The sequence below is a fragment of the Streptomyces sp. NPDC005402 genome (assembly GCF_040606575.1).
Lineage (GTDB): Bacteria > Actinomycetota > Actinomycetes > Streptomycetales > Streptomycetaceae > Streptomyces.
Genome location: NZ_JBEXFB010000007.1, coordinates 253942 through 369284, shown reverse-complemented (window position 1 = coordinate 369284; position 115343 = coordinate 253942). Strand labels below are relative to the sequence as shown.

Annotated in this window: 68 protein-coding genes, 1 tRNA gene and 3 pseudogenes (1 of these 72 running past the window's edge); 32 read left to right on the top strand and 40 right to left on the bottom strand. The window is 71.4% G+C overall.

Annotated elements, in window-relative coordinates; translation table 11 throughout:
* From ABZT02_RS16645 to ABZT02_RS16630, 4 genes and pseudogenes are all read left to right on the top strand, one after another.
* Positions 1 to 1313: the 3' portion of an aldehyde dehydrogenase family protein gene (locus tag ABZT02_RS16645; protein WP_356018526.1), read on the top strand. 166 nt of this gene lie to the left of the window's left edge; only the last 1313 of its 1479 coding nucleotides appear in the window; its start codon lies off the left edge, out of view; the stop codon is at positions 1311 to 1313.
* A 148-nt stretch (positions 1314 to 1461) separates the two neighbouring features.
* Positions 1462 to 1998, top strand: coding sequence for a DUF3455 domain-containing protein (locus ABZT02_RS16640; RefSeq protein ID WP_356018525.1), 537 nt, complete (start codon positions 1462 to 1464; stop codon positions 1996 to 1998).
* Positions 1999 to 2241: 243 nt separating this feature from the next.
* Positions 2242 to 2739 carry an SRPBCC family protein gene (locus ABZT02_RS16635; protein WP_356018524.1) on the top strand — a complete coding sequence of 166 codons (498 nt, stop codon included), beginning with the start codon at positions 2242 to 2244 and terminating at the stop codon, positions 2737 to 2739.
* Positions 2736 to 3583 (top strand): annotated as a pseudogene (locus tag ABZT02_RS16630) (helix-turn-helix domain-containing protein). Before ABZT02_RS16635 ends, ABZT02_RS16630 begins: the two are co-directional and overlap by 4 nt.
* 171 nt (positions 3584 to 3754) lie before the next feature.
* Here ABZT02_RS16630 and ABZT02_RS16625 read toward each other — a convergent pair.
* Positions 3755 to 4147, bottom strand: a complete 393-nt coding sequence (locus ABZT02_RS16625; RefSeq protein ID WP_356018523.1) for a nitroreductase/quinone reductase family protein — start codon at positions 4145 to 4147, stop codon at positions 3755 to 3757.
* A 92-nt stretch (positions 4148 to 4239) separates the two neighbouring features.
* Here ABZT02_RS16625 and ABZT02_RS16620 point away from each other — a divergent pair, with 92 nt between their 5' ends.
* On the top strand, positions 4240 to 5058 hold the full coding sequence (locus ABZT02_RS16620; RefSeq protein ID WP_356018521.1) for an endonuclease/exonuclease/phosphatase family protein: 819 nt from the start codon (positions 4240 to 4242) through the stop codon (positions 5056 to 5058).
* On the opposite strand, the gene ABZT02_RS16615 is transcribed toward ABZT02_RS16620, so the two are convergent.
* On the bottom strand, positions 5050 to 5214 hold the full coding sequence (locus ABZT02_RS16615) for a DUF397 domain-containing protein (RefSeq protein WP_356018520.1): 165 nt from the start codon (positions 5212 to 5214) through the stop codon (positions 5050 to 5052). The two genes, ABZT02_RS16620 and ABZT02_RS16615, sit on opposite strands and share 9 nt — an antisense overlap.
* Before the next feature lie 10 nt (positions 5215 to 5224).
* On the bottom strand, positions 5225 to 6076 hold the full coding sequence (locus ABZT02_RS16610; RefSeq protein WP_356018519.1) for a helix-turn-helix transcriptional regulator: 852 nt from the start codon (positions 6074 to 6076) through the stop codon (positions 5225 to 5227).
* Between the two features lie 207 nt (positions 6077 to 6283).
* Here ABZT02_RS16610 and ABZT02_RS16605 point away from each other — a divergent pair, with 207 nt between their 5' ends.
* Both ABZT02_RS16605 and ABZT02_RS16600 read left to right on the top strand, forming a co-directional pair.
* The gene (locus tag ABZT02_RS16605; RefSeq protein ID WP_356018517.1) at positions 6284 to 6730 is read left to right on the top strand and encodes an ATP-binding protein; all 447 of its coding nucleotides are present in this window, start codon (positions 6284 to 6286) and stop codon (positions 6728 to 6730) included.
* Between the two features lie 110 nt (positions 6731 to 6840).
* Complete coding sequence (locus ABZT02_RS16600) at positions 6841 to 7203, top strand: hypothetical protein (protein ID WP_356018516.1); 363 nt, start codon at positions 6841 to 6843, stop codon at positions 7201 to 7203.
* A 9-nt stretch (positions 7204 to 7212) separates the two neighbouring features.
* Here the strand turns inward: ABZT02_RS16600 and ABZT02_RS16595 are convergent, their stop codons facing one another.
* Entirely contained in the window at positions 7213 to 8349 is a 1137-nt protein-coding gene (locus tag ABZT02_RS16595) for an NAD(P)/FAD-dependent oxidoreductase (RefSeq protein ID WP_356018515.1), read from the bottom strand.
* A 259-nt stretch (positions 8350 to 8608) separates the two neighbouring features.
* On the opposite strand from ABZT02_RS16595, the gene ABZT02_RS16590 reads away from it, so the two are divergent.
* From ABZT02_RS16590 to ABZT02_RS16580, 3 genes are all read left to right on the top strand, one after another.
* A complete protein-coding gene (locus ABZT02_RS16590; protein ID WP_356018514.1) occupies positions 8609 to 9451 on the top strand; it encodes an LLM class F420-dependent oxidoreductase in 843 nt (280 codons plus the stop codon).
* A gap of 58 nt (positions 9452 to 9509) precedes the next feature.
* Positions 9510 to 12095: a bifunctional FO biosynthesis protein CofGH gene (locus ABZT02_RS16585; RefSeq protein WP_356018513.1), complete on the top strand. Its 2586-nt coding sequence runs from the start codon at positions 9510 to 9512 to the stop codon at positions 12093 to 12095.
* 80 nt (positions 12096 to 12175) lie between these two features.
* Positions 12176 to 12736 (top strand): hypothetical protein, encoded by a 561-nt coding sequence (locus tag ABZT02_RS16580; protein ID WP_356018512.1) that lies wholly within the window; start codon positions 12176 to 12178, stop codon positions 12734 to 12736.
* On the opposite strand, the gene ABZT02_RS16575 is transcribed toward ABZT02_RS16580, so the two are convergent.
* The gene (locus ABZT02_RS16575; RefSeq protein WP_351988551.1) at positions 12729 to 13235 is read right to left on the bottom strand and encodes a DUF2165 domain-containing protein; all 507 of its coding nucleotides are present in this window, start codon (positions 13233 to 13235) and stop codon (positions 12729 to 12731) included. The two genes, ABZT02_RS16580 and ABZT02_RS16575, sit on opposite strands and share 8 nt — an antisense overlap.
* A 155-nt stretch (positions 13236 to 13390) precedes the next feature.
* Between ABZT02_RS16575 and ABZT02_RS16570 the strand changes: the two genes are divergently transcribed.
* The 3 genes from ABZT02_RS16570 (at position 13391) to ABZT02_RS16560 (ending at position 19403) form a co-directional block, all read left to right on the top strand.
* Positions 13391 to 15487 carry a LamG domain-containing protein gene (locus tag ABZT02_RS16570; protein WP_356018511.1) on the top strand — a complete coding sequence of 699 codons (2097 nt, stop codon included), beginning with the start codon at positions 13391 to 13393 and terminating at the stop codon, positions 15485 to 15487.
* A 151-nt stretch (positions 15488 to 15638) separates the two neighbouring features.
* The gene (locus ABZT02_RS16565; protein ID WP_356018510.1) at positions 15639 to 18110 is read left to right on the top strand and encodes a tetratricopeptide repeat protein; all 2472 of its coding nucleotides are present in this window, start codon (positions 15639 to 15641) and stop codon (positions 18108 to 18110) included.
* Positions 18111 to 18284: 174 nt separating this feature from the next.
* Complete coding sequence (locus ABZT02_RS16560) at positions 18285 to 19403, top strand: ADP-ribosylglycohydrolase family protein (RefSeq protein ID WP_356018508.1); 1119 nt, start codon at positions 18285 to 18287, stop codon at positions 19401 to 19403.
* A 3-nt stretch (positions 19404 to 19406) separates the two neighbouring features.
* Here ABZT02_RS16560 and ABZT02_RS16555 read toward each other — a convergent pair whose 3' ends face one another.
* From ABZT02_RS16555 to ABZT02_RS16545, 3 genes are all read right to left on the bottom strand, one after another.
* Entirely contained in the window at positions 19407 to 20999 is a 1593-nt protein-coding gene (locus tag ABZT02_RS16555; protein ID WP_356018507.1) for a sodium:solute symporter family protein, read from the bottom strand.
* A gap of 126 nt (positions 21000 to 21125) precedes the next feature.
* Positions 21126 to 21914, bottom strand: a complete 789-nt coding sequence (locus ABZT02_RS16550; RefSeq protein WP_356018506.1) for an SDR family oxidoreductase — start codon at positions 21912 to 21914, stop codon at positions 21126 to 21128.
* 132 nt (positions 21915 to 22046) lie between these two features.
* Positions 22047 to 23714, bottom strand: coding sequence for a recombinase family protein (locus ABZT02_RS16545; RefSeq protein ID WP_356018505.1), 1668 nt, complete (start codon positions 23712 to 23714; stop codon positions 22047 to 22049).
* A gap of 183 nt (positions 23715 to 23897) precedes the next feature.
* Between ABZT02_RS16545 and ABZT02_RS16540 the strand changes: the two genes are divergently transcribed.
* A complete protein-coding gene (locus ABZT02_RS16540; RefSeq protein ID WP_356018504.1) occupies positions 23898 to 24737 on the top strand; it encodes a hypothetical protein in 840 nt (279 codons plus the stop codon).
* 6 nt (positions 24738 to 24743) lie between these two features.
* On the opposite strand, the gene ABZT02_RS16535 is transcribed toward ABZT02_RS16540, so the two are convergent.
* Both ABZT02_RS16535 and ABZT02_RS16530 read right to left on the bottom strand, forming a co-directional pair.
* Positions 24744 to 26612, bottom strand: coding sequence for an MFS transporter (locus tag ABZT02_RS16535; protein ID WP_356018502.1), 1869 nt, complete (start codon positions 26610 to 26612; stop codon positions 24744 to 24746).
* A 153-nt stretch (positions 26613 to 26765) separates the two neighbouring features.
* Entirely contained in the window at positions 26766 to 29462 is a 2697-nt protein-coding gene (locus ABZT02_RS16530) for a D-alanyl-D-alanine carboxypeptidase (protein WP_356018501.1), read from the bottom strand.
* 235 nt (positions 29463 to 29697) lie between these two features.
* Between ABZT02_RS16530 and ABZT02_RS16525 the strand changes: the two genes are divergently transcribed.
* From ABZT02_RS16525 to ABZT02_RS16515, 3 genes are all read left to right on the top strand, one after another.
* The gene (locus ABZT02_RS16525) at positions 29698 to 30453 is read left to right on the top strand and encodes a GPP34 family phosphoprotein (protein ID WP_028808344.1); all 756 of its coding nucleotides are present in this window, start codon (positions 29698 to 29700) and stop codon (positions 30451 to 30453) included.
* Positions 30454 to 30795: 342 nt separating this feature from the next.
* Positions 30796 to 31665: a helix-turn-helix transcriptional regulator gene (locus ABZT02_RS16520; RefSeq protein ID WP_057608459.1), complete on the top strand. Its 870-nt coding sequence runs from the start codon at positions 30796 to 30798 to the stop codon at positions 31663 to 31665.
* A 190-nt stretch (positions 31666 to 31855) separates the two neighbouring features.
* Complete coding sequence (locus ABZT02_RS16515; RefSeq protein WP_031039646.1) at positions 31856 to 32047, top strand: DUF397 domain-containing protein; 192 nt, start codon at positions 31856 to 31858, stop codon at positions 32045 to 32047.
* 207 nt (positions 32048 to 32254) lie between these two features.
* On the opposite strand, the gene ABZT02_RS16510 is transcribed toward ABZT02_RS16515, so the two are convergent.
* The gene (locus ABZT02_RS16510; protein ID WP_356018499.1) at positions 32255 to 32758 is read right to left on the bottom strand and encodes a glutathione peroxidase; all 504 of its coding nucleotides are present in this window, start codon (positions 32756 to 32758) and stop codon (positions 32255 to 32257) included.
* On the bottom strand, positions 32755 to 33759 hold the full coding sequence (locus tag ABZT02_RS16505; protein ID WP_356018498.1) for a winged helix-turn-helix domain-containing protein: 1005 nt from the start codon (positions 33757 to 33759) through the stop codon (positions 32755 to 32757). Before ABZT02_RS16505 ends, ABZT02_RS16510 begins: the two co-directional genes overlap by 4 nt.
* A 71-nt stretch (positions 33760 to 33830) precedes the next feature.
* On the opposite strand from ABZT02_RS16505, the gene ABZT02_RS16500 reads away from it, so the two are divergent.
* On the top strand, positions 33831 to 35066 hold the full coding sequence (locus ABZT02_RS16500; RefSeq protein WP_356018497.1) for an MFS transporter: 1236 nt from the start codon (positions 33831 to 33833) through the stop codon (positions 35064 to 35066).
* On the opposite strand, the pseudogene ABZT02_RS16495 reads toward ABZT02_RS16500, so the two are convergent.
* The 6 genes and pseudogenes from ABZT02_RS16495 to ABZT02_RS16470 all read right to left on the bottom strand — a co-directional run.
* Positions 35034 to 35141: pseudogene (locus ABZT02_RS16495) on the bottom strand (DUF397 domain-containing protein); the annotation flags it as partial. The gene ABZT02_RS16500 and the pseudogene ABZT02_RS16495 overlap by 33 nt on opposite strands.
* Positions 35138 to 35971, bottom strand: a complete 834-nt coding sequence (locus tag ABZT02_RS16490) for a helix-turn-helix transcriptional regulator (RefSeq protein WP_356018496.1) — start codon at positions 35969 to 35971, stop codon at positions 35138 to 35140. The gene ABZT02_RS16490 and the pseudogene ABZT02_RS16495, both read right to left, overlap by 4 nt.
* 71 nt (positions 35972 to 36042) lie before the next feature.
* Positions 36043 to 37419, bottom strand: a complete 1377-nt coding sequence (locus ABZT02_RS16485) for a DUF2235 domain-containing protein (protein WP_356018495.1) — start codon at positions 37417 to 37419, stop codon at positions 36043 to 36045.
* A gap of 120 nt (positions 37420 to 37539) precedes the next feature.
* Complete coding sequence (locus ABZT02_RS16480; protein WP_356018494.1) at positions 37540 to 38457, bottom strand: N-acetylmuramoyl-L-alanine amidase; 918 nt, start codon at positions 38455 to 38457, stop codon at positions 37540 to 37542.
* 342 nt (positions 38458 to 38799) lie between these two features.
* Positions 38800 to 39477 (bottom strand): polysaccharide deacetylase family protein, encoded by a 678-nt coding sequence (locus ABZT02_RS16475; protein WP_356018492.1) that lies wholly within the window; start codon positions 39475 to 39477, stop codon positions 38800 to 38802.
* Positions 39477 to 40145, bottom strand: coding sequence for a glycoside hydrolase family 11 protein (locus ABZT02_RS16470; protein ID WP_356018491.1), 669 nt, complete (start codon positions 40143 to 40145; stop codon positions 39477 to 39479). The genes ABZT02_RS16475 and ABZT02_RS16470 overlap by 1 nt, the downstream gene beginning before the upstream one ends.
* 323 nt (positions 40146 to 40468) lie before the next feature.
* Here ABZT02_RS16470 and helR point away from each other — a divergent pair, with 323 nt between their 5' ends.
* The 3 genes from helR (at position 40469) to ABZT02_RS16455 (ending at position 45324) form a co-directional block, all read left to right on the top strand.
* Entirely contained in the window at positions 40469 to 42631 is a 2163-nt protein-coding gene (gene helR, locus ABZT02_RS16465) for an RNA polymerase recycling motor ATPase HelR (protein ID WP_356018489.1), read from the top strand.
* A gap of 415 nt (positions 42632 to 43046) precedes the next feature.
* The gene (locus tag ABZT02_RS16460) at positions 43047 to 44789 is read left to right on the top strand and encodes a hypothetical protein (protein WP_356018488.1); all 1743 of its coding nucleotides are present in this window, start codon (positions 43047 to 43049) and stop codon (positions 44787 to 44789) included.
* A 172-nt stretch (positions 44790 to 44961) separates the two neighbouring features.
* The gene (locus ABZT02_RS16455; RefSeq protein WP_356018487.1) at positions 44962 to 45324 is read left to right on the top strand and encodes a hypothetical protein; all 363 of its coding nucleotides are present in this window, start codon (positions 44962 to 44964) and stop codon (positions 45322 to 45324) included.
* A gap of 1678 nt (positions 45325 to 47002) precedes the next feature.
* On the opposite strand, the gene ABZT02_RS16450 is transcribed toward ABZT02_RS16455, so the two are convergent.
* The 3 genes from ABZT02_RS16450 to ABZT02_RS16440 form a co-directional block, all read right to left on the bottom strand.
* Complete coding sequence (locus tag ABZT02_RS16450; protein ID WP_356018485.1) at positions 47003 to 48010, bottom strand: hypothetical protein; 1008 nt, start codon at positions 48008 to 48010, stop codon at positions 47003 to 47005.
* A gap of 54 nt (positions 48011 to 48064) precedes the next feature.
* Positions 48065 to 48793, bottom strand: coding sequence for a hypothetical protein (locus ABZT02_RS16445; protein ID WP_356018484.1), 729 nt, complete (start codon positions 48791 to 48793; stop codon positions 48065 to 48067).
* A gap of 128 nt (positions 48794 to 48921) precedes the next feature.
* Positions 48922 to 49410 carry an SLATT domain-containing protein gene (locus ABZT02_RS16440; protein ID WP_356018483.1) on the bottom strand — a complete coding sequence of 163 codons (489 nt, stop codon included), beginning with the start codon at positions 49408 to 49410 and terminating at the stop codon, positions 48922 to 48924.
* Between the two features lie 646 nt (positions 49411 to 50056).
* Between ABZT02_RS16440 and ABZT02_RS16435 the strand changes: the two are divergent.
* Positions 50057 to 50164 (top strand): annotated as a pseudogene (locus ABZT02_RS16435) (excisionase); the annotation flags it as partial.
* Complete coding sequence (locus ABZT02_RS16430) at positions 50164 to 51309, top strand: site-specific integrase (protein ID WP_356018482.1); 1146 nt, start codon at positions 50164 to 50166, stop codon at positions 51307 to 51309. The pseudogene ABZT02_RS16435 and the gene ABZT02_RS16430, both read left to right, overlap by 1 nt.
* A 68-nt stretch (positions 51310 to 51377) precedes the next feature.
* Here the strand turns inward: ABZT02_RS16430 and ABZT02_RS16425 are convergent.
* Both ABZT02_RS16425 and ABZT02_RS16420 read right to left on the bottom strand, forming a co-directional pair.
* Positions 51378 to 51453 (bottom strand) — tRNA-Arg (locus ABZT02_RS16425).
* Positions 51454 to 51722: 269 nt separating this feature from the next.
* Positions 51723 to 52142 carry a hypothetical protein gene (locus ABZT02_RS16420; RefSeq protein ID WP_356018481.1) on the bottom strand — a complete coding sequence of 140 codons (420 nt, stop codon included), beginning with the start codon at positions 52140 to 52142 and terminating at the stop codon, positions 51723 to 51725.
* 200 nt (positions 52143 to 52342) lie between these two features.
* Between ABZT02_RS16420 and ABZT02_RS16415 the strand changes: the two genes are divergently transcribed.
* From ABZT02_RS16415 to ABZT02_RS16395, 5 genes are all read left to right on the top strand, one after another.
* Positions 52343 to 52831, top strand: a complete 489-nt coding sequence (locus tag ABZT02_RS16415; RefSeq protein ID WP_356018480.1) for a phospholipase — start codon at positions 52343 to 52345, stop codon at positions 52829 to 52831.
* A gap of 164 nt (positions 52832 to 52995) precedes the next feature.
* On the top strand, positions 52996 to 53847 hold the full coding sequence (gene purU / locus ABZT02_RS16410) for a formyltetrahydrofolate deformylase (RefSeq protein ID WP_356018479.1): 852 nt from the start codon (positions 52996 to 52998) through the stop codon (positions 53845 to 53847).
* A gap of 129 nt (positions 53848 to 53976) precedes the next feature.
* Positions 53977 to 55014, top strand: a complete 1038-nt coding sequence (locus ABZT02_RS16405) for a glycosyltransferase family A protein (RefSeq protein WP_356018477.1) — start codon at positions 53977 to 53979, stop codon at positions 55012 to 55014.
* Between the two features lie 139 nt (positions 55015 to 55153).
* On the top strand, positions 55154 to 55372 hold the full coding sequence (locus ABZT02_RS16400; protein ID WP_057608434.1) for an MbtH family protein: 219 nt from the start codon (positions 55154 to 55156) through the stop codon (positions 55370 to 55372).
* A 202-nt stretch (positions 55373 to 55574) separates the two neighbouring features.
* Positions 55575 to 57359 carry a BTAD domain-containing putative transcriptional regulator gene (locus tag ABZT02_RS16395; RefSeq protein ID WP_356018475.1) on the top strand — a complete coding sequence of 595 codons (1785 nt, stop codon included), beginning with the start codon at positions 55575 to 55577 and terminating at the stop codon, positions 57357 to 57359.
* Between the two features lie 43 nt (positions 57360 to 57402).
* Here ABZT02_RS16395 and ABZT02_RS16390 read toward each other — a convergent pair whose 3' ends face one another.
* Both ABZT02_RS16390 and ABZT02_RS16385 read right to left on the bottom strand, forming a co-directional pair.
* Positions 57403 to 58182: a 4'-phosphopantetheinyl transferase superfamily protein gene (locus tag ABZT02_RS16390; protein WP_356018473.1), complete on the bottom strand. Its 780-nt coding sequence runs from the start codon at positions 58180 to 58182 to the stop codon at positions 57403 to 57405.
* Positions 58183 to 58218: 36 nt separating this feature from the next.
* Positions 58219 to 59142 carry a TauD/TfdA family dioxygenase gene (locus ABZT02_RS16385; protein WP_356018651.1) on the bottom strand — a complete coding sequence of 308 codons (924 nt, stop codon included), beginning with the start codon at positions 59140 to 59142 and terminating at the stop codon, positions 58219 to 58221.
* 256 nt (positions 59143 to 59398) lie between these two features.
* Here ABZT02_RS16385 and ABZT02_RS16380 point away from each other — a divergent pair, with 256 nt between their 5' ends.
* Entirely contained in the window at positions 59399 to 59926 is a 528-nt protein-coding gene (locus ABZT02_RS16380) for a flavin reductase family protein (RefSeq protein ID WP_356018471.1), read from the top strand.
* Between the two features lie 652 nt (positions 59927 to 60578).
* Here ABZT02_RS16380 and ABZT02_RS16375 read toward each other — a convergent pair.
* Both ABZT02_RS16375 and ABZT02_RS16370 read right to left on the bottom strand, forming a co-directional pair.
* Positions 60579 to 61628, bottom strand: a complete 1050-nt coding sequence (locus ABZT02_RS16375) for a LuxR C-terminal-related transcriptional regulator (RefSeq protein WP_356018469.1) — start codon at positions 61626 to 61628, stop codon at positions 60579 to 60581.
* 184 nt (positions 61629 to 61812) lie between these two features.
* Positions 61813 to 62034, bottom strand: coding sequence for a hypothetical protein (locus ABZT02_RS16370; RefSeq protein WP_356018467.1), 222 nt, complete (start codon positions 62032 to 62034; stop codon positions 61813 to 61815).
* Between the two features lie 408 nt (positions 62035 to 62442).
* Between ABZT02_RS16370 and ABZT02_RS16365 the strand changes: the two genes are divergently transcribed.
* Complete coding sequence (locus ABZT02_RS16365; protein WP_057608434.1) at positions 62443 to 62661, top strand: MbtH family protein; 219 nt, start codon at positions 62443 to 62445, stop codon at positions 62659 to 62661.
* 90 nt (positions 62662 to 62751) lie between these two features.
* Here ABZT02_RS16365 and ABZT02_RS16360 read toward each other — a convergent pair whose 3' ends face one another.
* The 7 genes from ABZT02_RS16360 to ABZT02_RS16330 form a co-directional block, all read right to left on the bottom strand.
* Positions 62752 to 63036, bottom strand: a complete 285-nt coding sequence (locus ABZT02_RS16360; protein WP_356018465.1) for an acyl carrier protein — start codon at positions 63034 to 63036, stop codon at positions 62752 to 62754.
* Between the two features lie 94 nt (positions 63037 to 63130).
* Positions 63131 to 64813: an acyl-CoA dehydrogenase gene (locus ABZT02_RS16355; RefSeq protein WP_356018463.1), complete on the bottom strand. Its 1683-nt coding sequence runs from the start codon at positions 64811 to 64813 to the stop codon at positions 63131 to 63133.
* Positions 64810 to 66543 carry an acyl-CoA dehydrogenase family protein gene (locus ABZT02_RS16350; RefSeq protein WP_356018461.1) on the bottom strand — a complete coding sequence of 578 codons (1734 nt, stop codon included), beginning with the start codon at positions 66541 to 66543 and terminating at the stop codon, positions 64810 to 64812. The genes ABZT02_RS16355 and ABZT02_RS16350 overlap by 4 nt, the downstream gene beginning before the upstream one ends.
* Positions 66540 to 68318 (bottom strand): fatty acyl-AMP ligase, encoded by a 1779-nt coding sequence (locus ABZT02_RS16345; RefSeq protein WP_356018459.1) that lies wholly within the window; start codon positions 68316 to 68318, stop codon positions 66540 to 66542. The genes ABZT02_RS16350 and ABZT02_RS16345 overlap by 4 nt, the downstream gene beginning before the upstream one ends.
* Before the next feature lie 53 nt (positions 68319 to 68371).
* Positions 68372 to 69070 (bottom strand): alpha/beta fold hydrolase, encoded by a 699-nt coding sequence (locus ABZT02_RS16340; RefSeq protein WP_356018456.1) that lies wholly within the window; start codon positions 69068 to 69070, stop codon positions 68372 to 68374.
* A gap of 205 nt (positions 69071 to 69275) precedes the next feature.
* Positions 69276 to 71675 (bottom strand): ABC transporter permease, encoded by a 2400-nt coding sequence (locus ABZT02_RS16335; RefSeq protein ID WP_356018454.1) that lies wholly within the window; start codon positions 71673 to 71675, stop codon positions 69276 to 69278.
* The gene (locus ABZT02_RS16330) at positions 71675 to 72442 is read right to left on the bottom strand and encodes an ABC transporter ATP-binding protein (protein WP_356018452.1); all 768 of its coding nucleotides are present in this window, start codon (positions 72440 to 72442) and stop codon (positions 71675 to 71677) included. The genes ABZT02_RS16335 and ABZT02_RS16330 overlap by 1 nt, the downstream gene beginning before the upstream one ends.
* A 146-nt stretch (positions 72443 to 72588) precedes the next feature.
* On the opposite strand from ABZT02_RS16330, the gene ABZT02_RS16325 reads away from it, so the two are divergent.
* Together ABZT02_RS16325 and ABZT02_RS16320 are read left to right on the top strand one after the other, a co-directional pair.
* Positions 72589 to 73809 (top strand): sensor domain-containing protein, encoded by a 1221-nt coding sequence (locus tag ABZT02_RS16325; protein ID WP_356018450.1) that lies wholly within the window; start codon positions 72589 to 72591, stop codon positions 73807 to 73809.
* Positions 73794 to 74441: a response regulator transcription factor gene (locus ABZT02_RS16320; RefSeq protein ID WP_356018448.1), complete on the top strand. Its 648-nt coding sequence runs from the start codon at positions 73794 to 73796 to the stop codon at positions 74439 to 74441. The genes ABZT02_RS16325 and ABZT02_RS16320 overlap by 16 nt, the downstream gene beginning before the upstream one ends.
* Positions 74442 to 74505: 64 nt before the next feature.
* Here ABZT02_RS16320 and ABZT02_RS16315 read toward each other — a convergent pair whose 3' ends face one another.
* The 6 genes from ABZT02_RS16315 to ABZT02_RS16290 form a co-directional block, all read right to left on the bottom strand.
* Complete coding sequence (locus tag ABZT02_RS16315) at positions 74506 to 75450, bottom strand: TauD/TfdA family dioxygenase (RefSeq protein WP_356018446.1); 945 nt, start codon at positions 75448 to 75450, stop codon at positions 74506 to 74508.
* Positions 75451 to 75463: 13 nt separating this feature from the next.
* Positions 75464 to 76504, bottom strand: coding sequence for a MupA/Atu3671 family FMN-dependent luciferase-like monooxygenase (locus ABZT02_RS16310; protein ID WP_356018443.1), 1041 nt, complete (start codon positions 76502 to 76504; stop codon positions 75464 to 75466).
* 868 nt (positions 76505 to 77372) lie between these two features.
* A complete protein-coding gene (locus tag ABZT02_RS16305) occupies positions 77373 to 78638 on the bottom strand; it encodes an MFS transporter (protein ID WP_356018441.1) in 1266 nt (421 codons plus the stop codon).
* Entirely contained in the window at positions 78635 to 90208 is an 11574-nt protein-coding gene (locus tag ABZT02_RS16300; protein ID WP_356018439.1) for an amino acid adenylation domain-containing protein, read from the bottom strand. Before ABZT02_RS16300 ends, ABZT02_RS16305 begins: the two co-directional genes overlap by 4 nt.
* Positions 90205 to 102819, bottom strand: a complete 12615-nt coding sequence (locus ABZT02_RS16295) for an amino acid adenylation domain-containing protein (RefSeq protein WP_356018436.1) — start codon at positions 102817 to 102819, stop codon at positions 90205 to 90207. The genes ABZT02_RS16300 and ABZT02_RS16295 overlap by 4 nt, the downstream gene beginning before the upstream one ends.
* A 1-nt stretch (position 102820) precedes the next feature.
* Positions 102821 to 115336 (bottom strand): amino acid adenylation domain-containing protein, encoded by a 12516-nt coding sequence (locus ABZT02_RS16290; RefSeq protein WP_356018434.1) that lies wholly within the window; start codon positions 115334 to 115336, stop codon positions 102821 to 102823.
* Between the last annotated feature and the right edge of the window lie 7 nt (positions 115337 to 115343).

Sequence of the window (115343 nt, the reverse complement as noted above, 5' to 3'; positions counted from 1 at the left end):
GTGCCGCGGCCCGCGAGGCCTTCGGGCCGTGGTCGCGCACGGCGCCGGAGGAGCGCGGCGCCGTGCTGGCCCGGGCCGCCGACATCATCCGTTCCCGCCTGGTGCCGTACGCCGAACTGGCCCAGGCCGAGACCGGCGCGACCACGGGTGTGGCCCGTGCCATGCAGGTCGGCGTGGCCGCCGCCCGCTTCCGGCGGTACGCGCGGGTCGAGCCCGCCGAGTGGGCGATCCCGCCGCAGGTGAACGAGGCCGGGCCGATGGGGAAGGCCGCGGTGATGGGCGCGCTGGCCGTCCGGCAGCCCGTCGGGGTCGTCACCTGCGTCACGTCGTACAACAACCCGTGGGCGAACCCGGCAGGGAAGATGGCCCCCGCCCTGGCCATGGGCAACACCGTCGTCGTGAAACCCGCCCCGCAGGACCCCCTCTCCGTCTACCGCATGGCGGAGGCGCTGGAGGCCGCCGGGGTGCCGCGCGGGGTCGTGAACGTGGTGAGCGGCCGTTCCGTGGAAGTCGGCGAGGCCGCCGTCGACTCGGCCGACGTCGACATGGTCAGCTTCACCGGCTCCACGGCGGTCGGACAGCGCATCGGCGAGGTGTGCGGGCGGTCCATGAAACGGCAGTTGATGGAGCTGGGCGGCAAGGGGGCGGCGGTCGTCTTCGAGGACGCGGACCTCGCCTCGGCCGTGGCCGGGATCGGGACCACCTTCTCCTTCTACAGCGGACAGATCTGTACGGCACCGACGCGGGTGCTGGTGCAGCGCGCGGTCTACGAGCGACTCGTCCAGCAACTCGCTGTGTACGCAGGCAGGTTGAAGGTAGGTGATCCTCGGGAGGCCGGGACGGTCGTCGGGCCGGTGATCTCGGCCGCACACCGGGAGCGGGTGGAGTCGTACGTCGAACTGGGCCGCAAGGAGGGCGCTTCCGTCGTCGTGGGCGGTGAACGGCCGCCCCTGGCACGCGGCTTCTACGTCACCCCGACGCTGCTCGCCGACTGCGGCCCGGAGATGCGTGTGGTCCGTGAGGAGATCTTCGGCCCGGTCGTGACCGTGACGCCCTTCGACGACGAGGAGGAAGGCATCGCCCTCGCCAACGACAGCGACTACGGCCTCATCGACTACGTCTGGTCGGCAGACGTCGCCCGCGCCTTCCGTGTGGCACGGCAGCTGCGGGCCGGGGGAGTCGGGGTCAACACGGTCGGCCGCAACATGGAGGCGCCGTTCGGGGGCTTCCGCAGGAGCGGGGTCGGCCGGGACTGCGGGTCGTACGCGCTGCACGCCTACAGCGAGGTGCAGTCGATCGTCTGGCCGGGGTGAGACGGCTTCCCGGGCGGGGGCCGGTCGACTGGGGTTCGGCCAACTGGCCGGTAACCGCCGGGTGGGCCCGTAGAGTCCCGGAGCGGAGGGCGGCGACATCGACGCCGGCGCCCTGACAGTCAGTCAAGAACCGTTTCGGAGAATCGACTTGAAGCTCACCAAGCGACTTGCCCTGACCGCCGCGGGCCTCGCCGCCGCGACCGCCCTGCTGGGCACGGCCACCGGTTACGCCACCCCCTCGGACCCCGCGCCCAAACCCGTGAAGGCCCCCGCCGCACTCAAGGTGCCCGAGGGCAACAAGCTGACCGGCGTGTACCCGGCCCGAGGCGTTCAGACGTACACCTGCACCGACGGCGCCTGGAAGCTCCTTGAGCCCGCCGCGACCCTCTCCGACCGGAGAGGCCGCACGGTCGCGCTCCACTCCCGCGGCCCCGTCTGGGTCTCCACGCTGGACGGCAGCGCGGTGAACGCCGCGGCGATCGCCAACTCCCCCAAGACCGGCACCATCCCCGAACTCCTCCTCCAGGCCACCGCCACCCGGGGCACGGGCGTCTTCGCGGGCGTCACCTACATACAGCGCCTCAACACCACCGGCGGCGTCGCCCCGACCACCGCCTGCACGGGCACGGACCAGGTGAGCGTGGCCTACACGGCGACCTACGCCTTCTACAAGCCGGCGAAGTGACGCGCGACGCCTGACCTGCCGAGCGGCACGGTGGTGATCCTGCGGGAACGGACCATCATCGTGCCGCCGTGAGCCACCGGTGGCGAAGCCGGCTTACGCGCGGTCTCGACCGACCAGCCGTCCACCGCCCGGCAGAAAGCACGACGGACACTGGGCCGTTGACACGGCGAACACGACGAGACCGCGAGGGTATGTACTGACAGGTGTCTGCCTCGGGCAGGCGCTGGCCGCGATGCTCGTGGCATGACCAAAGCGAGTGTCCCGATCACCGTCTTCGCCCGTATGACGTCCAGCCCCGCGCACACCCATCAGGTCATCGTGCCGATCGACCTCGCCCAGGTGTTCAAGCCGTGGGGGCCGTTCCCCGGCGTCGCGGAAGTGCGCGGCCAGACCGGCACCTGGGACCGACCGGGGACGTCGCGCCAGACCTGGTTCACCGACGGCTCCAAGGCCGACGAGCGGCTCACCGAGATCGCGGAGGGGTACGGGTTCGCCTATGAGCTGAGTGGCTTCACCAACGTGCTGGCCAAGCTGGTCTCCGGGGTGCGCGGCGAGTGGTCGTTCCTGCCCGACGGCACCGGCACGTCGATCCGTTGGACGTACGACTTCCGGCCGCTGCCGGGCCGCCGCTGGATCGTCGCGGGGCCGTTCAAGCCGCTCTGGACCCGCTACATGCGCGCCGCACTCACCAGGATGGTGACCGTGGTGCAGGAAACGCCCGGTGGCATCATGGCGGAGTGAGCGACCTGAGCTTCGGCGCCCTGTTACGCGGCTGGCGCGACCGCCTCGACCCGGCCGATGCCGGCTACGCCCGGTCGGCCCGCCGCCGCGCCCCTGGCCTGCGCCGCGAGGAACTCGCCGAACTCGCCGGCCTCTCCGTCGAGTACGTGCTGCGCCTGGAGCAGGGCCGGGCCACCCATCCCTCCGCGCAGGTGGTGTCGGCCATCGCCCGCGCGCTGCGGCTCACCCCGGCCGAACGCGACCAGATCTTCCGCGCCGCGGGCCTGCTCGCCCGCGCGACCACACCGTCGGCACTCACGTGCCGCCGAGCATCCGCCGCCTCGTCGGCCGCCTCGGTGACCTCCCGATCGGCGTGTTCGCCGCCGACTGGAGTCTGCTGTGGTGGAACGACATGTGGACGGCTCTGCACGGCGACCCGTCCGGCCTGCCGCCCGCCGAACGCAACCTCGCCCGCGCGCTGTTCGGCACGGGAGAGGGGCGCTGGCACCTGCGCCCCGTCTCATCGGCGGCCGGACCGTACGCGTTCGAGACGGCGATCGTCGCGGACCTGCGCGAAGCGGTCGCCCGCTATCCGGCCGACCCGGAGCTGGCCGCGCTCGTGGACGGGTTGCGCACGGGCTCGCCGTTCTTCGGTGAACTGTGGGCCGTGGCGGGCATGGAGCAGCTGACGGGGGACGAGAAGACGATCAGCCATCCCGAGCTTGGCGACGTCACCCTGGACTGCGACGTGCTGACCTTGCCGGGAGTCGACCTGCGCATCGTCACCTACACAGCGGCCCCGGGGACCCGCGGCGCCGACCAACTCGATCTCATGCGTGCGTCCCGGCTCAGCGAAGCCCGCTGACAGTCGGGGCGCTGAGGAACTCGTTCGGCATCCGGCCGACGTCGACCCTTCCCCGTACACGGAAGGGGCACCTCGCGGACGCCGCGCTCCTGGTCCTGGCGGGCAGAGCCACCGCCGCACCCGCTCGCCTGCCCACCGCCGACGACCAACCGCCTGTACGCGCGTCCGCGCTCACCCGTCCAGATCCACCCGTACGGTCAGCTGGCCGGCCCCTATCGCCCGCACGGCCGCGCTGTTCATCAGGGGAAGGCCGCGCAGGCGTACGGCGATGTCGTCGTCCGGCATCAGATGGGCGGTCCCGGTGTGCCACCGCCCCCGGATGCGTACCCGTACCCGGGGGTCGGCCTTGATGTTGCGGACGTACTGCGACCGTTCGCCGAACTCGGAGACCAGCCAGAAGGAACCGCCGACCCGCCTGCCGCCCACCGGGGTCCGGCGGGGCAGGCCGGAAGTGCGGCCCGTGGTCTCCAGAACGGTCTGGAGGGGCAGTCGGCGCATGATCGGGTTGAGGCGGCGCTGAAGTGCCGTGGCGGCGCGGTACTTGCGCTCGGCGTTGCGGGACATGGGCGGTGAGACTCCTGTCTCTTGTCTTCCGTAACCTGACCGGCGGCCCCGATGATCTCAGGGTGCGGCCGGGCGGACGAAGGGTGTCGGCGATGCGCGTGGTGACCTGGAACCTGTGGTGGCGCTTCGGCCCGTGGGAGGAACGCCAGAAGGCGATCCTGGCGGTGCTGCGGGAGCTGCGACCGGATGTGGTGGGCCTGCAGGAGGTGTGGTCGACGGGCTCCGAGAACCTCGCGGAGTGGCTCGCCGGCGAACTCGGCCTGCACTGGGCGTGGGCCCCGTCGCCCGCCTCGGAGCGCTGGCAGCGGCGGATCGGCGACCCGGGAGTGGAGGTCGGCAACGCGGTACTGAGCCGCTGGCCGGTGATCGACCGGGCCGTCCTGCGGCTGCCCGCCCCCGAGGACCTGGACGACGGCCGCCTCGCCTTCCACACCAGGCTGGCCGGCCCGTCCTACGACATCCCCTTCTTCACCACCCACCTCACCTCGGCCCCCACCGCCTCCGCGATCCGCTGCCAACAGGTCACAGCACTTGCGGAGTTCGTCGCCGCCCACCGCTCCGGCACCGACTTCCCCCCGGTGATCACCGGCGACTTCAACGCCTGGCCCGACTCCGACGAGGTCCGCCTCTTCGGCGGCTACAAGACGGCCCCGGCCGCGCCGGGCCAACTCTTCCTGGACGCCTGGGAGTACGCGGACCCGACGGCGCCCTCCGCGACCTGGGACCCGGCGAACCCGTACGTCCGCGAGTCCCCTCCGGTCCGCATCGACTACATCCACGTGGGCCTGGCGGGACCTGCGGGGTTGGGCCACGTCCTCGGTGTCCGGCGCGCGGGGGACGGTCCGGTGGACGGGGTGTGGCCGTCGGACCACCTGGCGGTGGTGGCGGACCTGGCGGACGGGTCAGAGTGACTTCAGCAGGGCGGTGAAGGCGGCGCGACTGACGGTGATGACGGTTTCCGCGGCGTCCGAGTCGGTGAGGTGGACTCCGTCGGGGTCGGTGGATATGTGGACGCAGGCGTCGCCTTCCTGGCAGTAGGACGACTTCTGCCAACGGTCCGTGATCATGTCGGCTCCCTTACAAATTCTTAGCGATGGAATGGATCAGATCCCGGGACTTCGCGGGACTGAGGGCGGTCGCTTCCACGACGTCGAGCAGGTTCCGGTACTTCGTCAGAAGAGCCTCGGCATCAAGGCGGACCGGGCCGTGGAACTGGTCGAGCTGCGCTGTATCGAGCTGCGGTACGGGCCCGTACAGGTAGTTGATGGACTGTCCCGAGCCGGGGAAGGCGCCGACGTCGAAGGGCAGCACGCGGATCGTGATGTGCCGCTGCTCGCTCATGTCCAGCAGATGCCGCAACTGTGCACGGGCCACGTCCCTGCCCCCGACGCGCATGTGCAGGGCCGCTTCGTGCACGGTCGTGCGATACGGCGTCGGATCCGTGCCGTAGAGGAGACCCTGCCGTTTGATCCGGTGCGAGACCCGGTGCTCGATCTCGGGCGGTGCGGGCTCCGGGATGACGTGCCGGAAGATCTCGCGCGCGTGGTCGGCGATCTGGAGCAGCCCCGGCATGTGGGAGGTGTACGCCGTGCGTATGGCGGTGGCGTGATGCTCCAGCTCGGCGAGGTCCAGAAGTCCGGACGGCAGCACCTCGCGGTACGACTCCCACCAGCCGAAGGTCCGGTCGGTCGCCATGCCGACCAGGGCCTCGACGAACGCCGGGTCGGGGCAGGAGTAGATGCCGGCCAGTGCCCGGATGCGCTCGGGACTCACTCCGAACCGGCCCGACTCCACGTTGCTGAGCTGTCCCTGGCTCGTACCGAGCGTGCGCGCGGCCTCGGTCGCCGTCATTCCTGACCGCTCCCGCATCTTGCGCAGCTCCACGGCGATCCGGAGGCGGCGAGCCGTCAGCGGGGGTCTGGCGGGCATGGGTGAACTCCTCCCGGACGCACGTTCCATCGGTGGGTCACCCACACGAGGGAAAATCGACCGAAGTATCTCTGGAGGGAGCAAATGACATTTGCTGACCCTCTATCTTCTTGCTCAGGCGCCACCTCACCTGGAAGCGCACCGCGGGACGCCGCGGCAGAGACACCAGGCACCCGTCCAACTCCCCTCAGTGACCGGAGACTTCCGATGGCCACCGTATCCCCGTCGTGGAACTACACCCTGCATCTCCCGCACGATCCACGCGCACCGGGGATCGCGAGAGGCGCCCTCAGGCTGATCCTGGCCGCACACGAACTGCCCGACCTCGCCCCCACCGCGGAGCTGCTCGCGGCCGAACTGCTGGCGAACGCGCACTGCCACACGAAGGGTCCGTACGCCTTCCGCCTCCTCTCACCGGCCCCCGGACGCGTCCGGGTCGCCGTCTGGGACACGGACCCCCGCGTCCCGCCCGGGTTCACCTCCGACCAGCCTCCCCCCGCACCGGACGCCGAACACGGCCGCGGCCTGCACCTGGTCCGTGCCTGCGCGGACGCGACGGGCGTGTCGGTACTGCGTCAACTGGGCGCGTCGAAGGGCGGGAAGCTGCTGTGGGCGGAGTGCGGGGGCGGAGAGACGGCACGGCGAGCGAGGTGATGCCGTCGCCAACTCGCAGCGTACGTGAACGGGATCCTGAGCCTGGGCTTCTCGGCTACCGAGTGCACGTGCCCACGCTGGGAGGTCAGCTGACGTGGAGAGGGACATCGATGGGTATCTACGTGTCGGTCAGAGGATGGCTGGAGTGCGACGAGCAACAACTCGCCGCAGCCCAGGAGATCATCTCGTCCCACGAAGACGGTCACTACTCCAAGGGATGGGGCACACCGCGCCAACACGTGAACTGGACGTACTACGTCTTCTACGGTGCCGACATCCGTGAGTCGGGCCTGGACTGGCTCGTTCACCAGGTCCGGGAGATGGCGAGCATTCCGGCCAACGAAGACGGAGACCGCGTCAGAGGCCTCTTCCTCGCGAGCCACGAAATCCACGGCACGACTGAATGGCAGGTTCGGGAGGGCCGACTCTTCATCTCGCCGGGCGACGGCAGACACCGCTACCTCGATGGATGACCGAGCGACTCACTCGCCCCGCCTTTCCTGCGTGAACATGCTGATCAGGCCACGCGGCGTGTCGTCGCCGAACATGAGGGCGTAGAGCTCGGTGCCCTCGTCGGCGGTTTCGGCGCTGCGGGGGAACATGGCGCGCTCGTGCTCGGTGAGCGCGGTCTCGAGGTCGTCGGGGTGGGCCGCGAGGGACTGGGCGAGCTCCGCGCCGTCGAGCATGGCGAGGTTGGCGCCCTCGCCGTTCGGGGCGGCGACATGGGCGGCGTCGCCGATCAGGGTCACTCCCGGCACCCGCTCCCAACGGTGCCCGACGGGCAGGGCGACCAGGGGACGCAGCACCGGGGCGGTGTCCGCGTCGGTGATCAGCGCGGTCAGTTCCGGTGCCCAGCCCTCGAACTCCCGCGCGATCCGGGCGATGGCCGTGGCGGAGTCGGTGAAGTCGATGTCCGCGAACCAGTCCTGCGGCCGGACGAGCATCACGTAGGTGTGCAGGTTGGCGTCCTTCTCCCGGTGCGTCACGAAACCCTTGCCCGGCGCGAGCGCGAACAGCGCCCCGCCGCCGACCACCTTCGCGCTGGCCGGGTGCCGGGTGCCGGAGTCGTGCAGGTAGACCTCGACGCAGGACATGCCGGTGTACTCGGGCGTCGCGGTGGAGAGCAGCGGCCGTACGCGTGACCACGCGCCGTCCGCGCCGACCAGCAGATCGGTGACGACCGAGGTGCCGTCGGCGAAGGTCACCTCGTGGCGGCCACCGCCGAGCGCACGGGTGCCGCTGACCTTGTGGCCCCAGCGGACGGTGCCGGCCGGGAGCGAGTCGAGCAGGAGTTGGCGCAGTTCGCCGCGCTGCACCTCGGGGCGGCCGCCGGTGCCGTCGTCGGGGTGGTCGAACAGGAGGGTGCCGTCCCGGTCGACCAGCCGCGTCGCCTCGCGGCCCTCCAGGACGAGACCGCGGAACCCGTCCATGAGACCGGCCGCCTGGAGGGCCAACTGGCCGTTGTAGTCGTGGATGTCGAGCATCCCGCCCTGTGTACGCGCCGTCGGGGAGGACTCCGCCTCGTAGACGGTGGAAGGGATGCCGTGGACGTGCAGGACGCGGGCGAGCGTGAGGCCGCCGAGTCCGGCGCCGATGATCGTGACGTGAGGGGTGGTCATGGTGACTCCTGGAAGGTCGGGGCCGGCGGGTGGGCCCCGGCGGCGTCTGTGAGAAGACTCCGGGTCCCGCCCGACAGGCCGCCGACATCGCACCGACAGTCCCGACAGACCACCGACACCGCACCGACGAGGGCCGTAGACGGCTTCCGCACGGTCTCCGCGCCGCCTCCGTGCGGCCTCCACGCGGGCCCGCAACGCCCCTCGCGATGCCGACCAGTCGGTATGGACATCCTCGCCCCGGACCGGTACAGATGCAGTCATGCGTATTTCCGTGACGATCTTCCTCACCGACGAGACCATCACCCCGACCCGGCTCGCCCGTGAGCTGGAGGCGCGGGGCTTCGCCGGGTTGTATCTGCCCGAGCACACCCACATCCCCGTCGAACGGGTCACCCCCTACCCGGCGGGCGGCGAACTTCCGCGCGAGTACGGCCGTACGCTCGACCCCTTCGTCGCGCTCGGCCAGGCCGCCGCCGTCACCGAACGGCTCGGTCTCGGCACCGGCATCACGCTCGTCGCCCAGCACGACCCGATCGACCTCGCGAAGCAGATCGCCACCCTCGACCACCTCTCCGGCGGCCGGTTCACGCTCGGCCTCGGCTTCGGGTGGAACGTCGAGGAAGCCGCCGACCACGGCGTCGAGTGGCGTACCCGGCGCGAGCTCGTCCGGGACCGGATGGCCCTCATGCAGGCGCTCTGGGCGGACGAACCGACCGCCTACGAGGGCGAGTTCGGGAGCGTCCGGGCCAGCCACGCCTTCCCCAAGCCCGTCCGGAAGCGGACCCTGGTGGGCGGCGCCGCCGGACCCAAGCTGTTCTCCCACATCTGCGAGTACGCCGACGGCTGGCTCCCCATCGGCGGCCGCGGCCTGTCCGAGGCCCTGCCCGTGCTGCGCGCCGCCTGGGCCGACGCGGGCCGCGACCCGGGCGCCCTCCAGGTCGTCCCCTACGCCGTCCTGCCCACCCCCGGCAAGCTCGCCCACTACGCCGAGCTCGGCATCGAGGAGGTCGTGCTCCAGCTGCCGCCCGCGGGGGAGGGCGAGGTGCTGAAGGTGCTCGACGAGTATGCCCGTTATGTGCAGGACGGCACCGGTGGTGTGTGACGTCACCCACCTCAGGGCAGCGCCCCTCCCCTGATCACACCGCTCGTATGCTCGAAGGATGACGACTTCCGCGACCTCCGGAACCGGCCCCACCGAGAACTCCATGCGTCGCGCTCTCAAACGTGCCCGGGACGGCGTGGCCCTGGACGTGACAGAAGCAGCGGTTCTGCTGCAAGCGCGCGGCGAGGCCCTCGTCGACCTCACCGCGTCCGCCGCGCGCGTCAGGGACGCGGGCCTCGCCCAGGCGGGCCGCCCCGGTGTCATCACCTACTCGAAGAGCGTCTTCATCCCCCTGACCCGGCTGTGCCGGGACAAGTGCCACTACTGCACCTTCGTGACCGTCCCCGGCAAGCTCCGCCGGGCCGGCCACGGCATGTTCATGTCCCCCGACGAGGTCCTCGACGTGGCCCGCAAGGGCGCCGCGCTGGGCTGCAAGGAAGCCCTGATCACCCTCGGCGACAAGCCCGAGGACCGCTGGCCGGAGGCCAGGGAGTGGCTGGACGCGCACGGCTACGACGACACCATCGCCTACGTCCGGGCCATCTCCATCCGCATCCTGGAGGAGACCGGCCTGCTCCCGCACCTCAACCCGGGCGTGCTCTCCTGGACCGACTTCCAGCGGCTGAAGCCGGTCGCGCCGAGCATGGGCATGATGCTGGAGACGACCGCGACCCGGCTCTGGTCCGAGCCCGGCGGTCCGCACCACGGCTCCCCGGACAAGGAGCCCGCCGTACGGCTGCGGGTCCTGGAGGACGCGGGCCGTTCCTCCGTCCCCTTCACCTCGGGCATCCTCATCGGGATCGGGGAGAACCACGAGGAGCGCGCCGAGTCCCTCTTCGCGCTCCGGCGCACAGCACGCGCCTACCACAGCGTCCAGGAACTGATCATCCAGAACTTCCGCGCCAAGCCGGACACCGCGATGCGCGGCATGCCGGACGCGGAGCTGGACGAACTGGTCGCCGCGGTGGCGGTGGCCCGCCTCATCATGGGCCCGGCCGCGAACATCCAGGCCCCGCCGAACCTCGTCGACAGCGAGTACGAGCGCCTGATCGGGGCGGGGATCGACGACTGGGGCGGGGTCAGCCCGCTGACCATCGACCACGTGAACCCCGAGCGCCCCTGGCCGCAGATCGAGGAGCTCACCGAACGCTCGCGCGCCGCCGGGTTCGAACTGCGGGAGCGTCTGTGCGTGTACCCCGAGTTCGTCCGGCGCGGCGAGCCCTGGCTGGACCCGCGACTGCGCCCGCACGTGGCCGCGCTGGCCGACCCGGAGACGGGACTGGCGCGTCCTGACGCCCTTCCGCAGGGGCTGCCCTGGCAGGAGCCGGAGGAGGTGTTCGTGGCGTCCGGCCGTACCGACCTGCACGCCTCCATCGACACCGAGGGCCGTACGTCCGACCGCCGCGACGACTTCGACGAGGTCTACGGCGACTGGGGCGCCCTGCGCGAGGCGGCCGCCCCCGGCATGGTGCCCGAGCGCATCGACACGGACGTACGGGACGCGCTGCGCACGGCCGCCGACGACCCCACCAGGCTGACCGACGATGAGGCCCTCGCGCTGCTGCACGCCGACGGGCCGGCCCTTGACGCGCTGACCCGGATCGCCGACGACGTCCGCAAGTCGGTGGTCGGCGACGACGTGACGTACATCGTCACGCGGAACATCAACTTCACCAACGTCTGTTACACGGGCTGCCGTTTCTGCGCCTTCGCCCAGCGGCGCACCGACGCCGACGCCTACACGCTCTCCCTGGACCAGGTCGCCGACCGCGCCCAACAGGCCTGGGAGGTGGGCGCGGTGGAGGTCTGCATGCAGGGCGGCATCCACCCGGACCTGCCGGGGACGGCGTACTTCGACATCGCGAAGGCGGTCAAGGAGCGCGTGCCCGGCATGCATGTGCACGCCTTCTCGCCGATGGAGGTCGTCAACGGCGCGACCCGCACCGGCATGTCGATCCGCGAGTGGCTGACCGCGGCCAAGGAGGCCGGCCTCGACTCCATACCCGGCACGGCCGCCGAGATCCTCGACGACGAGGTGCGCTGGGTGCTGACCAAGGGCAAGCTGCCGACGGCGACCTGGATCGAGGTGATCGAGACCGCGCACCAGGTCGGCCTCCGCTCCTCCTCGACGATGATGTACGGCCATGTCGACCAGCCCCGCCACTGGCTGGGCCACCTGCGCACGCTGGCCGGGATCCAGCAACGCACCGGCGGCTTCACGGAGTTCGTGACGCTTCCCTTCATCCACACCAACGCCCCCGTCTACCTGGCCGGCATCGCCCGCCCCGGCCCGTCGATGCGGGACAACAGGGCGGTCACCGCGATGGCGAGGCTGCTCCTGCACCCGTACATCCCGAACATCCAGACCAGCTGGGTCAAGCTCGGCACCGAGGGCGCGGCGGAGATGCTCCGCTCCGGCGCGAACGACCTCGGCGGCACGCTGATGGAGGAGACGATCTCGCGGATGGCGGGGTCGTCGTACGGCTCGTACAAGTCGGTGAAGGACCTGATCGCGGTGGCGGAGGCGGCGGGCCGTCCCGCGCGCCCGCGCACGACGCTGTACGGCGAGGTGTCGCAGGAGCGGCAGAAGGCGGCGCAGGCCTCCGACGGGCATCTGCCGGAACTGCTGCCGGTGCTGGACTGAGAGCCGCTCTGGACGGGCGTCGAGACGGGGGCCGGTACGATGATCCGACCCCCGTTCGACGGGGATCCTTAGCCGAGGAGATGCGTGCCGTGCCAGCCCCGAAGGTCTGGGTGACGGGTCTGACCGTGGGGGCGATCGCCGCCGTCGTCGCCCTGGCCGTTCAGGCCGACAAGGGAACGAAGCCGAGCGTGGCCGTCACGACCCGGCCGAGCGTGTCGGCGTCCCCGAGCGCGTCCGCACAGCCCAAGCCGTCCGCGACCGCGGTCCCGGACGGCTCCGGCACCGGCCGCCGGATCATCTACTCGCTCGGCGAGAAGCGGGTCTGGCTGGTCGACGCGAGCGAGGCGGCCCGGCGGACCTTCGCCGTCTGGCCGGGGACGGTCGACCCCGCCCCCGGCACCTACTCCGTCTCGCTGCGCCGCGGAGAGCCGACGACCGGGTCCGACGGCGTGCGGATCGAGCACATCGTGTACTTCACCGCCGTGGACGGCGTGAACGTCGCCTTCTCCAACGCGGTGGACGGCTCCTCGCCCCCGCCCGCGAACGGCGCCCAAACCGGCGGCATCCGCATGAAGGCGGCGGACGGGTCGGCCCTGTGGACGTTCGGCGAGACGGGGACGAAGGTCGTCGTCGTCAACTAGCGCTACGGTCCGGCAGGTTGACGACCAGCAGTACGACCCCGCTCAGCACGAACACCCGCAGCGCCGCGTCCAGCCCGTTCCAGGTGTCCGACTGCCACATGGAGAACCACTCCCCGCCGATCGCGATGAACCCGGCGCCGAAGAGCAGCATCAGCATGAGCAGACCGTAGGTGGAGAAGCGCCGGGCGGCCTGGTCGTCACGGCGCACCCACAACCACGTGCCGTAGATCAGCACGAGCGCCGCGAGCGTCTCCCAGACGATGATCGCGACGTACGCCGTGTTCTGAAGTCCCTTGCTGGTGACGGCTCTCCACATCAGATCGTCGTCCTTGAACGTCGTGTCCATCGCGAGAACATGCTGCACGAACGCCTGGTTCGTCCCGAAGTCCGTGATGTTCCCGAACGCGACGAGCGCTATGTACAGCGCGACGCTCGCGGTGAGCAGGGTGGCGGAGAGGTGGAGTGCGCTGCGAGTGGTGCGTGGGGGTGTCGATGCCATGGATGTCATCTAACCGGATACCGCTTCGACGATGTCAGTGCGTCTTGTTAGCCTCCAGCGGCCTGGGTGAACAGGCTCAACGAAGCACGGGGAGGGGACAGTTGACCAGAGCGAGAAGATCAGGTGCCGGCAGACTGTGGGCGGTGGGCTGTTCCATGGCGGCCGTCGTGGCGATCACGTCCGGCGTGGCGCACGCGGCGGACAACCTGCCGCCTAAGCAGCCGCTCGTCCAGGACCTCACGACGGAGACCAAGGCGTGCGCGACGGGGGAGGACCGGGCGTACGTGGGAGCGCCGCCCACGCTGCGCGCGGCCCTGTACGACCCTGAGGAGGACAACCAGCCCGCCGAGGCCAACATGGTCAAGGGCGAGTTCGAGGCCTGGTGGACGGATGCCAACGGGGTGGAGCAGAGGCTCACGTACACCACGAACGCGACACTCTCCGGCGCTCGGCAGGCGTGGCGGATGCCGCAGGACAGCATCCCGGCGAACACCGTCGTCTCCTGGCACGTCCGGGCGAACGACGGCACGGCGAACTCCCCCTGGAGCTCCGAAGGCGCGGGCTCGGTCTGCGAGTTCGTCTACGACGACGTGAGTCCCGAGAAGGCGACGATCACCTCCCCCGAGTACCCGCAGGACGTGTTCTGGGTGGACGGAGTGGGCGTGTACGGCCACTTCACCATGGACTCGCCCTCGGACGACGTCGTGGCCTACACGTACAACTTCATCGGCGGCCCGTACGCGACCGTCCGGCCGGAGCATCCCGGCGGGAGCGTGACCGTGCCCTTCCTGCCGTTGCGTTCGGGGCCGGACAGGCTGACCGTCCACGCCATCGACCGCTCCGGACGCAGCAGCGGCGAGTCGTCGTACAGCTTCTACGTGAAGGAGGGCCGCGCCCCGGTCGCCCACTGGCGGCTGGACGACGCGGCGGGAGCCACCAGCGCAGGAGCCGAGACGGGCACGGCAGCTCGTGCCGGCTCCGGCGTGACCTTCGGCGGCCCCGCCCCCGCGCGCACCGGCCTGACCTCCACGGCCCACCTGGACGGCAGCAGCCATGGCTACCTCACCCCGGACGCGCCGGCGGTCGCCGACCCGCGCAAGAGCTTCGCGGTGAGCGCGTGGGTACGGCCTGCGCGGACCGACCGGACCATGACCGTCGCCGGCCAGGACGCGGGCCGCTCCGCGGGGTTCACGCTCGGCCTGCGCGAGGAGGGCACGACGCCCCTCTGGTCGTTCGAAATCGGGGACGCACGGGTGTCGGGCGGCGCACCGGAGACCGGCGAGTGGGCCCACCTGCTGGGTGTGTACGACGCCGAGACCGGCCATGCGAAGCTCTATGTCAACGGTCATGAGGTCGGCACCGAGACCGAGGCCACGCCCGCCGCGACCACCGGCGCCTTCCAGATCGGCCGCGTCCGCCATGGCGAGGCATACGGCGACCGCTGGCGCGGAGACCTGGGCGACGTACGGGTCCACGACCGGGTGGTCGTCCCGGCCGAGGCGGCCCGACTGGCCCACCGCCGGCCGAGCCTGCTCGGCCACTGGTCCCTGGAGACGGCCCCGGCCGGCGCCAGCCCCGAACAGAACGGCGGCGCACCCCTGAAGCTGGGTGACGGCGCCGCGATCCACCGCGGCCCTGACGACTCGTGCATCCCGGAACTCGACCCGGACTGCCCTGTGATCCCCTACGCGCTCGTGGGCGACGGCCATCTGACACTGGACGGCCGGACCGGTCACGCGGCCACGGACGCGCCGGTCGTCGACACGTCGGACAGCTTCACCGTCGGCGTGGTCGTACGCCTGGCGGACGCCGAGCCGGACCGCCCCATGACCGTGCTCTCGCAGGGCGGTGAGCACACCGACGTCTTCAAGGTGCGCTACCAGCCCTCGGAACACGCCTGGCAACTGGTGATGCCGGAGCGGGACGAACAGGGCGCGCCCGAGACCGTGGTGGCGCAGATCGCCGCGGCGGACGGCGGCGAGGGCCGCGGACACCGGCTCGCGGTCGTCTACGACGACGCCACGGACCAGATCAGGCTCCACATCGACGGCGGGAGCATCACCGCCGCGACCGCCGACTTCCCGAACGGCCGGCCGAGCACCGGACCCCTGCAGATCGGCCGGGCCCGGACCGGCGACGGATGGGGCGAGTACCTGCACGGCGATGTGGACGAGGTGCAGGCGTACGCCGGCGCCCTGAGCGCGGACGACATCAACGGGCTGGGCTGGGGCACCGACCCGTGCCTGTGCTGATGCCTGTCTGAGCGAGTCGAGGCCAGAGGGCCGTGGGACCCACCGGAATTACCGGGCACGGGATCTCATGGCCCTCACCTGTTGCCACACTGGGGCGGAGCACCTGGGGACGGACACGGGAGTGTGACCGATGAGGCCTACTCGGCCTTCGATGCAGGACCTGATCCGGCAGCGCAGGCGGGCCGGGTTCGTGGGGCGGAGTGACGAGCGGGCCGCGTTCCGGCGCAACCTCGACCTGGCGCCCGAGGACGAGCGGCACCGCTTCCTCTTTCATGTGCACGGCAACGCCGGGGTCGGAAAGACCTTCCTGGTGCGGGAACTGGAGCAAGTGGCCCGCGAAAAGGGCGCGTTGACGGCATACGTCGACGAGAGCGTCGGCAGCGTCCCGGAGGCGATGTCGGCCATCAGCCGCCAACTCGGCGCCCAGGGCCGCCGTTTCAAGGAGCTGGAACGACTCCTGGCCGCCCACCGGGAGCGCCGGCACGAGGCGGAGGCGGCCGTCGCCACCCTCGAAGCGGAGCCGGAGGAGCCGTCGGCAGGCAGCATGGCCGCGGCGCGGGCAGGACTGGCCGGGCTGGGGATGGTGCCGGGGGTGGGAGCCTTCGCGGGAGCCCTGGACGCGGCTCAACTCGCCCAGGGCGCCGACCGGTTGCGGGCCGGACTCAGTGCCCGCCTGCGCAGCCAGGAAGACGTGCAGCTGGTCATGCAGCCGGAGCTGGTATTGACCCCTGTGCTGCTGAACGAACTCAGCGACGCGGCGGCCACGGCACCCTGGATCGTCCTGTTCTTCGACACGTACGAGCGGACCGGACCGTTCCTCGACGGCTGGCTGCACGAGGTGATGACCGGCGATCACCACGGCACTCTCCCCGCGACGGTCGTCGTGGTGACGTCCGGCCAACGCCCCTTCGACACCGCCCGCTGGGGCGCCTTCGCCGACTTCATGACGGACGTACCGCTCGGGCCGTTCACGGAGGCGGAGGCCCGGGGGCTGCTGGCGGGCAAGGGAGTCGTCTCCGAGCCCGTCGTCGAGGAGGTCCTGCGCCTCACCGGCGGCCTGCCGGTGCTGGTCTCCACTCTCGCGGAGCAGCGCCCCGCCGACCCCGACGACGTCGGCGACCCCAGCGCCACGGCCGTCGAACGCTTCCTGAAATGGGAGCAGGATCCCGTACGGCGAGCCGCGGCCCTCGCGTGCGCCCTGCCCCGCCACCTGGACATGGACGTGTTCCGGGCCGCCGTGGACTGCCCGGACGGCGAGGCGGACGCGCTCTTCGCCTGGCTGCGGGCCCTGCCGTTCGTGGCCGACCGCGGCGACCGGATCCGCTACCACGACCTGGTGCGGGAGACGATGCTGCGGATGCAGCGCGGACGCTCCCCGCGCGGCTGGGCCGGTCAGCACACGCGCCTGGCCCGGACGTTCGGCCAGTGGCGGGCGGAATCCGAGGCCGGGCGCGGGCAGCGGGAGCTGTGGGCGGACGAGAAGTGGCGGGAGCTGCGGCTCACCGAGTCCTACCACCTGCTGTGCGCCCAGGCCCCCGCCGCGCTGCCCGTGGTGCTGCGGGACTTCGTCGACGCCTGCGCCACGGATGAGATCACCGCCGCCCACTGGGCACGGACCCTGCTGGACGCCGGCTGCGACGGCGCCACGGAGGCGGTGTCCCGCTGGGGGACCGACCTGTCCCGGGCGCTCACCGAGGGCGGCACGATCGCGGCGCTCGCCCGGCTGCTGTCCCGGGCGGGTCTCGACGAACCCGCCCAGGCGTGCGCCCGAGTGGTCCGGGGCAGCGCACTGCGGCGCGTCGGAGCGCTGGAGGAGGCGCTGAGCGAGTACGACCGGGCCGTGGCGCTGGATGCCGGGTTCGCGCGCGCCTACCGGGGCCGCTCCTACGTCCGGGGCGACCTCGGTGACTACGAGGCGGCCGTCGGCGACCTGGACCGGGCCCTCGCGCTGGAGCCGGACAGCGCCTCGGCCCACTCGGTGCGCGGCGAGTACCACAGGGCGTTGAACCACGGCGACGAGGCGCTCCGGGATCTGAACCGGGGGATCGCACTGGACCCCGGCCACCACTTCGCCTGGGCCTCCCGGGGAGCCGTCCACCTGGCCCGGGGCCAACTCGACGCGGCACAGGCGGACTTGGACCGATCGCTGGATCTCAACCCCGACTACATCTGGGCCCTGGTCCGCCGCGCCCGCGTATGGCGCGGCCTCGGCGACCCCGCTCGCCAACTGGCCGACCTGGACCGAGCCGTGGCCCTCCAGCCGGACTGGCCCTGGGGCCGCTGCGAACGCGGTGACGCACTCCGGAATGCCGGCCGTGTCGAGGAGTCCCTCCGCGACTACGACCACGTACTCGCCCTCGACCCCGACTACGCCTCGGCCCACGCGAGCCGAGGCGCCGCCCTCACCGCCCTGGGCCGCCCCGAGGAGGCCCTCACGGCCCTGAACCGCGCCTTGGAACTCAACCCCGCCTACACCTGGGCCCTGTGCCGCCGAGCCGAAGCCCACCTCGCCCGCGCCGCCTACGATCCGGCCCTCGCCGACGCGGAACGCGCGTGTGAGCTGAGCCCGGACGACGAGCGAGCGCGTGCGGTGCGGGACCGGGTGCGATCGGCCGCCGGATAGCGCCTTCGACCCTGTCGCGCCGACCGGGTGTCGTCCCCGTTTCCCGGCCATAACCGGCCTTGACGGGCCAACCGGGTCTCACCTCGCATACCCTCACGCCCCCTGAACCCCGCACCCCCCGTCGATTACAGTGCCTGACGTCGTACATACGGACGGTCGCCACGGGAGGTCTTGGTGGGCGCGACAACCGGGGCTGTCGTCTGGGGCCGTGCCGAGCAGCAGGACTTCCGCAGCCGGGTACGCGGAACACTCCTCGGGGTGGCCGTGGGTGACGCGCTGGGCGCACCGGTCGACGGGCTCGGACTGGACGAGATCAGGGAGGCGTACGGCGCCGAGGGGCTGGTGGACCTCGCACTCGGATACGGCCGACGCGGCGCCGTCACTCATCTCACCCAGCTCAGCCTCTTCACCGTGGACGGGCTCATACGGGCCCAGGTGCGGCGGGACACCGGCGCCTGGCATCCGCCCACCGATCTGCACCGGGCGTATCTCCGCTGGTACGCCACCCAGCGCGACTGGGGGCCCGACGAGCGGCGCAAGGACGACGGCTGGCTGGCCCGGGAGGAGTGGCTGTACGCCCGCCGCGACCCGACCCGGTCCCTGCTCATCGGGTTCGGCGACGACACCATGGGCACGCTGGAGTCGCCCAAGAACCCGAACGAACTCGGGCCCGAGGCCACGGCCCGTTCCGCGCCCTTCGGGCTGCTCGTCGGATGGGAGCCGCAGCTCGTCGTACAGCTGGCCGTGGAGTGTGCCGCGCAGACCCACGGGCACCCCGTGGCCTATCTGTCGGCGGGCGCGTACGCCGTGATCGTGCACGCCCTGGCGCTCGGCGACAGCCTGGACGGGGCGGTCCAGCGGGCGCTCGCGCTGCTGGCCGCGCGGCCCGGGCACGAGCCCGTGTCGGACGCCCTCCAGCACGCGCTGGGTGCCGTACGGCAGGGAATGCCCACCCCGGCGCGGGTGGAGGAACTCGCCGCCGACGGTTCGGCGGACGGGCTGCTGTCCGCCGCCGTGTACTGCGCCCTGGTCGGGGAGGACGTACGGCACGGTCTGTGCCTCGCCGTGAACCACGACGGCCCCTCCGCCGCGGCCGGCGCCCTCACCGGCGGCCTGCTGGGCGCCCTGCACGGCGAGACGGCCCTCCCGCCGGCCTGGCTGGCCGAGCTGGAGGGCCGTCCCACCCTGCTGGAACTCGCCGACGACTTCGCGATGGAGATGACCCAGGGCCCTGCGCTGCACGGGCCCGCGGGGGCGTCGCCGGGGTGGCTGGTCCGCTATCCGAGGGCCTAGCACCTAGGACCGCGGCTGGTCCTTCACCCCCGTACCGATCACGTCCTGCACACCGCCCGCCGGAGTGGGGATCGCGACGGCCGCCGCCCCGTCCCCGTCTCCGTCGGTGTTGATCTTCTCGATGATCGCGAGGCGCTCCGGGGTGTCCTCGGGCTTGATGAACCCGATGAGGATGTAGAGGACCAGGGAGACGGCGAGCGGGATCGAGACCTGGTACTGGAGCGGAACGCCACCGTCGACGTTCCAGTTGATCGGGTAGTTCACCAGCCAGAAGGCGAGCAGACCCATCGACCAGCTGGTGAGCGCGGCGGTCGGTCCCGAGCGGCGGAACGGGCGGAGCAGACCGAGCATCATCGGGATGGCCATCGGGCCCATGAGACCGGCCACCCACTTGATCACGACGGTGATGATGTCCTTGAACGCGGGGGAGTTGACCTGCGTCGCCGCCGCCATCGACAGGCCGAGGAAGACGACCGTGGTGATGCGCGCGACCCGCAGGCCCTGCCCCTGGTTCCAGCTGCGCGCCCTGCGCCACACCACCGGTGCGCAGTCCCGCGTGAAGACCGCCGCGATCGCGTTGGCGTCGGAGGAGCACATGGCCATCGTGTGCGAGAAGAAGCCGACGATCACCAGACCCAACAGGCCGTGCGGCAGCAGCTGTTCGGTCATCAGGCCGTAGGAGTCGGAGCCGTCCGGCTTCTGCGACTGGACCAGCAGCGGTGACATCCACATGGGGAAGAACAGGACGACCGGCCACACCAGCCACAGGATCGCCGACAGCCGGGCCGAGCGCTCGGCCTGGTGCGCGTTGGCCGTGGCCATGTAGCGCTGGGCCTGGTTGAGCATGCCGCCGTTGTACTCGAAGAGCTTGATGAAGAGGAAGGCGAGCAGGAAGACCGTTCCGTACGGCCCCACCAGCGGCTCTCCGTGGCCCTTCAGCTCCGGCTCGTCCCAGGCGCCGAAGAAGCCGATGCCCTTGTCGTTGAGCTTGAGGACGACGGCGACGAACATCGCGACACCGGCGAGGAGTTGGATGACGAACTGCCCCAACTCGGTGAGCGCGTCGGCCCACAGCCCGCCGATCGTGCAGTAGACGGCCGTGATGGCGCCCGTGATCAGGATGCCCTGGTTGAGCGAGATGCCCGTGAACACCGACAACAGGGTCGCGATCGCGGCCCACTTGGCGCCCACGTCCACGATCTTCAGCAGCATGCCCGACCAGGCCAGCGCCTGCTGGGTCTTCAGGTCGTAGCGGTTCTTCAGGTACTCCAGCGGGGAAGCCACGTGGAGCCGTGAGCGCAGCCGGTTGATGCGCGGCGCGAACAGCTTGGAGCCGATCGCGATGCCGAGGGCGATGGGGAAGGACCAGGTGACGAACGAGGTGACGCCGTAGGTGTAGGCGATGCCCGCGTACCCGGTGAACATCACCGCGCTGTAGCCCGACATGTGGTGCGAGATGCCCGACAGCCACCACGGCATCTTGCCGCCGGCGGTGAAGAAGTCACTGACGTCGTCCACGCGTTTGTGCGACCAGACGCCGATCGCGACCATCACGCCGAAATAGCCGATGAGCACGGCCCAGTCGAGACCGTTCATGTGCGCCCTCCCAGGGATCAGCCCGGCGCTCATCGTGGGCGCCACCGCGTGGACACGACAAGCTGGCGTGAGGTCAAGGGAAGGTAAAATCATTCGAGGTGATGGCCTGCGTTCACCTACATGAACTCATCGCATCAGCTCCCCGGCGTTGACCAGCAACGACTGTCCGGTGATCGCCCGCGCCCGGTCCGAGGCCAGGAACACCGTCGCGTCCGCCACGTCCCCGTCGGTCGCGAGATCGGGCAGCGCCATCCGGTCGGTCAGCCGCTTCAGCACGTCCGCCTCCGGCACCTTCTCCGTGTGAGCCGTGAACTGCACGTACGCCTGCACCGGCGGCCCCCACATCCAGCCCGGCAGCACGGTGTTGACCCGGATCCGGTCCGGGCCGAGCTCCCGCGCCAGCGAGTACATCGCACTGGTCAGCGCCCCCTTCGAGGCGGCGTACGCGGCCTGCCGCACCTGCGAGGGCGCGGCCACGGCCGACTGCGTCCCGACGAACACCACCGATCCGCCGCCCGCCGCCCGCAGCCCCGGCAGACAGGCTCGGGTCATCCGCAGCGAGCCCAGCAGATTCACGTCGATGACCGACTGCCAGGTCGCGAAGTCCGCGTCCTCCAGCCCGCCGAAGTAGCTGTCCCACGCGGCCACCTGCACGACGGCGTCCAGCCGCCCGAACCGCCCCACCGCCAACTCCGCCAGTGCGGCGCACTGTTGCTCGTCGGTGATGTCCGTCGACCGGTACGCGGTGTGCGCCCCGTCCGGATCGATCTCGGCGGCGCTCTTCGCGAGGTTCGCCTCGGTCCGCGCACCCAGCACGGCGTTCCCGCCGTCCCGCACGACGGCCGCCGCGACCTGGTGGCCGAGCCCGGCACCGACTCCCGACACGACGACGGTCTTCCCGGAGAGAAGTGACATACCGGCGGCCTCCCTGCTCTGGCGCATCATCTGACGGGGCGTCAGAGTATGGGCGAGCGCTGGAGGAGGGAAGGGGGAACGGAACTCCGCAGATCGCCTCCGGCGGTTGACGAGAGTGCGTCCCGCGCAGTGCTATTCCGGGACTGCTACGTAGACAGGTGTGATGTGCTCGGGATCGAACGGAGCCCGCCCCTTGCCCGATGGCATTACATAGACCGCCTGGAAACAGTCCTTCAAGACGGTGCGCTTTTGTTCGAGCCCACCGTTCTTCCACTCGGTCTCGTAGTCTCGGGCACGCCTGGACTGCGCTCCAGCGGCTGCCTGTTCCAGCTCCCTTTCCAACGTGTCCAGAGCGCTGTTAAATCCGGCGACAGCCTGTAGATAGTCCTCCTGGCGCATCCCCGACGCTTCTGGAGCGCCCTTCGACCATGCACTGGTCAGAGCCCGCTTGCGCTCATTGATACGGGCGGCCTGGGCCTGGATCTCCTGAACCCTGTCGTTGCCTTGCCGTGGTACGGACGTCAGCCTCGCGGGGTCCTCCGGTGCCTGGGCCCGTGCCCACGCGATCACGAACTCCTCCAGCAACTCGTCAATCGGCGCAGCGCGTCGGCTCACCTTGCCGCAGGCGCCCCGCCCCTTTCCGGGGCAGTAGTAGATCGTGTGCCCCCGAAGACTCACGAACTTGGCGCTCATCGACGCCTTGCAGATGCCACATCGGAGGTAGCCGGTGTACACGTACTTTCGGGTGTTCACGCCGCCCAGATTTGGGCGGACACCCCGCTCTCCCCACAACAGCCGACGGTGCTCAAGCTCCAACTGTGCATCCGACCACACCTGACGCGAGACGACCGGGTCCCACTTGCCCAGCATCGGCAAGCCATCGTCGCCGACCAGTACACGACCCCACCCGTCGCGCTGCCGAGACTGTTCCGCTTGATGCTTGCCCCGGTACGTGGCGAACCCGCAGTAGCGCGGATTCGTCAGGATGGCCTTGATCGTCGCCGGGGTCCACTTGGCGCCGGACGGAGCGGGGATCTTGTCCTTGTTCAGGCCGCGCGCGATACCCGAGATCGAGACTCCGTCCAGCAACTGCTCGAAGATCCGGACCGCGATCCGCGCCCGACCTTGACGCCGTTTCCCTTCGTCCGTCCAGGCATAGCCGGTGCGCCCGGTCATCTCGCCGTTCATCGCGTCGGCGAGATGGTTGCGCGCCACACGCCGAGCAGTGTCCTCGGAGGACTTCAGGGCCATGACGCAGAGCATCCGAGCCATATGCCGGTCCGAGTCGCTGATGAGGTTCAAATCGCCCGTAACGCCAACAGCTGGGCGCTTGCGGTACTCGATGACGTCGATCAAGTCTTCCAGGTCGCGGGGCTGACGGGCCAGGCGGTCGGGGTCGTAGAACAGCACGCCGTCGATATGGCCGGACAGCAGATCAGCGAGCATCCGCCGGAACTCCGGGCGGATCACCATCCAGTCGACGGTTCCATCAGGCTTGGTGACCTTCCTCTTCTTGAAGGCGCCGGTGTCGTTCTCCTTGTAGATCTCTGCGAACTTCCCCCAATGCAGGCGGGTGCGCTTCGCCTCGGCGTCCTCCAGCTGGCGGGCCACGCCCTTCTCTTCGCCGTGACGGTCGAGAGAGGTGCGGACATAGCAGCCGGGCCGCAAGGGGGCGAAGTCCTTCAGGGATTCCCCGATGGTGAGGGCGACGCTGCTCCGGTTGCGGATGCGGTCAGGGATGACGATGCCGTCCCAGGACGAATCCGCCTCTGCGTCGGTTGTTACCCCGAATGTATCCATGGACCCCGCTCCGTCGTTATGGCGAATAATCAAATGCGCCTATTGAACGTAATCAATATCGGGACATCATGGGTTCATTGGTAATTAGCCACTCAACTATGACTATTTTGGCGTGCAGTCTGTTCACTTCCGATCGAATCTGACGTATCGTCACATCCGTTTCGCGAGTGGGGAGGTAAGCGCATGGCAGGCGGAGAGCGCGAGGGGGTGGACCCGGGCCTGTACGCCGAGCTGGCGTCGGTGGGTCCGTACGGCGTGGGGGTCGGGCACGCCCTGATCACTATGGTCGAGCCTCATCCAGGTCATGAGTTTGGCTACCACCGATGGTACGAAGATGATCACTATTACGCCGGCGCGATGGCGATGCCCTGGATGTTCGCCGGGCGTCGTTGGGTGGCCACGCGGGATCTCCAACTCCTGCGTGTCCCGGAGAAGTCGGCGGTCGCCCAGCCCGTAACCGCCGGGTGCTACCTGTCCACCTACTGGGTCACCGAGGGTCGCTACGACGACCACATGAGGTGGACGGTGGCCATCAACAAGCGTCTCAACCGCGACGCCCGGGTCTACCGCGACCGCACCCACGTCTTCACCGCCTTCCAGGAACACGAGTCCACGGTCTACCGCGACGGAGCGGCGGGCCCGAGGGACTTCCACGCCCTGGACCACCCCTACGCGGGCCTGGTGTTGGAGGTGATCGACGCCGAATCCCCGGAGCGGCGGGGTGAGTTGCTGGAGTGGCTGGTCTCCCGCCATCTCCCGAAGCGACTGGCGGGTTCACCGGCGGCCATGGTGACCGTCTTCCGCCCCACCCCGCTCCCCGGCGACCGCATGACGTACGTGAAGCAGGTGGAGGGCGTGGACACCCGGCTCACGCTCCTGTGGTTCCTGGAGACGGACCCGAGGGAGTGCTGGGAGCGGTGCTTCACGGGCCAGGAAGACCCGCCGACGGGCAGGGTGGAGCTACTGGCGCCGTTCGTCCCGACGGTTCCGGGCACGGACAAGTACGTGGATCAGTTGCGCTGACCGCTTTCAGGGCTTCCACTCATCAGGACAAGGCGTCCCACGCGGCACGGTGTACGGCGCGGCCAGCCGATACGTCCCCGCCTTCGGCGCAAGCAGCATCGTCCACTTGTCCCCGTCCGCGTCCTCCGGCGTCTCCATCAGGCACCCGTTGACGTTGTCGAACGTCTTCGGTTCGCCGTCGGACCGCTCCTTCGACGCGTCCGTCTCCTGCGGAGCCTTGAGCTTCTTGCCCTCCGCGTCGACGATCGACAGCCACGGCGAGTACGGGATCCGGATCAGAATCCGCCCGGCCTTCTTCACCCGCATGGTCATCTCGCCCTGCGCGGCCCGGTCGACGACCGTGTTCGGGGAGGCGAGCGGCGCCGGGTCGGTCACCTGGAACAGCTGCCAGTTCGCGTCGCCCCAGATCTGCTTCAGATACGGCATCCCGCGCTGGACCAGCTCCCGCTCCCGCTCGCCCCCGTCCCCGTCGGGCTCGTCCTTCGGCACGACCACGAAGTGCACGGCCCAGCGCTGGAGCCACTCGTGGTAGTTCGCGGAGTTCAGGGTGTCGTCGTAGAAGAGCGGGTTGCGTTCCATGTCGGCCTGCCGGTTCCAGCCGCGGGCGAGGTTGACGTACGGCGCGAGCGCGGACGCCTCGCGGTGGGAGGCGGCCGGTACGACCTCGACGCGGCCCTTCTCGGCGCCGACCTCCTGGAGCTCGTTGACGAGGGGGGCCAGCTCGCGCGCCCAGGACGCCGTGGGGGTCGTATGGACGACGTCGTCGACGGACTTGAAGCCGATCCAGACGGTGAAGCCGAGGAAGGAGACGACGACGGCGTACCACTTGCGGGAGCGCGGCACTGTGAAGGGCAGCGCGGCCGCCAGGGCCACCCCCGCGAACAGCATGGGCAGCCGCGAGATGTTGGAGCCGATCTGGGAGCTCACCAGCCAGACCAGGACCACCGACAGGCTGTACACCCCGGCGGTGATCCGTACCGTCGTCCACTCGCGCGGGGCGAGGAACCAGACGAGGAGGCCGTACGCCAGCGGCAGGAGCACCGAGGCGATCTTCATCGGCTGGGTGCCGGAGAACGGGAAGAGCCAGGCGGACAGGGCGACCACGGCGGTGGGCGCGATGCCCAGGGCCCAGGCGCCCGGACGCCGTTTCTGCAGGAAGAGCGCCACCGCCACCAGGCCCACGAACAGGCCGGCGACCGGGGACGCCATCGTCGCGAGCGCGGCGAGCGGGGCCGCGCACAGGGCCTTCGCCCAGCGTTTGTAGCGCAAGTGGTGCGGCCAGCAGAAGACGATGGCGACCGCGCCGAGCGCGAACACCGTGCCGAGTCCGAAGGTGACCCGGCCCGAGGCCGCGTTGCACAGGAAGGCGTACACGCCCGCCAGCGAGGCCCACAGGGGGTTCCTCACCGACCGGCTGCGGATGAGGATCAGCGTCAGCAGGCCGGCCGAGACGGTCCCGGCCAGCATCATCGTCGTACGGACGCCGAGGACCGACATCAGATACGGCGAGACGATGCTGTACGACACCGGGTGCATGCCGCCGTACCAGGCGAGGTTGTACGCGCTGTCCGGGTGCCGACCGACGAACTCGGCCCACGCGTCCTGCGCCGCGAGGTCGCCGCCGCTGTTCGCGAAGGTGAAGAACCAGACGATGTGGAGGACGCCGGAGAGCGCGGTCATGGAGAGGACGGGGTGGCGCAGCAGCCGTTCGCGCAGTGCGAGGAGAGCGGTCCAGGTTCTGGCTCTGAAGCCCCTGGGGCCCTCAGAGCCAGGACCGCCGTGCTCGGTGTCGGGTTCCGCGGGCATGCGTATTCGCGGGCCGGTACCCGGGCCCGGGTCGGTGTCGTCGGCGCGTGTCGGCTCCGCAGTGGCCACCTGAAGGCACTCCCCGTGGTGTCCCGTCTTCATGTCCCGGCCGCGCCCCAGCGTCGACCTGCCCCGGTTCGTGACGCTAGCACGCGGCCCGCCGTCCGGAACCCCGGCGGGGTCCGGCCGGGGGCCGCGTGAGGTGTCCGTCCCGGTGGTGGATCAGCCGACGCGCGTCAGCTTGTCGGTGAATCCCGGTTCGGTCAGATCCTTCTGCAGGGTGACCGGGACCTTGATGGCGCCGCCCTCGCCGTCCCCGACGGTGAGGGTGCCGACCTTGGTGCCGGCCTTCGCGGTGTGCGGTACGTCGTCGGCGGCGAAGGAGAGCTTCACCTTGAAGCCGGCCCAGCCGACGGCGGTGACGTCCTTGGTCAGCACGACGGGCGTGTGGCCGCCGAGGCCGTCGTCCACGTACCCGACGACGTCGCCCTTCTTCAGGATCTTCGCCGAGGTCAGGGCGTCCTGGGCGGCGAGCATCGCGACCCTGCTGACGTCGTTGACGGTCTTGATGATCGGCGACTTGTGCTGGCCGAGGATCGAGCCGACGAGGGTGACGGTCTCACCACCGACCTCCTTGCGGGCCGCGAAGAGGAGGTTGCCGCCGGCCGCGCTGGTGGTGCCGGTCTTGATGCCGATGGCGCCGTTGTAGGGGACCAGATAGTTGTAGTTGTACCACTTCTGTCCGGACGGATCGATCCACTGTCCCATGGACGTGATCTCCATCAGCGCCGGGATCTTCACGAGCTCGTTGCCGAGCTTCACCTGGTCCTCGGCGGTGGAGACGGTGGTCTCCTTCAGGCCCGAGGCGTCGGTGTACGTCGTGTTCTTCATGCCGAGTTCCTTGGCGGTGTCGTTCATCTTCTTGATGAACGCCGCCTCGGAACCGGCGTCCCAGCGGGCGAGCAGCCGGGCGATGTTGTTGGCGGACGGGATCATGATCGCCGCGATCGCCTGCTTCTGCGTGAGGACGTCGTCCTTCTTGACGGTGTCGAGGGTGGACTCGCCGTCCTTGTTGTAGCCGCCCTCCTTCTCGGCGAGCGCGTCGACGGTGATCTTCGCGCCCTCCTCGCCGGACTTGAGGGGGTGGTCCTTCAGGACGATGTAGGCGGTCATGGCCTTGGCCACAGAGCCGATCGCGACCGGGGTCTGCTTGCCGAAGTCGCCCATCGTGCCGACGCCGTTGACGTCCATCCAGCCCTGGCCCTGGGTGGGCCACGGGAGAGTCGCCTTGCTGCCGTCGAAGGTGTAGGAGTCCTCGGCGGTGAGGCTGAGCGTGGGGGCCGGCAGCGGGCGCAGGGACTGCGCGATCGCAAACACGACGACCAGGAGGATCAGGATCGGCGTCCAGATCTTGACCCGGCGGCCGAGGGTGCGCAGAGGGCTGGGCGGGGGCGGCGGAGTGTTGGTGAGCTCCGCGAGCAGGTCGAGGGGCGGCTTCGGCGGCAGGGGCTGCTGCGTGGTCCGCTCCGGGCCGACCTGGGGGACGGCGGCGGTCACGTCCGGCTTCGGCCGCGACTCTCGGGGCTCGTCCAGGGCCTTCAGCGCGACGAACCTGCTCGTCCGCTCGGCCTCGGCCTCCGGCTTGGTCTCGGGCTTGGTCTCCGGCTTGTCCTCCGGTGCCATGCCGAGCTTCAGCATGGTGGTGGGCTGGTCCACGGGGGGCCGGGGGGCCTTGAAGACGGCGGTGGGCTGGTCGACGGGGGGCTTGTCGGCCACGCCCGCGTCATCGGACGCGCCGGCCTCGTCGGTGTCGGCGTCGGTGTCGTTGGGCTCGTCGTCCGTCTGCGGGTCGGTGGGGGCCGGGCGCGCAGTTCCCCGCGCCCCTGGGGGGTTCGAGTCGCCGGCGTCGGAACGGGGGGCCTCGTCGGTGTCGGCGTCGTCGGGCTCGTCGTCCGTCTGCGGGTCGGTGGGGGCCGGTCGCGCAGTTCCCCGCGCCCCTGGGGGGTTCGAGTCGCCGGGCTCCGGAGTGTCACCCTCGTCTTCCGCGGGGGCTTTCTCGGCTACGGCCGTCTCGGCGTCGTCGCTCTCGGATGCCGGCTCCGGCTCGCTGTCGGTCTCGGTCTCCGGGGCGGACTCGTCCTCGGACACCTCGGACACCTCGGACTTCTCCGCGGCCTCCGCCTTGCCGGAGCCGTCCTCGGCACCGGCACCCTCCCCGGTGGCCACCCACGCCGCCACCGCGTCCCGCAACCGCGCATCGCCCGCCGTAGCCGGCTCGTCGCGCCCGCCGGACTCTCCGGACTCTCCGGACTCGCTGTCGGAGCCACCCGAGCTCTCAGCCGTACCGGAGTCGTCCGGGCCCTCGGTCGTCGCGGCATCGCCCGGCGTCTCCGCCGCGTCCGTGTCGTCCGAGCCCTCTGCCGTGCCGGAGTCGCCCGACGCTTCCCCGGTGACCGCCTCGCCCGAGCCGTCGGCGGTCCCGGAGTCCGCCGTGCCCGTGTCGCCCGATGCCTCCGCCGTGCCGGAGTCGGCCTTCGCTGCCCCGGTGTCGCCGCCTGCGTCCTCCGGCGTGTCCGAGTCGCCGTTCGTGGGCTTGGCCCCGTCGGGGTCCTCAGAGGCCTTCTCCGTGGCCGGAGGTGTGTCCTCGGGCTCCGCCGCCCCGGAACCGTCCGTCCCGGCCTCTGCGGGGCTCTCGTCGGTGTCCTCGGGGGTCTTCGGGAGGTCCCGTACCGAGAAGATCTTCGTGGCCGTGTCGACGCCCCCGAGGGAGATGGACTCCCGTGCCACCGCCAGCCGGGGATCGCGGGCGGAACTCCTCGCCTCGGGAACCGGACTCGCGCTCCCCGACGTCGGTTCACCCGACGACTCGCGCTGCTTCGACCTGTCGGGGGACTCGCCCGCCACCGATGCCTCCTCCATGTGCCGCGGGTGATCGGTATCCGTCACCCTGCGTCTGCCGAACCGTTGAACCGCCGCTCGGGCAACCGCCACACCACGCTGTCCGAACCATGTACCAGTGTCCTGTGTGTGGCCCTGTCCCAAGCGGTAGACGAGAACGACATACCTACCGGTTCCACTACAAACAGGTCACGCACCCTCGACAGACCAATGTGAGAGGGGTCACCCTGTCTTTCATCCACGCGGGGAGGCATGGATGGGCAGGAGCCGCAGAACACTTCCGGAAGAGCTTCTGCTGCTGGCGTTGGACCCGACCACGGGTACCACCGCACAGCCGCAGTCGCTCGACCTCGGTCTGGCCGGAGCACAGCTAGTGGAGCTGGCGCTGGCCGGACGGATAGCCCCAGACGGGGATCGTATCGCCGTGGTAGCCCCACGGCCGACTGGAGATCCGACTTTGGACTGCGCGTTGGAGTTGCTGCGAAGGCGTGGCGCTCCCGTGCGGGCAGTGAACTGGATCGGCGGGCCGCGACTGGGGCTCCGCCAGACCTACCTCTCGCATCTGGAGCGGTGCGGCATGGTGCATGCCGTGGCGGGTCAGATGTGCGGAGTGCTGCCGACGACTCGCTACCAGGCGACGGACAACGAGATCAGCCGGGAGATCAGGTCCCGACTGGACTCGGCGATCCGCACCGGCGTACCGCCGGACCCGCGGACCGCGGCGCTCGCCGCCCTGGCACACGCGGTCGGCCTCGGCAAGCACCTGTATCCGGGCAACGAGGGCCGTTCCTCGCGCTCCCGGCTGCGGGACCTGATCAGGCACGACCCGATGGGCGGACTCGTCGCGCACGCCGTGATGGACGTCCAGAACGGCGTGGCGGCACAGCCACGTCGTAGCCCGGCACCGGCCGGCCGTCAGGCCGCCCCCGGAGCCAGGCCCGCGCCGGAACCCGCTCGTGGTGTTCCGATGCAACCGCGCCGAGGCCCGATGGCGCGCGCCGTGGCTCACTGAGCCGCAGTCCCACGGCACGCACCGCAGGCAGCACGACCGCACCACCGCACGAACCGCACCACGCACCACTCAGCCGCCGCACCGTCAGTCCCCAAAGACCGGTTCGGGAGCCGCTGGTCCGCGCGGGGCGACGGAACCGTACGTCCGTACTTCGGGCGTCGACGGGTTCCGACGCCCCGCGCGGCCGCATGTCCGGGCGCCGTCGGGACGGAAGCCCTCAACTGACGTGCACGCGGCGCATATACGCCGTTTCCCAGCGGTAATAAGCACCTTGGTGGCAGTCTGCTCAACAGCAGATACGCAAAGTCAAGAACGAGGCACGCAGCCGGAGGTGCACGTCCCGTGGCGTCCAATGTCAATCCCACCGTCAGGCGGCGCCGGCTGGGCCAGGAGCTGCGCAGGCTCCGCGAGCTCAAGGGCATGACGGCCGAAGAGGTGGCGGAGCGGCTGCTCGTGTCGCAGTCGAAGATCAGTCGGCTGGAGAACGGCCGGCGCAGCATCAGCCAGCGCGACGTCCGCGACCTGTGCGGGGTGTACGAGGTCGAGGACCAGCGCATCGTCGACTCCCTGATGCAGATGGCCAAGGACTCACGCCAGCAGGGCTGGTGGCACGCCTTCGGGGACATCCCGTACAGCGTCTACATCGGCCTGGAGACCGACGCCGAGTCGCTGCGCGTCTACGAACCCCAGATCATCACCGGCCTGTTGCAGACCCGGCCGTACGCCGAGGCCATCGTGCGCGGCGGCGCGCCGGAGGCGACGGAGACGGAGAACGACAAGCGCGTCGAGGTGCGGCTGCGGCGGCAGAGCCGGGTCGCGGCCGAGCGGGATCCGCTGCGGTTGTGGGTGGTTCTCGACGAGGCGTCCCTGCGCCGGGTCGTGGGCAACCGTCAGGTGATGCGCGAGCAGCTGGAGTACCTCGTGGAGATGTCCCAGCAGCCCCACATCACCGTGCAGGTGCTGCCGTTCGACGTCGGCGCCCATCCCGGGCTGAGCGGGCAGTACTCCATCCTGGAGTTCTCGGACGCGGCGGACTCCAGCGTGGTCTACATCGAGGGCGTCACCAGCGACCTGTACCTGGAGAAGGCGCACGACGTGCAGAAGTACACCGTGATGTACGAGCACTTGAGGGCGCAGGCGCTCAACGTCGACCAGTCGCGTCAGCTGATCGAGGACATCGCCAAGGAGTACGCCCGGGAGTACGCCCGTTGAGCCCCTTCCCGACAGGGCGGGCCGGATAGTACACCCCGGCCAGGTCCGTCTGGAAGAGTCCTTTGGAATATGCCGCCGTAAGAGTGAATGACTGCTCCGAAAGAGGAAGTCGGCGAGTAGCGTCGATCACGCCAACGATCAGTAAAGGTTGGCGTAATCCGAACACTGCGCATCTGGCTACGGAGCGAATATGGCAATTCGTCTGGGCAACCTGGACTCATGGACGACCTCCACCTACACCAACGCCAACGGGGCGTGCCTGATGGTGAGGTCGACCGAAGAGGAAGCTCTCGAACTCGGCGACACGAAGATCCCCGAGGGTCCCAAGCTGGCCTTCCCCGCCGAGGCGTGGAGCGCCTTCGTGGCCTCGGTCAAGGTGTGACACCACGCCACACCCCTACAACTGCACAAGCACCACCACAGAGCCCTCTCGACCAGATCGCCGTCCTTGCCGAGGGGGCCTGCGGCGCTTCGGCCGTGGTGTTGCGGGTGCGGGTGTGGGCGAGGCCTGCTCAGCGATACCCACTCTTCCAGGGGCGCGGGGAACCGCGCGACCAGCCCCCACCGGCCCGCACCCGCTCTGCACGTCTCAGCCCAGCGCGCTCTCCACAGCGGTGACGACCTCGTCGGACTCCGGCTCCGTCTGCGGGGAGAACCGCGCCACGACCGACCCGTCCCGCCCGATCAGGAACTTCTCGAAGTTCCAGCGGATGTCGCCGCTGTGCCCCTCCGCGTCGGCGACACCGACGAGCCGCTCGTACAGCGCGTGCCGTCCCTCCCCGTTCACCTCGACCTTCTCGGTCAGCGGGAAGGTCACGCCGTACGTCGCCGAGCAGAACTCCGCGATCTCCTCGGCGCTGCCGGGCTCCTGCCCGAGGAACTGGTTGCAGGGCACGCCGAGCACGGTGAAGCCGCGCTCCGCGTACCGCTCCTGGAGCTTCTCCAGCCCGTTGTACTGCGGGGTGAGTCCGCACTTGGAGGCCACGTTCACGATGAGGACGGCCTTGCCGGCGTACTGGGCGAGGTCGGCGGAGCCGCCCGTGAGGGCCCCGATCTCGACGTCGAGGGGGGAGGAACCATCTGTAGTCGTCATGAGCGGATGCTAACTCCGCCCGGTGAATCCCCGGGTCCGGCCCCCGACGCCTTCACCAGCACCTCCCCGGCCGCCGTCCGCACGTACAGCACCGACCGCCCCGCCCGCCGCCGCTCCACCAGCCCCGCGTCCAGCAGCACCCGCAGATGCCGTCCCACCGACCCCAGCCCCTGCCCGGTCACGGCGACCAGCTGGCTGGTGCTCAGCGGGGAGTCCAGGAGGACGAACACCCGGGCCCGCCCGGTGCCGAGCAGCGTGCCGAGGCTCGCGGGCACGCTCCGGGCGCCCGGGTCGGCGAGGGCGCCCGCACAGCCGTAGACGAGGGCGTACCGCCCCGGCTCCTCCCAGGTCGCCCAGCCGCGCCCCGGCGTGACCGGGACGAAGACGAGTTCGGCGCCGCGGATGTCGCGGGGCGGGCGCTCGTGCCGGTTCACCTGGAGCCGGTTGCCGCCCAGCCAGCGCGTCTGCCCCGGCAGCAGGGAGTCGATGACGGCCGCCCAGCCACCCCGGCTCACCTGCGCGGTCCGGGCCACCACGTCCCCCTCCAGGATCCGCCGCCGACGGTCCCAGTACGGCCGTACGGTCGCCGTCCAGACGTGGGCGAGGAGCGCGGCCGCCCGCTCGGGGAGGTCGTCGCGCTCCAGTGCGGCGGGCAGCGGGCCGCGCAGCGAGACCTGGAGGTCGGCCCGCGCGAGAGCGGGATCGGTCGCCCGGATCCGGGCCAGGGTCTCCTCCAGGGGCGTGCCGTCCCGCGGCAGGGGCGCGAGGAAGTCGGCGATCCAGGACGTGCCCATCCCGGAGCGCACCAGCAGCGCGGTCACCGGGTCGGCCGCGAGGCGTGCGCGGTAGGCGGGCAGGTGGGTGCGGAGCCAGGCCTCCTCGCCCGGGTGGGCGGCGGTGCCGGTGTGCAGCAGCCGCAGGGCCGCGAAGGTCTCGGTGAACGGGCAGACCACGAACCGGCTGCGGACGAGGGTGTCCGCGTCGACCTGCCACCAGCCCATGAACCCCCCTTGGTTTCGCGACCGCGCGAAACACTAACCGTCAGCCGCCGCCCGCTCCGAGACTCCCTCGCATGCGCAGCTACCGCACCCTTCTCCGCACCCCGGAATACGCCCCTTTCCTGCTCTCCTTCGCCGCCTACGCCGCCGCCCAGACGATCGGCGGCCTGGCCCTCGGCACGCTGGTCTACCGGGCCACCGGCTCCCCGCTGCTGTCGGCGGTGAGCATGTTCGGACCGCAGCTCGCCCAGTTACTGGGGGCCGCGTTCCTGCTCTCCGGCGCCGACCGGCTGCCTCCGCGCGCGATCCTGACCGTCATCTCCCTCGCCTTCGCGGCGGGTACGGCGGTGCTGGCGCTGCCCGGCCTGCCCGTCTGGGCGGTCTTCGTGGTCCTGCTCCTGCAGGGCCTGGTCGCCTCGCTGGGCGGGGGAGTCCGCGGCGGACTGATGAACGAGATCCTCCCCAAGGACGGTTACGTCCTCGGCCGTTCGGTCTTCAACATGCTCTGGGGCATGATCCAGATCACCGGCTTCGCGACGGGCGGCGCCCTCCTCGCGCTCCTGTCCCCGCGCGCCTGCCTGCTCCTCACGGCGGCCTGTTACCTGCTGTCGGCCGCCGTCACCCGACTCGGCCTCACGGCCCGCCCACCGCGCTCCACGGGCCGCCCGTCCCTCTCCGCGACCTGGCGCACCAACGCCCTGCTGTGGTCACGCCTCCGCCGCCTGGTGTACCTCGGCCTCTGGGTCCCCAACGGCCTGATCGTGGGCAGCGATTCGCTCTACGTCTCCTACGCCCCCGCGGCCGCCGGCACGATGTACGCGTGCGGGGCGCTGGGCATGTTCGTGGGCGACCTGACGGTCGGCCGGCTGGTGCCGCCCGCGCTGCGGCCCCGCCTCGCGACCCCGCTACGCCTGCTGCTGGCGGTGCCGTATCTGTTCTTCTTCCTCCGACCCGGTATCGCGCTGTCCGTCCTGGCCGCCACGGTGGCCTCGGTCGGGTTCGCCGCGTCGCTGGTCCTCCAGGAACGCCTGATGTCCCTGACGCCGGACGAACTGGCCGGTCAGTCCCTCGGGTTGCACACCACCGGCATGGTCGCGTTCCAGGGCATCGGCGCGGTCCTCGCCGGCACCCTGGCCCAGGTCACGTCCCCGGCCACGGCGATGACGCTCATGGCGACCGCGTCGATCGCCGTGACCCTGACGCTCTCAACGCTGGGCAAGCGCGAGGAACGACGTCCAGGTGTCGGGGGTGACGGTGAGCGTGGGGCCTTGGGTGTTCTTGGAGTCGCGGATGTGGATGGTGCCGGCTGAGGTGGCGACTTCGAGGCACGCGCCGCCCTGCTCGCTGCTGTAGCTCGACTTGAACCACTGAAGTGCGGTGCTCATGCGTCTCCTAGCGAACGGTCCAACAGGCTCATGCTCTCCTGCGGGTTGAGAGCCTGTGACCGCAGCATCGCATATTTGCGTTCCAGCACGGAGACCTCGTCGGGATCGGCGACCATCCGTCCGTGGAGCTGTCCTTCGGCGTATCCGACGCGTTGGTGATCAGGCGTCTCGACGAGGATGAACGGTCCCGAGAGTCCGGCATGGAAATCGCGGCCGACCGGCATGATCTGAAGGGTGACGCTGGGCAGACCGGCCAGCTCGCGCAATCGGCGCAGCTGCTCCCTGTGCACGTCCTTCCCTCCCAGCCGGTCCTTCACCGTCACCTCGGAGACGACGAAGCTGACGGTGGGCGGCGCCGGACGCTGAAGGATCTCCTGGCGCTCGGCGCGCGCAGCGACCCGTCGCTCGACCTCGTCCTCCGTCAGCGCGGGGACGTCGTTCAGGAACACCGCGCGGGCGTACGCCGGGGTCTGGAGGAGGCCCGGCAGTACCTGGTTGTCGTACCAGGACAGGGCCAGTGCCTCCCGCTCCAGATCGATGTACTCCTCCGCCCAGCGGGGGAAGAGGTCGATCTCCGGCATGTTCGCCAGCGCGACCGACAACGCGCCCTTGGTGTCGAGGAGTTCGTCGAGCTGGGCCGCGAGATCCGGTTTCAGGGTCCGCCTGCCCTGCTCGACGGAGGCGATGGTCTCCTCGTCCACGGCGACCTCGTCGGCGAGGGCCCGCTGGGTGAGACCGGCCGCCCGGCGGAAGGTTCCGACGAGAGACCCGATCATCTTCACGGCGGTCGCGTTCTTCCGGCGCCGCGTACTGAGGCTCTTGTTGCTCATGCCGGTGAACTCCCCATCCCGGGGCGTACGTTCACCCGTTGTCACCCGTACAAGAAATCTGTACGGGTTCCTCAGCCCCGGAACACCTGCGGATACGGACACTCCTCCAGGGGTTTTCCGGGGCGGTCGGCCCACCGCCACCACAGGTGCCCTTCGGCGCAGCGCCACAGCGTCCGGCAGGCGCGCAGGCCGTCGTCCGCACGTCGGACCAGGAGCATCCCGCCGGACGCCAACGGCTCTTCGCAGCGGGGGCAGGGTTCCACGGCCGGCACGGGTGCACTGTACGGGGCGGGTTCGTCCACCCGGAGGGGCGCGTGTTCGATGCGCTGGGCGTCCCCGAAGATCCTGAAGTACTCGCCGAGTGCCGGAGGGCGGTAGTCGCTCTTGAGCTCGTACCGCGTGAGGACGGAGTCGGCCAGGTACTCGCGCCCGTCGAGGACATGGTCCTCGGGGGCTCTCGGCTTCTTCGGGTCCCTCGGTTCCTCCGCCTCTCCGATGGGCCGGTCCAGAACCCGGAACACCTTGTAGAACTTCACCCGCGAATAGTGCCGCGGGCCCAGCGGGTCCGGTCGTACGGCGAAGTCGGTGCTCCTGTCCGGATTCGTCTCGTCGGGCTTCCTGCCGAGGGCCCGGGTGTCGCATTCGAGGCCGTACCGGGTGGCGTGCCCGACCATCCACAGCAGGGTGAGGTCGGACAGCCCCGAGTCCGCCTCGCCGCCCCCGACATCGGTGTGCACCCCGGCGAACCAGACCTGCCGCAGTTCCTGGCCCTGCTCGGCGGCGCCCTTCTGCTGGTGCCAGAGCGTCGGCGGGAACGCGGAGCGCTGTTCGTCGACGGCCAGGGCGTGGAAGGCGCCGTTGACCCGGGTGCTGAGGTCGGTGTCGTGGAAGGCCCAGCGCTTGTTGAAGCGGTTGACGAGCGGGCGCAGGAACCAGGGGGCCGGGACCGGGATGCCGAGGGAGCCGACCGTGTCCCAGACGCCGACGAAGCGGATCTCCGTCTCGTGGGCGTAGGCCTGGCGGAACAGAGTGGCCGCCACGCTGGTCGGACTTTTCGTACGGCTGCGGTACAGCGCCCACGCCTCGTCGATCCGGTCGGCCTGCTCCCGGCGCAGGATGCCGCAGTTGCGCACCAGCCCCGCCAGGCTGCGCGCGGTGAACGCGCCCCGGCTGAACCCGAACAGGTACAGGCTGTCGCCGGGTTCGTAGGTCTGGATGAGGAAGCGGTAGGCGTCGAGCACGTTCCGCGACAGGCCGAGGCCGAACGCGCCGCCCCGCAGCCGTTCCGGACGCTGGGCGCCGACCCCGCTGTGGTAGTACACCCGCTGTTCCGTGCCGACGGCGGTGCGTTGCCGTACGGCCAGGGCCACCTTGGCCACATTGGTCTTGTGCGACTGGTCGGCGCGATTCCAGGTCCCGTCGCAGCAGACCACCAGATGTCTGGCCATGCTGTGCCTCCTCTCCCCGCGGTCCCGTGGGACAGACTCGGCGACGGTTCGGGAGATACAGCCAGTACCGCAGGGTCCGGGCCGGCCCGCAACTCGGTGGCGGGCCGGTCCGGGGGTGGGTCAGGCCACGACCGTGAAGAGCCCGGTCTTCTCGCCCAGCTCGGACAGCGAGATCTTGCCGGGGATGCCGTTGGCGTCGGCGCCGGTGTAGCCGAGGTGGCGCTGCCACTTGGCGTAGGCGGCGACGGTGGTGGTGCCGAAGGAGCCGTCTCCGGCGTAGGACTTGGAGAGATAGCCGAGCTCGACGAGGGCGGCCTCGGTGAGGTTGGTGCCGGCCAGGTAGCTGACGTGGCCCTGCTTGGCCCCGGGGTCGGTCTTCGCGGCCTTGACCAGCCGGGACAGGTCGACGCGGGGCTTGCCCGCCGGCTTGGTCGGCTCCGTCTTGCCGGGCCCGGCGGCCAGCTGCTTCTTCACCGCGGCCCGGAAGTCGTCCATGTCGAAGCTCGGGTCGATCTTCCCCGGCTGGCACTCCTTGTGCCCGGCGACGGACTTCTCGCTCCACCCGTGCGCCCGGCAGATCGCCGCCGCCCACAGCACGGCCTGCCGGTACTGTGCTGCCGGGTAGGGGTCACCGCCCTTGCCGAGGTTCTCGATCTCCAGGCCGTACAGACAGTCGTTGCCGTCCGCCGTCGCCACGTCGTCGTGGGGGAGCGGCTTCTCGCTGCGGAGCGCGTTGAGGACATCGATGTCGGCGTAACCCGCGTGGTTGGTGCGGCCGTTGCCGATCATCCACAGTCCGGCGGTCTTGCCGAGCCAGGCGTGGCACAGCGGTCCCGGCAGGTCGGATCTGCCCTTGAAGCAGAGTTCCTTGTCGTCGTGCCCGCCGGTGTGGTGGATCAGCACCCCGATGACGGGACCGAACGACTTCCCGGACGCCGTATCGCGGTTGTGGGTCTTCCAGCCGGAGTGCTCGTGCATGGTGAGGCCCTCGGCCTTCAGTGCGGCGAGCATCTTCGCGGCGGACAGGGGAGTGGCCATGGCTGCGGTTCCTCCGGGGCGACGCGTCGACAACGCGTCAAGTAGGCGATGGATCTTGTGAGTTGTGGTGCGAATGGCACTCAGTGGTACGTGCTCGCCCCACCCGCCGCTCATGATTCCGGCAATGGCCTGTCCCGTCGGGGAAATCGCGGCATTCACAGCCGAACGGAGTCACCGCGGCCCTCGCCCACGGGAGTCCGGTGTCCGGCAGTCACCGGTGACCCGTGTTCGGCGCGGCGGTCCGAGGGGGAACGACCGCCGCGCCGAGGCCGGCTCGACGAGCCGGCCTGATGTGGCCGGGTCACCGTGGCTGTGGCACCGGTGCTGCTCGCTCGGGCTGGATCAGCCCGGTGCCACCGCGCGGCCGGTCTGGGGCGAGATCATGCCGGAGCACAGCCCCTTGGCGGCCAGTGTCTGTGCGATGCGCGGGATCGCCGCGCGGGTGTTGGCGGGCCAGTCGTGCATGAGGATGACCTGCCCGGCCGTGAGCCGGCCGACCGCCGCGACGATCGCGTCGGTACTGGCGTTGTTCCAGTCCTGCGAGTCGACCTGCCAGAGGACCTCGGTCAGCCCGTACTTGGCCTCCACGGCCTTCACGGTCGCGTTGGTCTCGCCGTACGGCGGCCTGAACAGCCTCGGGGTGCCGCCACCGGAGTTCGCGATCGCCTGCTGGGTGCGGGAGATCTCCGAGTCGATCGTGGCCTGGCTCTGCTGGGTCAGATGCGGGTGCGTGTAACTGTGGTTGCCGACCCACATCCCGGCGCTGACCTGGGCCCGGACGAGCGCCGGGTTGGCGGCGGCGTACTGACCCTCGTTGAACATGGTGGCCCTGAGGCCGTACTGCTTCAGGGAGTTGAGCAGGGTGGTGGTGCCGCTGCCCGGGCCGTCGTCGAAGGTGAGGCCGACGTATCCGGAGCAGGCGGCGGCCTGCGCGGGGGCGGCGGAGGCCGGGACGGTGAGGGTGCCGGCGGCGGCCAGCGCGGTGGCGGCCAGTAACGGGAGGTGCGCCCGGGCCCTCATCACGCCACCGTGATGCTGGAGCTGCCGCTGCTCTGGTAACCCTCGGTCGCGAGGATCATGTAGTACTTGAAGCTGCCCATCGGCATGCCGGCCCGGGCCCACGCGTCGAAGTGGTTGCCGGTGGTGATGGTGCCGCCGGTCCGCTTCGACTGCCGCACGCTCCAGTACTGGTTGAAGGTCTTGGTGCCTTCGACGGACGGGGCGTTGTAGCGGGTGGTCTGGTAGATGTCGTACGTCCCGCCGTCGCTGGTCACCGTGCCCTTGTACGTTCCGGTGGGCCGGTAGGTGCCCCAGTTGTCGACGATGTAGTACTCGACGAGCGGATTCGACGTCCAGCCGTAGAGGGCCAGGTAGGCGTTGCCGGAGGGGTTGAAGCTGCCGGAGTAGTTCACGGTCCTGCGGGAGCCGTTGCTCCAGCCCTTGCCGGCCACGAAATTTCCGGTGTTGCGCCAGGAGGTGCTGTAGTTCCCGCCGGAGTTCAGCGTCATGGAGACCGTGCCCTGGGCGTCCGTCCAGAACGAGTAGTAGTAGCCGTTGTTGGTCCCGGTCTGGTTCGTGGTGATGACCGTGGCCGCCTCGGCGGTGCCGGGCAGGGCCAGCGTGGCCCCGGTGGCGAGCAGGAGGCCGCAGACACTGCGGCGCGTCGGGTGTGCGGGTGTGTCAGTCATGCCCCACAGTTTTGGCCTGCCCCTGTCAAGCGTCAACAGTTTCGGCACATGTTTCGAATGCTTCGAGATCCCTCTCACCTGAGGAAACGTCGAAATCTTTCGGAAGATCGGAGAAGGCGCGAGACGAATAGAGGTGACCCGGCTCCGAATGTTTCGAAAACCTTCCGGATACCCTGGGGCATAAGAAAAGGCAGGGAGGTCAGTGCCTCCTTGCCATGTTCAACGTATAGCGCACCGGGGGACTTGCGGCAAGGCCCCCGTCGAGGCGCACACTTACCGGCCGTAGGCCCCACGGCCGAGGACCTCGAACCGGAGCTGCTGACTTGAATTCCCTGCCCACCCGCGTGTTCGACCTTCCCGAGCGCCTCGCCGCCAAGGCCGACCCGGCGCTGATCACGGCCGACGAGGAGCACTTCGCGGCCATCGCGGAGTGCCTGGAGCAGACGATCGCCGAACTGTCCGACACCCTCGCCGCCACCCTCCGGGCGCCCGGCGGCATCGGCCAGGAAGCCATGGACCGGGACACGGAGATCCACCGCCTCAGCGCCCGGCTGCGCACCCTGCGCCGCTTCGGCCTGGACCTGTGCCTCGGACACATGGTCGGCGCGGAAGACCCCGAGCCCGTGTACGTCGGACGGCTCGGCCTGACGGACAGCACGGGCCGCCGGCTGCTCGTCGACTGGCGGTCCCCCGCGGCCGAACCGTTCTTCGGGGCCACCCACGCCAACCCGATGGGCCTGGCCAGCCGCCGCAGGTACCGCTGGACGAACGGCCGGATCAGCGACTACTGGGACGAGGTGTTCGCCCCCGACGGCTTCGCCGGGCACGCCGCACTCGACGACCAGTCCGCCTTCATCGCCAGCCTCGGCACCGACCGCTCCGAACGGATGCGGGACGTCCTCGGCACCATCCAGGCCGACCAGGACGCCATCATCCGCGCGGGATCCCGCGGCGCCCTCGTCGTGGACGGCGGGCCCGGCACCGGCAAGACCGTCGTCGCCCTGCACCGCTCCGCCTACCTCCTGCACTCCGACCCGCGCCTGGGCCACCGCCGCGGCGGCGTCCTGTTCGTCGGCCCGCACCGGCCCTACCTGGCCTACGTCTCCGACGTCCTGCCCAGCCTGGGCGAGGAGGGCGTGCAGACCTGCATCCTCAGGGACCTCGTGGCCGAGGGCGCCACGGCGGGGGTCGAGACCGACCCGGAGGTGGCCCGCCTGAAGTCGTCGGCCGACCTGGTCCGGGCGATCGAGAAGGCCGTACGGTTCTACGAGGAGCCGCCCGCCGAGGGCATGACCGTGACCACCCACTGGTCCGACATCCCGCTGACCGCCACCGACTGGGCCGAGGCGTTCGACGCGGCCGAGGGCGCCCCGCACAACGACGCGCGCGACCAGGTCTGGAACGAGCTGCTCACGATCCTGGTGGACAGGCACGAGGGCGACGCCCCGGAGGCGCTGCTCCGCAAGTCCCTGCGCCAGAACAGGGAGTTGCTCACCGCGTTCAACCGCGCGTGGCCGCTCCTGGAAGCGGCCGACCTGGTCTCGGACCTGTGGACCGTCCCCGCCTATCTGCGGATGTGCGCTCCCTGGCTGGACCGCGACGAGGTACGGACCTTGCAGCGCGCCGACGGCCAGGCCTGGACGGTGTCCGACCTGCCGCTCCTGGACGCGGCACGCCAGCGGCTCGGCGACCCGGAGATCTCCCGCCGCAGGCGCCGCAACGAGGCCACCCTCGCCGCCGAACGCGAGCGCATGGCCACGGTCGTGGACAACCTGAGCGCGGTCGCCGACGACGAGTACGGGATGGGCCTGGTGACGATGCTCCGGGGCGAGGACTTCCACCACGCCCTGGTCGACGAGTCCGCCCTGCACATCGCCGACCCGGACCTGCTCGCCGGCCCGTTCGCCCACGTCGTCGTGGACGAGGCGCAGGAACTGACCGACGCCGAGTGGCAGATGCTGCTGCTGCGCTGCCCGTCCCGCAGCTTCACCATCGTCGGCGACCGCGCCCAGGCCAGGCACGGCTTCACGGAGTCCTGGCAGGAGAGGCTCGGGCGGGTGGGCCTCGACCGCGTGGAAATGGCCTCCCTGAGCATCAACTACCGCACCCCGGAAGAGATCATGAAGGAGGCCGAGCCGGTCATCCGCGCCGCCCTCCCGGACGCCAACGTCCCCACGTCGGTCCGCAGCACCGGCATCCCGGTCACCCACGGCTCGCAGACGGAACTGACCGCGCTGCTGGACACCTGGCTCACCACCCACCCCGAGGGCATCGCCTGCGTCATCGGCGCCCCCGGATTCCGCTCGACGCCCAGGGTGCGATCCCTGACCCCGGCACTCTCGAAGGGCCTCGAGTTCGACCTGGTGATCCTCGTGGACCCGCAGAACTTCGGGGAGGGCGTCGAGGGGGCGGTGGACCGGTATGTGGCGATGACCAGGGCGACACAGCGGCTGGTGATCCTCACGAGTGGCGATCCGAAGGCCTGACGGCCGGTCACAGCCGCTGGATCACCTCCGGGACCAGCGCCACGACAGCGGGCACCAGCAGATAGAGGGTGAGCCCGGTGATGGCCTTGCGGGTGGCCACAGGGAGACCGCCAGGGGCCGGGCCAGAGGATCGGCAGCGGCGCCGCGGACGACGTGCGGACAGCCGTGCACCCCGTCCGGTAAATGGTTGATCAAGGATCGCTGGGCTGGTCAGAGGCGGTGTTACGCTCCGCGTGCTCTGCGGTTCCGTGCCGCAGCAACGGGGGACGGACGTACGGGCGGGTGTGCCGGAAGGACGGGCCGCCCTCGTACGCGCGACCGGATCCAGTGCGTCGACCCCGTCGCGAGCGTAGGTACTCGACACCGACCGGCCGGCTCGGCCCAGCCCGAAACGAAGACACCTGTGAATCGAATCGTGCACCGACGCGGCCGGCTCGCGCTTCTGCTGGCCGGCGCGGTGATGGTGGCGTCACCGGCGGCGGCAGCCGCCGACGAGACCCCGATCGACCCCGCGCTGCCGACACCCACGGTGCCGGTCGCAGCGGCCTGCGGCAGCGACGGCGCCCCGGTCTGGACCGCCGTGTCCAGTCCGCCTCCCGCGGGCATGACCGTCTCCATCGGCGTACCACGGCCGACGGTGAACGGGGTGACGTATCAGGGAGTCGTCCACGCGTGGGACGCGGACGGTTCGCAGACGGCGGACGGGTCCGTCTCCGGGCTGCCGGTGTCCTCCCAGAACGTGTACGTCCCGCTGCCCTTGTCGGACGGCCACACCTACGGCTGGCACGCATCGACCTACGACGGGACGGCGTACTCGAATCCGTCGGCGCCCTGCTACTTCACGGTGGACGCGAGCGCGCCCCTCGCCCCGGTCGTCACCAACCCGGACTTCCCCCCGGTGGGCAGCCCCGGAACGCCCACCAAGGCTGCCGGGCAGCTCACCACGTTCAGCTTCGGCTCCGGCGACTCCCTGCCCAGCGGGTGCGCCGAGGCGGGAACTCCGGACTGCCGGGCCAGCGGCCTGGACCACTTCGCGTACGCCCTCGACCAGGAGCCCGGCACCGGCGCCCCTCAGGTTCCCGCCGACCCCGAGGGACACGGAAGTCTCACGACCACCCTGCCCTGGGGTGTCCACACCTTGAACGTCGTCGGGGTCGACGCGGCCGGTAACCGGTCACGGCCGACCGGGTACGAGGTCGCGGTTCCTTCGCAGCTCCCGCCCCCGGCTTCGCCCACCCTCACCCTCACCGCCCCGGCGACATCCGGCCGGGCGGCCCCACTGGACGTCTCCGGTCAGCTGTCGGCGGCTCCGTACCCATCCGGTGAGACCGTCCACGTCGTCAGGAACGACCTGGCCCATCCCGCGGGCGTGACACTGCCCGATGCGCCGTTGTCCGCCGACGGCACCTTCCGCGTCGCCGATGTCCCGCAGGTCGGGGGAGCCAACACGTACACCGTGACGTACCCGGGTGACTCCGGCCACCAGGCCGTCAACGCGTCCGCGACCGTCCAGGTCTCCCGCAGCGCCACCGCGGTGTCCGTCACCACCAACGCCCCGTCGTACGCCTACGGCGCGACCGCGAAGGTCACCGCCCACCTCGGCACGACCTACAACGGCCGCACGCTCGCGATCTACGCCCAGCCCTACGGCGGCAGGCAGGCGCTGATCAGGACCGGCACGGTGGACAGCCACGGCAACCTGACCGCGACCTACAAGCTCACCCGCAAGACCACCTTCACCGCAGCTTTCGCCGGTGACCACCGCTACGCCCCCGCCACGGCCGCCAGTACCGCGTCGGCCCACGCCAAGGTGTCCGAGTCGCTGAGCGGCTACTACGGCAGCACCCACTACGGCAGCCTTCTCTACCGGGTCTACCACCACACCGCCAAGGCCAAGCTGAACGCCACGGTCACGCCCGACAAGTCCGGCCAGTGCGTGCGCTTCCAGACCCAGCGGTACTACGGCGGTGCCTGGCACACACAGAGCACCTCCACCTGCCACACCCTCAGCACCAAGAGCACCGGCTACGCGACGCTGAGCCTGACCCACGCGGTCAACAGCAAGTTCCGTATGCGGGCCGAGTACGTCCACAGCAGCAAGGACACCGGCAACCTCAGCACTTGGGGCGCATGGCAGTACTTCACCGTCAGGCAGTGACACCCGAGGCGCCGGGTTCCCGAGCCCGAGCCCGAGCCCGCGCCCGCGCCCGCGCGTGCACGGCCTGGCACGGTTCTGGCAAGCCCCCTTCTGCCGCTTCCAGCAGTACGGGACGGTGCCTGGTCGATACGATGCGCGGGCTGGACAGTGTGCACGCGATGGGGGAGGGACAATGAGGATCAAGGACCCGGAGTACCCGGCAGCGGTCGAAGCGGCCGTCGAGATCCTGCAGAACAGGGCCCGGCAGGGAATGACCATCACGTACGGGGATCTGAGCGCCGAGTTGGCGGCACAGGGCTTCGACTCCGTCCCGCCTCACCGCGGAGTGATGACCTACCTGCTCAAGGATGTCTGCCTCTACCGCAACGAGGACGGACGGGCACCGATGCTCTCGGCGATCGTGGTGAACAAGGCCAGCCGGGAACCCTCCGACCAATTCTCAGGCCTCGCCCGAAGCCTGCCCTTCTCCCGTCCGGCCAACTGGAGTTGGCGGGATGAGCAGCAACAGGTGTTCGCTCAGCACCGCGAGGAATGACGTCGGCCCAGTTCGATCCGGCGCCGGGTGGGCCTACCTCGCACACAGGCTTCATACGCAACCGCCGGTTGTCGCCGCCGTTATCGGGCAGATCTCCAACGGTTCGTCGGGTCGGTCTGCCTCATGTACCTGATCAAGGGTGGGCTGTTGGACGTCTTCGGGGCGGTGCGCGGATCGAAATCTCGGGCCTCCCGACCCATCAAGACTTCGTAGTGACTCGGCCGGGCGAGCCTTTGTGGTCCGCTGGGTGAAAGCTGAACCCGTGGAGAGCAACACCTAGGTTGGTATCGCAAGTTCAGAAGATGGCGTCTGCAGATGTGCGCTGACCTGGCGAGACGCTGACGGGGCTTCACGCGGTCGGTGAGCGGGTCCGGCATAACCGTAGAGTGTGTGAGTCCGATCACCACGGGCTGACCGTCACGTCACCTGCCACGGTGCGCATGGATCATGAGCGCATGCATCATCGGTTAAGCCGCATCGCAGGCATGGCGCTCCTTCTGCTCGGCATCACCCTCGTGCTCTGGAGGGTTTTCGGTAGCCCTCAGGACTGGGAGGGCGCCATGAGATGGCTTCGTACCGGCCTCATGCTGGGAGCCCTGGGGGCGATCAGCCTCAGCGCACGACTGATATTCCCCGCCACCGATGGCGACGCACCGGATGAGGCGTCCGATAAGGCCGACGGAGCAGCTCCGTGTGAGGGGCCATGACCCGGTCCGTCGCTCAGCGCCCTTACCCCCACTCTCCCCAGCACCCATCCCGTCCGCCTAGGACGGCCGTGGATGGGACAGGAGTACGCCACGCCCGCCACTACTGAACCGCGCTCGGGAACAACGCCCCCTCCATCCCGGCGCTGGCTGATCCCCCGCCGGAATCATCACCTTGTGCCTGCGGTGACCGGCAACGGGGCGATGTGGATTCCTAGTGGACTTTGTGGCACGCGTGGCACGGCCGTGATCATGGCAAAGGGCCAGTCGAGGGGATCAAGCCTCTGAACTGGCCCTTAGTCGTGCCCCCGGCAGGATTCGAACCTGCGACACCCGCTTTAGGAGTTCGATCAATTCCCGGTGTGGTGGGGCCGCCTGTGAGTACTGGGGCAGTGGAAGGCCGCCGACAACTGCTGCTGTTCGTAGCCGTTGATGTCAGTGTTGGATGTCAGCGGAATAGCCTTGGCGCGGGCCGGACTTCCAACGGGTCATCCGGTCGATCGGTCCAATTCCACCAAACGTGCCGACTGGCACACATCCACAGGGAACGGCAGGCGCGCCGGGTGTCTTCCTCCCGCTTGGAGAACACGAAGCCACCGGACTTCGTGGGCTGACTGCACTCGCGGTAGGCAGAGCGCTGCTGGTCATGCAGCGCACCCTAACGGAGAGCCGTGGCTCAGAGCTGGAGTGTGCTGCGCGCCGGAGGCTTGAATCTCAGCCCACGACAGTCAGCCACGATGGCGAGTACGCCGACCGATCAGGCGCGCGTGTGTCTCGCTGCACCCCACCGGCCTCAGCAACGTTGTCGGGGTCTGTCGTCAACCAAAGCAAGCCCCGACGGCCGGCTCGTGGCGACGACACCGGAGCCATCAGCTTGGGAAGCTCACATGATTTAGGGAAAATTGGTCTGTTGACCTGTGCGGAGTGTAATGGCGCGCTTCGGTCGTGTGATATCTCTACGCTCTCGGTCGGGGTCACGACCTGTATAAATTGCAGAGATCAATTGCCGTACGACTCTCTGAGTAGCATAGAGACATCAGGGTCCTGTATGCGTGAATTAGGACAGACTCTCCCGTGAAATTGCATACCTCTTCGAGATATTCGGGAGGCTCTCTGAAGAACTTCAGGCAGTCCAAAATCGATAGCATGACGAAACCCTCAATCATGCCGAATAGCGATTGATCAACTTCCGACAAATCAATCGCCCCATTGTGGGCAACCCCGTTCCTGAGTCGAGCGATCTCGCGAAGACTGGCAATGGGAAGGCTCACGCCATTCTGTGTCGAAAGTGTAGTTAACCTCTCAAGGAGGCCAATCCCGCGGTATCTACTAGCACCGCGTGGCCCAAAATGGCCGTGTATGTTTTCAAGGGAGGTGAACCTCAAAGACAGCTCGGAATGGAGTCCGATGTACAGGTCGTAGGAATGGCGGAAGTTATCGAGAGCTAGAAGCAGGGGGGAAGCGGTTGTGTTAGGCTGAATTTCCGTTAGTTCTCTAAATAGTTTGCAGATATTCTCAAAATTTCCATGGGGAAATGGTACGTTATCCCTGGCTCCGTACAGATCTTGACGGTAGTAACTCGGCGACCGAACGTTGAGTGACGTCCACCTGACGTACAGCCCTGCCTGCAGAGGGTCAACGAATTCGCTATATCCGCTCAGTCGCATGGCAAGTGTCCAGGCTCCAACAGCGTTGTCGAATTCCAGCGACCTTTTCGATAGCCCCCTAACGTCGTCATAATCGGAACTGCCGAGCAGACAAGCAGGCATCTTGCTTGGCCTGTCAGGCGCCGCCAATTCGATTGTATAAAGGTAATCAAAGATATCCCTCCTTTCGATAATTAACCATTCCATCAGGTCGAGATCTCGCAGAATTACTGAATCGAAACAAAAGACATTCGCATCGCACTTTATGCCCCACACGGGATAGCAGTAGATAACTTTAGATGGATGCGTAAGATCGAACCGATCGTCAATACTCATGCTTTTTTCAATTCCAGAGTTCAGTCGTGACTGGAGTGTCCGTTCTAAAGACTTTCACTCACAGGGATTCCACTGTGGGCTATTTAGGAGGGTCGATCGTATGCACGCAGCGAGGATTTTACGTGCCTGCGGCAGGAGAGCTTCTGGCGTAGTCCCGGCTTGGTTCATCGTTCTAGAGTAGTCACCACCATGCAGAATATCGCTACGCACTGCGTATACTAGGTCTGCCAGCGTTGACCAGTTGACCGCTGCCTGACTTTCTGCCGAACACACGTCAGTCACTCGGCGTGAGAACTCTCTCTTTAGATTTCTCCGCACATGGGGCATCAATAGCGTTTCGATCGCTATTGTGCAATGAACGAATTCATTCTCAGGTGAAAGATCTATCAAAGCAGTGCGTGAAAGGCTTTCGATAGCGTTCCACACCGCAGATTCTTTTGACTCCGCTTGGCGCAGATTTCTGAATATTCGACGTGATTTTCTAACCGTCCTCCTCCCCAGCTGCACCTTGTTGTGGCTGCCTGCTGATAGCAAAGCCTCTCGACCGTAAGGTCCGATTAGGCGGGAAACGCCACCGTTGGAGAATCGATAGCGCATTGAAAATAGGGGGTTGGGGAGTTTCTCCCCAGTGCTGATGAGGAGGCTGTAGTAGATTGCTTTGATGATCGGAGTGGCCACTTCGGTATCGACATTTCCAATGCTTTCGGGATCAAAGAAGGCGAAAGTCGGCGCTGCGCGATTGAAGGCAGATTTAGAGGAATTCGAGTCGAAATCGCTGTCCATCTCTACCCATTGATCTGCCTCAAGGGAAACGAATGATGCGCATCCTATAGCGTGTCGCGCGCTAGTCGAAATGAGAACTCCAGGGAAGTGCGCATAGAGGCCGGGCGGTGTTAATTTCGAGCCGCGATTCATGCTTGCTTTACCTCTCGGACGACTTTATTGTTCACCCGTTGTGGAATTGGCGGCGCGCTGTGATCGATTTCATTCCACTTGGGGCCTATTTCGGCCAGTACTTCCACGAGCTTTGACGGAGTTTTAGCGGCAGATGATTTCTCTTCTAGATGCCTCCTGAGGGAGCCGTATTGGTGGGCTGCTTGGAGATGCTTCTCCGAGCGTTCCGGATACCTGAGATGTGTTTGGAGGGCCGCTAGGAGAGCATTCGCAACACTAATCGAGCCTGTAGCTATCGAAATCCAAAAAATTGGAGCTTGGGAGACCGTAGCGAAAATGGAAGTGCCCACAATGACTGATAATGTCACGGATGAGATACCAATCGCCTGATGCCTGGCTTGATAGCGAGAGGCGCATCGGTGATTCGCAATATGAAGGATGCGCAGGCCGTTCTTCCACTGTGAGATTAGGGTTTCTGGATCAATGTTCCTGTCTGGCTGACGCATGGTCTCCCTATGTGCTTCGCCCGCGTATCCTGGTTTTCGGCTTCAACCATATGTGTACATAGTGGGTCCATCCGCGACGGCCTGTCAATGTGTCCTTTCCGGTCCGAGCGGAACCGGCTCCATGATCGATAGACTTGATCTTGGGTCGGGTCGATATAGCATCGCTGGCGCTTCTCGCGACAACCTTTGTTCGGTAATTGGAATTGAAGTGCAAGCCTGTGTCGAAAAATGTCCGACCAGTGACAGTTGCAAGATCAATTCGAGGTCGGCAGAGCGGGTTTGGCCGGCGGCCTGCCCGGTCTGAGGTCGAACATGATCAAGTGGACCGTACGCTGGTCGGTGACTCGGGTGGGCCTTGCTTCCCAAGCGCGAGTCCCCCCGGTCACGCTCAACACGGGACTCCGACTGGACCGGAGGAGTGGATGAAGCCGTGGAGCCGACCGCCGAAGCCGCGAGGTACGCCTTCTCTGAGGCCAGTTGGCCACTATTGCCTGTCGCGCGGCCTGGCGGACCGGGCCGGAGCGGGGCGGAGACAGGAGCGGCGAGCCGGGGAACCGGGCCGCGCGCGGGGAGCGGAGCGAGCCGCCTTGAACCAGTAGAGAAAGTTGTAACTCAGTCGGTCTGCTGGGGCGTGCATGGGTCCGTGTTGATCCGCTCCCGTCGCCTGCCCTCGATCACCATCGGCCGGTGCCGTCGGATTCCGGCACGGGCTGTCCGCGAGTACATCAGCAATGAACTGGAGGCGGCGGCCTGATGGCGCAGCAACGCAGGCGGAACCCCAACGGCGCCGGCACCATCACCAAGCGCAAGGACGGCCGCTATCAGTGCGCGGTTTACGTCCTCCAGCCGGACGGCACCCGTGCCCGCAAGTTCGCGTACGGCAAGACCTGGCAGGAGTGCGACACCAAGCGTCGTGAGCTGCTGGCCAAGGTCGACCAGGGCGTACCCGTGCCCACCCGCTCGGCGAAGCTCTCGGACTGGCTGCCCTACTGGCTGGACAACATCGTCAAGCCCCGCCGGAAGCTCAGCACCTACGACAAGTACGAGACGCACGTCAGGCTCTACCTCGTGCCCATGCTCGGCTCCAAGCGGCTCGAATCCCCCGGCGTCGCCGACGTCCGGCGCTTCCCGACTCAGCTGGAGAACAGGACGACAGCGGCCACGGCCAAGGAATCGCACCGAGTGCTGCGTACGGCCTTGTCCGCTGCCTGCCGGGAAGAGCTGATCGCACGGAACGTTGCGGGTCTTGTCGAGCCGCCCCGGGCCTCGTCGCGCGAGCTGAGTCCCTGGACGCTCGACGAGACCTTGGACTTCCTCGCCGCCTCCCGGAAGGACCCGCTGTACGCGGCCTTCGTCCTCGCCATGGGACTGCGGCGCGGTGAACTCGTCGGGTTGCGCTGGACCGACGTGGACCTGGACAAGCGCGTCCTGTACGTCCGCCAGCAGACCCAGCGGCGGCGAGGGGTTCTCTACGACGACGACACCAAGAACCGCCGCAACCGTGCCCTTCCGCTCCCGGCCATGTGCATCGCCCCGCTGCGCTGGCACCGGATGCGGCAGATGACCGCCAAGCAGCGCGCGGGGGAGTCGTGGGATGACGGCGGCTACGTCTTCGCCACCCGGAACGGCCGTCCGGTCGAGCCGCGAAACGTCTACCGCTCCTTCACCCGCGTCGCCCAGTCCGCCGGCCTCCGCGTGATCAGGCTGCACGATGCCCGGCACGGGTGCGCCACGCTGCTCACCGCTGCCGGGGTGGCTCCCCGCGTCGTGATGGAGATCCTCGGGCACAGTCAGATCAGCATCACCATGGACGTGTACACGCACGTGGTGCAGGACACCCAGCGGGAGGCCATCAGTCACATGGATCGGCTGCTCAAGAGGCGGCCCGGTCGTCAGTGACCGCACCCGTTGATGTCAAAAGTGGATGTCAAAGGCCCCGGACCATGATCGGTCCGGGGCCTTTTGCCTGGTGCCCCCGGCAGGATTCGAACCTGCGACACCCGCTTTAGGAGAGCGGTGCTCTATCCCCTGAGCTACGAAGGCGTGGCGGGGATGTGTGGGCAAAGGTGATGGAAATCCGCCCTTATCGGGTGGATCCCGCCCTCCGGGGCCCAGACATCCACAGGGTGCGTCACCTGAGTGGTGCACCGCGCACAGTCTAGCGGTTGTCAGTGGCGGTCGGCGTGTCAGTGCTGGGCGGGCGGGCCGGTGGGGTGGCCGGCTGTGTCTGTGCGCGGGGCGACTGGCGCTCGTCGGAGGTTCGGGTCGGTGGGGGTGTTCGTGGACTTCGTCCCGCGCCGGCGCCGTGACTTCTACAGGGAGACCAGGTTGAGTACGGCGCGCTTCACGCCGGTGATGCCCTTGACTCCGTACTGGCCCGCCGAGGGGTCGTAGTCGAAGGTCTGCTCGGTACGTCCGAGGTGGCCGCAGGCCGCCGGTGAGTGCTGGTAGGCGTCGCCGGACGTGGTCTCGTACTCGATGTACCAGGCGACGCAGTACCCGTCGGCGCCACCCAGGCCGCCGCCGGGCAGGAGGTCCACGACGTTGCCCCGGACCCGGGCCCTCCCGTCCTCGAAGCAGGCTGAGACCTCGCCGCGTCCCCAGCTGCGGGAGTCGCTCGTGTCGACGCAGCCGGGCGCCGCGTACGACGTGGGCGACGCCGTCACGGTGAGAGCGGCGGTCAGGGCGCTGAGCAGTGCTGCCGACAGCATTCGCCGCAGGTGACGCTGCATGTGAACTCCTCGTTTCGCTGGGAAGCATGTCCTGCCGACACCTCACAGCGGCGCGCTACATCCGCGCTACATCCGCTCCGTCGGCGCGGCGGCACCGGGGCGTATATCTCCGGCATAGACGTGCGGTTCACGGTGGGCTCGCCCCGGCCCTCCCCGGACTTCAGGGCCCCTTCGCACAGCCCCTCTGGAGGTCGTTCCGCATGCGCCGTCACGTTGTTGGACCCCTGCTCGCCGCCGCTCTCGCGCTGCCCCTCACTGTTCTGACAGCCGGTCAGTCCAGCGCCGCTCCCGCCGACAAGGCCCAGGTGCTGAGCAACTGGACGCAGTCGAGCGCCGGCAGTTACGACGCCTGGAACGCGGCTCGCCAGAACCAGGCCACCTGGAGCGCCTACGGCTTCGACTGGTCCACCGACTACTGCACGACATCCCCGGACAACCCCCTCGGCTTCGAGTTCAAGAACGCCTGTGCCCGCCATGACTTCGGGTACCGCAACTACAAGGCGGCCGGCACGTTCGCCGCGGACAAGGACCGGCTGGACGACGCCTTCTACGCCGACCTCAAGCGGGTCTGCGCGTCCTATACCGGTGCCAAGGGATCAGCGTGTCTGGCGACGGCGTGGACCTACTACCAGGCGGTCTCCGCCTTCGGGAACTCGGTGATGGCCGACGGCAGGGCAGACGCCCGCTGAGTTCGACCCCGTCCACAGGACCGGGCGGGGAGGCTGTCCTGGCCCGCCCTCCGACCGGCCGCCCCGTCACCCCCGAGACGGAGCGGCCGGTCTTCTTCGCCCACTCTCCCGTGCGCCCTGCCATCTGCGCGGGCGGGCGCCGGCCCACACCCACCGGAGACCCCATGCCCGCCGACCACTACGTCCTGACCCTCTCCTGTGCCGACAAGCAGGGCATCGTGCACGCCGTGTCCAGCTACCTGTTCATGACCGGATGCAACATCGAGGACAGCCAGCAGTTCGGCGACCACGACACCGGGCTGTTCTTCATGCGGGTCGCGTTCTCCGCGGAGTGCTCGTCGGTGGAGAAGCTACGGGCCAGCTTCGCCGCCGTCGGTGACTCCTTCCTCATGGACTGGCAGATCCACCGGGCCGACGAACGGATGCGGATCATGCTGATGGTCAGCAAGTTCGGGCACTGCCTGAACGACCTCCTGTTCCGCTCCCGGACCGGCGCGCTGCCGGTGGAGATCGCCGCCGTCGTCTCCAACCACCCGGACTTCGGCGATCTGGTCGGCACGTACGACATCCCCTTCCACCACATTCCCGTGACGAAGGACACCAAGGGCCTCGCCGAGCAACAGGTGCTGGACCTGGTCGAGGCGGAGCAGATCGAACTGGTGGTGCTGGCGCGCTACATGCAGGTCCTCTCGGACAACTTCTGCAAGCAGCTCAGCGGTCGCATCATCAACATCCACCACTCCTTCCTGCCGAGCTTCAAGGGCGCCAAGCCCTACCACCAGGCGCACGCACGTGGGGTGAAGCTGATCGGCGCGACCGCGCACTATGTGACGGCCGACCTCGACGAGGGGCCGATCATCGAGCAGGAGGTCCGGCGGGTCAGCCACGCCGTCACCCCGGAACAGCTGGTGGCCGTCGGCCGCGACGTGGAGTGCCAGGCCCTGGCCCGGGCCGTGCACTGGCACAGCACCCGCCGGGTTCTGCCCAACGGACGTCGCACCGTCGTGTTCGCCTGAGACCACCGCGGCCACCCGAGCCGGGCGGGGGACGCTCCGGCGCTGTCCCGTATAGCCGGTGTGTAGGCAGGGCGGCGAGGGTGCCGGGGACGGCACGACGGCCGTCTTGAGGAGTCTGCGAGGAAGCCCTTGACCACGGCAGCGATCGATGTGATCTGCCCGGCCTGGAACCGGTCCGAGGCCATCCGCCCGACCGTCGACAGCGTTCTGGCCCAAACCTTCGACGACTGGCGCCTGATCGTCGTCTCCGACGGCTGCACCGACGACACGGACGACGTGGTGCGGTCCTACGACGACGAGCGGATACAGCTGATCCGCACCGAGCGGCACGGCCACCCCGGTGGCCCCCGCAACATCGGCCTGGCCGCCTCGACCGCCCCGGCCGTCGCCTACCTGGACTCCGACGACCAGTGGCTGCCCGAACACCTCGCCGTGCTGCGCCGGGAGTTCGACGGCGGCGCGCGCCTGGTGGCGACCGCGAGCATCGGCATGAACGCACGAGGTGAGGAGGAGTACCGGTCCCACCCCCTCAACGGGCTGTGGCACCCCGAGCTCCAGCTGCTGTGGCCGTTGTACGAGCCGTCCCGCGTGGGCCATGTGCGCGGGCTCGTCGAGAACATCGGGGGCTGGACCGACGACCCCACAGGCATGGAGGACTGGGACCTGTGGCTGCGGCTCGCCGACGCCGGGGAGCGCTTCACGACGGTGAGCGACCGCACGGTCGTGATGTTCCTCAGTGACACCTCGCGCCGCCGCACCATGACCGTCAGCCACCGGCTGACCCTGGGCACGCTGCCCGACGAGGCGGCGTGCGACAGGCTCACCGAGGCCATCCGCGCCCCCGAGGTGCAGGAGGAACTGCGCTCCTGCTTCGCGGAGGAGATGCTCCGTTTCTACCGTGCGAAGGCGGCCTCCGGTGAACTGGTCATGCCGAAGGGCATGACCACCGAGGAGGCCCTGACCGGTATGGAGAAGTTCGTCACCGACCCCGCCGTCCCCATGCTGCGCGAACTCTCCTACGTCGAGGAGGACGGCCACTTCGCCGTCGTCCATCCCCTCCAGTGCAGCAGCGAACGGCACGCCGAGCGGCTCCGGGCGTTCCTGCGCACCCATGACGCCGGCAGGCACGCCATCGTGCGTCGGCTCATCGCGACGGTCAGCCGGTAGTCCCGCGACCCTCCGCTCCGCACCGCCGGTGCCCGTCGTACTCACGGGGCCCGCGACCTCCGCCGGGCCGCAGAAAACGTATAGAGCGGCGCCCGAGAATCGTGCGACCGCAGTCCAGACGTACTTGTGAGGTGTGATCGTGGCGAATCCGTTCGAGAACGACGAGGCGTCGTACTTCGTGCTGGTCAATGACGAGGGCCAGCATTCGCTGTGGCCGGCGTTCGCCGAGGTCCCGGCGGGCTGGCGCACGGTGCACGGAGAGGACACCCGTGCCGCCTGCCTCGCCTACGTCGAGGAGAACTGGACCGACATGCGTCCGCTCAGCCTGGTCCGCGCCATGGAGAGCGACGCGGCCTGATCCCGTGTGCCCGAGGGGGCCGTGGCGGCAACTGCCGCCACGGCCCCCTCGGCATGTGCGGCACCCGTCGCGGTTTTTGCCGCCTCCCGCGGCGGAGCTCGCAGGGACCTGCCACCGCAGCCTCCTGACACGGCGAAACCCACCATGCGGCCCCCCTCGATCCCAGACTGAAACGGCAGGAGCAGCCAATCAGGGGGATGCCATGGAGTTCCGAATTCTCGGTCCGGTGGAAGCCCGCAGGAACGACGAACGCGTCGTCCTGTCGGGAACCAAGATCAAGACCGTGCTCGCGGCCCTGTTGTTGGCCAGGGGCCGGGTGGTCTCCGACACCAGGCTGAGTCATCTGCTGTGGGGGTGGAACCCGCCGGCCACGGTGAGCGCGCAGATCTACACCTACATCTCGCGGTTGAGGATGCAGCTGGGTGACGGCGTGCGGATCGTGCGTCAGCTGCCCGGCTACACCCTGGAGACCGCCAACGCCCGTGTCGACTTCCTGGAGTTCGAGCGGTTGGCCCGGCTCGGCGCCGAGGCCCACACGGCCGGCGACCTGGAGCGGGCCGACGCACATCTTCGCGGTGCGCTGGAGCTGTGGCGGGGTGCCGCCCTGTCGAACGTCACCGAACACCTGGCGGACGCCGAGCTGCCCAGGCTGGAGGAGGCACGCGCAGGCACCACCGAGTTGCGGATCGAGGTGGACCTGGCCCTGGGACGCCACCGGCAGCTGATACCCGAACTGACCGCGCTGGTCGCCGAGTTCCCGGTACGGGAGCGGATGCGGGCCCAGCTGATGAAAGCCCTGTACCTGTGCGGCCGGCAGGCCGACGCGCTCATGGCCTACCACGAGGGACGCCGAGTGCTCGCCGAGGAACTGGGCGTGACCCCGGGCGCCGAGCTGGCCGAGGTCTACCAGGCGGTCCTGGCGGGGGAGACGGTCGTGGAACCGTCCGCGCCCGCGGCAACCGCCCGGACGGTGACACCGGCGACGCTGCCCCCGGACATCCCCGACTTCACCGGCCGCGAGGCCGAGTTGGCCGAACTGCGCAGGCTTCTGCCGCCGAGCGGGAACCGCACCTGGCACGCCCGGCGGTTCCTGCTGACGGGAATGCCGGGGAGCGGGAAGACGGCCCTCGCGGTGCGCGCGGCCAACGAGTGCCTGGAAGCCTTCCCCGACGGGCAGTTGTACGTGAACCTGAGACACCAGGACGGCTCGCCCCGCAGCCCCCGGGACGTACTGGTCGGACTGTTGCGGGCGCTCGGGGAGCCGGTGGGCGCGGCCGAACCGGATCTGGACGAGCTGATCCGGCTGTACCGGACCCGTACGGCCCGGCGCCGGCTGCTCATCCTCCTGGACAACGCGGTCAGCGAACTGCAGCTGTCCGGTCTGCTGCCCGGGGCGCCCGAGCCCGCCGTACTGATCACCAGCCAGACCGCTCTGGGACCGATAGGCGGGCTGCACACCCTGGTGCTGCCCCCGCTGAGCGCAGCGGAGAGCCTGCGGATGCTGGCCACGGCCGTGGATTCGATGCGTATCGAGGCCGAGCCGGAGGCGGCTCGGGAGATCGCCCGGCACTGCGCCGGACTGCCCCTCGCCGTGCGTATCGCCGCGACCCGGCTGGCCGGCCGGCCGCGCTCCTCACTGCGGCGCCTCGCCGACAGGCTGGCTGACCCGCACAGCCGACTCCAGGAGCTTCAGGTGCGAGGACTGTCGGTGCCCCGGAGCCTGGAGATGTCGCTGCGCCGCCTGGGGCACGAGGACCGTGAGCTGCTTCTGCTGCTGTCGGGTCTGGAACGCAGGGTGTTCTCGGCCCGCTCGGCCGCCCGCTGCCTCGGGTTCTCGGCCTCCGAAGTGGAGGAGCGGCTGGAGTCACTGGTCGACGAAGGACTGCTGGCGTTCTCGGACGAGCCGGGTGAGCCGACGTACCAGCTCAACAGTCTGCTGCGGCTGTACGTCGGGACCGGTGGCCACCTCCAGGAACCGGCGGCCTGAAAGCCATGGTGCCGGAGTGCTGGCGGGAGCGTTCGGAAGGGCGTCATCGCGAGGTTCCGGAGGGGACGGGTACCGCGCTGAACCCGCGAGCGGCCGGATCGACGAGCAGGACCGGCCCCCTGCTCTCCGGTTCACGGGCCAGTGCCCCGTATGCGTCGGGGCCGAGCGGGAGGTCGTGCACGAGCCATCGCCGCGGGCCGCGGGAGGCCAGGTGCCGGACGGGAACGGGGCCGGGGAGGTGGGGGGCGACGTTTACGGTCCGCAGGTCCTCGACGACGCCGACGCCGTCGGCCTTGACCACCGCCTCCTTGCGGGTCCACGCGCGGTAATACGCGTCGACACCGGCCGCTGTGTCCCGCGCCTCAGTCAGCCGGCGCAGTTCGGCCGGGGACATGAAGGCGGAGGTGGTGAGCCAGAGGTCGGCGTCCGGCCGCGCCAGTTCCAGGTCCACGCCGATCGGCCGCTCCGCGGTGACCGCGAGCAGCCAGTGCGCGCCCGATCGGGAGAGGTTGAAGTCGAGACCCGTGCGGGGGAAGACCACACATGGCCGTCCGTGGGCGGGGTTCGGGCAGCGCGGGCAGGGCCGACGGCCCAGGCGCAGGCGACGCGGGTCGGTGTCGAGATAGCCGCCGAGGATCTGCCGGAGCGCGGCGTGAGCGTGGGCGTAGCGGGTGCCGACCGGCGCGGGTCGGCGGGCGGCCGTGGCCCGTTCGTCCGAGGAGAGCAGCGCGAAGAGCGCCGGGTCGTCGTGGTCGGGGGACTCGCCCCGCCAGACGTGAACGGCGTCCGTCTCGCGCAGGCTGCGGTACGAGGCGTCGTGCATGAGGGGGCTCCATCATGTTCGGGACGCGGCGGGGCGTCAGTCCGAGGTGGCCATGAGGACGCGGCGGGTTCCGGTGAAGGGGCGGCGGCCGTGGGCGAGAGCCACGTTGTCGAGGAGCAGCAGATCGCCCCGGTTCCACGGGATGTCCGTCGCCGCGGCGGCCCCCGACTCGCAGATCTGGGTCACCTCTTCCCCGGAGATCGGGGAGCCGTCGGCGAACGTGACGTTCCAGGGCACCCGGTCCACCGACAGGACCCGGGACAGGACGTCTCCGGGGCTGCAGCTGGACGGGTGCCAGCGGTGGACCTCGTTGAACCAGACGTCGGTGCCCGTCACCGGGTGCGTGATGACGGCGGGACATGTCCGTGAGACCTGGATGCCGCCGTCGGCCGTCCAGCACCATTCGGTTCCGGTGCCGTCGAGAAAGACCTCGACCTCCTCGCGGCGGGTGGTGGCGAAGGCGTCCCGCCAGCTCACGCCGAGGCCCGAACCGTCGTGAAGGTAGCGGACGTAGCGGACGCCGGGGGAGAACCGTTCGCGCAGGTCGCGGGAGAGGGAGGCCAGCCAGCGCGCGCCGTCCACCACCATGGTGGCGCCGCCGGTGGCGGGGGCGGTGTGGCAGAACAGCGCGATCCGGGCGGGCCAGGCGTGCGTGCAGCTCATCCTGTTGTACGGCCGAACCGCGACGTGGGGCTGCTCCCCCGGGACCGTCCAGACGTCGTCGGTGTTCCGCTCGCGGGTGGCGGGGCGCGGCGCCTGTCCGTACCGGTTGGGCAGTATCCGGTCGAGTACGTCGTCGAGGGTCTCCGAGGTGATGTCGAAGTCCCGGAAGAGAATGGCGCTCTCCTCGGCGAGGAGCCGGCTCAGCACGGCCGGGCCCATGGCGTCCAGGCGTTCGACCAGCTCCTCCGGGCCGCCTGCGCACTCCGGGTCGATGTCCAGAGGCGTCCAGGGCTCCATGATCGCCACACAGGCCTCTCTCGGAAGTCTCGACGGGCGGCCGCGCGGAGCAGCTCCTGGCGGCCTACGACAGGTCACCCATGAAAGGACGGCCCTCTACGGGGTTCCTACGAGGTGGGCCTGTCGCCCGGTCCGGTACTGCCCGGAGCCGGATCGTCTCGCGCCGGGGTGGGATCGGGGTGTAGCTGCCGTGTAGAGGGCGCGGGGAGCGTGAGCCGTCGACGTGACCGTCCGTCCCCTGCCCTGTGAGGTACGCGTGAACTCGACCGCCACCGCCCTCCGCTTCGACCGGAGCCGTTTCCGGGATGTGCTCGGCAGGTTCTGCACGGGGGTGACGATCATCTCCGCCGTCCATGAGGGGCAACCGGTCGGTTTCGCCTGTCAGTCCTTCACCTCGCTCTCCCTGGAACCGCCGCTGGTTTCCGTCGCGGTGGCCAAGACCTCGGCGACCGGGCACCGTATCGAGCGGGCGGGGGCCTTCTGTGCGACGGTGCTGCGCGCGGACCAGGTCGAACTGGGCCGGCGGTTCGGCCGTAGCGGTGCGGACAAGTTCGCCGGGGTGGCCTGGAGTCCGGCCGCGGTGACCGGATCCCCTGGCATCGAGGGGGGCCTGGCCTGGGTGGACTGCCGCGTCGAGAGTGTGCTGCCCGCCGGCGACCACCGGATCGTGGTCGGCCGGGTCGTGGACCTGAGCGCCCCCGAGGACAGTGAGGACTCCGGCCCACTGCTGTTCTACCGGGGCTCCTTCCTCGGCCCGGCCCCGATCCGACGCCGGGAGCTGTGACGAGCGGCACCGGGCGTCTGCCGTCGGCTTGGGCTGGCGGGCCTGGCGGCCTAACCGGGTTTCATGGCACGGGAGTTCGTGGTTTGACGGAGACCGCTCGATCCGGCGGCGGTCATAGTGGTGCGTGCCGCGCCGGCGTTCCCAACCGGAGTGTCATGGAGCGGAGTTCGCAGGGTGAGACGGCGACGGATCGAACCTGCGGGGCGGGTCGCGTCGTGGTTCCCAATCGGGCGGTGTCGTCGCCTGCGAGTTCGGCGGTCGGCCCGGCGACAGCTCGGACCGTCGGGCGTCGCAGCGGGGCTCCCGACTGAACGCGGTCGTGGAGGATTTGGCTGGTCGGCTGGCGGCGGTTCGAGTCAGGTAGGTCACGGCCAGGGCGTGTGCTGCTGCGTTCGTCCAGGCGTTGTCGCGGGCGGGGCAGGTGACTGGTCGGTGAGCGGCTTGAACCGTGGCGGCGTCGGGGTTTCCAACTAGGTCTGTTCGTAGGGGATTTGGGTGGTCAGCCGACGGCGGGTCGATCCGGGTGTGTCGCCGCCGGCCAGGCGTCATCGCTCGCGAGTTCAGCGGTCGGTCGGCGGCAGCTCGGACCGGCGGCTGTCACGGTGAGGCGAGGCGCAGTCTGGAGTCCAACCAGGCGTCGTCGCAGGACACTTCAGCGCTCCGCCAGGCGGCGGCCGGTCGCTCCCCGGCCTGGGCTGTCCGTGGCGGTGGTCGGTGTCGGGCCCAGGGGGCCGCAGGGGTCGGAGTCCGGGATCTCGTCCAGCCAGCCGAGGCGGGCCGCACGCAGTCCTGCCTGGAAACGGCTCTTCGCTCCGAGCCGCCCCATCAGATCGGCGGTGATACGCCGTCCGGTGCGGACCGACACCCCGAGCTTGCGCGCCACTCCCTCGTCGGTGAAACCCTCTCCGAGCAGGCGCAGGACGGCCTTCTCCTGACCGGTCAGTCCCAGGTCGTCCGTGCTGGTCCGCTGCCGGCGGGCGTTGGTGATGGGCTGGGCCCGTTCCCACACCAGCCGGAAGAGCTCGGACAGGCCCGCGAGTACACCTCTGCCGCGGAAGAGGAGGGCCCCGTCCCCGCTGTTGTCCGGGTCCATGGGCAGGATGGCCGCCTCCTCATCGAAGATGATCATGCGGGAGGGCAGCCAGGCCACGGTCCGGACGTCGTTGCCCAGCTCCACCAGCCAGCGGGCGTGTTCGACGGTGGCGGGGTCGTTGTAGATGCTGTCCAGATAGACGGTGCGCACCGTCACCCCGCGGTTGCGGAGGGACTCGGTGAGCGGACGGCTGGCCTCCCGGTTGTCCGAGGTCTGGTGCCCGCCGGGGGCGAAGGCGACCAGGCTGCGCTCACACCCCTGGGTGAGTTCGCTGATGCGATCGCGAATCCGGTCGAGCCCTTCCAGCTGCTCGATCTCGTTGTGCCGACGGCGGCTGCGCGTGGCTGCGAACTCCTCGGAAAGGCGGGCCACCTCGACCCGGGTCTCGGCTATCTCGCGCTGCCGGGCCAGCAGCGCGGATTCCTGACGGGCCAACAAGGCCTGGAGGGCGACATCCGGGCTGACCGCGTGCACCCTACCGGGAGCCTCCCAGGACGGTCGGATCAGGCCCAGCCGTACGCATTCGTCCAATGCGCTGCGTACGACCTCTGCCGGGCGGCCGGTCAGTGTGGTCAGTTCCTCGACCGGGCGGGATGAATTCAGTAACAAAGCCCGGTAGACCTCTGCGGCTTCCGCACTCAATCCTATGGGCTCAAGCACGCCTACAACCCCCGTCTCAGGAAACCCCCGAAGTCCTTCAACGGCGGCAGAGTAACACGGGGCACACGGAGCAAGATCACCCTTTACCGGAGTTCCGGGTGGGGTGATCTTGCTCGTCGGGCGTCCGAAAGGATCAGCCGACGGAGTCCGCGGGAAGGTTCTGCCAGCCCGGCTCCTGCGGCACCCGCTGCCAGCCCGGCTCACCGAGCAGGTCGGTGACGGTGTCGCCGACCTGCTCCACCGGGGCCTGCCAACCCGGTTCGTCGGCCGATGCGGTGCCCGCGGTCGCCGGGACCAGCGCCAGCGCGAGCACGGCGACGGTGATGGCGGAGACCTTCTGGAGTGCGGACTTCATTTAGGAACTCCAATTTCTTCCGTGTTTGGATTGCCGAACAATTCCCGTATGCTTCGCGTTTACCTCGGTTCAGAGGCGGCATCGCTGGGCACGAGAAGATTCTTGCTTCGTGTATCGCGTCCCACCAGAAGAAAGGCCTGTCAGCCTGCTGCGGTGGCAGCGAACTGACAGCGGCCACGAACGCGGCTCTGCGTGTGTTTGTCGCTACTGCCAGCGAAAACCGAAAGCGGAATCTCCACGTCCCGTCCGGCCGACTCAAGCGGAACTCTGCATTCCCTGTCGCCGCGCCTCGCGTATGGCAGGTTGTGGCCAGGCGATGAGAGCGACGCAATTGCCATAGGAAACCCGTAGGTCGGCGTCCGAGGGTCGTTCCGACCGAAGTTCCGCCCGCTCTTGTGAGGTGTCATCGTGGCGAATCCGTTCGAGAACGACGAGGCGTCGTACTTCGTGCTGGTCAATGACGAGGGCCAGCATTCGCTGTGGCCGGCGTTCGCCGAGGTCCCGGCGGGCTGGCGCACGGTGCACGGAGAGGACACCCGTGCCGCCTGCCTCGCCTACGTCGAGGAGAACTGGACCGACATGCGTCCGCTCAGCCTGGTTCGCGCCATGGAGAGCGACGCGGCCTGATCCGCGCACGGGCAAGGGGCCGAGGTGAGTCACCACCTCGGCCCCTTGCCCGTTGGCCGTGTCTTCGGTGCTGGGGGACACGGCCCGCCGTCAGGCGGCCTGCGGGCGCCGCTCGGCCAGCCGACCCGTCAGGTATTCGGCCAGCTCGCCGACCGTCGGGTAGTCCCATATCGCGGTGGGATCGACGGCTATGCCGAGCTGTTCCTCCACGTCGGCGGCGAACGCCACCACGGCTATGGAGTCGAGGCCGTACTCACCGAGCTGCCGATGGGGGTCCACGGCCTCGTCGAGGTCCGGCAGATACGCGGCGACGCGCTCCACGAGCCAGCTCCGCATCTCGGACGGGGTGGCGGGGTCGAAGCCGTACATGGTCATCAGGATCTCCTCGGAACAGGCGGTAGGGAGAGGGGACTTGAACGCAGCGCACCAGGTGGGTGGGGCGGGGCGCGAGCGACGTCGGACGGTCGCCTCACGCGTACGGGCGGCCGGTGAGGCCGAAGGACAGACTGTGGTCGTCGCGGTCCAGCAGCTCCTCGACCATCGCGTCCTCGACCCCCGGCGGCAGGTCGGCCGGGATGGCCCGGTCCATGCCGGCGAGCCGGGTGAGCGCGGCCTGAAGCCACTCCGGGCGGGCCAGGAAGTCCCCTGCCGGGGCGGTGCGCCGGACGCCCAGGCACGCGGCGGCGGCGAGCGACACCGTGTAGCGGGCGGCCAGTTCGCGCACCGGCACCTCGGCCGTGATCGACAGCTCCCTGGGCCGCAGGGCCGCGCCGGCCTCGCACAGCGCCGCGAAACCCCGTACGTGCTCCTCGACCAGGGGCCGGGCGGCCGGCGGCAGGTCCTCGTCCAGGACGGTGCCGAGCGAGCCGGCCAGCGGGTCCCGGCCGCCCGCGACCAACCGCAACCCGGGCAGGTCCGGCTCGGACAGCTCGGCCTCGGTGGTGAACAGGGCGTCCGGGGCCGGGGCCGGCGCGCGACGGGCCCGGCCGAGCAGACCGGGCAACTGGGGCAGCAGGGCGGACAGGCACGCGGCGCGGGCGATGTGACCGAAGCCGACCGGCCTGACGTCCCGGACGATCTTCTGGAACACGGCGTGCTCCCCGTCGCGGCGGTAGAACTCCGAACCCATCACCGTCGACAGTCGGCGCACCGCGTCCGTGAGCAGTCCGGCGACCAGGTACTTCACCGCGGGCGCGTGGACGCTGCCGGACTCGGGGCACAGGTGCAGGGCGCGGGCCGCGGACCCGGAGAGGGCCTCGCAGATCAACAGGTCCGTGAAGGCCTCGGCCAAGGTGGTGCGCACCATCGGTATGGCGGCGGCCTCCCGGCCGTACAGCCGCCGTCGGCGGGTGTGACGCAGGGTGACGCGCAGCGCGGTGTCCAGCAGGGCGGTGCTCATGGCCGGCAGTGCGAGCCGGGTCACCTGAAAGGCGCGGGAGGCCGTTTCGACGCCGGTGCCCGGTGCGCCGAGCAGCACCCCGTCCGGCACCGGCAGATCGGACACCTCCATACCTCCCAGGCGCACTCCGCGCATGCCGACCGAGCGGAACCTCGGCAGCCTGCGCACCTGTTCGGGGGCGAGCAGGCCGGCGGGCAGGAACAGCTGCGAATGGGCGCGCGGTCCGTCGGCCGGGTCCGTGCGCGCCAGGATCACCAGGGCGTCGGCCCGGTCCAGGTTGGCGATGGACTCCTTGCGGCCGTGCAGGCGCAGTCCGGAGCCGACGCGGCGGGCCGCGAACTCGTTGCCGGCGATGTCATTGCCGTGGGCGAGCTCGTGGAAGGCGCAGGCGATCCGTCCATTGCCGAGCAGCAACTCGGCGGCGATACGGCGCTGTTCGGGCGAGCCGGCGGTCCAGACGTTGACGCTCGCGAGGAGTTGCCCGGCGCGGGCCAAGCCCAGGGCCGGGTCCCGCCGGTGCACCGACCGCATCAGCTCGATCATGTGGTCGATACGGTCGAGGCGGCCGCCGAGCGCGCGCGGGACGAACTCGGCGAGCAGGCCGAACTCGTCCAGTACGGCCTCGGCGGCCGGCGCGGTCTCCTCCCGTTCGTCGGCGGCCACGGTTGCGGCGAAGCCGGCGGGGTTGTCCGCGTCCCAGGGGGAGCCGAGCAGCTTCTCCAAGTGGTCCGCGCGGGTTGCGATGTCGGTCATGCTGCGGGCACCTCCACCGATCCGTCGCGCGCCGGCTCGTCCGGCACGGTGTCGTCGAGCACGCTCACCGGGACCTGAGGCGAGGAACTCAGGAGCCCACCGAGCCGGTCGTAGATCCCTGTGGCCGTGTCGGGCCTGCTGCCGAGGCCCTCGAGGGCCAGGGCGAGGCAGCCGTGCAGCCACAGCCCGTCCTGTCCCCAGAGGCCGTCGTGCAGGTGGGGCCGTGCGCGGTGCAGGGCGAGTGCGGCGGCGCCCGCGAAGCACCACTCGTAGCGTTCGGCGAGCCGCATCGCGGCGGTGCTCGGCGCGCCACCGGTGGGGCGCACGCCCTCGAGGTCGGCGCCCAGGTGCCGGTACGCGCTCAGCAGCGCGCGGGCCAGGGCGGCGGTCTCGGCCGCCGTGCCCGACGTGCCTTCCCGCTCGGCGACTTCGGCCACCAGCGCGGGCAGGGCGTCGAGAACGGAGTCGCGGGGAGCCGCCAGGCGCAGCCGACGGGGGTCGAGGGGGGCGGGGCGGTGCTCCTCGCGCAGCCAGTGCACCGGCGAGTCGGACACCGGGGCGGGGGCCCGGCGCCCGGGCCGCAGCAGGGGCAGGACCGCGGCCAAACCGGCCCGGTTGACCCAGGTGCTGCCGTCGAAGAGTGGGACGACCTGGTGGTCGCGCTCCAGTTTGGCGAAGCCGCCGTAGCCCTCGACCCCGGTGAGGAAGCCGCGGGCGCCGAGCAAGTCGCCGATCAGCTGCAGTTGGCCCTGCACCAGGGTCGGAACGAACGCCTTCGCGACGGCGGAGACCACGCTCAGTTCGTCCGGTACCTCGTGGGCGGCCCGGGCGGCGGTGTGGGCGACGGCCTCGGCGAGGAACTGACGGGCCACGGCCCGGCCGGCCGTGCCGCGCACATGCGGCAGGGCCGCCAGATCGCGCCCGTAGAGCCGCCGTTCACCCAGGAAGCGGCGCAGCAGCCCGAGCGCGTGGTCACCGGCGCCCAAGGAGAGGGAGACACAGACGATCCGGGTCAACTGGAGGGATTTGAGGACGAGTTCCAGTCCACCGCCGACCGTGCCGACCAGAGCGTGGGCGGGGACCCGCGCCTGATGGAACTCCACCCCGCTGATGTCGGCGCCCCGGACGCCGTGGGTGGGCATCTTGGGCAGGGGGCGCACGGTGCCGGCCGCGGTGGCCCTTTTGTCGATGAGGAAGACGGTGAAGCCGCGGGGGCCGCCCTGCGGGTCGGTGCGGGCCAGGACGCACATCAGACGGCCCCGGGTCGCGTTGTTCACCGGCCACTTGCGGCCGCTCAGCTGCCAGCCGGAACCGTTGCGGGTCGCGGTGAGCGAGCCGGCGAGCAGGTCGCTGCCGCCGTCGGGCTCGGTGAGCCCCCAGGCCACCGGCCGGCCCGCGAGGACCTGCCGGGCCAGCAGGCCGGACGGGGCGTCCTCCCCGGCGACCCAGGCGCAGACACCACCGAGGAAGGTCTTGCCGTGGGCCACGGCCACCGTCAGATCGCGGGCGGCGACCCGGCGCAGCAGGCCGAGGAACTCGTCGAGGCGGTCCTGGCGGCCACCGTGCCGGACCGGGACGTAGTACGCGGGCAGCCCCCAGGCGTCGAGTGCGGCACAGGCCTCGGCGGGGAAGGACTCCGCCTCGTCATGGGCGGTCAGCACGGCGGGGTCGAACGGGCCGCCCGGCCGGGCCCACTCGGCGAGCCGCGCCTCCAGGTCGGCCGTACTCATCCGCGCACCCCCGCCCCGACGGCGACGGCCTGCCCGGCCGCCTCGTAGCCGTCGGCCCACAGGGGCTCCAGTTCGCCGTTCGCGTACAGGGCCCGCATGGCGGACCGCTGGACCTTGCCGCTGGTCGTACGGCGGACCGCGCCGCGGCGCAGGAGCAGGACCGAGTCGGCGCGCAGGCCGAACTCGCGGGCCACGGTGGTGCGCATGCTCGCGGCCAGGCGTGCCAGTTCCTCGTCGACAGCGCGGCGGCGGACCTCGTGGATGACCACGAGCCTGCCCTCGGTGTCGTCGACGCCGGTGGGGACGGTGACGACCGAGCCGACGGTGTCGCGCAGTTCCTCGTGCTGGCGTCGCAGCTCGTGCTCGATGTCGTGGGGGTAGATGTTGCGGCCTCGGACGATCATCATCTCCTTGATGCGTCCGGTGACGTAGATCTCGCCGTCCACGAGGGCTCCGAGATCCCCGGTGCGCAGCCAGCCCCCTTCGTCGTCCGGGTCGTTCGCCGGACGGTTGCCGAAAGTGGCCTCCGTCGCCTCGGGGTTGCGCCAGTAGCCGTTCACCACGAGCTCGCCGCGCAGCCAGATCTCGCCGACCGAGCCCTCCGGCAGGGCCCTGCCGGAGGCCGGCTCGACGATGCGGGCCTCGAGGAAGCGCGGCTCGCCGCAGCTGACCAGGGTCCGGCCGGCGCCGTCGGCCACCGGTGCCACCCGGCCCGCCTCCAGTGCGTCGGTGTCGACGGTGAGCACGCGGGGGACACGGCCCGACGTGGTCGAGATCATCAGGGTGGTCTCCGCCATGCCGTAGCAGGGCGTCAGCTGCTCCGGGCGCAGGCCGGACGGGGCGAAGCGCTCCGCGAAGTCCTCCAGGACGCTCGCCTTCACCGGCTCGGAGCCGCTGATGGTCCGGGTCCAGCGGGACAGGTCGAGGTCGGCGATGGAGTCCTCGGGTACGCGCGTCAGGCACAGCTCGTAGGCGAAGTTGGGGGCGGCGGACAGGCCGATGTCGAAGTGGTCGACCAGTTCGAGCCAGGCGCGCGGGCGGCGCAGGAACGCCGCCGGGGTCATCAGGGCGATACCGCGGCCGGCCAGGAGCGGGGTCAGGATGTGCCCCATCAGGCCCATGTCGTGGTAGTTGGGGATCCAGCCGCCGTAGCGCTGGCCTTCGCGGACCGGCAGGTGGGTGTCGATCGCGAGCGCGTTGAGCAGGAGGTTGCGCTGGGTGACCCGGCTGCCCTTGGGGTCGTTGGTGGAGCCCGAGGTGTACTGGAGCAGCGCCAGGTCGTGGGGGGCGGCGGCGTGCGGGGTGAAGGGCTCGGCGAGCGGGGCCGGGTCGACGTCCGGGATGAGCACCGGGACGTCCAGGTCCTCCGTCTCGGTCCAGGTGCGCACGTCGTTCAGCTCGTCGGGGGCGGTGAGCACACAGCTCACCGCGGCGTCCCGGGCGATCCCGCGGACCCGGCGCTGGTCCTGCTTGAAGCGGCCCGGCATCGAGGAGGGCACCGGCACCACACCGGCGTAGAAGCAGCCGAGGATGCCGATGACGAACTCGGCGGAGTTCGGCAGGAGCAGCAGGGCCCGGTCGCCGGGGCGGCAGGAGCGCAGCAACTCCCGGGCGCAGACCCGGGCCGCCCGGTCCAGCTGCTCGTTGGTCAGCCACTGGGCGGTGGCCGGGTCGGAGGGGTCGCGCACGATCGCGACCGCGCGGTGATCGCCGCGGGTGCGCGCGTGCTCGGTGAAGATCTCTACGACGTTCGAGGCGCCGGACAGGTCAGCCATGCTGCGCGTACTCCTGTGGTCGTGGGGTCGGGCCGGGCCCGGGCGGCGCCGGGTCACGAGGCCGGGTGGGCTGGGGAGCGGCGGGGGAGCCAGGGGGTGAGCACGTCGAGGACGGGCTGCTCGTCGGTGAGGTAGAAGTGGCCGCCGGTCAGCACGCGGGTGCCGAAGGCGCCGCCCGCACAGGCCCGCCAGCGGGCCAGGTCCTCGGCGGCGACGTCCGGGTCGCGGCTGCCGCCGAGGGCGAGCAGCGGCGCCCGGACCGGTACCGGCGGGGTGCGCAGATAGCGGGCGACCACGCCGAAGTCGGCGCGGATGGAGGGCAGGACCAGGTCGAGGAGTTCGGGTGCGTCCAGCAGGTCGCCGAAGTCGTCGTTCAGCCGACGCAGCTCCTCGACCAGGGCGGCGTCGTCCAGTTCGTGCCGCTCGTGCTCCTCGCGGTGATGGGGAGCGCGCGAACCGGAGACCGCGAGCAGATCCACGACCTGCCCGTGCCGGCGTTCGAGTTCGAGGGTGACCTCGTAGGCGACGACGGCGCCCATGCTGTGGCCGAACAGGGCCAGCGGTTCGCCGAGAAAGGGCTCCACCGCGTCGGCGACCGGGCCGACCAGGTCGTCCATGGAGGTCGGGACGGGTTCACCCAGCCGGTCCTGGCGGCCGGGGTACTGCACGCCGAGCACCTCGACGTCGGCCGGCAGTCCGGTGGTCCAGGTGCGGTACGCCTGTGCGGTGCCCCCGGCATGCGGGGCGCACACCAGCCGGCACCGCGGCCGCGCCACCGGTCTGAACGTTCTGAGCCACCGTGATCGCGTGTGCAGGTCCGGAACGGTCACTGTCATCGCCTCCCATCGCGCTTGCGCCGCTCAGCACAACCAGAGGGGCTATCGGTGCTCTATACGCGCACACGCGGAAGCGGCCCCGGGAAGACCCGGGGCCGCTGTGAGGTGGGGTGTGTGCCGGTTACACCGCCTGCCTGCGCAGCGTCTTCGCGGTGACCGCGAGTCCGGCGAGGACGGCCGCCACGAGGGTGCCGAGGACGGCGATGGTGAGGGTGCCGGTGCTCAGGTGCAGACTCACGTCGGACGAGGTGGCCTGGGAGAGGCCGGAGGCCATGCCCGCCAGCGGGGGCAGCGTCACCAGGATGCCCAGGGCGGCGCCGACGACGATGACCAGGGACGTCTCGCCGACCGAGACCAGGAGCAGCTGGCCGACGGTGCCGCCGGCGGACTTCATGACCCCGAAGTCGCGGCGCCGGCCGTGGGCGGCCATGGCCATGCTGTTGGCGACGGCGATCACGCTGTAGCCGACGGCGATGACGATCAGCATCATGGCGAGGCTGTCGGTGAGCTTGGCGTCGGTCTGGTAGTCGGCGAGGGCGTACTCGGCGGCGTCGTGCAGGGCGGTGCCGGGGACGGCGCCGGAGGCATTGGCGTCACCGGGGACGAAGATGTCGTCGGTGAGCGCGGCCGGGTCGTGGGCGCGGACCAGGTCGCGGGAGACCACGAAGTCACCGCGGGCCGGGTCGTCGGGCAGGACCGAGCCGACGCGCAGGGTGACGGCGGTGCCGTCGGCGAACCGGACCGGAACCTCCTCGCCCTTGGTCAGGCCCAGCTTCTTGGCGGTGTGCTCGCCGAGGACGGCCTCGCCCGGCTTGCTCCAGCGCGGGTCCCGGCTGCCCAGGACGTCCAGGACGGTGGCGTTCCCGGCCTGCTCGGTGCTCTTGTCGGCCTTGAGGACGAACGCGCGGGTCGGCAGGGCTGCCTTGCCCACCGGGTTGGCGGCGACGACCTCGTCGGTGTTGCCGGGGGTGCCGTCCGGGGTGACGATCGTCTGTCCCGAGACCTTCAGCGCCTCGCCGGCCGGGTAGGCCACCCGCATGGTCTCCACCATGCCGCTGAGCAGCACCGCGAAACCGACGGCGGCGATCACGGGGGCCACGAGGGAGGCGGCACGGCGCGGGTTGGCGACCAGCTCCGCCCGGATCAGGACCGGGCCCGCGGAGCCGCCGCGCTGGAACGGGGCGGTCAGGAACCGGCCGACGGGCCCGATGAACGCGGGGGTCAGCAGAGCGGCCGCGACGATCAGCGTCATGGTGGCGAAGATCGCCATGTTGATGCGGTTGTCGGCGCTGGAGGTGGCGGTGCCGATGGCCAGGAGCACACCGGCCCCGAGGACGGCGAGGCCGGCGATCCAACGGCCGCGTCCCATGCCCTGGTTGGCGGAGCGGCTGTCCAGGAGAGCCTCGATCGGGGCGACCCGGGCGGCCTTGCGGCCGGCGGTCCAGGCACCGATCACGCTGACACCGACACCGATCACGGAGGCCGTGAGCAGCGGCCAGGAGGCGACCGTGACCTCCATGCCCGGCGGCGCCACGTCCAGGTTGTCGAGAATGGAGCGCAGCACCGGGGCGGCGACCACGCCGGCCACGCAGCCGGCGATCGAGCCGAGCAGGCCGACCACCGCGGCCTCACCGATGATCATGCGCTTGACCTGCTGGGGGGCGGCGCCGATGGTGCGCAGCAGACCGATCTCGCGGCGCCGCATCCCGGTCGCCAGGACCAGCATGGAGGCGACCACGAACACCGTGGTGAACAGGCCCAGGAGGGCCATGGCGCTGATGAGCTGGACGCCCAGGAAGCGCTTGTGCTCGATGTACTGCGGCTGCAGTTCGGACCGGCCGTCGCCGGAGACGACGTCGCCGTTGTCGCCGAGGACCTTCTTCGCGGCGGTGACGATCGCGCCGGTGTCGGCCCCCTTGTCGGCGACCAGCGCGATGGCGCCGACACCGGGCTGGTGCTGCGCGGCGAACGCCTCGCTGAAGTAGTAGCCGGGGCCGTCCACGGTACCGACGACGGTGAACTGCTTGCGGCCCTCGGTGAGGTTGACGGTCAGTTGGCCGCCCACGGCCGCGCCCAGGGTGCGGTCCACCACGACCTCGTTTGCGGCGCTCGGCGCGCGGCCGGAGACCAGCTTGTAGGGCGCCATCCGCGCGCTGGACCAGCCGTGCCCGGACTCCAGGGCGCCCTCGTCGGTGACGGGCTTGCCGTCCTTGATCGCCTGGGCGTAGAAGGAGCGGTCCACCACGGCGTCGGCCACACCGGGAACCTTGTCGAGTCCGGCCACCAGCGGCTCGGCCTCGGCCTTGCTCCACGGCATCCGGTCCTCGGGGCTGCCGTCGGCGTCGGCGGCCTTGTGGGGCAGGGCCAGGGCGGTGGTGCCGTCGTAGCGGGGCTGGACCCTGGGCCGGGCGGAGTCGTAGATGACCAGGGTCGTCGAGATCAGGGCGACGCCGACCAGGACGGCGACGAAGGCTCCGAGGAAGCCGGACCAGCGTTCGCGTACGTTCGCGAGGATCAGCATCACGCCTCCAGCCGGGCCATGTGGGTGGCGATCGCGGCGGCGTTGTTGCTGCCGGAGTGACGGTCGAGCGAGATGCGGTCGGCGATCTGCCCGTCCTTGAGGAAGACGACGACATCGGCCACGGACGCCGCGACCGGGTCGTGGGTGACCATCAGGGTGGTCTGACCCTCCTGGTCGACCAGCATCCGCATCATCCGCAGCACCTCGCGGGAGGTGGTGGTGTCCAGGGCGCCGGTGGGCTCGTCCGCGAAGAGGACGTCGGGGCGGGTGACAAGCGCCCTGGCGAGGGCGACGCGCTGCTGCTGACCGCCGGAGAGCTCACTGGGACGGTGCCCGGCGCGCTCGGCGAGACCGACCGCGGCGAGCGCGTTCGCGACCTGCTCGCGGCTGACCTTGCGGCCGGCGAACCGGGACGGCAGCTCGACGTTCTGCGCCGCCGTCAGGGACTCCACCAGGTTGAAGGCCTGGAAGACGAATCCGATGTGGTCGCGGCGGAGCTGGGTGCGCTGCTTCTCGTTCTGTTTCCCGATGTCCACGCCGGCCAGGACGATCCGGCCGTCGGTCGGCTGCTCAAGGCCGGCCGCGCACTGCAGCAGGGTCGACTTCCCGGAACCGGAAGGGCCCATGATGGCGGTGAAGGTGCCGCGCGGGAAGCCGATGGAGACCCCGTCCAGCGCGGTCACCTGACGACCGCCGGCGCCGTGGACCTTGCGTACACCGTGAAGTTCGACCGTGTCCTGTACCGGGGTTTGCCTCGTTGTCGTCATGCGTCGATTCCACTGCACGGGGGGTGGCCGGGGCACTGATCCGCCCTCTACTCCTCAGGTAGAGACAGCTCTACCTTTGCCGGCCGCGAGCGGTTGCCTCGGGGTTTGCAGCCCCAAATCCCTTTCCCCACAGTTACGTTGATCGCATGCAACCCACAACAGCCTGGCAGGCCATGGCTCAGCGTCCCCTGAGCTTCTTGACCTCGAGCTGGCCCTGGCGGTCGCTGGCCTATCTGAGCGGAGGCGTCGTGGTCGGCGCCGCGGCGGTGCTGGTCTTCACCCTGGGCCTGGCCGCGGGGCTCGCCCTGCTGGTCGTGCTGATCGGCGTCGCGCCTCTCGTCGGCATGGTGCTGGTGTCCACGCTGGTGGCCCGGGTGGAGCGCCGCCGACTGCGCCTGGTGGACCTGGACCACCTGTCCGACCCGCACCGGGCCCCGGACGGCCCTGGCCTGCGCGCCTGGACGTCCACCAGGCTCAAGGAGCAGGTGACATGGCGGGAGTTGATGTTCACGCTGCTGTCGGCGGCGGCCCTGTGGTGGATGGACCTGATGGTCCTCGCGTTCTCCTTCGGCATCCCCGCCACCACCTTCGCCTCGACCGGCCGCGAAACCTGGCCATGGACGGTGTTCGGGGCGATCGTGCTGCTCGCCTCGCCGTACACCGTGACGTCCTGGGCGGGGGCGCGGGCCGCCATGGCCCGCACCTTCCTCGCGCCGCGCGACAAGGAGCTCGGGGAGGAACTGCGCGAGGTACGCGCCTCGCAGTCGCGGCTGCTCGACGCCTTCGACGCCGAGCGGGTGCGCATCGAGCGCGACCTGCACGACGGGGCGCAGCAGCGGCTCGTCTCGCTCGGGATGACCCTCGGACTGATGCGCCTGGAGGTCCCGGAGGGCTCCACGCAGGCCGAGCTGCTGACCCAGGCCGAGGCCCAGCTGTCCACCGCCCACCAGGAGTTGCGGGCACTGATCCGAGGACTCAACCCGCCCGTCCTCGCCGACCACGGACTGGTCGCGGCGATCGAGGACTACGCCGGCCGGTTCCCGATCCCGGTGACGGTGGATCTGCGACTGCCCGAACGGCTGCCCAGAAAGCTGGAGACGACCATGTACTACCTGATCAACGAGGCCATGACGAACATCGCCAAACACAGCGGAGCCACAAGCGCCCAGGTACGCGGGCGATACCATTCCGATCTGTTGATCCTCGACATCACGGACGACGGTCACGGTGGGGTCGACCCCGAAGCGGGCAGCGGAGTGACCGGGCTCGCGGACCGAGTCACGGCGCTCGACGGCCGGATGCGGGTGTCGAGTCCGGCCGGGGGTCCGACCCTGCTGCATGTGGAGGTGCCGTGTCGCTTCGCCTGATCGTGGCCGAGGACGCCGTCCTGTTGCGCGAAGGGCTGGTCGGGCTGCTGCAACGGGTCGGCCACGAGGTGGTGGCGGCCGTCGGGGACGCGGACGCCCTGGTGGCGGCGGTACGCGCCGACCGGCCGGACCTGATCGTCACCGACGTACGCATGCCGCCGTCGCTCAGCGACGACGGGCTGCGCTCGGCGGTCGCCCTGCGCGAGGAGTTCTCGGGCCTGCCCGTGCTCGTCCTCAGCCAGTACGTCGAGCGCTCCTACGCGCTGCGCCTGCTCGACTCGGGCGGCGGGGCCGGGGTGGGCTACCTGCTCAAGGAACGGGTGAGCGCGGTCGTGGACTTCGTGTCCGCGATCGAGCGGGTGGCCGCCGGCGGCACCGTGGTGGATCCGGAGGTGATCACTCAGCTGGTGCGGCTGCGCCAGGACCCGCTGGAGCGGCTGAGCCCACGGGAGCGCGAGGTGCTCGCGCTGATCGCGGAGGGGCGCACCAACGCCAGTCTCGCCAAGCATCTGTTCATCACCGAGGCCGCCGTGAACAAGCACATCGGCAACATCTTCAACAAGCTGGACCTGCCGGTGGACACCGAGGGCCACCGCCGGGTCCTCGCGGTCCTCGCCTTCCTGCGGGCATGACGGCGCGGCCTCGTCCTCCCGGGGCTGCGGGGAGGACGAGGCCGCGGTCCGCGGCGCGCGACAGTCAGTCGGACATGGCGACCAGGATGCGGCGGGTGCCCTCGAAGGGGCGGCGGCCGTGCCCGGTCAGCACGTTGTCGATCACCAGCACGTCACCGAACCGCCAGTCCACGTCCACGGCCAGCTCCAGACCCCGGTCGCGGATCTGGGTGATGTACCCGTCCGGTATGGGCGTGCCGTCGGCGAACGTGACGTACTGCGGGAACTCCTCGGGCGCGAGGATGTCGTACAGCTCCTTGGAGGTCTCGTCGCCGAGCCCCGCCGGGTGCCACTGATCGGCCTGGTTGAACCAGACCTCGGCACCCGTCACCGGGTGCGTGGTGGTCGCCCGGCGGTGCTGCACCACACGGATGCCGTCCGGGCCCCACTCCCACTCGGCCTCGGAGGCCGTCAGGAACCGCTCCACCTCGGCGCGGTCGTCGGTCTCGAAGGTGTCCTGCCAGCTCTTGCCGAGCCCGTAGCCGTCGTGCAGGTTCTGCACGTAGCGGATCCCGCCGGCGAAGGCCTCGCGGACCTCGGCGTCGAGGGACCGGAGCCACGACTCGCCGTCCACGACCGGGGTGGCGCCTCCCGACTCGGCGGCCTTCTCGCAGTAGAAGGCGAGCCGGGCCGGCCACTTGCGGGCGTAGTTCAGCTCGTTGTGCATGGAGATGGTGAAGCGCTGCGGGTACTCGGTGGAGGTGTAGAGGTTGCCCCGCACCCGTGTGCGGGGGGAGTTGCCGTGCACGTAGGGCAGCCGGTTGGGCAGCAGCCGGTCGAGGACGGGCTCGATCGAGTCGGGCGTGACCCCGAACCCGCGGAAGACGAGCGCCTTGTGCTCCGTCAGCAGCTCGGTGAGACGGTCGGCGCCGAGTTCGGTGAGGTGTGCGGCCAGATCCCGGTCCTCGGTTTCGGCGCCGGTGATCTCGTGCGGGGCCCAGGTCCGGCCCGCACTCAGGGTGGTGCTCATGACGTCTCCTGTCTCATCGGGAGATGATCTCGTTCAGCTTGCCGAGCTTGTCGATGCCGTCGAGCACGGCCCGGGACTCCACTCCGAAGTCCACGAGGCAGCCGATCTCGTCGACACCCAGAGCCCGTATGTGCGGAAGCAGTTCGGCGGCCCGCTCGACGCTGCCGAAGAGCCCGCCGGTCTCGAAGTAGCGGTCGAACGCGCGGGCCGCGAGGTAGTCCATGTCGTCCGCGTTGAGCTCGGACAGGTCCATGTCCTTGCCGGTGAACGACTTCGCGGTGAGGTTGGCGGAGCTCTTCAGGTAGTTCGTGAAGGGCCCGCGCACCTGCTCGCGGACCTGGTCGAGATCGTCGCCGAGCAGGGTGTGCAGCATCAGCACGACATGGCCGGACCAGCCGTCGTGCTCCTCGGCGGCCACCCGTCGGTATTCGGCGATCTTGCCGGCCACCTCCTCCAGGGACTGGCCCAGCAGGTGGGTGAGGATGCCGGCGCGCATCAGGGCGGCGGCCCGGAAGGTGTCCACACCGCCGGCCGACGTGAGCCAGACCGGCAACTCGGGCTGTACGGCGGGCGGGTAGGCACGGATGCCGACGGGCCGCCCGAGACCGTCGGTGGTGGCGAGGGCCTCACCGCGCCACAGTCGGCGGACCTCCTCGGCGGTGTCACGGACCAGGGTGCGCCGGTCGGCGTGGTTCTCCGGGCGCAGGGCGAAGTCCACGGTGTTCCAGCCGGAGGCGAAGGCGACACCGGCGCGGCCGCCCGAGAGATTGTCCACCACCGACCACTCCTCGGCGATCCTCGCCGGATGGTGCAGCGGGGCGACGACACTTCCGGCCCGGATGCCCACCCGCTGGGTGCACATGGCCACGGCGGCGCCGAGTACGGCCGGGTTCGGGTAGGCCCCGCCGAAGGGATCGAAGTGCCGCTCCGGGGTCCATACGGCGGCGAGCCCCGACCGGTCGGCGAGCTTCGCCCCCTCGATCAGCAGCTCGTACCGGCCGGCTTGTCCGGGCGCGGTGGAGTCGTGCGCGAAATAGAACAGGCTCAGGTCCATGGACGGTCCTTCGGGTGGTCCGGATGGGGGTCCGCTTGGGCGGGGCGGGTGGGGTTGTTTGGTCGGGCGCGGGTGGTTGGGGGGCGGTTTGGTCGGGTGCGAGTGCTTGAGGGGCCTGGCAGGTCAGCTGTGGCTGGTCGGGTGGTCGGGTGGTCGGTGGTCGGGTGGGCTTGTGGGTGCCGGGGGGTCGGGTCGTCCGCCGGGGGGCGACGGTCGGGCAGGGCTGTGATCAGGTGAGGCCGGTCGTCCAGTCCGTCGGCCGGAAGGTGGGCCGGCCGGTCAGTCGGTCGGGCGGGGCGTCGGTCGGGAAGCGATCGGGCAAGGCCTGGCGCAGGGCCAAGGCAGAGCGAGCGGATGCGGATGGGTAGGTGGCTGGATGGTCCGGCTGGGGTCCGGAGTGGGCAGGGGAGGTGGCTGGGTGATCCGACCGGTCCGGGAGGGGGCGGCTGGTGTCCGACTGGTCTCGGAGGGGCGGGGGCGAGGGGGCAGACGGTCGGGTGTCCGAGTGGTTCGGAGGGGCAGGCGGCGAGGGGTCAGGTGGTCGGGTGTCCGAGCGGTTAAGGGGGAAGTGGGCGAGGGATCACATGGTCGGTGAGGGCTCGGGGTGGGGGTGGCCGATGTCCGACTGGTCTCGTCGGGGCAGGCGGCGAGGGGTCAGGTGGTCGGGTGTCCGAGTGGTTCGGGGGGAAGTGGGCGAGGGATCACATGGTCGGTGAGGGCTCGGGGTGGGGGTGGCCGATGTCCGACTGGTCTCGTCGGGGCAGGGAGCGAGGGGTCAGGTGGGCGGGTGTCCGACGGGTTCGTAGGGGCGGGGGCGAGAGGGCACGTCGGCGGGTGTCGAGCGGGTCGTAGGGGCAGGGGCGAGGAATCACGTCGGGGAGGGCTCGGGGTGGGTCGCGGCCGGGATGCGGGCCTTGCGGACGGCCGGGATCAGTGCGGCCGTCAGCGCGGTCAGGGCCATCAGGCCGGCGGCTACCAGGAGGGAGAGCAGGCCGCCGTAGGCGTGCAGGAGTTTTCCGGCGGCGAAGGCGCCCGCGGTGGTGCCGAGGGCGACCACCAGGCCGGACAGGGCCGCGACCCGGCCCTGCAACTCCTGGGGCGTGATCGTCACTTGGTAGACCGCGGTGGCCACCCCGAAGACCGCTCCGATGACGTTCATCACGGCGAACAGCACACCGAGCTGTACCGGCCCGGTGGCCCAGGCCATGGCGTTCATCAGGGCGGCCCACACGGTCAGCCCGCCGATCAGGAGGACGGGCAGCGCGAGCCGCGCCATGAACCAGCGTCCGGTGAGTGCTCCGAGCAGACCACCGCAGCCGCTGATCCCCAGCACCAGGCCCAAGGTGGCCTCCGGCAGCCCCTGTTCCTTGACCAGCACCACGACCAGACCCTGCATCACCACCTGGAGCAGGGCCGTGGCCACGGTGACCACCGGCAGCATCGCGCGCAGCGCCCGCTGTCCCCGCAGCCAGCGCAGGGCGTCGGCCAGGTCCCGGTGGATCGCACGGCGGTGCACCGCCGTCTCGGTCCTCAGGTCGGCCCGGATGAACCGCAGGTTGATCGCCGCGACCAGCGCCCCCAGCGTGGCGGCGAGGAAAGGGCTCCAGCGCGTCCAGGTGAACAGCACGGTGCCGGCCGGCCCGCCGAGCAGACCCGCGACCCGCCCGCGGGCCTCGTTCTGGGAGAGCGCGGAGGGCAGCTGCCGCGCCGGGACGACCGTGCGCACGGTGGCCCGCTCGGCGAGCGAGGAGACGATGGCGAGCGACACCTCGGTGGCGATCAGCGCCAGGAGCAGCCCCATGCCGAGCGCCCCGAGGGCCAGGGTGACCCCCACCGCGCCCAGCACCAGGATCCGGCCGACCGCGCACCAGCGCATCACCGCACGCCGGTCCCAGCGGTCGACCAGAACCCCGGCCGGCAACTGGACGACGGCCTGCGGCAGTACGGCCGCGGCCGACGCCAGGCCGACCGCCTCGGCCGAACCGCCGGAGATCTGGAGCGCGAGCAGCGGATAGCAGACGCCGCTCATCCGGGAGCCGAAGAACTGAAGCCAGTTGCCGGTCCACAACAGGAGGAAGTCGCGGTTGCGACGCAAGGGGAGCGCCGCAACCGCCGTCTCGTCGACCACCGTCATGCGTCGAGCCTGCGCGCCGGGTCTACGGAGTTTCTACGGACCCGGGCCGCGCCGTCGAGCGCCGCGAGGCGGTCCGCGAGCAGCCGGCCGACGTGCGCGATCGGTCCGGGCCGGGTCATCAGGCCCTCGTGGTCCGAGTCCACGTCGTGGTTGACGATGTCTCCCGCGACATGGTCCTGCCAGGCCCGGTGACCCAGCTCGCGGGCGAGCGCCCCCTGATCGCGTCGGGCGGTGACGAACAGCATGTCGCCGCCGAAGCGGCCCGGGGTGTGGGACCACATGAGCCGGGTGTTGTTCACGTAGACGTCCTTCATGGCGAGGATCTCGTGCTCCTCGAACCGGGCCATCACCTTGTTCTCGCGCGCCAGGAAGGCCCGGTAGCGCTCGATCGGGAAGGTCTCCGCGGTGAGCTCGGACTCCTGGAAGTCGAAGCCGATCGCCCGCAGGTTGCGCGCGACGATCACGGCCTCGGAGGGCGGCTCGGTGCCGGCCGCGTCGGCCACCGGGTAGGCGTCGAGCACGGCGAGGAGTTCCACCCGCTCGCCGCGGCGCTCCAGCTCGGTCGCGATCGCGTGGGCGACGGTCCCGCCGACCGACCAGCCGAGCAGCCGGTAGGGGCCCTCGGGGGCCACCGCGCGGATCTGGTCGGCGTAGTCGGCGGCCATCTCCTCGATCGAGGCGGGCAGCGGCCCGGCACCGTCGGTGCCGCGCGCCTGGAGCCCGTACACCGGGTGGTCGGGGCCCAGGTGGGCGAGGAGGCCGAGGTAGCACCAGCTGAGGCCGGCGGCCGGGTGCACGCAGAACAGCGGGGGACGGTCCCCGGTGGCCCGCAGCGGCACCAGCACCCCGTGCCCGTCGCGGTCGCCGTCCGGCTCCAGGTCGTGCAGCAGCTCGGCCGGGGTGGGCGCCGGGAAGAGCCGGCGCAGCGGCACGTCGACGCCGAACACCGCACCAACGCGGCTGACGAGCCGTGTCGCGAGGAGGGAGTGCCCGCCGTTCTCGAAGAAGTTGTCGTCGAGCCCGAAGCCCGCGAGGCCGAGGACCTCGGCGAACAGGGAGCACATCAGCTCCTCGCGCGGGGTGGTCGGTGCCCGGCCGGCAGCGCGCGAGCCGAAGTCGGGCACGGGCAGCGCGGCGCGGTCGACCTTGCCGTTCGGGGTGAGCGGCAGGGCGTCCAGGACGACAACGGCCGCGGGCACCATATGGGCCGGGAGAGTCTCCTTGAGCCGGTCACGCAGTACAGGGCCGAGTCCGGTGTCGTCCCGACGGCGGGCCGGGTCGTTGGCGCGCGGCCGGGGATCGGGCGCAGGAGCGGGCCGGTAGACCCCGGCGAGGGCCAGGTCCACCGGGCCGTCGCCGACCACGAACAGCACGTCGAGCGCGCCGTCCCCGGCGTCGGAGGCCGCCCAGGTGACGGCCACCCGGTGGCCGGTGCGCTCGGCGAGGGCGTACAGGTCCTCGGGGTCCACGGCCCAGGCGGGCGGCGCGTCCTCGTCGTCCTCGTCGAACAGGCCCCGCACGGCTGCCACTTCGGCGGACAACCGCAGGTTGGGGATGCCCGTGACCCGCAGCGCCGGGCGGCCCGCGGACAGCTCCGCGGCCAGCTCGTCGAGGCCGTTCAGCTGCTCCCCCCAGGCCAGGGCCGGGGCGTCGGGAGCGGTGCGGTCCAGGGCCGTACCGGTGCGCAGCACCACGTCGTAGCGGTGCCGGGTGAGTTCGTTGTGGTGCAGGCCGCGCCGGATGCGGAGGTCGACCCCGGTCACGCCGGCGAGGTCGGTGAACCACTCGGGCGCCAGCAGCAGTTCCTTCTCGCGCACCACGGCCCGCTCGACCCCGGCACGCAGCCGGTCCCGCTCGGCACCCTGAGGCTCGGAGTCCCGCCCGGTGAGGGCGACCGCCCCGCGCAGGGTGCGCAGGGTGCGCAGATTGCGGACGTCGCCGATGAAGACGGTGCCGCCGGGGGCCAGCAGCTCCCGCACCTTGTCCAGGACCTCGGCGAGGTAGTCGGCGCTGGGGAAGTACTGGACCACCGAGTTGAGCACGATGGTGTCGAAGACGCCCCGCGGCAGCCCGTCGGTGTCGTGCGCGGGCTGGGTGGTCAGCGTGACCCGGCCGGCCAGCTCGGGCCGCTCGGCGACCTGGGCGCGCAGCCGCTCGACGACGGAGCCGGACAGGTCGGTGCCCCAGTAGCTCTCGCAGTGCGGAGCCACATGGGCGAGGATCAGTCCGGTGCCCGCGCCGATCTCCAGGACCCGGCGCGGCCGGTCGGCGAGGATGCGCTCGACGGTGCCGGCCCGCCACTCGCGCATCTGCGCCGTCGGGATCGGGTCCCCGGTGTAGGTGCTGCGCCAGATGCCGAAGTCCTCGCCGAAGGTGTCGGAGCCGGGCTCGCCGTAGAGGGCGTCGTAGGCGGCCTCCCACTCGCGGACCTGGCTCTCCTCCCGCTCGGTGTCCCGGCTGCCGTCGCCCCGGTCCGGTACGGCGTACGCCACCAGCCGCTTGTCGCCGGGGGTGTCCTCGCGGGCGACGACCACCGCCTGGGCTATCTCCTCCTGGACGGTCAACGCGGCCTCGATCTCGCCGAGTTCGATGCGGAAGCCGCGCACCTTGACCTGGTGGTCGGTGCGGCCGATGTACTCCAGGTCGCCGTCCGCGCTCCAGCGGACCAGGTCGCCGGTGCGGTACATCCGGCTGCCGGCCGGCCCGAAGGGGTCGGCGGTGAACCGCTCGGCGGACAGTCCGGGCCGGTTCAGATAGCCCCGGGCCACCCCGGTGCCGGCGATGTACAGCTCGCCGGCCTCGCCGGGGGCCACCGGGCGCAGTCCGGCGTCCAGGACGTAGACCCGGGTGTTGTCCAACGGCCGTCCGATGGGCGGCCGTTCGCAGGTGGCGTCGTCGAGCCGGGCGGCTGTGGACCAGATGGTGGTCTCGGTCGGGCCGTACACGTTGGTGAGGGAGCCGCCCAGGTCGTGCAGGGCGCGGCCGAGCGCTCCGGGCAGCGCCTCGCCGCCGACGAGCTTCACGAGGCCGCGCAGAACCTCGGGCCGGGTGGCGACCAGGCCCTGCCACGCGGTCGGGGTGGCCTGCAGGACGGTGGCCCCGGACCGTTCGACGAGCCGGGCCAGGGCCACCGGGTCCTTGACGGTCTCGCGGGCGGCGAGCACCAGGCGGGCGCCGTGCGCGAGCGGCGTCCACAGCTCCAGGTTGGAGATGTCGAAGCCGATGGTGGTGACGGCCAGCAGCCGGTCGTCCGCGGTCAGCCGGAGGTGGCCCTGCATCGCGTTCAGCAGGTTGAGCAGGTTCTCGTGGCCCACGACCACGCCCTTGGGCCGGCCCGTGGAACCCGAGGTGTAGATGACGTACGCCGGGTGGTCGGGCTGGGGGGCCGCGATCCGGCGGACCCGCTCCACCTCGGCGTCGGTGACGGCGTCGAGGGCGTGCGCGGTCGCCGGGTCGTCCAGGACCAGGCGCGGGACCTCGGGGGCGGTGTCCCCGGGGAGCGCGGCGGCGGTCTCGCGGTCGGTCAGCAGCAGGGCCGGGGTGGCGTCGGCCAGCATGTAGGCGACGCGGTCGGCCGGGTACTCCGGGTCGACCGGCACGTACGCGGCACCCGCCTTGAGGACGGCGAGCAGGGCGACGACCATCGTCGCGGTCCGGGGCAGAGCCACGGCCACCAGGTCCTCGGCGCCGACGCCGCGGGCGGCGAGGCAGTGGGCGAGCCGGTCGGAGCGCAGGTCCAGCTCACGGTAGTCGAGGGTGAGGTCCTCGAAGTCGAGGGCGGGGGCGTGCGGGGTACGGGCGGCCTGCGCCCTGAACAGGGCGGGCAGGTGGTCGGCGGGCAGTGCGCGGGCGGTGTCGTTCCAGCTGACGAGCAGTCGGCCGCGGTCGCTCTCGGGCAGGGTGTCGAGGGCGCCAACCGGGGCGTCGGGGCGGGCCGCCGCGGCCGTGAGGACGGCGACGAGACGGTCCGCGAGGCCGCGGGCGGTCTCCCGGTCGAACAGGTCGGCGGCGTATTCGAGGACGCCGGCGATCCCGCCCGGTGTGCCGTCCGCGGTGTGCCGCTCGCCGAGCCGGAACATCAGGTCGAAGCGGGCGACGCCGGTGCCGACGTGCTGCCCGGAGGCGGCCACGTCCGGCAGCGGCCCGGCGGGACCGGGGTCCGTGGTGTCGCGGGCGGCGACGTTGTCGAAGGTCAGCATGGTCTGGAACAGCGGGTGGCGGGCCATCGAGCGGACCGGGTTGAGCGTGTCCACGAGCCGTTCGAAGGGCACGTCCTGGTGGGCGTAGGCCGTCAGATCGGTCTCCCGGACCCGGGCCACGAGAGCCGTGAACGGCTCGTCGGCCACCACCTCGGTACGCAGGACGAGGGTGTTGGCGAAGAACCCGACCAGGTCCTCCAGGGCCTCGTCGGTGCGGCCCGCGATCGGGGTGCCGATCGGGATGTCGCCGGCCCCGCTCAACTTGGACAGCAGAGCGGCCAGGGCGGCCTGAACCACCATGAAGAGGCTGGCGTGGTTGTCCCGGGCCAGGCCGGTCAGCAGCGCGTGCGTCTCGGCCGGGATCTCCACGTCGAGCAGGTCGCCGCGGTAGGAGGAGACGGCCGGGCGCGGCCGGTCGGTGGGCAGGTCCAGCTCTTCGGGCAGACCGGCCAGCGCCTCCCGCCAGTGGGCGAGTTGCCGGGCGGCGAGACTGTCCGGGTCGTCCTCGGAGCCGAGCAGCTCGCGCTGCCACAGGGTGTAGTCGGCGTACTGCACCGGCAGCGGTGACCAGCCGGGTGCCTCGCCCCGGCAGCGGGCGGCGTAGGCGGCCGTGAGGTCGCGGACGAGCAGCGGCATCGACCAGCCGTCGGTGGCGATGTGGTGAACCAGGAGCAGCAGCACGTGCTCGTGGGGGCCGACGGAGAACAGCGTGGCCCGCAGCGGCGGTTCGGCGCCGATGTCGAAGGCGTACCGCGCCTCCTCGTCCAGGCCCGTGGCCAGCTCCTCCTCGGTGGTGTCGCGCACCGTCAGGCCGGGGCGGGCGCGTTCAGGGTCGAGGACGGTCTGGTACGGGCCTTCGGCGTCCTCCGCGAAAACGGTGCGCAGGCTCTCGTGGCGGGCGACGAGGTCGGCCACGGCGGCGGCGAGGGCGTTGCGGTCCACCGCACCGGAGAGTCTGAGCGCGGTCGGCACGTTGTAGGTGTGGCTGCGGCCCTCGAACCGGCCGAGGAACCACAGGCGCTGCTGGGCGGAGGAGAGCGGCACACGCTCGGGCCGTGCGCCCGCGAGCAGCGGGGGGCGGGCGGGGCCGCCGGAGCCGAGGGCGGCGGCGAGTCCGGCGACGGTCGGCGTCTCGAAGAACTGGCGGATGGTCAGTTCTTCGCCGAGCGTGGCGCGGATGCGGCCGGCGAGCCGGGTGGCGAGCAGCGAGTGCCCGCCGAGGGCGAAGAAATCGTCGTCCAGGAACACCCGTGGCACGCCGAGGACTTCGGCGAACAGCCCGCACAGGATCTCCTCCTGCGGGGTCCGCGGGGCCCGGCCGGTCTGGGCCGGGCCGTACTCGGGCGCGGGCAGGGCGGCTCGGTCCAGCTTGCCGTTGGGGTTCAGCGGCAGGCCGTCCAGAACGACGAACGCGGAGGGCACCATGTGCTCGGGCAGGGCGGCGGCCGCGTGGGCGCGCAGCCGGGCCCGGTCCACGGCGCGTCCGGCGCCCGGGACGACATAGGCCACCAGGCGCTTGTCGCCGGGCCGGTCCTCGCGGACGAGAACGGCGGCGCGGGCGACGTCCGCATGGCCGAGGACGACGGCCTCGATCTCACCGAGCTCGATCCGGAAGCCGCGCACCTTGACCTGGAAGTCGGTACGGCCGAGGTAGTCGAGGTCGCCGTCGGGGCTCCAGCGGACCAGGTCGCCGGTGCGGTACATGCGGGTACCCGCCGGGCCGAGCGGGTCGGCGACGAACCGCTCCGCCGTGAGGCCGGGGCGGCGGTGGTAGCCGCGCGCCAGGCCGGGGCCGGCGATGTACAGCTCGCCCGCGACACCGACCGGGACCGGCTGAAGGGCCGCGTCCAGGACGTAGAGGCGGGTGTTGCGCAGGGGGGCGCCGATCGGGGGTACGCCGGTGATCTCGTCCCGGGTGTACCAGGCCGCGGCGTAGACGGTGGCCTCGGTCGGGCCGTAGATGTTGGCGAAGCGTTCGGCGCCGACGGCGCGTACGACGTCGTTGGCGTCGCGGGCGGAGACGGCCTCGCCCGCGAGCACCACCTCGCGGGCGGCGACCAGCGGGCCGCCGTCGCCGACGAGCTGGGCCATGGCCGAGGGCACCCCGCTGATCAGGGACACCGAGCGGCCGGCGTGGGCGCTGTCGCCGAGTTCCAGGACGTCCCGCATCACCTCGACTGCGCCGCCGCTCAACAGGGGGCCGAACATCTCGAAGACGGAGACGTCGAAGTTGAGCGAGGTGGAGGCCACCACATGGGCCATGCCCTCGGCGCCGAACTCGCCCACCGCCCAGGCCGCCAGGTCGGCGACGTTCTCGTGCGGCACCACGACGCCCTTGGGCAGACCGGTGGAGCCGGAGGTGTAGATCGCGTAGGCGGCGTGCCCGGGCCGCAGGGGCCTGACGCGCTCCGCGTCGGTCACGTCGTCGGCGGGCAGCGCCCCGAGGGCGGCCGCGGTGGCCGGTGCGTCGAGGACGATCCGCTCGCCGCCCTCGTCGGGCAGCCGTCCGAGCACCTCCCCGGTGGTGATCAGCAGTCCGGGGCTCGCGTCCCGCAGCAGGTGCGCGATGCGGTCGGCCGGGTAACCGGGGTCGATCGGCACGTACGCCGCACCGGCCTTGAGAACGCCGAGCACCGCCACCAGGGTGAGTTCGGTGCGGGGCAGGGCGATGCCCACGAAGCGGTCCGGCCCGGCGCCGCGCCCGATCAAAAGCCGCGCCAACTGGTTGGCGCGAGCGTCGAGTTCGGCGTACGACAGCGTCCGGTCACCATGGCGTACGGCGAGCGCGTCGGGGGTGCGGGCGGCCTGCGCGGCGAAGAGGGCGGGCAGGGTCGCGCGGGGCACCTCGTGCGCGGTGTCGAGCCAGTCGCCGAGGATGCGGCGGCGCTCGTCGTCCTCCAGAATCCCGATGCGGCTCAGGGGCAGTCCGGGGTTCTCGGCGAGGGCGTCGAGCAGCAGGGTCAGCCGGCGTACGAGGGTCTCGGCGGTGGCCCGGTCGAACAAGTCCTCGTTGTATTCGAGGTGCCCGGTGATCCCGGCGGGTGTGCCGTCCTCGGCGCGGCTGTCCGCGACGGCGAGCAGCAGGTCGAACTGGGCGACCCCGGTGCCGACCCGGTCGCCGGAGACGGTCAGTCCGGGCAGGCGACCCTCGCCGAGCGTCGCCTTCTGATCGACGTTGTTGAAGGCGAGCATGGCCTGGAACAGTGGGTGGCGGCCCATCGCCCGCGGCGGGTTGAGTACCTCCACGAGCCGCTCGAAGGGCACGTCCTGGTGGGCGTACGCCGCGAGGTCGGTCTGCCGGGCGCGGGCCACCAGGTCGGTGAAGGCCGGATCGCCCGAGACGTCGGTGCGCAGCACGAGGGTGTTGACGAAGAAGCCGACCAGGTCTTCGAGCGATTCGTCGGTGCGGCCGGCTATCGGGGTGCCGATCGGGATGTCGGTGGAGCCGCTGAGCTTGGACAGGAGGGCGGACAGGCCGGCCTGGACGACCATGAAGAGACTGGCCCGGTTCTCCCGGGCGAGGTGTTCCAGGCGCTGGTGCAGAACGGCCGGCACGGTGACCGGCACGGTGCCGCCGCGGTAGCTGCTCCGGGCCGGGCGCGGCCGGTCGGTGGGCAGCGGCAGTTCCTCCGGAAGGTCCCGCAACGCCTCGCTCCAGTGCGCGAGTTGGCGGCTGACCAGGCTGTCGGGGTCGTCCTCGGAGCCGAGCACCTCGTGCTGCCAGAGGGTGTAGTCGGCGTACTGCACCGGCAGCGGCGACCAGGCGGGCGCCTCGCCGGCGCAGCGGGCGGCGTAGGCGGTGGTGAGGTCGCGGACCAGGACCGGCGTGGACCAGCCGCCGTCGCTCGCGATGTGATGGACGAGCAGCATCAGGACGTGCTCGTCGGGGCCGAGCTCGAACAGGTGGGTGCGCAGCGGCGGTTCGGCCGCCAGGTCGAAGCCCTGGCGGGCGGCCCGGCGCAGTTCGTCGGCGAGGCCCGCTTCGTCGGTGCGGGTGACCAGGGGCTTGGGTCGGGCCTGCTCGGGGGCGAGGACGATCTGGTGCGGGCCCTTCGCGTCCTCGGCGAAGACCGTGCGCAGGGTCTCGTGGCGGGTGACCACGTCGGCCAGCGCCGCGGCCAGGGCCTCCCGGTCGAGGGATCCGGAGAGGCGCAGGGTGGTGGGGATGTTGTGGGCGGCGCTCGGCCCCTCCAGCCGGCTCAGGAACCACAGGCGGCGCTGGGCGAAGGAGACCGGCACCCGCTCGGGACGCGGCCGGGCCTCCAGCGCGGGGCGGGCCGTGTCGCCGGAGCCGAGCAGTTCGGCCAGGCCGGCCACCGTCGGCGTCTCGAAGAGCTGCCGGACCGGCAGGTCCACGCCGAGGGTGGCGCGGACGCGGGTCATCAGGCGCAGGGCGAGCAGCGAGTGTCCGCCGCGGGAGAAGAAGTCCTCGTCCACCGTGACTCGTGGCACCCCGAGGACTTCGGCGAACAGCCCGCACAGGATCTCCTCCTGCGGGGTGCGAGGGGCTCGGCCGGTGTTCTCCAGGCCGTACGCGGGGGCGGGCAGGGCGGCGCGGTCGAGTTTGCCGTTGGGCGTCAGCGGCAGTGCGTCGAGGGTGACGAACGCCGCCGGGACCATGTACTCGGGAAGGGAGGCCGCCGCGTACTTGCGCAGCAGGGTGTGGTGCGGGCCGCTCTGCGCGCCGGCGGGGACGACGTAGGCGATGATGCGCTGGTCGCCGGGGGTGTCCTCGCGGACGAGGACGGCCACGCGGGCGACGTCCGGGTGGTCGGCGAGCACGGTCTCGATCTCGCCGAGTTCGATGCGGAAGCCGCGGACCTTGACCTGGAAGTCGGTGCGGCCGATGTATTCCAGGTCGCCTCCGGTCGTGCGTCGGACGAGGTCGCCGGTGCGGTACATGCGGGTGCCGGCGGGGCCGTGGGGGTCGGCGACGAACCGTTCGGCGGACAGGCCGGGGCGTCGGTGGTAGCCGCGGGCCAGACCGGCGCCGGCGATGTACAGCTCCCCTGCCACGCCGACCGGGACGGGCCGCAGCCCTGAATCCAGTACGTAGACGCGGGTGTTGGCGATCGGGCCGCCGATCGACATCTTGTCGGTGACCTGGGTGGCGGTGGACCAGATGGTGGTTTCGGTGGGGCCGTACAGGTTGGTGACCGGTCGGCCGTCTTCGGTGAGGGTGCGGGCGAGGGTTGCGGGCAGTGCTTCGCCGCCGACGAGGACTCGTAGCCCGGTGGGCAGGTTTCCGGCTTCGGTCAGGGCGTGCCACAGGCTGGGGGTGGCTTGCATGAGGGTGGCGCCCGAATCACGTACGAGGGTGAGGAGTGCGGCGGGGTCGCGGACGACTTCGCGTGCTGCCAGGACGACTTGGGCGCCGTGCAGGAGGGGCAGGAAGAGTTCCAGGCCGGCGATGTCGAAGCCGACGGTGGTGACGGCTGCGAGCCGGTCGTTCTCGGTCAGGGTGAAGCGGTCCTGCATGGCGGTCAGGAAGTTGACCAGTGCCGCGTGGGGGACGGTGACGCCCTTGGGGCGGCCGGTCGAGCCGGAGGTGTAGATGACGTAGGCGGTGTGGTGGCCCGACCGTCCCTCTATCACCGGGTCGTTGGCGGGGTACGCCTCCAGGTCGGCTCCGCCGAGCACGTCTTCGGTGAGGGTGAGGACGGGGTGGGCGTCGTCGAGGATGTGGGCGATCCGTTCCTGCGGGAACTCGGGGTCCACGGGGACGTATCCGGCGCCGGACTTGAGTACCGCGAGGAGTGCCACCACGAGGTCCGTCGTGCGGGGCAGTGTGATGGCCACCAGGGTCTCGGGGCGGGCGCCTTGCTCGATCAGCCAGTGCGCGAGCCGGTTCGCCCGGGCGTTCAACTCCCCGTAGGAGAGCGCCACCTCACCGAAGACCACAGCATGCGCATCGGGGGAGGCGGCCGCGCGCGCCGCGAACAGCTCGGGGACGCCGGTCGGTGCGACGGCCCGGGCGGTCTCGTTGGCGCGTTCCAGGAGCTCGTGCCGCTCGGTCGAAGTCAGCAGGTCCACGCGGGCCACCGGTGTGTCCGGGGCGGCGGCGACCGCGGTGAGGACCCGGGTGAACCGCTCGGCGACGCGCTCGGCGGTGGCCCGGTCGAACAGGTCCGTGCTGTAGTTCAGGGCGCCGCTCAGACCGTCGGGCGCGCCGGAGGCCGTCTGGCGCTCCTCGACCGTGAAGGAGAGGTCGAAGCGAGCCGTCCGGGTCTCGGCCGCGTGGCCGGAGACGGTCAGGCCGGGCAGTTCGGCGGCAGCCGTGCGAGCCTGCCGCTGGTCGTTGTCGTTCCAGGTCAGCAAGGTCTGGAAGAGGGGGTGACGGGCCATCGCCCGGGGCGGGTTGAGTACCTCCACCAGCCGCTCGAAGGGCACGTCCTGGTGCTCGTACGCGTGCAGGTCGGCGTCCCGGACCCGGGACAGGAGCTCGCGGAAGGTGGGGTTGCCGGACAGGTCGGCGCGCAGTACCAGGGTGTTGACGAAGAACCCGACCAGGTCGTCGAGCGCCTCGTCGGTGCGGCCCGCGATCGGGGTGCCGATCGGGACGTCGGTGCTGCCGCTCAGCTTGGACAGCAGGGTGGCCAGGGCGGCCTGGACGACCATGAACAGGCTGGCCCGGTTCTCCCGCGCGAGCTCCAGGAGGCGGACGTGCACCTCGGCCGGCACCGCGAGGGGCAGGGTGTCGCCCCGGTGGGTGGCGGTCGCCGGGCGGGGTCGGTCGGCCGGCAGGCCCAGCTCCTCGGGCAGGCCGGCGAGGGTGTCCCGCCAGTAGGCGAGCTGCCGGGAGACCAGGCTGTCCGGATCGTCCTCGGAGCCGAGCAGCTCCTGCTGCCAGACGGTGAAGTCCGAGTACTGGACCGGCAGTTCCTCCCAGCCCGGAGCCTCGCCGGCCAGCCGGGACGCGTAGGCGCCGAGTAGGTCGCGGACGAGCACGGGGACCGACCAACCGTCACCCGCCACGTGGTGCAGCAGCACCAGCAGGACATGCTCGTCCGGGGCGAGTGCGAACAGGGTGCAGCGGATCGGGGTCTCGGCGAGGAGGTCGAACTCGTGCCGGGCGGCGCTCTCCAGGGCGCGGTCCAGACCGGCCTTGTCGGTGGGCACCACCGTGAGCACAGGTGTGGCGGCTTCGGCGGCGGGGGCGAGGACCACCTGGCGCGGGCCCTCGGGCCCGTCGGCGAGCACCGTGCGCAGCGTCTCGTGGCGGGTGACCACGTCGGCCAGCGCCGCGGTGAGCGCCCGGCGGTCCAGGGAGCCGGACAGCCGCAGAGCGGTGGGGATGTTGTAGATCGCGCTCGGGCCGTCCAGCTGGTTGAGGAACCACAGGCGGCGCTGCGAGAAGGACAGCGTGGTCACGAGTTCTCCTTGGTACCGGTGCGGCGGCGCAGCGCGGGACGGGTGGTGGTGGCCTGGGCGTGGTCGAGGCTTTCGGCCAGGGCCGCGACCGTGGGCTTCTCGAAGAAGCCGCGGATGCTCATCTCCTTGCCCAGGGCCGAACGAACGCGGGAGGCAAGGCGGTTGGCGAGCAGTGAGTGACCGCCGAGGGCGAAGAAGTCGTCGTCGATGCTCACCTCGGCCACGCCGAGGACTTCGGCGAACAGCCCGCACAGGGTCTCCTCCTGCGGGGTGCGCGGCGGTCGCCCCTCGCCGAGTGCGCCGAGCGCGGGGGCGGGCAGGGCGGCGCGGTCGAGTTTGCCGTTGGGCGTCAGCGGCAGTGCGTCGAGGGGGACGAACGCCGCCGGGACCATGTAGTCGGGCAGACTCGCGGCCACGTGCTTGTGCAGGACGTCTCCGTCCGGTGAGCCGTCCGGGCCGGGGACGACGTAGGCGATGATGCGCTGGTCGCCGGGGGTGTCCTCGCGGACGAGGACGGCCACGCGGGCGACGTCCGGGTGGTCGGCGAGCACGGTCTCGATCTCGCCGAGTTCGATGCGGAAGCCGCGGACCTTGACCTGGAAGTCGGTGCGGCCGATGTATTCCAGGTCGCCTCCGGTCGTGCGTCGGACGAGGTCGCCGGTGCGGTACATGCGGGTGCCGGCGGGGCCGTGGGGGTCGGCGACGAACCGTTCGGCGGACAGGCCGGGGCGTCGGTGGTAGCCGCGGGCCAGGCCGGCGCCGGCGATGTACAGCTCGCCCGCGACACCGACCGGGACCGGCCGGAGCCTCGCGTCGAGCACGTACACCCGCGTGTTGGCGATCGGATCGCCGATCGACATCTTGTCGGTGACCTGGGTGGCGGTGGACCAGATGGTGGTCTCGGTGGGGCCGTACAGGTTGGTCACCGAGCGGCCGGCCGCGGTGAGGGCGCGGGCCAGGGAGGCGGGCAGTGCCTCACCGCCGACAAGGACCCGTAGTCCGGTCGGGATGTCTCCGGCTTCGGTCATCGCGTGCCACAGGCTCGGGGTGGCCTGCATGAGGGTGGCGCCCGACTCGCGTACGAGGGTCAGGAGCGCGGCGGGGTCGCGCACGACCTCGCGCGCAGCCAGGACGACCTGGGCGCCGTGCAGCAGGGGCAGGAACAGCTCCAGGCCCGCGATGTCGAAGCCGACCGTGGTGACGGCTGCCAGCCGGTCGTCCTCGGTCAGTGCGAACCGGTCCTGCATGGCGGTCAGGAAGTTGACCAGCGCCGCCTGCGACACCGTCACGCCCTTCGGCCGGCCGGTCGATCCCGACGTGTAGATGACGTACGCCGTCTGGTCGCCCGAACGTCCGGCCACCACCGGGTCGTTCTCGGGGTAGGCCCCGAGATCCACCCCGCTGAGCACGTCCTCGGTGAGCGTCAGGACGGGGGCGGCGTCGTCGAGGATGTACGCGATCCGCTCCTGCGGGAACTCCGGGTCCACCGGCACGTACCCGGCGCCGGACTTCAGCACCGCGAGGAGTGCCACCACCAGGTCGACGGACCGTGGCAGTGTGAGGGCCACCAGGGTCTCGGGTCGGGCGCCCCGTTCGATCAGCCAGTGCGCCAGGCGGTTCGCGCGGGTGTTCAGCTCTCCGTAGGAGAGCGCCACCTCACCGAAGACCACAGCACGCGCCTCAGGTGACATCGCCACACGAGCGGCGAAGAGTTCCGCGAGCGGGGTGTCCTGGACCTCGCGGTCGCTGTCGTTCCCCTCACCGAGCACCCTCTCCCGTTCACCCGGGGCCATCACGTCCACATCCGCCACGGGGGTTCCCGGTGCGTCCACCACCGTGCGCAGCACCCGTGTGAACCGCTCCACGAAGCTCTCGGCGGTGGCCCGGTCGAACAGGTCCGCGGCGAACTCCAGATGGCCGTGCAGGCCGGCCGCGCCGCCGTCGGGGGCGTAGCTCTCCTTCAGGGCCAGGGTGAGGTCGTACTTGGCGACCCTGGTGCCGAGCGGCAGCGTCTCGGCGGTCAGACCGGAGAACCCGTCCGCGACACCCGTGGTGACGCGGTCGTCGTTGTTGTTCCACATCAGCATGGTCTGGAACAGCGGGTGACGGGCCAGCGATCGCGTCGGGTTGAGCACCTCCACCAGCCGCTCGAACGGCACGTCCTGATGGGCGTAGGCCAGCAGGGAGGTCTCCCGTACCCGGTCCACCAGCTCCGTGAAGGAGGGGTTGCCGGACAGGTCGGCGCGCAGCACCAGGGTGTTGACGAAGAACCCGACCAGGTCGTCGAGCGCCTCGTCGGTGCGGCCCGCGATCGGGGTGCCGACCGGGATGTCCTCGCCCGCTCCCAGCCGGGAGAGCAGGGTGGCCCAGGCGGCCTGGACCACCATGAACAGGCTGGCCCGGTTCTCGCCCGCCAGCCGGGCCAGGCCCGTGTGCAGGTCGGAGGGGATGTGGAAGGGCACGGCGGCGCCGCGGTGCGAGGCGACCGCGGGTCGCGGCCGGTCGGCGGGCAGCGCCAGTTCCTCCGGCAGGTCCGTCAACGCCTGCTTCCAGTAGGCGAGTTGCCGGGCAGCGACGCTGTCGGGGTCGTCCTCGGAGCCGAGTACGTCGCGCTGCCACAGCGTGTAGTCGGCGTACTGGACCGGGAGTCCGGCCCAGCCCGGGGCCGTGCCGGCCTGCCGCGCCGCGTACGCCGTGGTGAGGTCGCGGGCGAGCACGGGGGCCGACCAGCCGTCGGTGGCGATGTGGTGCAGCACGAGCAGCAGGACGTGCTCCTGCGGGCCGGTGCGCAGCAGGGTGACCCTGAGCGGCGGTTCCGCGGTGAGGTCGAACGGGCGGGCCGCCGTCGCGGCGAGCCGTTCCGCGAGGTCTTCGGAAGGCACCTCGACGGCGCTGGGGGTGCCGAGCGCGGCGAGGGTCTCCTCGGGGGTACGGATCACCTGGTAGCCGCTGCCGGAGTCCTCGGCGAAGACGGTCCGCAGCGACTCGTGCCGGGTGACGACGTCCGCGAGAGCCGCACCGAGGGCGTCCTCGTCGAGGACGCCGGACAGCCGGAGGGCCGTGGGCATGTTCCAGGTCGCGCTCGGCCCCTCCAGGCGGTGCAGGAACCACAGCCGGCGCTGGGCGGGTGACAGCGGGATCCGCTCGGGCCGCTCGCGGCGGGTCACGGCCGGACGGGCGTCCTCGGCCTGGTCCAGGAGGGCGGCGAGCCCGGCGGGGGTGGGCTGCTCGAACAGGCCGCGGACGGCGAGTTCGACACCGAGGACGGTACGGACGCGGGCGACCAGGCGGGTGGCGAGCAGGGAGTGACCACCCAGGTCGAAGAAGTCCTGGTCGACACCGACCGCCGCCCGTCCGAGGACCTCGGCGAACAGGCCGCACAGGGCCTCCTCGCGGGCGGTGCGCGGCGCACGTACCGCCGTCACCTCGTGGGTGGGGGCGGGCAGCGCCGCCCGGTCGAGCTTTCCGGTGCGGGTCAGCGGCAGTTCGTCCAGGGGCACGTACGCGGCGGGCACCATGTGCGCCGGCAGCAGGCGGCCGAGGTGGGCGCGCAGCGCGGCGGCGGCCGGGACGGTGCGGCCCGGTGCGGCGACCACGTAGGCGACCAGGCGCCGGTCGCCCGGGGTGTCCTCACGGACCACGACGGCGCTGCGGACGATGTCCTCGTGCGCCGTCAGCGCGGCCTCGATCTCGCCGGGCTCGATCCGGAATCCGCGGATCTTGACCTGGTGGTCGGCGCGGCCGACGTAGACGAGTTCGCCGTCGGCCCCCAGCCGGGCCAGGTCCCCCGTGCGGTACATCCGGGCGCCGGGCGGACCGTAGGGGTCGGCGACGAAGCGCTCGGCGGTCAGGTCGGGGCGGCCGAGATAGCCGCGGGCCAACGCCGTCCCGGACAGGTGCAGTTCACCGACGACGCCGGGCGGCACGGGCAGCAGGCCCGCGTCCAGGAGGCGGACGTCGACACCGTCGACGGGGCTGCCGATGGGCGGGACGTCCGGCCAGTCGCCGACGTCGGCGGGCAGCGTCCACGCCGTCACCACATGGGTCTCGGCGGGCCCGTAGTGGTTGTGCAGCAGGGTCGCCGCCCCGGCGTGATGGGCGCGGACGGGCTCGCGCAGGGTGAGCGCCTCACCGGCCTGGACGAGGTGGCGCAGCTCTGACAGGTCGGCGCCGCACGCGCGGGCCGCCTCCAGGACGCCGTCGATCACCAGGTTCGGCGCGTACAGCTCGGCCACCTTGTGCGCGGCCAGCCACAGGGCCAGCTCGCGCGGGTCGCGGCGGGTGTCCTCGGGTACGACCGCGAGGGTCTTGCCGGACAGCAGCGCCGAGAGGATCTCCTGCACGGACACGTCGAAGCCGACGGCGGTGAACTGGGCCACCACGGTGCCGGCCGGGCCCGGCACCGCCCGCTCGTGCCAGTCGAGCAGCCCGGCCAGGGCGCGGTGCGGCATCACGATGCCCTTGGGGCGGCCGGTCGAGCCCGAGGTGTAGATGACGTACGCGGGATGGTCGGGCAGCGCGGTGGGGAACACGGTGTCCGGCGCGGCCGCCGGGCGCGGGGCCTCGACGAACACCCGCGGTACGGCGCCGGCCGGCAGGCCCGCGGCGAGGTCCGCGGTGGTGATCAGGACGCCGGGCGCGGTGTCGTCGAGGATCAACGCGATGCGCTCGGCCGGGAGTTCCGGGTCGACCGGCACATAGGCCGGGCCCGCCGTGAGCGCGGCGACGAGGGCGACGGCCAGGTCGGTGCCGCGCGGCAGCGCGACCGCGACCCGGTCCTCCGGGCCGAGCCCGAGGCGCCGCAGCTCGGCGGCCAACGCACGGGCCCGCTCGTGCAGTTCGCGGTAGGTGAGGCTGCGCGGGCCGTCGGTGACGGCGACCGTGCCGGGATGTTCCCCGGCCCGCGCGGCGAGCGCCTCGGCGAGCGGGCGGTACGGGCGCGGGGCCGGTCCCTGCGCAGCGCCGAGCAGCCGGGTGCGCGTCGCCTCGGGCAGTACGTCGATGCGGTGCACCGGGCGTTCGGCGTCGGCCGTGACGGCGGTGAGGACCGTGGTCAGGGTGGTGACGAACAGCTCCGCAGTGGCGGGGTCGTACAGATCGGTGGCGTACTCCAGACGGACGGCGAGGCCGTCCGGGGTGCCGCGCTCGGTGCGCAGGTCGGAGAACGCGAACAGCAGGTCGAACGTGGCCACACCGGCGTCGACCTCTCCGACCCGCATCCGTAGGTCGGGCAGGTCCTCGGCGAGCCTGCCGGTGGCGTCCTGGGCGGCGTTGTTCCAGGTGACCATGGTCTGGAACAGCGGGTGGCGGCCCAGCGCGCGGTTCGGGTTGAGGGCCTCGACCAGCCGCTCGAACGGCACGTCCTGATGGGCGTACGCGTTCAGGGAGGTGGTCCGGACCCGGTCGAGCACCTCGGCGAACGTGGGGTCGCCGGACAGGTCGGTGCGCAGTACCAGGGTGTTGACGAAGAAGCCGATGAGGCCGTCGAGCGCCTCGTTGACGCGGCCCGCGCTGGGCGTGCCGAGCGGGATGTCCTCGCCGGCGCCGAGCCGGGACAGGGCCACCGCGACAGCGGCCTGGACCACCATGAACAGGCTCGCGCGGTGCTTCTGCGCGAGGGACTCCAGCTCGGCGTGCAGTTCGGCCGGGAGTCGGAAGCGCAGGTCGGCGCCCTGGCCGCTGCCCTTCGGGGGGCGCGGCCGGTCGGCGGGCAGGGTGAGTTCCGCCGGCAGGTCCGCCAGTGCCTCGCGCCAGTGGGCGAGTTGACGGCCCAGTTCGCTGTCCGGGTCCTCGGCGGAGCCGAGCACCTCGCGCTGCCACAGGGTGTAGTCGGCGTACTGGACGGCCAGCGGCCGCCAGGTGGGCTCCTGGCCGCCGCGCCGGGCCGCGTACGCGGTGGCGAGGTCCTTGACGAGCAGCGGCACCGACCAGCCGCCGTCGCCCGCGATGTGGTGCATGACGAGCAGCAGGGCGTGCTCGTCGGGTGCGAGGGCGAACAGGTGGGCGCGCAACGGGATGTCGGTGGCCAGGTCGAAGCCGGTCCGGGCGGCCTCGGTGAGCAGCGCGGGCAGTTCCTCCTCGGTGGCGGGCCGTACGGCCGTCGGGACCGGGCGCGGGTCGAGGATGACCTGGTAGGGGCCCTCGGCGTCCTCGGCGAAGACGGTGCGCAGGGTCTCGTGGCGGGTGATCACGTCGGTGAGGGCGGCGGCCAGCGCCGGCTCGTCGAGGGTGCCGGTCAGGCGCAGCACCACGGGCACGTTGTAGGTGGCGCTGCCGGGTTCCTCGAACCGGCCGAGGAACCACAGGCGTTGCTGGGCGGGGGAGGCGGGCAGCCGGTCCGGGCGCGCCCGGGCGGTCAGCAGGGCGCGGCTCGCTCCCGCCCCGGTGAGCCGGGCGGTCAGGGCGGCGACGGTGGGCGCCTCGAACAGGGCGCTGATCGGCAGGTCCACGTCGAGCACCGAGCGGATCCGGCCGACCAGGCGCATCGCGGCCAGCGAGTGGCCCCCCACGGCGAAGAAGTCGTCGTCGATCGAGACCCGGGGCCGGCTGAGGATCTCCGCGAACAGACCGCAGAGGATCTCCTCCTGCGGCGAGCGCGGCGGCCGGCCGGTGGTGCTGTGGGTCTCGGCCGGGTCGGGGAGCGCGGCCCGGTTCAGCTTGCCGTTGGCGGTCAAGGGAAGTTCGGACAGCGGTACGAAGGCGCCAGGGACCATGTACTCGGGGACGGCGGCGGCCACGTGGGCGCGCAGGGCGAGCGGGTCGACGTCGGAGACCACCCAGGCGACCAGGCGTGCCTCGCCGGCCGCGTCGGGGCGTACGCCGACGGCCGCGGCCCCGACGTCCGCGTGGGCGGCGAGTACGGCCTCGATCTCGCCGGTCTCGATCCGGAACCCGCGCAGCTTGACCTGCTGGTCGCCGCGGCCGACGTACTCCAGACGCCCGGCGGCGGTGCGGCGGACGACATCGCCGGTGCGGTACATCAGGGTGCCGGTGTCGCCGTACGGGTCGGGCACGAACCGCTCGGCGGTGCGGCCGGGCTGTTTGAGGTAGCCGCGGGCGAGGCCGGCGCCGGACAGGTACAGCTCGCCGGGCACGCCGGGGGCGACCGGACGCAGCAGGTCGTCCAGGACGTACACACCGGTGTTGTCGAGCGGCTCGCCGAGGTGGATGCCGGCGGGGTCGGTGATCTCGGCGGCGGTGGACCAGATGGTCGTCTCGGTGGGGCCGTACACGTTCAGCACGTACCGCGCGCCGCCGGTGAGGGTCGCGGCCAGGTCGGCGGGCAGCGCCTCGCCGCCCACCAGGACGCGCACGCCGGCCAGGAACGAGGCGTCCCGTCCGGCGGCTGCGCGCCACAGCGTGGGCGTGGCCTGCATGAGCGTGATGCCGTGGCGGGTGACCGCGGCGCGCAGCGCCTCCGGGTCGCGGACCGTGTCGGACCCGGCGATGACGACGGCGGCGCCGCGGGCCAGCGGCAGATAGAGCTCCAGACCCGCGATGTCGAAGCCGACGGTGGTGACCGCGAGGAGCCGGTCGGCCGGGGTGACCGCACAGCGGTCGGCCATCGCCCGCAGGAAGTTGTCGAGGGCTCCGCGGGGCACCACGACGCCCTTGGGGACGCCGGTGGAACCGGAGGTGTGCAGGACGTACGCGGCGCTCGTGGCCGGCACCCGCAGGCCGAGGTCGGTGTCCGCGTGCCCCGCGAGGTCGGCCTCCTCGGTCAGGACAGTGGGCACGGCGACGTCGGGCAGGCCGGGCAGCAGCTCGCGGGTCGTGACGAGGACGGCCGGGGCGGCGTCCGTGATCATCCGGCGGATGCGGTCGGCGGGGAAGTGGGTGTCGATCGGCAGATAGGCGGCGCCCGCCTTCTGCACGGCCAGCAGCGTGACGAGCAGATCGGTGGTGCGCGGCAGGGCGACGGCCACGAAGCGCTCGGGGGCGGCGCCGGCCGCGGCCAGCAGCCGGGCCATGGCATTGGCGCGACGGTTCAACTCGGCGTACGTGAGGGTGACGTCACCGGCGGTGACGGCCGGTGCGTCCGGCTGCCGGGCGGCATGCCGCTCGTAGTGGTCGAGGAACCAGCGGTCCTCGGCCGCGCGCGCCGTGTCGGACGGGCCGGTGAGGGCGGCCGCGCGCTCCCCGTCGAGAAGTACGTCCACGGCGCCGATGCGCTGCCCGGGCTCCGCGACCAGCCGTGCCAGGACGGAGACGAAGCGGTCCACCAGACGCTCGGCGGTGCCGTGGTCGAAGAGGTCGCCGGCGTATTCCAGGATGCCGGTCATCCCGTCCGCCGCGCCGTCCGCCGTATGCCGCTCGCGCAGGTTGAAGGCGAGATCGAACTTGGCGACACCGCTGCCCACTCCACCGCGGGCGGTCACCGCGAGCTCGCCGAGCTGCGCCTCGGCCGGGCCCGAACCGGCCGGCCCGCCGGTGTTGTTGAAGGCGAGCAGGGTCTGGAACAGCGGTGCGCGGGCCAGCGAGCGGGCCGGGTTGAGCACCTCGACCAGTCGCTCGAACGGCAGGTCCTGGTGCGACCAGGCGGCGAGGTCGGTCTCCCGTACCCGGGTGAGGAGTTCGGTAAAGGTGGGGTCACCGCTGACGTCGGTGCGCAGCACCAGGGTGTTGATGAAGTCGCCGACGAGGTCGTCCAGCGCCTCGTCGAGCCGGCCGGCCACCGGCGAGCCGAGCGGGATGTCGTCACCGGCGCCGAGCCGCGACAGGGTCACGGCGAGCGCGGCCTGCACCACCATGAAGACGGTGGCGTCGGCGGCCCGGGCGCGCTCGGCGACGGCGCGGTGCAGCGCGGCGGGGATGCTGATCGCCACGTTGTCGCCCCGGTAGGAGGCGACGGCGGGTCGCGGCCGGTCGGTGGGCAGGGCGAGTTCCTCGGGCAGGTCCGCGAGGGTCTCGCGCCAGAAGGCCAGCTGCCGCGAGGCCCGGCTCGCGGGGTCGTCCTCGGAGCCCATCAGCTCGTGCTGCCACAGCGCGAAGTCGGCGTACTGGACGGGCAGTTCCTCCCATTGCGGGGCCGCGCCCCCGGCGCGGGCGGCGTAGGCGCGCGTCAGGTCGCGGGTGAGCAGCGGGGTGGACCAGCCGTCACCGGCCACGTGGTGCAGCAGGACGAGCAGTTCGTGCCGGTCCTCGGCGAGTTCGTACAGGAACAGCCTGAGCGGGAGTTCGGCGGACAGGTCGAAGGGGTGGCGGGCGTGCTCGGCGAGCAGGTCCGTCAACTCGTTCTCGGTGCAGCGCACATGCGTCAGATCCGGGCGTACGTCGGCCAGGACGATCTGGTGCACGCCCTGCTCGTCCTCGGCGATGAGCGTCCGCAGGCTCTCGTGGCGCTCGACGACGTCGGCGTACGCCGCGCGCAGGGCGTCGTGGTCGAGCGGGCCGGTCAGGCGCAGCGCGGAGGCCAGGTTGTAGACCGGGTTCGGCCCCTCCATCCGGTGCAGGAACCACAGCCGCTGCTGGCCGTAGGAGAGCGGCAGCCGTTCGGGGCGCCGCCGCCTGACCAGCGCCGGGCGCGCCTCCTCGGACTCGCCGAGGGAGCGGACCAGGGCGGCCGGGGTGGGGTTGCGGAACAGGTGCTTGACGGAGAGTTCGACGCCCAGGCTCGCGCGCAGCCGGCTGACCAGGCGGATGGCGAGCAGGGAGTGGCCGCCGAGGGTGAAGAAGTCGTCGTCGGGTCCGACGCCCGACAGGCCGAGCACCCCGGCGAACAGCTCACGCACCAGCTCCTCGCGCGGGTCGCGCAGGGCCCGCTGGACGGGCAGCACGCTCGCGATCTCCTCCGGGGCGGGCAGCGCTCCCCGGTCCACCTTGCCGTTGGGGGTCAGCGGCATCGCCGGCAGGGCCACGATCGCGGCCGGGACCATGTAGGCGGGCAGCGCGTCCGCGAGGTGGGCGCGCAGCGCCTCGGTGTCCACGGTCTCGGGCGTCACCCAGGCGACCAGACGGGCGTCGCCGGGACGGTCCTCGCGGGCGAGGACCACGGCCCGGGTGACGTCGGCGTGCGCGGCCGCGGCGGCCTCGATCTCGCCGGGCTCGATCCGGAAGCCGCGCAGCTTGATCTGGTCGTCGGCACGGCCGGCGTAGACGAAGGTGCCGTCCGCGCGCCGTCGGGCGAGGTCACCGGTGCGGTACATCCGGGCGCCGGGCGGGCCGTACGGGTCGGCGACGAAGCGCTCGGCGGTGAGGTCCGGGCGGCCGAGGTAGCCGCGGGCGAGGACCACGCCGGATATGTACAGCTCGCCGGCGACACCGGGGGCGACCGGGCGCAGGGCTGCGTCCAGGACGTAGGCGCGGGTGTCGGCGAAGGGCCGGCCGATCGGCACCGCGCCGTCGGCGAGTTCGGCGCCGGGCTCGACGCGGAACTCCAGGCAGTTGACGGTGGCCTCGGTCGGGCCGTAAGCGTTGATCACCGTGGCGTCGGGGTGGGCCGTACGCCATGCGCGCAGGGCCTCGCCGCGCAGGGCCTCGCCGCCGAGCACGAGGGTGCCGGAGGGCGAGACCTCGGCCGGCAGGGTGTCGAGCAACTCCAGGTGGCTGGGTGTGCCCTTGAGGAACGTGGGGCGCGGGCCGCCCACGGCATCCGGGAGTTCGGACAGGTGGGCGCAGCCGCCGGACACCAGCGGGGTGTACAGGCCGGTCACCGTGAGGTCGAAGGTGACCGAGGAGTGCACGAGGGTGAGGCCGGCGGCGTCCGGATAGGCCTGGCGGGCCCGTACGAGATAGGCGGCCACCGAGCGGTGCTCGACGACAACGCCCTTGGGACGGCCGGTGGAGCCCGAGGTGAAGATCAGGTAGGCCGGGTCGTGCGGGTGCGGTACCGCCGTGAAGGAGGCGGCCTCCTCTTCGGTGACGGCCAGGGTCTCGACATCCGAGGACCCGGACAGCGCGAAGCCCGGCTCGGTCAGGGTGAGCACGGGGTCGGCGTCGGCGAGCACCGCCGCGATCCGCTCCGCAGGGTGCTCGGGGTCCAACGGCACATACGCGCCACCGGACTTGGCGACGCCGAGCAGCGCCACCACCAGGTCGGTCCCGCGCGGCAGCAGCACGCCCACCGTCCGGCCGGGGCGGACCCCGCGCTCGATCAGGGTGCGGGCCACGTGGCTGGCGCGGGCGTCGAGCTGGCGGTACGTCAGGACCTGGTCGCCTGCGCGGACGGCGGGGGCGTCCGGGGTGGCCGCGGCCTGGGCGGTGAACAGCTCGGGCAGGCTGGGCAGCCGGGCGCCGTCGGCGGCGGCACCGGCGGGGCCGGCCGCGGCGGCCTGGGCGCGGGCGGTCTCGTCCGCACCGATCACGTCGGCCCGGCCGAGCGGCCGCTCCGGGGCACGGACGAGGGTGTCGAGCAGACCCAGGAACCGCTCGGCGATCGCCGCGGCGGCCGCGTCGTCGAACAGGGCGCGCTGGTGGAACAGCTTGAAACGCAGGGCGTCCTGCGGCATCCCGACGAGGCTGAGCGGGAAGTGGTTCGCGGAGTGGCTCTCGGCGCCCACCACCCGCAGCGGGTCGCTGTCCTCGGAGACGGCCGGCGCGGAGTCGAACGGGAAGTTCTCGAAGACGACGGAGGTGTCGAAGAGCGGCCCGAGTCCGGTGCGGTGCTGCACCTCCGACAGGCCCAGGTACTGGTGGGCGATCAGCTCGGCCTGGGCGTGGTGCACCCTGCCGAGGAGTTCGCCCGCGGTCTGCCCGGGGTCCAGCCTGATGCGCAGCGGCAGGGTGTTGATGAACAGGCCGACCATGGACTCGATGCCGGGCAGCTCGGCCGGGCGGCCGTTGACGGTGACGCCGAAGACCACGTCGTCGGTGCCGGTCAGACCGGCGAGGACCAGCGACCAGGCGGCCTGCACCACGGTGTTGACGGTGACGCCCGCGGAACGGGCGCGGGCCGTCAGGGCCCGGGTCTGCTCCTCGGTGAGCCCGAACTCGTACCGTCCGGGGTCCTGCGGGGTGTGCTCGCCGGCACCGGCCACCAGGCTGGGCGCGGTCAGCCCGTCGAGCATGGCGTCCCACGCGGCGCGCGAGGCGTCTGCGTCCTGGCGGGAGAGCCAGGCCAGGTAGTCCCGGTACGGGGCCACCGGCGGCAGCCCCCGGGCGTCCCCGCCCGACAGGTACAGGGCGTGGTACTCCTTCAGCAGGGTCGGCAGGGACCAGCCGTCGAGCACCGTGTGGTGGATGGTGAGCACCAGGCGGTGGCTCTGCGCGCCGAGCCGGATCAGGGTGAACCGGATCAGCGGCGGCCGGCCGGTGTCGAAGCGCTGCTCCCGGTCGGCGAGCGTGGCCCGGCGGGCCTCGGCGTCCGCCTCCGCCTCGGGGAGGTGGGACAGATCGATCTCGGTCCACGGCAGCTTGTACCGCGCCGCGACGAGCTGCACCCACTCCCCGTCCTTGCGCTGGCGGAACGCCACCCGCAGGCTCGCGTGCCGGCGCAGCAGGGCGTCGGCGGCTTCCCGGGCGCGGCCCGCGTCCAGCGGGCCGGCCAGATGGAAGGTCGACTGGACGGTGTAGATGTCGGGCGTCGCCTCGTCGAACACGCTGTGGAACAACAGGCCGCTCTGGAGCGGGGAGAGAGGCAAAATGTCATCGACGGTGCGGGTGTTACTCGCCACTTCAAATCTCCCAGTCCGAGGCCAGTTCGTCCTCGAACTCTTCAATCTCGCTCTGTGTGATCTCTATAAGCCCCACGTCCGTGGGGGTCAGACCACCCGCGTCGGGCCGCTGGGCGTGGTCCGCCAGGGCGGTCAGCGCCTCGAACCAGCCGTCCGCGAGGGCGGCCACCTCGTCCTCGGCGAGGACCCCGGCGGCATAGGTCCACGTCGCTCCCAGGCGCGGCCCCTCGGCGCTCTCCTCGATGTAGGCGTTGATCTCGACGGCGTGGGCCAGCGGAGTCGCCGGGTCCTCGCCGTCGGGGCGCGGGGCGTCGGAGGCCACCGACCAGTCACCGGTCTCACCGGCGACGAACCGGCCCAGGTAGTTGAAGCCGATCCCGGCGGTGCCGAGCCCTTCGAAAGCGGCGGCGGTCTCCGGGTTGAGGTGGCGCAGCAGCCCGTAGCCCAGGCCCTGCGAAGGCACCGCCCGCAGTTGTTCCTTGACGTGCTTGAGGACCGTGCCCGCGGCGTGGCCGCCCGCGAACGCCTGGTCGAGGTCGACGCCGGCGGTGTCCAGGAGCACGGGGTACAGGGCGGTGAACCAGCCGGTGGTGCGCGACAGGTCCGAGGCGCCCTCGCGCTCGCGGCCGTGGCTCTCCACGTCGATCAGGACGGACGCGTGCGGGTCGCGGCGTCGGCGGGCCTCGGCCAGGGCGAGACCGGCGAGCAGGACGTCGTCCACGCCCGCCCCGACCACCGCCGGGGCGGTGGTGAGCAGATGTCCGGTGACCTCGGCCGGCAGGGTGCGGCGCAGCCGGCGCGCGGAGGCGAGCACGTCCACCGCCGGGTCCAGGGGGCGCGCCCCCAGCGGGGCCGGACCGCGCCGCAACGTGCCGGTCCAGTGGTCGAGTTCGGCCAGGGTGCGCGGTGCGCCGGCGCGCTCCGCGGCCCGCTGCGCCCATCGGCGCAGTGAGGTGCCGCCGGAGTCGAGCGCGGGCTCACGGCCGGCCAGGACGTCGCCCCAGGCCCGGAACAGATCGGGGAGCAGGATGCGCCAGGAGACCCCGTCGATCGCCAGGTGGTTGACGGCGACCAGGAGCAGCCCGGGCCGCTCGCCGCGGTCGAACCACACGATCTCCACCATGGCGCCGTCGGCGGGGGCGAGCCTGCCGACGGCCGCCTCGCCGTGTTCCCGTACCACCTCGGTCAGTTCGGCCTCCGAGCAGTGGGCGGCGGCCACCCGCAGCACCCGGTCCTCGGCCCGCACGGCGTCGGGTTCGGGGACCTCGACGGTCCAGGTGCTCGCGTCGCCGGGATCGTCGACGGCCACCTTCAGGCGGAGGCTGTCATGGCGGGCGAGCAGCGCCCCGACCAGGGCGTGCAGCCGGTCCAGGTCGAGTGCGGCGGGTGCGTGCAGCACGGTGGTCTGGTTGAACCGGTCCACCGGGACCCGCCGCTCGGCCAGCCAGTGCAGCATCGGCCAGGCGGGCAGCCCGCCTGCGGGCTCGTCCGGTTCGGTGTCCCCGTGCTCGTCGACTGCTCCGGCCGCCGCCGCGGCGCGGGCCAGTTCGGCGACGGTCCGGTGCGTGAAGACGTCGGCGCCGGTGATCGTCAGGCCCTCGCGGCGGGCCGCGCTGACCAGCTGGATGGCCATGATGCTGTCGCCGCCGAGGTCGAAGAAGGCGCCATCGGCGTCGACCGACTCCAGGGGCAGTCCGAGGACCTGGGCGAACAGCCGGACCAGGATCTCCTCCTCGGTGTTCGCGGCGGCCCGGCCGCCCGCCTGGCCGAACTCGGGCGCGGGCAGCGCCTTGCGGTCGAGCTTGCCGATCGCGGTCAGCGGCAGCTCGGTCAGTTCGACGATCGCCGCGGGCACCATGTAGTCGGGCAGGACGCGGCCCAGGTGGGCGCCGAGTTCCGCCCGGTCGTAGCCGGGCCCCGCCACCGTGTAGGCGACCAGGCGCTTGTCGCCCGGCCGGTCCTCGCGCACGATCACCGCGCAGGCGGTCACGCCCGGTCCCGTCGCGAGCGCCGACTCGATCTCGCCGAGCTCGATCCGGAAGCCGCGCAGCTTGACCTGCTCGTCGGCGCGGCCGGCGAACTCGACCAGACCGCCGGCCGTCCAGCGGGCCAGGTCGCCGGTGCGGTACATCCGGGTGCCGGGCGGCCCGTAGGGGTCGGCGACGAACCGGTCGGAGGTGAGGTCGGGGCGGTCCCAGTAGCAGCGGGCCAGGCCCGAACCGGCCGCGTACAGCTCCCCGGTGACGCCCGGTGGCACCGGCCGCAGCGCGTCGTCGAGGATGTAGTGGCGCATGGCGTCCAGGGAGCGGCCGATCGGAACACTGTGCGAGCGCGGGTCGAGCGCGTCGGGGTCGACGCGGTGGGACAGTGCCATCACGGTGACCTCGGTCGGTCCGTAGGCGTTGACGACCCGCAGACCGGGGGCGTGCTCCAGGACGCGGCGTACGGCCGTGCCGGACACCACGTCACCACCGGTGGCGACCTGGCGGACCGACGCGAACGCCTCCGGGATCTCCTGGGCGAGCACCCGGAACAGGCCGGCCGTCAGGAACAGCGATGTGATCCCGCGGTCGGTGAGCAGCGTCCTGAGGTCCATGACGTCCAGGTCGCCGGGCGGTACGACGAGCACCTCGCCGCCGCGCAGCAGCGGCACCCAGAACTCCAGGATGGAGGCGTCCCATGCGTGCGGGGAGTGCAGCGGCACACGGTCGGTGACGCCGTCCCAGCAGCGGTCCGCCGCGAGCTGGACGATGTCGCCGTGGCAGATGGCGACGCCCTTGGGCAGGCCGCTGGAGCCGGAGGTGAACATCAGATACGCCAGCCGACGTGGGCTCACCGACACGGCGGGCGCCTCGGCGGGCAGGGCGGAGAAGTCCTGCTCGGCGTCCATCAGCCCGGCCCGGACGTCCAGGCCTTCGGCCCGCTCGCGGCACGCCCCGTCCACGACGAGCAGCGGTGCCTGCACCTGGTCGAGCAGCCATACGAGGCGCTCGTCGGGGTTGGCCGGGCTGAGCGGCACGTAGGCGCAGCCCGCCTTGACGATGCCGAGCAGGGTGACGGCCAGCGTGTCCGAGCGCTCCATCAGAACGCCGATCCGGGCCTCGGGGGTGACCCCGCGGGCCAGCAGGGCGTGCGCGAACCGGTTGGCGCGCGCGTCCAGTTCGGCGTACGTGAGGGTGGTGCCGGCGAAGGTGACGGCGGGCGCGTCCGGTGTCTCGGCCACGTGTCGGGCGATGGCCTCGGGCAGGCTCGCCGGGGCCACCGGGGCGGTGTTCTCCAGCCAGCTGCCGAGGATCCGTTCGCGCTCCCCGTCCACCAGGACGTCGTGGGCCGAGACCGGGGCCTCGGGCCGGCCGGTCAGCACGTCCAGGAGCCGCACCAGACGGCGGGCGAGACGCGCCACCGTGTCCGCGTCGAACAGGTCGGCGCTGTACTCGACGCCGCCGCTCCAGTCGACCGGGGTGCCCTCGGCGCCGAGGCGTTCGGTGAGGGTGAAGGTGAGGTCGAACTTGGCGACGGACGGTGCCACCGGGCGCGGTTCGACGGTCAGTCCGGGCATCCGGCCGGCCTCGGCGAGCGCGGTGCCGCCGGCGCCGTCCAGGCTGAGCGCCACCTGGAACAGCGGGTGGCGGGCGGCGGAGCGTTCCGGGCGCAGCGCCTCCACGAGCCGCTCGAACGGCACGTCCTGATGGGCGAAGGCGGCCAGGTCGGCCTCCCGGACCCGGTCCACCAGCTCGGCGAAGCTCGGGTCGCCCGACACATCGGTGCGCAGCACCAGCGTGTTGACGAAGAACCCGACCACGTGGGCCAGCGCCTCGTCGGAGCGGGAGACCACCGGGGAGCCGAGCGGGATGTCGGTGCCGGCGCCGAGCCGGGACAGCAGGGCCGCGAGGGCGGCCTGCACCACCATGAACGGGGTGGCCCTCAGTTCCCGTGCGACGCGGCCGACGCGCTCGTACAGCTCCCGCGGCACCTCGAAGGTGTGCCGCCCCGCGCGGTGCGGGCCGACCGCCGGGCGCGGCCGGTCCACCGGCAGCGTCAGTTCCTCCGGTAGTCCGGTCAACGCGCCTGTCCAGAAGTCGAGTTGCCGCCGCATCTCGCTGCCGTCGCCGTCCTCGCCCAGCAGCTCGTGCTGCCACCGGGCGTAGTCGGCGTACTGCACCGGCAGCGGCTCCCAGGCGGGGGCCGTCCCTTCCAGGCGGGCCGCGTAGGCGGCGGCCAGGTCCTTGGCGAGGACCGGCATGGAGGTGCCGTCGCCCGCGATGTGGTGGACCACGACGAGCAGCACGTGCTCGTCGGGGCCGACCGCGAACAGCCGGGCGCGGATCGGCACCTCGGTCGTCAGGTCGAAGCCGCCGGCGGCGCAGGCCTCGATCCGCTCGTCCAGGTCCGCCGGGCGCACCGGTACCACCGGCAGGTCGACCCGGGCCTCGGGCAGCGCCCGCAGCCAGGCGTCGGCGCCCTCGCCGCCCCGGTCGTCGACCAGGGTGCGCAGGCTCTCGTGCCGGGCCACCACATCGCCGAGCGCCTCGCGAAGCCGGTCCGCGTCCACGGCGCCGGTCAGCCGGAGGGCGATCGGGATGTTGTAGGCGCCGTCGGGTCCGCCGAGCCGGTGGAGCAGCCACAGCCGCTGCTGGGCGGGGGAGAGCGGCACACGCTCGGTGCGCGGTCGCGCGGTCAGGGCCGGCCGGCCGGTGCCCTCGGCGCTCGCGGCACGGCGGGCCAGGGCGGCAGGAGTCGGGGACTCGAACAGGTCGCGCACCCCGAGCTCGGCGCCGAGCGCCGCCCGTACCCGGGTGACCAGGCGCATCGCGAGCAGCGAGTGGCCGCCCAGGTCGAAGAAGGAGTCGTCCACGCCGACCCGGTCCACGCCGAGCACCTCGGCGAAGGCGTCCACGAGGAGTTCCTCTGCCGGGCTCGCGGGGGCGCGTCCGGCGGCGCGGGCGGCGGCCTGCGGGGCGGGCAGCGCCTTGCGGTCGAGCTTGCCGTTGACGGTCAGCGGCAGCCGGTCGAGCGCGACCACCGCCGAGGGCACCATGTGCACCGGCAGCGCCTCGGCGGTCGCCTCGCGCAGTCCGGCCACAGCCGAGCTGTCGGTGCCGTGGTCGGTGACCACGTACGCCACCAGGCGCTGGTCGCCGGGGATGTCCTCGCGGACCACGACAGCCGCCTGGGCCACCGCGGGCAGCGCGAGCAGCACCGACTCGATCTCGCCGAGTTCGATACGGAACCCGCGCACCTTCACCTGGGAGTCGGCGCGGCCCAGGTACTCCAGGGAGCCGTCTCGGCGGCGTCGGGCCAGGTCGCCGGAGCGGTACATCCGGGTGCCGGGCGCCCCGAACGGGTCGGCGACGAAGCGGCCGGAGGTCAGACCGGGGCGGCGGGCGTAGCCGCGGGCGACACCCGCGCCGGAGACGTACATCTCCCCGACGACGCCGGGCGGCACCGGGTGCAGCCGCTCGTCCAGGACGTGCACCCCGAGGTCGGGGATGCCGACGCCGATGGCGCCGACCACCCCGGCACGCACCTCGTCGGCGCGCAGCGCGCGGTGGGTGACGTGCACGGTGGTCTCGGTGATGCCGTACATGTTGACCAGGACGGGGCTGTCGTCGGCGTGCCGCTCGTACCAGGGCAGTAGCCGGGCCGGGTCGAGGGCCTCACCGCCGAAGACGACGTAGCGCAGCGCGAGGTCGGCGCCGCCCACCGCCTCGTCGGCGCGAATCAGCTCGTGGAACGCGGACGGGGTCTGGTTGAGGACCGTGACCCGCTCCCGCTCCAGGAGCCCGAGGAACGCGGCTGGCTCGCGGCTGACCGCGTGCGGCACCACCACGAGCCGGCCGCCGTGCAGCAGCGGGCCCCACAGCTCCCACACCGAGAAGTCGAAGGCGTAGGAGTGGAAGAGGGTCCAGGTGTCGTCGGCGCCGAAGCCGAACCAGTGGTCGGTGGCGTCGAAGAGGCGCAGCACGTTGCGGTGGGTGACCACCACGCCCTTGGGGGTGCCGGTGGAGCCGGAGGTGTAGATGACGTACGCGGCGTGGTCGGCGCCCGCGACCGGCACCGGGTCGGTGGCCTCGCGTGCGGCGAGGTCGGCGGTGACGTCCTCGTCGTCCAGGGCGAGCCAGGTCCGGTCGCCGCCGAGTGCGGTCACGGTGGCGCGGGTGCCGACGGTGACCACCGGCCGGGTGTCGCCCAGGAGCAGGGCCACGCGCTCGGCAGGGTAGGCCGGGTCGACCGGCAGATAGCCGGCACCGGACTTGAGGACCGCGAGCACGGCCGTCACCAGGTCGGTCACCCGGGGCAGGGCGAGGGCGACGAACCGCTCGGGTCCGGCCCCGCGTTCGCGCAGCAGCGCGGCGAGCCGGTTGGCCCGGGCGTTGAGCTCCGCGTACGTCAGGGAGCTCGGCCGGCCCCGCTCGTCCTCGCCGGAGACGGCGACGGCGTCCGGGTGGGCCGCGGCGGCCGCCTCGAAGCGGCGCACGATCGTGTCGTCCGCGGTGATCGGCGCGGCCGGCCCGGCGGGGGCGTGCGCCCAGTCGGCGAGCAGCAGGCTCCGCTCGTCCGCGGACAGCACGTCCAGGTCGGTGACCGGGCGGCCGGGCTCGGCGAGCGCGGCACCGAGCAGCCGGACCAGCCTGTCGCCCAGGTCCGCCACGGTCGACGCGTCGAAGAGGTCGGCGCTGTACTCCAGGTCCACCGAGATGCCCGCCGGGCGATCCTCGGCGGTGTGCCGCGGGCGCAGGTGGAGGACCAGGTCGAACTTGGCCGCGTCCAGGGTCAGTTGCAGCGGTTCGACGGCGAGTCCGGGCAGCTCCGCAAGGGAGTTCAGGGCGCGCGTCTCGTCGTCGCCCCATTCCACGACCACCTGGAACAGTGGGTGGCGGGCGGCGGAGCGCTCGGGGCGCAGCGCCTCCACGAGCCGCTCGAACGGCACGTCCTGGTGGGCGAAGGCGGCCAGGTCGGCCTCCCGGACCCGGTCCACCAGCTCGGTGAAGCTCGGGTCGCCCGACACATCGGTGCGCAGCACCAGCGTGTTGGCGAACAGACCCACCACGCCGGCCAGGGACTCGTGGGAGCGGCCGGCGATCGGGGAGCCGAGCGGGATGTCGGTGCCGGCGCCGGTCCGGGACAGCAGGGCGGCGAGGGCGGCCTGCACCACCATGAACGGGGTGGCCTTCAACTCGCGTGCGGCACGGGCGAGTCCCGCGTGCAGCTCGGCCGGGATCTCCAGCCGGTGGCGGCCCGCGCGGTGCGGTCCGGACGCCGGGCGGGGCCGGTCGGCGGGCAGGGCGAGCTCCTCCGGCAGTCCGGCGAGGGCGCGCTTCCAGTGGTCGAGCTGACGGCCGAGCACGGAGTCGGGATCGTCCTCCGCGCCGAGCGCGGAGCGCTGCCACAGCGCGAAGTCCGCGTACTGCGGCGCGTCCACGGGGCCGGCGGGGGCGGCGCCGGTGAGGCCGGCCCGGTAGCCGGCGACCAGGTCACGGGCGAGCACCGGCACGGAGGCGCCGTCCCCGGCGATGTGGTGGACCACGACGAGCAGCACGTGCTCGTCGGGGCCGACCGCGAACAGCCGGGCCCGCACGGGCACGTCGGCCGTCAGGTCGAAGGGCTGGGCGACGGCCTCGCGCAGCGCGTCGTCCAGGTCCTCGCGGCCCACCTCCGTCCGCTCGAAGGGCAGACCGGTGGACACGATCCGCTGGTAGGGGCCCTCCTCGTCCTCGGCGATCAGGGTGCGCAGGCTCTCGTGCCGGGCCACCAGGCCGTCCAGCGCGGCGGCCAGTGCCGTCTCGTCGAGCACACCGGTCAGTCGCAGCGCCATCGGGATGTGGTACGCCGAATTCGTCCCGTCGAAGCGGTCCAGGAACCACTGCCGCTGCTGGGCGTACGACAGCGGCAGCCGCCGCGGCCGCGGCAGGTCGCCGGGAGCGCCGGCCGCGCTGCTCGGGCCGCCCGCGACGATCCGCGCCAGCTCCCGGACCGTGGGCGTCTCGAACACCTCGCGCACCCCGAGCTCGGTGCCCAGCACGCCGGCGACACGGGCGACCAGACGCATCGCGAGCAGCGAGTGGCCGCCCAGGTCGAAGAAGGAGTCGTCCGGGCCCACGCGGTCCACGCCGAGCACCTCGGCGAAGATTTCAGCGAGCAGCTCCTCCACGGGGTCGCCGGAGACGTGGACGGCGGTGGAGTCGTAGCGCGGGGCGGGCAGCGCGGCTTGGTCCAGCTTGCCGTTGACGGTGACCGGGATCCGGTCCACGACGACGACGGCGGCCGGGACCATGTGGTCGGGGAGCACCTCGCGCAGCCGGGTGCGCAGCGCCTCCGGCACGAGAGCGGCACCGGCGGCGGGCACCGCGTAGGCGACCACCCGGCGGTCGCCCGGCCGATCCTCACGGACGACCACGGCGCTCGCCACGACCCCGGGGGCCGCGACGACGGCCGCCTCGATCTCGCCCGGCTCGATGCGGAAACCGCGCAGCTTGATCTGCCGGTCCGCGCGGCCGACGTAGACCAGCTGCCCGTCCTCACGCCAGGCGACCTGGTCGCCCGTGCGGTACATACGGCCGCCCGCGGCGCCGAACGGATCGGCGACGAACCGCTCGGCGGACAGGCCGGGGCGGTCGAGGTAGCCGCGGGCGAGGCCCGCGCCGGACACGTACAACTCCCCGACCACACCCACCGGGACGGGGTGCAGGTGCGCGTCGAGGACCCGGACCGCGAAGCCCGGCAGGGCGGTGCCGATGGGCGGGACGCCGAACCCGGACAGCGGGGCGCTCATGGTGGCGCACACGGTCGTCTCGGTCGGACCGTAGGCGTTGACCATGCGACGGCCGGCCGACCACTCCTCGGCGACCTGCGGCGGGCACTGCTCACCGGCCACGGCGAGGCTGCGCAGCGTCGGCAGATCCGCGGGCCGCAGTTCGCGCAGGGCGGCCGGCGGCAGCGTGGCGTGCGTGACGCCGTGCGCGGCGACGGTGCGGGCCAGCGGGGCGCCGGGCAGCAGCTCCTCGCGCGAGGCGACGACCAGGCAGGCACCCGCCAGCAGAGTGACGGCCACTTCGGAGACGTACGCGTCGAAGCTCGGGGACGCGAACTGCAGCACCCGGCTGTCCTCGTCGACGTCGAAGCCGGCCCGCTGGGCGCGGGCCAGACCGGGGATGCCGGCGTGGGTGACGACGACCCCCTTGGGGCGGCCGGTGGAGCCGGAGGTGTAGATGACGTACGCGGCCTGCTCGGGGCGGACCCGCCGGGTGAGGCCCGCGCCGGTCAGGTCCAGCGCGTCCACGTCGAGGCGCCGAACGCCGGTCCCGGGCAGGGCGGTGCCGGTCGTGGTCAGGACGAGTTCGGGCGCCGCGTCGGTGAGGGTCTGTGCGATGCGCTCGGCCGGGTGGGCCGGGTCGACGGGCACGAACGCGCCGCCGGCCAGGGCGACCGCGTGCAGGGCTACCACCAGTTCGACGGAGCGCGGCAGCACGATCGCCACCCGCTTCTCGGCGGCCACCCCGGCCTCGGCGAGCAGCCGCGCCAACGCCCCCGCGCGGTCGGCGAGTTCGCGGAAGGTGAGGGTCAGCGCGCCGGAGGCCAGCGCCGGTGCGTCGGGCGTACGGCGGACCCGGTCGAGGAAGAGTTCGGGCCAGGTGCGCGGGTCAGCGGTGTCCGCGGGGCCGTGGCCGAGGGCGAGCAGGGCGGAGGGGGCGCATCCGGGTATCCGGCCGACCGGGGTGGCGGGCTCGGTGACGACGGTCCGCAGGAACCCGGGCAGCAGTTCGGCGATCTGCTGCGTCTGTTCCTCGGAGAGCACGTCGGGACGGTGGTGCAGGCGCAGCCGCAGGCCGTCGGCGCTCGGGCTCGCCTCCATGGCGAGGGTGTAGTGGGTGACGGCGTGGTGGGCGGTCTCGCCCGCCTCCAGGCCGGCGCGACGGGCCACCGCGGACAGGGCCTCGACATCCAGCGGATAGTTCTCGAACACCATGGACGTGTCGAACAGGTCACCGTGTCCGGCGAGGCGCCGGATGTCCACCAGGCCGAGGTGGTGATGCTCGACCAGGCGCGCCTGTTCCAGCTGGAGGCGGCGGGCGAAGTCGCCGACCGGCTCGTCGGCGCGCAGGGTCGCGCGCACCGGCACGGTGTTGACGAGGAGACCGACCATGTCGGCCGCTCCGGGCAGGTCCGCGGGCCTGCCGCTGACGGTGGTGCCGGTGACGACGTCGTCCCGTCCGGTGAGCCGGGCCACGAGCAGCAGCCAGGCGCTCTGGACCAGGGTGTTGACGGTGACGCCGAGGCGGCGGGCCGCGGCGGCGACGTCGAGTCCGGCCACGGTGAGGTCGAGCCGGCCGGGCTCCTGACCGGCCGGGGCCGGGCCGGTGGACAGCAGGGTGCCGCCGTCGAGTCCGGCGAGGGCCTCACCCCACGCGGTCCGCGCGGCCGCGTGGTCCTGGCGGGCCAGCCAGGCCAGGTGCTCACGGTGCGGCCGGACCTGCGGCAGGGCTTCGCCCAGGTAGTGGGCCATCAGCTCGCGCATCACGACGGGCATGGACCAGCCGTCGCGGACGCTGTGGTGGGCCGTGGTGATCAGGGTGTGCCGCTCGCCGAGGGAGGCCAGGGTCCAGCGGATCAGCGGCGCGGCGGTGATGTCGAAACCGCGCCCGCGGTCGGCCGCGCAGAGCGCGTCCAGCTCGTCCGCGGCCGCCAACTCGATCTCCGTGAAGTCGAGTCGCGGGTCGTGGAGGACAACCTGCACGGGCGTGCCCTGAGAGGTGCGGCGGAACGCGGCCCGCAGCGCGGGGTGGCGCCGCTGCACCTCGGCGGCGGCGGCGCGCAGCCGGGCCCGGTCCAGGGGGCCGTTCAGTTCGACGCGGAGCTGGGAGACATACGGGTCGTCGGCGCCGTCGCCGTACTGGTGGTGGAAGAGCAGGCCCTCCTGGAGCGGGGCGAGCGGCAGCAGTTCGGCCACCTCCGGGTCCGCCTCCAGTTCCCGAATCTCCTGCTGCGTCAGCGCGACGAGCAGGTCGGACGGCGTGCGGCCGCCCGCGCCAGGACGCGCACCGTGGGCGGCGAGGCCGCGCAGCGCGCTGTCCCACAGCTCGGCCAGGCGGGCAGCCTCGGCGTCGGGGACCAGGGCGCGGGCCCAGGTCCAGGTGGCGACGAGCTCGGGTCCGTCGGGGCCCTCGTGCGCGGCGACATTGACCTCGACCGTGTGCGAGAGCGGCACCTCGGGGGCGTCGTCGGCGCCCACCGCGGCCAGTTCCCAGCCCGGGGCGAGGGCGCCGGCGAGGCTGACGCGGCCCAGGTAGTTGAAGCCGATCTGCGCCTCGGGCAGCTCCGCGAACTCCGGCACGGTGGCCGGGTCGCTGAAGCGGGCCAGGCCGTGGCCGATGCCCTGTCGCGGGGTGGCGCGCAGTTGCTCCTTGACGGTGCGCAGCGCGTCGCCGGCCGCGTCCGTGCCCGTCAGGACGGCACGCGGATCGGCCGCCCCGGTGTCCAGGCGCACCGGGTGGGCCACGGTGAACCAGCCGACGGTACGGGAGAGTTCGGCGCCCGGGACCAGGTCCTCGTGGCGGCCGTGGCTCTCCACGTCCACGAGCAGGCCGGCGCTGTCGCCGCGCCACAGCGGTACGGCGGCGGCCAGCGCGGTCAGCAGGACGTCGTCCGGACCGGCGTGGAAGGCCGTGGGCAGGGAGCCGAGTACCGCGGCGGTCACGTCGGCGGGCAGCCGCACGGTCAGCCGTCCGGCGTCGCCGCGCAGGTCGCGGGTGGGGTCGAGCGGGCGGTCCCCGAGCAACGGGTCGTCCGTGGCGAGCAGTTCGCGCCAGTGCTCGGCGTCGTCGGCGGGCAGGGCGGTGAAATCGCGGGCCCATCGGGCGAACGGGGTTCCCACTGGTGCCAGGTCGGGGCGACCGCCCTCGGTGACCGCGGCCCAGGCCTCGGCGAGGTCGGGCACGATGATCCGCCAGGACACGCCGTCCACGGCCAGGTGGTGCACGACCAGCAGCAGCCGGCCGGGGAGTTCGGCGCCCCGGTCGATCCAGACGGCGCACAGCATGCGTCCGGCGGCCGGGTCGAGACCGTCGCGGGCCGCGGCGGTGTGCTCGGCGGCGAGGGCGGTGAGCTCCTCGTCGGAGGCGTCCGCGGGCGCCTCGACACGGGTCAGCAGGGTGTCCGCGAGCGCCGCGGCACCGTCCGTGCTCACGGGCACGACGGTGAAGCCGTCGGCGTCCACGACACGCATCCGCAGCGTCTCGTGCCGCTCCACCACCGCGCCGAGCGCGGCGGCCAGTTGCTCACGGGTGGTCGGGGGCAGGGTCAGCGTGACCGACTGGTGGTACTGGTCGAACCGGCCCCGGGTGACCAGGCGGCGCATCAGGGGCAGCAACGGCGCGTCGGCGGGGGTCTGTTGAGTGGCCCCGTGGGTGCGGGCCGTGCCGCCCCGCTCCTCCAGCGCGGCCGCGAGGCGGGCCGGAGTGCGGTGTTCGAAGACGTGGCGGGCGGAGAACTTCAGCCCTGCCGCACGGGCGCGGCCCACGAGCTGG

Bases quoted from the DNA above. Each gene is read 5' to 3' on its own strand.
- ABZT02_RS16635 (WP_356018524.1), top strand. From the start codon at position 2,242: ATGACCAAAGCGAGTGTCCCGATCACCGTCTTCGCCCGTATGACGTCC.
- ABZT02_RS16625 (WP_356018523.1), bottom strand. From the start codon at position 4,147: ATGTCCCGCAACGCCGAGCGCAAGTACCGCGCCGCCACGGCACTTCAG.
- ABZT02_RS16620 (WP_356018521.1), top strand. From the start codon at position 4,240: ATGCGCGTGGTGACCTGGAACCTGTGGTGGCGCTTCGGCCCGTGGGAG.
- ABZT02_RS16615 (WP_356018520.1), bottom strand. From the start codon at position 5,214: ATGATCACGGACCGTTGGCAGAAGTCGTCCTACTGCCAGGAAGGCGAC.
- ABZT02_RS16610 (WP_356018519.1), bottom strand. From the start codon at position 6,076: ATGCCCGCCAGACCCCCGCTGACGGCTCGCCGCCTCCGGATCGCCGTG.
- ABZT02_RS16605 (WP_356018517.1), top strand. From the start codon at position 6,284: ATGGCCACCGTATCCCCGTCGTGGAACTACACCCTGCATCTCCCGCAC.
- ABZT02_RS16600 (WP_356018516.1), top strand. From the start codon at position 6,841: ATGGGTATCTACGTGTCGGTCAGAGGATGGCTGGAGTGCGACGAGCAA.
- ABZT02_RS16595 (WP_356018515.1), bottom strand. From the start codon at position 8,349: ATGACCACCCCTCACGTCACGATCATCGGCGCCGGACTCGGCGGCCTC.
- ABZT02_RS16590 (WP_356018514.1), top strand. From the start codon at position 8,609: ATGCGTATTTCCGTGACGATCTTCCTCACCGACGAGACCATCACCCCG.
- ABZT02_RS16585 (WP_356018513.1), top strand. From the start codon at position 9,510: ATGACGACTTCCGCGACCTCCGGAACCGGCCCCACCGAGAACTCCATG.
- ABZT02_RS16580 (WP_356018512.1), top strand. From the start codon at position 12,176: ATGCGTGCCGTGCCAGCCCCGAAGGTCTGGGTGACGGGTCTGACCGTG.
- ABZT02_RS16575 (WP_351988551.1), bottom strand. From the start codon at position 13,235: ATGGCATCGACACCCCCACGCACCACTCGCAGCGCACTCCACCTCTCC.
- ABZT02_RS16570 (WP_356018511.1), top strand. From the start codon at position 13,391: ATGGCGGCCGTCGTGGCGATCACGTCCGGCGTGGCGCACGCGGCGGAC.
- ABZT02_RS16565 (WP_356018510.1), top strand. From the start codon at position 15,639: ATGCAGGACCTGATCCGGCAGCGCAGGCGGGCCGGGTTCGTGGGGCGG.
- ABZT02_RS16555 (WP_356018507.1), bottom strand. From the start codon at position 20,999: ATGAACGGTCTCGACTGGGCCGTGCTCATCGGCTATTTCGGCGTGATG.
- ABZT02_RS16550 (WP_356018506.1), bottom strand. From the start codon at position 21,914: ATGTCACTTCTCTCCGGGAAGACCGTCGTCGTGTCGGGAGTCGGTGCC.
- ABZT02_RS16545 (WP_356018505.1), bottom strand. From the start codon at position 23,714: ATGGATACATTCGGGGTAACAACCGACGCAGAGGCGGATTCGTCCTGG.
- ABZT02_RS16540 (WP_356018504.1), top strand. From the start codon at position 23,898: ATGGCAGGCGGAGAGCGCGAGGGGGTGGACCCGGGCCTGTACGCCGAG.
- ABZT02_RS16530 (WP_356018501.1), bottom strand. From the start codon at position 29,462: ATGGAGGAGGCATCGGTGGCGGGCGAGTCCCCCGACAGGTCGAAGCAG.
- ABZT02_RS16525 (WP_028808344.1), top strand. From the start codon at position 29,698: ATGGGCAGGAGCCGCAGAACACTTCCGGAAGAGCTTCTGCTGCTGGCG.
- ABZT02_RS16515 (WP_031039646.1), top strand. From the start codon at position 31,856: ATGGCAATTCGTCTGGGCAACCTGGACTCATGGACGACCTCCACCTAC.
- ABZT02_RS16510 (WP_356018499.1), bottom strand. From the start codon at position 32,758: ATGACGACTACAGATGGTTCCTCCCCCCTCGACGTCGAGATCGGGGCC.
- ABZT02_RS16505 (WP_356018498.1), bottom strand. From the start codon at position 33,759: ATGGGCTGGTGGCAGGTCGACGCGGACACCCTCGTCCGCAGCCGGTTC.
- ABZT02_RS16500 (WP_356018497.1), top strand. From the start codon at position 33,831: ATGCGCAGCTACCGCACCCTTCTCCGCACCCCGGAATACGCCCCTTTC.
- ABZT02_RS16490 (WP_356018496.1), bottom strand. From the start codon at position 35,971: ATGAGCAACAAGAGCCTCAGTACGCGGCGCCGGAAGAACGCGACCGCC.
- ABZT02_RS16485 (WP_356018495.1), bottom strand. From the start codon at position 37,419: ATGGCCAGACATCTGGTGGTCTGCTGCGACGGGACCTGGAATCGCGCC.
- ABZT02_RS16480 (WP_356018494.1), bottom strand. From the start codon at position 38,457: ATGGCCACTCCCCTGTCCGCCGCGAAGATGCTCGCCGCACTGAAGGCC.
- ABZT02_RS16475 (WP_356018492.1), bottom strand. From the start codon at position 39,477: ATGAGGGCCCGGGCGCACCTCCCGTTACTGGCCGCCACCGCGCTGGCC.
- ABZT02_RS16470 (WP_356018491.1), bottom strand. From the start codon at position 40,145: ATGACTGACACACCCGCACACCCGACGCGCCGCAGTGTCTGCGGCCTC.
- ABZT02_RS16455 (WP_356018487.1), top strand. From the start codon at position 44,962: ATGAGGATCAAGGACCCGGAGTACCCGGCAGCGGTCGAAGCGGCCGTC.
- ABZT02_RS16450 (WP_356018485.1), bottom strand. From the start codon at position 48,010: ATGAGTATTGACGATCGGTTCGATCTTACGCATCCATCTAAAGTTATC.
- ABZT02_RS16445 (WP_356018484.1), bottom strand. From the start codon at position 48,793: ATGGACAGCGATTTCGACTCGAATTCCTCTAAATCTGCCTTCAATCGC.
- ABZT02_RS16440 (WP_356018483.1), bottom strand. From the start codon at position 49,410: ATGCGTCAGCCAGACAGGAACATTGATCCAGAAACCCTAATCTCACAG.
- ABZT02_RS16430 (WP_356018482.1), top strand. From the start codon at position 50,164: ATGGCGCAGCAACGCAGGCGGAACCCCAACGGCGCCGGCACCATCACC.
- ABZT02_RS16420 (WP_356018481.1), bottom strand. From the start codon at position 52,142: ATGCAGCGTCACCTGCGGCGAATGCTGTCGGCAGCACTGCTCAGCGCC.
- ABZT02_RS16415 (WP_356018480.1), top strand. From the start codon at position 52,343: ATGCGCCGTCACGTTGTTGGACCCCTGCTCGCCGCCGCTCTCGCGCTG.
- purU (WP_356018479.1), top strand. From the start codon at position 52,996: ATGCCCGCCGACCACTACGTCCTGACCCTCTCCTGTGCCGACAAGCAG.
- ABZT02_RS16395 (WP_356018475.1), top strand. From the start codon at position 55,575: ATGGAGTTCCGAATTCTCGGTCCGGTGGAAGCCCGCAGGAACGACGAA.
- ABZT02_RS16390 (WP_356018473.1), bottom strand. From the start codon at position 58,182: ATGCACGACGCCTCGTACCGCAGCCTGCGCGAGACGGACGCCGTTCAC.
- ABZT02_RS16385 (WP_356018651.1), bottom strand. From the start codon at position 59,142: ATGGAGCCCTGGACGCCTCTGGACATCGACCCGGAGTGCGCAGGCGGC.
- ABZT02_RS16370 (WP_356018467.1), bottom strand. From the start codon at position 62,034: ATGAAGTCCGCACTCCAGAAGGTCTCCGCCATCACCGTCGCCGTGCTC.
- ABZT02_RS16360 (WP_356018465.1), bottom strand. From the start codon at position 63,036: ATGACCATGTACGGCTTCGACCCCGCCACCCCGTCCGAGATGCGGAGC.
- ABZT02_RS16355 (WP_356018463.1), bottom strand. From the start codon at position 64,813: ATGACCGACATCGCAACCCGCGCGGACCACTTGGAGAAGCTGCTCGGC.
- ABZT02_RS16350 (WP_356018461.1), bottom strand. From the start codon at position 66,543: ATGAGTACGGCCGACCTGGAGGCGCGGCTCGCCGAGTGGGCCCGGCCG.
- ABZT02_RS16345 (WP_356018459.1), bottom strand. From the start codon at position 68,318: ATGGCTGACCTGTCCGGCGCCTCGAACGTCGTAGAGATCTTCACCGAG.
- ABZT02_RS16335 (WP_356018454.1), bottom strand. From the start codon at position 71,675: ATGCTGATCCTCGCGAACGTACGCGAACGCTGGTCCGGCTTCCTCGGA.
- ABZT02_RS16330 (WP_356018452.1), bottom strand. From the start codon at position 72,442: ATGACGACAACGAGGCAAACCCCGGTACAGGACACGGTCGAACTTCAC.
- ABZT02_RS16325 (WP_356018450.1), top strand. From the start codon at position 72,589: ATGCAACCCACAACAGCCTGGCAGGCCATGGCTCAGCGTCCCCTGAGC.
- ABZT02_RS16315 (WP_356018446.1), bottom strand. From the start codon at position 75,450: ATGAGCACCACCCTGAGTGCGGGCCGGACCTGGGCCCCGCACGAGATC.
- ABZT02_RS16310 (WP_356018443.1), bottom strand. From the start codon at position 76,504: ATGGACCTGAGCCTGTTCTATTTCGCGCACGACTCCACCGCGCCCGGA.
- ABZT02_RS16305 (WP_356018441.1), bottom strand. From the start codon at position 78,638: ATGACGGTGGTCGACGAGACGGCGGTTGCGGCGCTCCCCTTGCGTCGC.